114 protein-coding genes, 1 riboswitch and 1 other annotated feature (2 of these 116 cut by a window edge) are annotated in these 115,343 nt (G+C 51.1%); of the genes, 45 read left to right on the top strand and 69 right to left on the bottom strand.

Annotation, left to right across the window (positions count from 1 at the left end):
* The 18 genes from ACS0RQ_RS09355 to ACS0RQ_RS09270 form a co-directional block, all read right to left on the bottom strand.
* On the bottom strand, nt 1-148 hold the 5' portion of the coding sequence (locus ACS0RQ_RS09355; RefSeq protein WP_317078817.1) for a DUF1073 domain-containing protein. Its footprint begins 1,328 nt before the window's first position; only the first 148 of its 1,476 coding nucleotides appear in the window; it begins with the start codon at nt 146-148; the stop codon falls past the left edge of the window.
* Between the two features lies 1 nt (nt 149).
* Nucleotides 150-1,769 (bottom strand): TerL protein, encoded by a 1,620-nt coding sequence (locus ACS0RQ_RS09350; protein ID WP_317078823.1) that lies wholly within the window; start codon nt 1,767-1,769, stop codon nt 150-152.
* Between the two features lie 205 nt (nt 1,770-1,974).
* Nucleotides 1,975-2,559, bottom strand: a complete 585-nt coding sequence (locus ACS0RQ_RS09345; RefSeq protein WP_317076834.1) for a hypothetical protein — start codon at nt 2,557-2,559, stop codon at nt 1,975-1,977.
* 244 nt (nt 2,560-2,803) lie between these two features.
* On the bottom strand, nt 2,804-3,808 hold the full coding sequence (locus ACS0RQ_RS09340; protein WP_317076836.1) for a tyrosine-type recombinase/integrase: 1,005 nt from the start codon (nt 3,806-3,808) through the stop codon (nt 2,804-2,806).
* A 90-nt stretch (nt 3,809-3,898) separates the two neighbouring features.
* On the bottom strand, nt 3,899-4,081 hold the full coding sequence (locus ACS0RQ_RS09335; protein WP_317076838.1) for a hypothetical protein: 183 nt from the start codon (nt 4,079-4,081) through the stop codon (nt 3,899-3,901).
* Between the two features lie 174 nt (nt 4,082-4,255).
* A complete protein-coding gene (locus tag ACS0RQ_RS09330) occupies nt 4,256-4,525 on the bottom strand; it encodes a hypothetical protein (RefSeq protein ID WP_317076840.1) in 270 nt (89 codons plus the stop codon).
* Entirely contained in the window at nt 4,522-4,833 is a 312-nt protein-coding gene (locus ACS0RQ_RS09325; protein ID WP_317076841.1) for a hypothetical protein, read from the bottom strand. Before ACS0RQ_RS09325 ends, ACS0RQ_RS09330 begins: the two co-directional genes overlap by 4 nt.
* Nucleotides 4,834-4,925: 92 nt before the next feature.
* On the bottom strand, nt 4,926-5,186 hold the full coding sequence (locus tag ACS0RQ_RS09320) for a DUF1378 family protein (RefSeq protein WP_317076843.1): 261 nt from the start codon (nt 5,184-5,186) through the stop codon (nt 4,926-4,928).
* Nucleotides 5,183-5,713 (bottom strand): hypothetical protein, encoded by a 531-nt coding sequence (locus ACS0RQ_RS09315; RefSeq protein WP_317076845.1) that lies wholly within the window; start codon nt 5,711-5,713, stop codon nt 5,183-5,185. Before ACS0RQ_RS09315 ends, ACS0RQ_RS09320 begins: the two co-directional genes overlap by 4 nt.
* Nucleotides 5,710-6,237, bottom strand: coding sequence for a lysozyme (locus ACS0RQ_RS09310; RefSeq protein ID WP_334634673.1), 528 nt, complete (start codon nt 6,235-6,237; stop codon nt 5,710-5,712). Before ACS0RQ_RS09310 ends, ACS0RQ_RS09315 begins: the two co-directional genes overlap by 4 nt.
* Nucleotides 6,237-6,452: a class II holin family protein gene (locus tag ACS0RQ_RS09305; RefSeq protein ID WP_079498699.1), complete on the bottom strand. Its 216-nt coding sequence runs from the start codon at nt 6,450-6,452 to the stop codon at nt 6,237-6,239. The genes ACS0RQ_RS09310 and ACS0RQ_RS09305 overlap by 1 nt, the downstream gene beginning before the upstream one ends.
* 672 nt (nt 6,453-7,124) lie before the next feature.
* Nucleotides 7,125-7,277 carry a hypothetical protein gene (locus ACS0RQ_RS09300; RefSeq protein ID WP_155033999.1) on the bottom strand — a complete coding sequence of 51 codons (153 nt, stop codon included), beginning with the start codon at nt 7,275-7,277 and terminating at the stop codon, nt 7,125-7,127.
* Nucleotides 7,274-8,110, bottom strand: coding sequence for a TAXI family TRAP transporter solute-binding subunit (locus ACS0RQ_RS09295; RefSeq protein WP_107224310.1), 837 nt, complete (start codon nt 8,108-8,110; stop codon nt 7,274-7,276). The genes ACS0RQ_RS09300 and ACS0RQ_RS09295 overlap by 4 nt, the downstream gene beginning before the upstream one ends.
* A gap of 381 nt (nt 8,111-8,491) precedes the next feature.
* Nucleotides 8,492-9,304: an antitermination protein gene (locus ACS0RQ_RS09290; protein ID WP_103278841.1), complete on the bottom strand. Its 813-nt coding sequence runs from the start codon at nt 9,302-9,304 to the stop codon at nt 8,492-8,494.
* Nucleotides 9,301-10,272, bottom strand: a complete 972-nt coding sequence (locus ACS0RQ_RS09285; protein WP_317076854.1) for a DUF7146 domain-containing protein — start codon at nt 10,270-10,272, stop codon at nt 9,301-9,303. Before ACS0RQ_RS09285 ends, ACS0RQ_RS09290 begins: the two co-directional genes overlap by 4 nt.
* Nucleotides 10,269-11,855 (bottom strand): DEAD/DEAH box helicase family protein, encoded by a 1,587-nt coding sequence (locus ACS0RQ_RS09280; RefSeq protein ID WP_317077091.1) that lies wholly within the window; start codon nt 11,853-11,855, stop codon nt 10,269-10,271. Before ACS0RQ_RS09280 ends, ACS0RQ_RS09285 begins: the two co-directional genes overlap by 4 nt.
* A gap of 383 nt (nt 11,856-12,238) precedes the next feature.
* Nucleotides 12,239-12,523 (bottom strand): hypothetical protein, encoded by a 285-nt coding sequence (locus ACS0RQ_RS09275; RefSeq protein WP_317076856.1) that lies wholly within the window; start codon nt 12,521-12,523, stop codon nt 12,239-12,241.
* A gap of 1 nt (nt 12,524) precedes the next feature.
* Nucleotides 12,525-12,764 (bottom strand): Cro/Cl family transcriptional regulator, encoded by a 240-nt coding sequence (locus tag ACS0RQ_RS09270; protein WP_317076858.1) that lies wholly within the window; start codon nt 12,762-12,764, stop codon nt 12,525-12,527.
* 77 nt (nt 12,765-12,841) lie between these two features.
* On the opposite strand from ACS0RQ_RS09270, the gene ACS0RQ_RS09265 reads away from it, so the two are divergent.
* From ACS0RQ_RS09265 to ACS0RQ_RS09190, 16 genes are all read left to right on the top strand, one after another.
* Nucleotides 12,842-13,519, top strand: coding sequence for a LexA family protein (locus ACS0RQ_RS09265; RefSeq protein WP_317076860.1), 678 nt, complete (start codon nt 12,842-12,844; stop codon nt 13,517-13,519).
* A 175-nt stretch (nt 13,520-13,694) separates the two neighbouring features.
* Complete coding sequence (locus ACS0RQ_RS09260) at nt 13,695-13,904, top strand: hypothetical protein (protein ID WP_317076862.1); 210 nt, start codon at nt 13,695-13,697, stop codon at nt 13,902-13,904.
* A complete protein-coding gene (locus ACS0RQ_RS09255; protein WP_334634744.1) occupies nt 13,901-14,128 on the top strand; it encodes a hypothetical protein in 228 nt (75 codons plus the stop codon). Before ACS0RQ_RS09260 ends, ACS0RQ_RS09255 begins: the two co-directional genes overlap by 4 nt.
* 379 nt (nt 14,129-14,507) lie before the next feature.
* Entirely contained in the window at nt 14,508-14,708 is a 201-nt protein-coding gene (locus ACS0RQ_RS09250) for a hypothetical protein (RefSeq protein ID WP_317076866.1), read from the top strand.
* Entirely contained in the window at nt 14,698-14,892 is a 195-nt protein-coding gene (locus ACS0RQ_RS09245) for a hypothetical protein (protein ID WP_317076868.1), read from the top strand. Before ACS0RQ_RS09250 ends, ACS0RQ_RS09245 begins: the two co-directional genes overlap by 11 nt.
* On the top strand, nt 14,885-15,238 hold the full coding sequence (locus ACS0RQ_RS09240) for a hypothetical protein (protein ID WP_317076870.1): 354 nt from the start codon (nt 14,885-14,887) through the stop codon (nt 15,236-15,238). Before ACS0RQ_RS09245 ends, ACS0RQ_RS09240 begins: the two co-directional genes overlap by 8 nt.
* The gene (locus ACS0RQ_RS09235; protein WP_317076872.1) at nt 15,228-15,482 is read left to right on the top strand and encodes a hypothetical protein; all 255 of its coding nucleotides are present in this window, start codon (nt 15,228-15,230) and stop codon (nt 15,480-15,482) included. Before ACS0RQ_RS09240 ends, ACS0RQ_RS09235 begins: the two co-directional genes overlap by 11 nt.
* On the top strand, nt 15,473-15,694 hold the full coding sequence (locus ACS0RQ_RS09230) for a ParE family toxin-like protein (protein WP_499079300.1): 222 nt from the start codon (nt 15,473-15,475) through the stop codon (nt 15,692-15,694). Before ACS0RQ_RS09235 ends, ACS0RQ_RS09230 begins: the two co-directional genes overlap by 10 nt.
* Entirely contained in the window at nt 15,691-16,197 is a 507-nt protein-coding gene (locus tag ACS0RQ_RS09225; RefSeq protein WP_071196270.1) for a hypothetical protein, read from the top strand. The genes ACS0RQ_RS09230 and ACS0RQ_RS09225 overlap by 4 nt, the downstream gene beginning before the upstream one ends.
* Nucleotides 16,198-16,209: 12 nt before the next feature.
* Nucleotides 16,210-17,073 carry an ORF6N domain-containing protein gene (locus ACS0RQ_RS09220; protein WP_071196269.1) on the top strand — a complete coding sequence of 288 codons (864 nt, stop codon included), beginning with the start codon at nt 16,210-16,212 and terminating at the stop codon, nt 17,071-17,073.
* Nucleotides 17,073-17,483, top strand: a complete 411-nt coding sequence (locus tag ACS0RQ_RS09215) for a Lar family restriction alleviation protein (RefSeq protein WP_249572940.1) — start codon at nt 17,073-17,075, stop codon at nt 17,481-17,483. Before ACS0RQ_RS09220 ends, ACS0RQ_RS09215 begins: the two co-directional genes overlap by 1 nt.
* Nucleotides 17,473-17,901, top strand: a complete 429-nt coding sequence (locus tag ACS0RQ_RS09210) for a hypothetical protein (protein WP_317076878.1) — start codon at nt 17,473-17,475, stop codon at nt 17,899-17,901. The genes ACS0RQ_RS09215 and ACS0RQ_RS09210 overlap by 11 nt, the downstream gene beginning before the upstream one ends.
* Nucleotides 17,891-18,115, top strand: coding sequence for a hypothetical protein (locus ACS0RQ_RS09205; RefSeq protein ID WP_317076880.1), 225 nt, complete (start codon nt 17,891-17,893; stop codon nt 18,113-18,115). The genes ACS0RQ_RS09210 and ACS0RQ_RS09205 overlap by 11 nt, the downstream gene beginning before the upstream one ends.
* Nucleotides 18,112-18,348, top strand: coding sequence for a hypothetical protein (locus ACS0RQ_RS09200; RefSeq protein ID WP_317076882.1), 237 nt, complete (start codon nt 18,112-18,114; stop codon nt 18,346-18,348). Before ACS0RQ_RS09205 ends, ACS0RQ_RS09200 begins: the two co-directional genes overlap by 4 nt.
* Complete coding sequence (locus ACS0RQ_RS09195; protein WP_334634752.1) at nt 18,345-18,668, top strand: hypothetical protein; 324 nt, start codon at nt 18,345-18,347, stop codon at nt 18,666-18,668. The genes ACS0RQ_RS09200 and ACS0RQ_RS09195 overlap by 4 nt, the downstream gene beginning before the upstream one ends.
* A 7-nt stretch (nt 18,669-18,675) precedes the next feature.
* Complete coding sequence (locus ACS0RQ_RS09190; RefSeq protein WP_071196267.1) at nt 18,676-18,867, top strand: helix-turn-helix transcriptional regulator; 192 nt, start codon at nt 18,676-18,678, stop codon at nt 18,865-18,867.
* Here the strand turns inward: ACS0RQ_RS09190 and ACS0RQ_RS09185 are convergent.
* Nucleotides 18,848-20,029, bottom strand: coding sequence for a tyrosine-type recombinase/integrase (locus ACS0RQ_RS09185; RefSeq protein ID WP_317076888.1), 1,182 nt, complete (start codon nt 20,027-20,029; stop codon nt 18,848-18,850). The genes ACS0RQ_RS09190 and ACS0RQ_RS09185 overlap by 20 nt on opposite strands.
* A gap of 171 nt (nt 20,030-20,200) precedes the next feature.
* Here ACS0RQ_RS09185 and sbcB point away from each other — a divergent pair, with 171 nt between their 5' ends.
* The gene (gene sbcB / locus ACS0RQ_RS09180; protein ID WP_499022537.1) at nt 20,201-21,634 is read left to right on the top strand and encodes an exodeoxyribonuclease I; all 1,434 of its coding nucleotides are present in this window, start codon (nt 20,201-20,203) and stop codon (nt 21,632-21,634) included.
* 126 nt (nt 21,635-21,760) lie between these two features.
* On the opposite strand, the gene tnpA is transcribed toward sbcB, so the two are convergent.
* From tnpA to ACS0RQ_RS09160, 4 genes are all read right to left on the bottom strand, one after another.
* Nucleotides 21,761-22,219 carry an IS200/IS605 family transposase gene (gene tnpA, locus ACS0RQ_RS09175; protein WP_038918153.1) on the bottom strand — a complete coding sequence of 153 codons (459 nt, stop codon included), beginning with the start codon at nt 22,217-22,219 and terminating at the stop codon, nt 21,761-21,763.
* Nucleotides 22,220-22,409: 190 nt separating this feature from the next.
* Entirely contained in the window at nt 22,410-23,771 is a 1,362-nt protein-coding gene (locus ACS0RQ_RS09170) for an APC family permease (RefSeq protein ID WP_271850645.1), read from the bottom strand.
* Nucleotides 23,761-23,823 carry a membrane protein YoeI gene (gene yoeI / locus ACS0RQ_RS09165; RefSeq protein ID WP_103245917.1) on the bottom strand — a complete coding sequence of 21 codons (63 nt, stop codon included), beginning with the start codon at nt 23,821-23,823 and terminating at the stop codon, nt 23,761-23,763. The genes ACS0RQ_RS09170 and yoeI overlap by 11 nt, the downstream gene beginning before the upstream one ends.
* A gap of 349 nt (nt 23,824-24,172) precedes the next feature.
* The gene (locus ACS0RQ_RS09160; protein ID WP_271850646.1) at nt 24,173-24,997 is read right to left on the bottom strand and encodes an SDR family oxidoreductase; all 825 of its coding nucleotides are present in this window, start codon (nt 24,995-24,997) and stop codon (nt 24,173-24,175) included.
* A 175-nt stretch (nt 24,998-25,172) separates the two neighbouring features.
* Between ACS0RQ_RS09160 and hisL the strand changes: the two genes are divergently transcribed.
* The 10 genes from hisL (at nt 25,173) to ACS0RQ_RS09110 (ending at nt 33,622) form a co-directional block, all read left to right on the top strand.
* Nucleotides 25,173-25,223 (top strand): his operon leader peptide, encoded by a 51-nt coding sequence (hisL, locus tag ACS0RQ_RS09155; RefSeq protein WP_103245916.1) that lies wholly within the window; start codon nt 25,173-25,175, stop codon nt 25,221-25,223.
* Nucleotides 25,199-25,322: a sequence feature (His leader region), on the top strand. It overlaps the preceding gene by 25 nt.
* Before the next feature lie 34 nt (nt 25,323-25,356).
* Nucleotides 25,357-26,256, top strand: a complete 900-nt coding sequence (gene hisG, locus ACS0RQ_RS09150; RefSeq protein ID WP_041851935.1) for an ATP phosphoribosyltransferase — start codon at nt 25,357-25,359, stop codon at nt 26,254-26,256.
* Between the two features lie 98 nt (nt 26,257-26,354).
* Nucleotides 26,355-27,659, top strand: a complete 1,305-nt coding sequence (hisD, locus tag ACS0RQ_RS09145; protein WP_271850647.1) for a histidinol dehydrogenase — start codon at nt 26,355-26,357, stop codon at nt 27,657-27,659.
* Entirely contained in the window at nt 27,656-28,717 is a 1,062-nt protein-coding gene (gene hisC / locus ACS0RQ_RS09140; protein ID WP_041851937.1) for a histidinol-phosphate transaminase, read from the top strand. Before hisD ends, hisC begins: the two co-directional genes overlap by 4 nt.
* Nucleotides 28,714-29,781 carry a bifunctional histidinol-phosphatase/imidazoleglycerol-phosphate dehydratase HisB gene (hisB, locus tag ACS0RQ_RS09135; RefSeq protein ID WP_041851938.1) on the top strand — a complete coding sequence of 356 codons (1,068 nt, stop codon included), beginning with the start codon at nt 28,714-28,716 and terminating at the stop codon, nt 29,779-29,781. Before hisC ends, hisB begins: the two co-directional genes overlap by 4 nt.
* The gene (hisH, locus tag ACS0RQ_RS09130; protein WP_271850648.1) at nt 29,781-30,371 is read left to right on the top strand and encodes an imidazole glycerol phosphate synthase subunit HisH; all 591 of its coding nucleotides are present in this window, start codon (nt 29,781-29,783) and stop codon (nt 30,369-30,371) included. The genes hisB and hisH overlap by 1 nt, the downstream gene beginning before the upstream one ends.
* Nucleotides 30,371-31,108 carry a 1-(5-phosphoribosyl)-5-[(5-phosphoribosylamino)methylideneamino]imidazole-4-carboxamide isomerase gene (gene hisA, locus ACS0RQ_RS09125; protein ID WP_271850649.1) on the top strand — a complete coding sequence of 246 codons (738 nt, stop codon included), beginning with the start codon at nt 30,371-30,373 and terminating at the stop codon, nt 31,106-31,108. The genes hisH and hisA overlap by 1 nt, the downstream gene beginning before the upstream one ends.
* Nucleotides 31,090-31,866, top strand: coding sequence for an imidazole glycerol phosphate synthase subunit HisF (hisF, locus tag ACS0RQ_RS09120; protein WP_271850651.1), 777 nt, complete (start codon nt 31,090-31,092; stop codon nt 31,864-31,866). Before hisA ends, hisF begins: the two co-directional genes overlap by 19 nt.
* Nucleotides 31,860-32,471, top strand: coding sequence for a bifunctional phosphoribosyl-AMP cyclohydrolase/phosphoribosyl-ATP diphosphatase HisIE (gene hisIE / locus ACS0RQ_RS09115; protein ID WP_103278819.1), 612 nt, complete (start codon nt 31,860-31,862; stop codon nt 32,469-32,471). The genes hisF and hisIE overlap by 7 nt, the downstream gene beginning before the upstream one ends.
* A 146-nt stretch (nt 32,472-32,617) precedes the next feature.
* The gene (locus ACS0RQ_RS09110) at nt 32,618-33,622 is read left to right on the top strand and encodes an NAD-dependent epimerase (RefSeq protein WP_271850653.1); all 1,005 of its coding nucleotides are present in this window, start codon (nt 32,618-32,620) and stop codon (nt 33,620-33,622) included.
* A gap of 35 nt (nt 33,623-33,657) precedes the next feature.
* On the opposite strand, the gene ugd is transcribed toward ACS0RQ_RS09110, so the two are convergent.
* The 37 genes from ugd to ACS0RQ_RS08925 all read right to left on the bottom strand — a co-directional run bounded on the left by ugd (nt 33,658) and on the right by ACS0RQ_RS08925 (nt 78,210).
* Complete coding sequence (ugd, locus tag ACS0RQ_RS09105) at nt 33,658-34,824, bottom strand: UDP-glucose 6-dehydrogenase (RefSeq protein WP_041851944.1); 1,167 nt, start codon at nt 34,822-34,824, stop codon at nt 33,658-33,660.
* Nucleotides 34,825-35,023: 199 nt separating this feature from the next.
* Entirely contained in the window at nt 35,024-36,430 is a 1,407-nt protein-coding gene (gene gnd / locus ACS0RQ_RS09100; RefSeq protein WP_271850654.1) for an NADP-dependent phosphogluconate dehydrogenase, read from the bottom strand.
* A gap of 148 nt (nt 36,431-36,578) precedes the next feature.
* The gene (locus ACS0RQ_RS09095; protein WP_271850655.1) at nt 36,579-37,316 is read right to left on the bottom strand and encodes an acyltransferase family protein; all 738 of its coding nucleotides are present in this window, start codon (nt 37,314-37,316) and stop codon (nt 36,579-36,581) included.
* Nucleotides 37,317-37,322: 6 nt separating this feature from the next.
* Nucleotides 37,323-37,586: a hypothetical protein gene (locus tag ACS0RQ_RS09090; protein WP_271850656.1), complete on the bottom strand. Its 264-nt coding sequence runs from the start codon at nt 37,584-37,586 to the stop codon at nt 37,323-37,325.
* A 221-nt stretch (nt 37,587-37,807) separates the two neighbouring features.
* Nucleotides 37,808-38,776, bottom strand: coding sequence for an IS5 family transposase (locus tag ACS0RQ_RS09085; protein WP_023279773.1), 969 nt, complete (start codon nt 38,774-38,776; stop codon nt 37,808-37,810).
* A 143-nt stretch (nt 38,777-38,919) separates the two neighbouring features.
* A complete protein-coding gene (locus tag ACS0RQ_RS09080; protein ID WP_271850657.1) occupies nt 38,920-40,269 on the bottom strand; it encodes a glycosyltransferase in 1,350 nt (449 codons plus the stop codon).
* A 29-nt stretch (nt 40,270-40,298) separates the two neighbouring features.
* The gene (locus ACS0RQ_RS09075) at nt 40,299-41,231 is read right to left on the bottom strand and encodes an NAD-dependent epimerase/dehydratase family protein (RefSeq protein WP_271850658.1); all 933 of its coding nucleotides are present in this window, start codon (nt 41,229-41,231) and stop codon (nt 40,299-40,301) included.
* Nucleotides 41,232-41,306: 75 nt separating this feature from the next.
* Nucleotides 41,307-42,641 (bottom strand): glycosyltransferase family 4 protein, encoded by a 1,335-nt coding sequence (locus ACS0RQ_RS09070; protein WP_271850659.1) that lies wholly within the window; start codon nt 42,639-42,641, stop codon nt 41,307-41,309.
* Nucleotides 42,642-42,652: 11 nt separating this feature from the next.
* Nucleotides 42,653-46,900, bottom strand: a complete 4,248-nt coding sequence (locus ACS0RQ_RS09065) for a methyltransferase domain-containing protein (RefSeq protein WP_271850661.1) — start codon at nt 46,898-46,900, stop codon at nt 42,653-42,655.
* 66 nt (nt 46,901-46,966) lie between these two features.
* A complete protein-coding gene (locus ACS0RQ_RS09060; protein WP_271850662.1) occupies nt 46,967-48,412 on the bottom strand; it encodes an ABC transporter ATP-binding protein in 1,446 nt (481 codons plus the stop codon).
* Complete coding sequence (locus tag ACS0RQ_RS09055) at nt 48,402-49,220, bottom strand: ABC transporter permease (protein WP_271850663.1); 819 nt, start codon at nt 49,218-49,220, stop codon at nt 48,402-48,404. The genes ACS0RQ_RS09060 and ACS0RQ_RS09055 overlap by 11 nt, the downstream gene beginning before the upstream one ends.
* Nucleotides 49,221-49,278: 58 nt before the next feature.
* A complete protein-coding gene (locus ACS0RQ_RS09050; protein ID WP_296430373.1) occupies nt 49,279-50,205 on the bottom strand; it encodes a glycosyltransferase family 2 protein in 927 nt (308 codons plus the stop codon).
* 104 nt (nt 50,206-50,309) lie between these two features.
* Nucleotides 50,310-50,858 carry a dTDP-4-dehydrorhamnose 3,5-epimerase gene (rfbC, locus tag ACS0RQ_RS09045; protein WP_271850988.1) on the bottom strand — a complete coding sequence of 183 codons (549 nt, stop codon included), beginning with the start codon at nt 50,856-50,858 and terminating at the stop codon, nt 50,310-50,312.
* A 13-nt stretch (nt 50,859-50,871) separates the two neighbouring features.
* The gene (gene rfbD, locus ACS0RQ_RS09040; protein ID WP_499079299.1) at nt 50,872-51,762 is read right to left on the bottom strand and encodes a Rossmann-fold NAD(P)-binding domain-containing protein; all 891 of its coding nucleotides are present in this window, start codon (nt 51,760-51,762) and stop codon (nt 50,872-50,874) included.
* 27 nt (nt 51,763-51,789) lie between these two features.
* Nucleotides 51,790-52,659: a glucose-1-phosphate thymidylyltransferase RfbA gene (rfbA, locus tag ACS0RQ_RS09035; RefSeq protein WP_271851032.1), complete on the bottom strand. Its 870-nt coding sequence runs from the start codon at nt 52,657-52,659 to the stop codon at nt 51,790-51,792.
* 18 nt (nt 52,660-52,677) lie between these two features.
* Nucleotides 52,678-53,766 carry a dTDP-glucose 4,6-dehydratase gene (rfbB, locus tag ACS0RQ_RS09030; RefSeq protein WP_334632426.1) on the bottom strand — a complete coding sequence of 363 codons (1,089 nt, stop codon included), beginning with the start codon at nt 53,764-53,766 and terminating at the stop codon, nt 52,678-52,680.
* A gap of 406 nt (nt 53,767-54,172) precedes the next feature.
* Nucleotides 54,173-55,066 (bottom strand): GalU regulator GalF, encoded by an 894-nt coding sequence (gene galF / locus ACS0RQ_RS09025; protein ID WP_041851958.1) that lies wholly within the window; start codon nt 55,064-55,066, stop codon nt 54,173-54,175.
* Nucleotides 55,067-55,248: 182 nt separating this feature from the next.
* Entirely contained in the window at nt 55,249-56,655 is a 1,407-nt protein-coding gene (gene wcaM, locus ACS0RQ_RS09020; RefSeq protein WP_271850990.1) for a colanic acid biosynthesis protein WcaM, read from the bottom strand.
* 11 nt (nt 56,656-56,666) lie between these two features.
* The gene (gene wcaL, locus ACS0RQ_RS09015; protein WP_071195749.1) at nt 56,667-57,887 is read right to left on the bottom strand and encodes a colanic acid biosynthesis glycosyltransferase WcaL; all 1,221 of its coding nucleotides are present in this window, start codon (nt 57,885-57,887) and stop codon (nt 56,667-56,669) included.
* Complete coding sequence (wcaK, locus tag ACS0RQ_RS09010; RefSeq protein ID WP_041851960.1) at nt 57,884-59,161, bottom strand: colanic acid biosynthesis pyruvyl transferase WcaK; 1,278 nt, start codon at nt 59,159-59,161, stop codon at nt 57,884-57,886. The genes wcaL and wcaK overlap by 4 nt, the downstream gene beginning before the upstream one ends.
* 74 nt (nt 59,162-59,235) lie before the next feature.
* Nucleotides 59,236-60,714: a colanic acid undecaprenyl disphosphate flippase WzxC gene (gene wzxC, locus ACS0RQ_RS09005; protein ID WP_071195747.1), complete on the bottom strand. Its 1,479-nt coding sequence runs from the start codon at nt 60,712-60,714 to the stop codon at nt 59,236-59,238.
* A gap of 158 nt (nt 60,715-60,872) precedes the next feature.
* Nucleotides 60,873-62,267 (bottom strand): undecaprenyl-phosphate glucose phosphotransferase, encoded by a 1,395-nt coding sequence (gene wcaJ, locus ACS0RQ_RS09000; protein WP_271850991.1) that lies wholly within the window; start codon nt 62,265-62,267, stop codon nt 60,873-60,875.
* A gap of 81 nt (nt 62,268-62,348) precedes the next feature.
* Entirely contained in the window at nt 62,349-63,719 is a 1,371-nt protein-coding gene (gene cpsG / locus ACS0RQ_RS08995) for a colanic acid biosynthesis phosphomannomutase CpsG (protein WP_271851033.1), read from the bottom strand.
* 131 nt (nt 63,720-63,850) lie between these two features.
* Complete coding sequence (gene cpsB / locus ACS0RQ_RS08990; protein ID WP_041851963.1) at nt 63,851-65,287, bottom strand: mannose-1-phosphate guanyltransferase; 1,437 nt, start codon at nt 65,285-65,287, stop codon at nt 63,851-63,853.
* Nucleotides 65,284-66,588, bottom strand: a complete 1,305-nt coding sequence (wcaI, locus tag ACS0RQ_RS08985) for a colanic acid biosynthesis fucosyltransferase WcaI (RefSeq protein ID WP_271850992.1) — start codon at nt 66,586-66,588, stop codon at nt 65,284-65,286. The genes cpsB and wcaI overlap by 4 nt, the downstream gene beginning before the upstream one ends.
* Nucleotides 66,585-67,058 (bottom strand): GDP-mannose mannosyl hydrolase, encoded by a 474-nt coding sequence (locus ACS0RQ_RS08980; RefSeq protein WP_041851965.1) that lies wholly within the window; start codon nt 67,056-67,058, stop codon nt 66,585-66,587. Before ACS0RQ_RS08980 ends, wcaI begins: the two co-directional genes overlap by 4 nt.
* A gap of 2 nt (nt 67,059-67,060) precedes the next feature.
* Entirely contained in the window at nt 67,061-68,026 is a 966-nt protein-coding gene (gene fcl, locus ACS0RQ_RS08975) for a GDP-L-fucose synthase (protein ID WP_041851966.1), read from the bottom strand.
* A 2-nt stretch (nt 68,027-68,028) separates the two neighbouring features.
* Nucleotides 68,029-69,150, bottom strand: a complete 1,122-nt coding sequence (gmd, locus tag ACS0RQ_RS08970) for a GDP-mannose 4,6-dehydratase (RefSeq protein WP_041851967.1) — start codon at nt 69,148-69,150, stop codon at nt 68,029-68,031.
* Nucleotides 69,151-69,178: 28 nt separating this feature from the next.
* A complete protein-coding gene (gene wcaF / locus ACS0RQ_RS08965; RefSeq protein WP_079496321.1) occupies nt 69,179-69,727 on the bottom strand; it encodes a colanic acid biosynthesis acetyltransferase WcaF in 549 nt (182 codons plus the stop codon).
* Nucleotides 69,728-69,874: 147 nt separating this feature from the next.
* Nucleotides 69,875-70,621 (bottom strand): colanic acid biosynthesis glycosyltransferase WcaE, encoded by a 747-nt coding sequence (gene wcaE, locus ACS0RQ_RS08960; RefSeq protein ID WP_041851969.1) that lies wholly within the window; start codon nt 70,619-70,621, stop codon nt 69,875-69,877.
* A 13-nt stretch (nt 70,622-70,634) separates the two neighbouring features.
* On the bottom strand, nt 70,635-71,855 hold the full coding sequence (gene wcaD, locus ACS0RQ_RS08955; protein WP_041851970.1) for a colanic acid polymerase WcaD: 1,221 nt from the start codon (nt 71,853-71,855) through the stop codon (nt 70,635-70,637).
* Nucleotides 71,830-73,047, bottom strand: a complete 1,218-nt coding sequence (gene wcaC, locus ACS0RQ_RS08950; protein WP_271850993.1) for a colanic acid biosynthesis glycosyltransferase WcaC — start codon at nt 73,045-73,047, stop codon at nt 71,830-71,832. Before wcaC ends, wcaD begins: the two co-directional genes overlap by 26 nt.
* Entirely contained in the window at nt 73,044-73,535 is a 492-nt protein-coding gene (gene wcaB, locus ACS0RQ_RS08945; protein WP_079496319.1) for a colanic acid biosynthesis acetyltransferase WcaB, read from the bottom strand. The genes wcaC and wcaB overlap by 4 nt, the downstream gene beginning before the upstream one ends.
* Nucleotides 73,535-74,377 (bottom strand): colanic acid biosynthesis glycosyltransferase WcaA, encoded by an 843-nt coding sequence (gene wcaA, locus ACS0RQ_RS08940; RefSeq protein WP_271850994.1) that lies wholly within the window; start codon nt 74,375-74,377, stop codon nt 73,535-73,537. Before wcaA ends, wcaB begins: the two co-directional genes overlap by 1 nt.
* Nucleotides 74,378-74,455: 78 nt before the next feature.
* On the bottom strand, nt 74,456-76,618 hold the full coding sequence (wzc, locus tag ACS0RQ_RS08935; RefSeq protein ID WP_271850995.1) for a tyrosine-protein kinase Wzc: 2,163 nt from the start codon (nt 76,616-76,618) through the stop codon (nt 74,456-74,458).
* 2 nt (nt 76,619-76,620) lie between these two features.
* The gene (gene wzb / locus ACS0RQ_RS08930; RefSeq protein ID WP_041851975.1) at nt 76,621-77,064 is read right to left on the bottom strand and encodes a low molecular weight protein-tyrosine-phosphatase Wzb; all 444 of its coding nucleotides are present in this window, start codon (nt 77,062-77,064) and stop codon (nt 76,621-76,623) included.
* 6 nt (nt 77,065-77,070) lie between these two features.
* Nucleotides 77,071-78,210 (bottom strand): polysaccharide export protein, encoded by a 1,140-nt coding sequence (locus tag ACS0RQ_RS08925; RefSeq protein ID WP_271850996.1) that lies wholly within the window; start codon nt 78,208-78,210, stop codon nt 77,071-77,073.
* 695 nt (nt 78,211-78,905) lie between these two features.
* On the opposite strand from ACS0RQ_RS08925, the gene ACS0RQ_RS08920 reads away from it, so the two are divergent.
* On the top strand, nt 78,906-80,489 hold the full coding sequence (locus ACS0RQ_RS08920; protein WP_271850998.1) for a TerC family protein: 1,584 nt from the start codon (nt 78,906-78,908) through the stop codon (nt 80,487-80,489).
* A 21-nt stretch (nt 80,490-80,510) separates the two neighbouring features.
* Here the strand turns inward: ACS0RQ_RS08920 and asmA are convergent, their stop codons facing one another.
* From asmA to udk, 3 genes are all read right to left on the bottom strand, one after another.
* A complete protein-coding gene (asmA, locus tag ACS0RQ_RS08915; RefSeq protein WP_271850999.1) occupies nt 80,511-82,361 on the bottom strand; it encodes an outer membrane assembly protein AsmA in 1,851 nt (616 codons plus the stop codon).
* A gap of 25 nt (nt 82,362-82,386) precedes the next feature.
* Nucleotides 82,387-82,968, bottom strand: a complete 582-nt coding sequence (gene dcd, locus ACS0RQ_RS08910; RefSeq protein WP_041851979.1) for a dCTP deaminase — start codon at nt 82,966-82,968, stop codon at nt 82,387-82,389.
* Nucleotides 82,969-83,050: 82 nt separating this feature from the next.
* Nucleotides 83,051-83,692 carry a uridine kinase gene (gene udk / locus ACS0RQ_RS08905; RefSeq protein WP_041852052.1) on the bottom strand — a complete coding sequence of 214 codons (642 nt, stop codon included), beginning with the start codon at nt 83,690-83,692 and terminating at the stop codon, nt 83,051-83,053.
* A 354-nt stretch (nt 83,693-84,046) separates the two neighbouring features.
* Between udk and ACS0RQ_RS08900 the strand changes: the two genes are divergently transcribed.
* On the top strand, nt 84,047-87,379 hold the full coding sequence (locus ACS0RQ_RS08900) for a diguanylate cyclase (protein ID WP_334632427.1): 3,333 nt from the start codon (nt 84,047-84,049) through the stop codon (nt 87,377-87,379).
* Here the strand turns inward: ACS0RQ_RS08900 and alkA are convergent.
* Complete coding sequence (gene alkA / locus ACS0RQ_RS08895) at nt 87,372-88,220, bottom strand: DNA-3-methyladenine glycosylase 2 (RefSeq protein WP_271851001.1); 849 nt, start codon at nt 88,218-88,220, stop codon at nt 87,372-87,374. The two genes, ACS0RQ_RS08900 and alkA, sit on opposite strands and share 8 nt — an antisense overlap.
* Nucleotides 88,221-88,354: 134 nt before the next feature.
* Here alkA and yegD point away from each other — a divergent pair, with 134 nt between their 5' ends.
* The 11 genes from yegD to yegS all read left to right on the top strand — a co-directional run bounded on the left by yegD (nt 88,355) and on the right by yegS (nt 106,795).
* Nucleotides 88,355-89,707 (top strand): molecular chaperone, encoded by a 1,353-nt coding sequence (gene yegD, locus ACS0RQ_RS08890; protein ID WP_271851002.1) that lies wholly within the window; start codon nt 88,355-88,357, stop codon nt 89,705-89,707.
* Between the two features lie 604 nt (nt 89,708-90,311).
* Nucleotides 90,312-91,400 carry a fimbrial protein gene (locus ACS0RQ_RS08885; protein ID WP_271851003.1) on the top strand — a complete coding sequence of 363 codons (1,089 nt, stop codon included), beginning with the start codon at nt 90,312-90,314 and terminating at the stop codon, nt 91,398-91,400.
* A 194-nt stretch (nt 91,401-91,594) separates the two neighbouring features.
* Nucleotides 91,595-92,836, top strand: a complete 1,242-nt coding sequence (locus ACS0RQ_RS08880) for an MdtA/MuxA family multidrug efflux RND transporter periplasmic adaptor subunit (RefSeq protein ID WP_271851004.1) — start codon at nt 91,595-91,597, stop codon at nt 92,834-92,836.
* Nucleotides 92,836-95,958 (top strand): MdtB/MuxB family multidrug efflux RND transporter permease subunit, encoded by a 3,123-nt coding sequence (locus tag ACS0RQ_RS08875; RefSeq protein WP_041851985.1) that lies wholly within the window; start codon nt 92,836-92,838, stop codon nt 95,956-95,958. The genes ACS0RQ_RS08880 and ACS0RQ_RS08875 overlap by 1 nt, the downstream gene beginning before the upstream one ends.
* Nucleotides 95,959-99,036, top strand: a complete 3,078-nt coding sequence (mdtC, locus tag ACS0RQ_RS08870) for a multidrug efflux RND transporter permease subunit MdtC (protein WP_271851005.1) — start codon at nt 95,959-95,961, stop codon at nt 99,034-99,036. It abuts the gene before it with no gap.
* On the top strand, nt 99,033-100,448 hold the full coding sequence (locus tag ACS0RQ_RS08865) for an MFS transporter (protein ID WP_271851006.1): 1,416 nt from the start codon (nt 99,033-99,035) through the stop codon (nt 100,446-100,448). Before mdtC ends, ACS0RQ_RS08865 begins: the two co-directional genes overlap by 4 nt.
* Nucleotides 100,445-101,926 (top strand): envelope stress sensor histidine kinase BaeS, encoded by a 1,482-nt coding sequence (gene baeS, locus ACS0RQ_RS08860; protein ID WP_079496310.1) that lies wholly within the window; start codon nt 100,445-100,447, stop codon nt 101,924-101,926. Before ACS0RQ_RS08865 ends, baeS begins: the two co-directional genes overlap by 4 nt.
* Nucleotides 101,923-102,645: an envelope stress response regulator BaeR gene (baeR, locus tag ACS0RQ_RS08855; RefSeq protein WP_271851007.1), complete on the top strand. Its 723-nt coding sequence runs from the start codon at nt 101,923-101,925 to the stop codon at nt 102,643-102,645. Before baeS ends, baeR begins: the two co-directional genes overlap by 4 nt.
* Nucleotides 102,642-104,147, top strand: coding sequence for a HEAT repeat domain-containing protein (locus ACS0RQ_RS08850; protein WP_271851009.1), 1,506 nt, complete (start codon nt 102,642-102,644; stop codon nt 104,145-104,147). Before baeR ends, ACS0RQ_RS08850 begins: the two co-directional genes overlap by 4 nt.
* A 133-nt stretch (nt 104,148-104,280) precedes the next feature.
* A complete protein-coding gene (gene trhP / locus ACS0RQ_RS08845; protein WP_271851011.1) occupies nt 104,281-105,642 on the top strand; it encodes a prephenate-dependent tRNA uridine(34) hydroxylase TrhP in 1,362 nt (453 codons plus the stop codon).
* 253 nt (nt 105,643-105,895) lie between these two features.
* A complete protein-coding gene (yegS, locus tag ACS0RQ_RS08840) occupies nt 105,896-106,795 on the top strand; it encodes a lipid kinase YegS (RefSeq protein ID WP_041851991.1) in 900 nt (299 codons plus the stop codon).
* Nucleotides 106,796-106,930: 135 nt separating this feature from the next.
* Here the strand turns inward: yegS and fbaB are convergent, their stop codons facing one another.
* The 3 genes from fbaB to thiM form a co-directional block, all read right to left on the bottom strand.
* On the bottom strand, nt 106,931-107,983 hold the full coding sequence (gene fbaB, locus ACS0RQ_RS08835; protein ID WP_271851012.1) for a class I fructose-bisphosphate aldolase: 1,053 nt from the start codon (nt 107,981-107,983) through the stop codon (nt 106,931-106,933).
* A 249-nt stretch (nt 107,984-108,232) separates the two neighbouring features.
* Nucleotides 108,233-109,033, bottom strand: a complete 801-nt coding sequence (gene thiD, locus ACS0RQ_RS08830; RefSeq protein WP_271851013.1) for a bifunctional hydroxymethylpyrimidine kinase/phosphomethylpyrimidine kinase — start codon at nt 109,031-109,033, stop codon at nt 108,233-108,235.
* On the bottom strand, nt 109,030-109,818 hold the full coding sequence (thiM, locus tag ACS0RQ_RS08825) for a hydroxyethylthiazole kinase (RefSeq protein ID WP_271851014.1): 789 nt from the start codon (nt 109,816-109,818) through the stop codon (nt 109,030-109,032). Before thiM ends, thiD begins: the two co-directional genes overlap by 4 nt.
* A gap of 34 nt (nt 109,819-109,852) precedes the next feature.
* Nucleotides 109,853-109,950: riboswitch (TPP riboswitch) on the bottom strand.
* 921 nt (nt 109,951-110,871) lie between these two features.
* Here thiM and ACS0RQ_RS08820 point away from each other — a divergent pair.
* On the top strand, nt 110,872-111,246 hold the full coding sequence (locus tag ACS0RQ_RS08820; protein ID WP_271850726.1) for a hypothetical protein: 375 nt from the start codon (nt 110,872-110,874) through the stop codon (nt 111,244-111,246).
* Nucleotides 111,247-111,468: 222 nt separating this feature from the next.
* Nucleotides 111,469-111,882, top strand: a complete 414-nt coding sequence (locus ACS0RQ_RS08815; RefSeq protein ID WP_271850727.1) for a hypothetical protein — start codon at nt 111,469-111,471, stop codon at nt 111,880-111,882.
* A 181-nt stretch (nt 111,883-112,063) separates the two neighbouring features.
* Here the strand turns inward: ACS0RQ_RS08815 and ACS0RQ_RS08810 are convergent, their stop codons facing one another.
* Nucleotides 112,064-112,309 (bottom strand): hypothetical protein, encoded by a 246-nt coding sequence (locus ACS0RQ_RS08810; protein WP_271850728.1) that lies wholly within the window; start codon nt 112,307-112,309, stop codon nt 112,064-112,066.
* 382 nt (nt 112,310-112,691) lie between these two features.
* On the opposite strand from ACS0RQ_RS08810, the gene ACS0RQ_RS08805 reads away from it, so the two are divergent.
* From ACS0RQ_RS08805 to ACS0RQ_RS08795, 3 genes are all read left to right on the top strand, one after another.
* A complete protein-coding gene (locus tag ACS0RQ_RS08805) occupies nt 112,692-113,708 on the top strand; it encodes a zinc-binding alcohol dehydrogenase family protein (RefSeq protein ID WP_271850729.1) in 1,017 nt (338 codons plus the stop codon).
* A 212-nt stretch (nt 113,709-113,920) separates the two neighbouring features.
* Nucleotides 113,921-114,253 carry an RcnB family protein gene (locus ACS0RQ_RS08800; RefSeq protein ID WP_271850730.1) on the top strand — a complete coding sequence of 111 codons (333 nt, stop codon included), beginning with the start codon at nt 113,921-113,923 and terminating at the stop codon, nt 114,251-114,253.
* A gap of 15 nt (nt 114,254-114,268) precedes the next feature.
* Nucleotides 114,269-114,694 (top strand): GNAT family N-acetyltransferase, encoded by a 426-nt coding sequence (locus ACS0RQ_RS08795; RefSeq protein ID WP_271850731.1) that lies wholly within the window; start codon nt 114,269-114,271, stop codon nt 114,692-114,694.
* A 17-nt stretch (nt 114,695-114,711) separates the two neighbouring features.
* On the opposite strand, the gene apbC is transcribed toward ACS0RQ_RS08795, so the two are convergent.
* On the bottom strand, nt 114,712-115,343 hold the 3' portion of the coding sequence (apbC, locus tag ACS0RQ_RS08790) for an iron-sulfur cluster carrier protein ApbC (protein ID WP_071195710.1). The gene runs 478 nt beyond the window's last position; the window shows 632 of its 1,110 coding nt (coding positions 479-1,110); the start codon falls outside the window, past its right edge — the gene reads right to left on this strand; it ends in the stop codon at nt 114,712-114,714.

Here is a 115,343-nt window from a genome sequence, read left to right as displayed (position 1 = left end):
CGCGATTGCGGCTGATGTACCCGGGAACGTAGGTTCCAGAAGACTGAATGTTTTTTGATTGGGTGCCTATTTTGGCCGGGAAATTGTTATACCCGTCAGCGGTCGCAACGGGCTGTTGTGCGCCGTTACGGCGTTTCTTACGGGACATATTATGCTCCGGCCAGTGCGGCCCAGGTATCAAGGGAAGAATTCATCGGTGCATAACAGATCATCGCTGAGTCAGCGAGGTTTGGTGATTTGGTACCTGCTGGCTGCTTATTCACAGATATCTTCCCCACGCCGTTAATGGCATAGGTTGGCTGTGAAAGTTCTGTGATGAGTTTGTCTTTGTTTTTTATAGCGCTGCTGATGGAAATGATTTCATCCGGATTAAAGGGCTTTCCTTCTTCAACTGCACGATAGGTATTACGGAATAGCTTACGCAGATACCACCAACTTTGTGCCTTAGCATTCGCAAAGAAATCTTTGTTTAATCTGGCGTTATGTCCGTTATCCCCTGGAACGGCTTCATCGTCCGGGTCAAATACACCACCACTACCACGAAATGGAGTGGCTATTATCATAGGTCGACGATCTGCTGAACGCAGTTCGTTAATAACCCGTGCATCACCACGAGCGCCCGCACCAAGCCCGTCCTCGTCGAAACGAAACTCAGTGAGATTGTCTTTATCGCAGTAACCAAATACCTTTTCAACCGAGCTGTAAATATCACTGCCGATGCCAGACCATTCTCTGACGTTCTCAAGCAGAAAACCGTGTCGGGTAGAAAATGCGTTTTTATCCTTACCCTCGTCTGCAATATCCATCGCCCCCAGGCGATGACCAGTCGGTTCAATTCCCAGTTTTATATGCGCATCAATGGCAGCCTGCACCCATTCAGACGGGATTAAGACGCCCTCTGCTGACGCGTTGTAATTCAGGTCCAGTTCTTGTGCAACGATGACCGGGTTATCAATCTTTTCACACTCCTTCCGGTACCACTCATCATCTTTACGCGGGTCGCTTCGCCAGTGAAAGGTAAAAACCGGTATTTTCCCGCCGTGGCGTTTCTGTGCGAACGGGTTCGCTATGCCGTTAACCGAGCTGAGGTCAATACGGCAACGTGTGGTTTGAGATAACGCCGCATCAATCAATAACGGGCGTTGCAGGAATGCGGACTCATCGACAAAATAAAGTGTGGTACGGTCACCACGGCCAATATTGTCACCAGCTTCACCTTTGATTACAGCTCCAGATTGAGGAAACTCCACCCGCATATAGGGCGCATGCTTTTTCGCGCTCCAGCCACCGCGAAATTCAACGGGCAGCGTTTCGACAAATTTACGGGCTTTCCAGAAAAGGGCTTTTGGGTCGCCGGTGCTATCAACGTATTCCTCTTTGCGGGAACCGAAACCAATCACCATTTCTTTGTTGAACAGACACAACGAGCAAGCCATGCCGATAGACGTCCAGCTCAGCCCCATTTCACGGCTTTTCTCTGTGAGTCCGTGTTCAAGGTGCGCCCTGCGCTCCAGAATCCAGTTAATCCACTCTTCCTGTTTAGGAAACAGTAGGAAGGGTATCGAAACTGGCAATCCGTAATCGAGGTTGCGCGGGTCGGTCGTCATCCCCCAGTCAATAATGAACTGTGCAGGGTTAGTGCGATAAAACTGCCTGAGTGCGGGAAGTATTTCAGGTCGCTGCCGGATGCGCTGCAGGCGCTCCAGTCTCCACTCGAAAACCTGCTGATAGTCTGGTTTTTTGAAGTCGAATGGGAAAGGTAGCGGCATGAGAAAAATTCCTGAATATTGCTCCGATTTAACATAATGGTCGTTATCCGCACCAGCCGGATCGTACTCATAAGGTAAACAGCGCCAACGCCTTATTTCAGGCGGTTAAGTGGCAAAAACCGTGTGAATAAAACGTGCATAAAATGGGTCAAAAAATGAATAGACTATTTTTGGTCTGAAAGGCTTATTTTTGCATTTCCCCATATCAGCCCATCATGTTTCGGTATATCTCTGCTGCCTCATCCGTCGTTAGCCCGGTGGCATCGGCCAAACCGGGTAATTCTGGCGGCTTCGGCGTTGTAATCTCCATCATCAAGGTTTGTGGCACCTTTATCCCCTCAGCCTCAAGCAACTGTGCAGCCTCCAGAGCGCTATATTTCCCGGCAACCTTGTGTTTCATCACTTCACGCAGAACATCGCGTTGTCGCTCTTCCTCGCTATAAACACTGGTGCCAAGTCCAAGCGATTTGGCAAATACCGCGACATCGTTGTGTGTTGGCAGAACATCTTCGACTGTGGTCTTCACACCATCGGGAGAAGTGGTTACAACCTTTCTCTTACGAACGTCCAGGCTCTTACCTGCAACGTGGTTAATTTTCTCTCTTAGAGCTTCCCGGGCTTCGGTAAAAGCACGTTCAAATTCGATATTCTCTTTACGCCAGCGACGGATCGTCGTCTCATCCACACCTAAGCGCTGCGCAACCATCCGGTTGCTGATCTTGCTGCGGGCTAGTGCCATATCCATCACGATACCGACGTAGGCTTTTTTGAAGCTTTTTTTAGGAGCCATACGCCCGCCTAAGTCAAGATGTTTATTTTTTGTTCAAAATCAAATTTCTCCGATCCGTGTGCGGCGTATCACGCGAGAATTTCTGGCTTGCAGGCCGCACCCTCTCTGGTGCCAAGTGCGGCATATCAAAGGGGTCAAAAATGCGGCATATCCTTTTTTTCGGGAAAACTGCGATTTAATGCCCTGAGGCCGCGAAGAATGGGAAGATAGTGGATCACCTTACTATTTCCATTATGCGGTTAACTCAGTCCAGATCCATGTCAACCGGTGCACAGAAAAGATGCCCGTAAACGTCAATCGTGGTCTTGATATTCACATGCCCGATAAGCCGGGAAACATGCGTAATATCGACGCCTCTTGCAGCCAGGCGGGAAACAGCAAAATGCCGTAGGTGGTGGAATCTTTTTATTCCATGGGACAAAAGTGTCCTTTGCAGCACTCCTTGCGTGCCATAATTGATGGAGAGTGGAGCACCGTTAAAACTGTTTGCGACCAGCGGTTGAGACGTTCCGAACAGTTCCACGTCCAGCAAAGAAAATAGTTCTCTCGGCATTCTTACCTGCCTTTCTACACCGCGTTTGAGCCCATCACGAATTACACCATCAACGATATGTCGCCGGATCTGGATAATTTCCGGGGAAACATCCGCATAAGTCACCGCCAAAGCCTCGCCGAGGCGCAAACCGCAAATCCCAAGCCAACAAGCAATTCTTTCACGCCTTGGTGCTGTATCAAGTAATTGCCTCACTGTTTCCCTTGAAGGGATAGTTATTGGCCGACGGCGCCGACGCACAGGACGATCCACAGGGTTGAAATTGATGAGTCGCTTTTCTTCCAGAAGAAAAAATGCCGAGCGAATCCATCGGTGGCAGCCTGGGCGAACTGAACCTTCTATATCCCTGTGGTTTATATCGAGAACGTTTTTTTCCAGTATCGGGCCGTTAACAGCAAGGAGATCGTGACGGCATTTGGTATAGGATGAAAGGCGTATGATGTTTCTTTCTAGCTTGTTGACCTGATAGCCAAGAAAAAACAGGATTAATTTACGAAACGTCCATGAGTGGTCTATTCCACTCCATTTAGCTGTCCGACAGTCAAGTTCAATATTCTGTTTTTGCCAAAAAATATGGGCAGCATCATCGATGTTCTCAAAAATACGTCGGCGGCCATGCCCGGATTTATCATCACGCCAGTGAACGTAATATTTTGATTTCAGGTCTGCGCCAACGGAATGTTTAATTGACGCCATGAAGAATATTCCTCTGTAATGCAGGGATTAAGTAAATGCGTAACTTTTTGAAAAGGCTATCAAGCGAAAGCCTTTGCAAAATTTTATAACTCACATAACGAAGGTCACTTTAGTCTGAATCAACCTGCGAATAAGTCGATCTGCTTCGCGCTCCATTTCGTCAATGATTTCTTGTGTCAGTTGCTTTCTACAATATTTCCATTCCATCTGAGCGAATACCTGATTCACCTGTTCATTCTTAGGAGAAATAATTTCTACGTTCAAGCGTGCCATGGTGTTTCCTTTTAGGTGTGAGCCTGTCGCACGGGAAAACCGCCCGATAAAGCGGAATGCCCCAGGCTCACTACTGAAAGATATCGTTAGGCTGCGCGTGCGAGGCGCATAAAAAAGCACCGCTTATGCGAGGCCATATCTATTTAGTTAATATGCTAATTGCGTACCGGATACTTATGATTTTTTGATGTTCTCGAAGGTAGCATTTACCATTTGCTTGCCGAAATCACCCATATTTTTATACATCATTTTTAAGAAATTCACTGTATTAGCTGCAGGCCCATCAAATTTCCATTTGCAACCATTGAAAGTGCAACCAATTAAATTAAAAGGTAACATTCCCTTATATATTATCTCGCAGTTCTGGAAGGTACATAACTCATAATGGTTACCATCCAGCTCAACTGTGATATTTTCAAAAGTACGTGAAATATTTTTATTCATGACAACTCAAACCCTTGCGATGTGTCGGAATCCTGAACCTCATTACCGCTAATTTTCCCATTAGCCAGCATGAAACCATTATCATTATTGAAGTCGCTTGGGGCATAGAGTGCAACATGATTAAAGTTCAGCGTCACAAAAAAAGCAGCCACAAGCCCTGCGGGGAAAATCATTAAAAACCAAATATATATACCCTGTTGCGGCTCATTAAGAAACGGCAACACTAGGTTCGCAGATATTTCAACTATACCCGCAAAAATCCCGATGATTGTTAACGGGTTTTTTATGTGGTTCATCGTCGACAACATCTATCCCTCCCAAACATTCATGGGTGGATTATATCAGCAACTTGTAAAGAGAGCATTATCACAGGCACTCAGTGAATGCCTGCTGTAATGCCTTACCCAACCACCGGGCCGGACGTGCTTGTTGCGGTGGAATCTGGAGAGGCTTCCGCGTCTGCCTGGAGTTGTTTAAGCCTGACTTGTACCAGAGCCTCAACCTTATCGGCTTCGGCCTTTGCCGCCGCTGCTGCTTCCTGCGCTTTCGTTTCGGCGTGAGCTTTGAACCAGTCACGGATTTTTACCCAGCCACCAGCAATTAACAGCAGTGCCGATACGGCGGACGAGAAATACAGCAGAAAACTTTCATATACCGTCATTTAGTTTTTCCTTGCCTGATTTGTTCAGCCTGCCGGATGGCGGCCAGTTGGTTGTTTGCTTTCTCTATCGCAGCCAGCAGAGGTTCTATCCAGAGAACGGCCTGGCAGTACGTCAGTTGGCTGGAGGGAGTGGGGGCACTACCGGCTTTGTCAGTTCCGGCGGTAGCGGCGTGCATTGCCCCGGCACGTAGACTGTTCGTGTAGTTGAGCAGCCCGTCAGCAACGTAAGCAGGCACAGGGTAATCACACGTTTTTTCACGGCGGAGTATCTCGCGGTATTCGATAACAGTTGTTTCTGCCCTGGCGTCCACGGCGGCATTAGCATCCACCGTACCGGAGGCCAGCGCGCTGAATGCCTGACTTTCTGTGGCCTGCAACTGAATGACTTTGGCCTGTAGCAGGACGTTTGCCTCTGCCGTATCGGCTCTATTGCTGTTGTTCTCGTATCGATAACCGAGAAGCACTCCAAGGCCAGCCACCAGCAGGATCAGGAATACGATGATGCTGGCGCGTGTTTCGGCGCTCACTGGTCTATCCCCCAGCACGCAAGCGCACTTTCCTGGTCTCGACGTTCAATCTGTCCGTAGCAATTGTTGGAACGTACCCGGCAATCTTTGCCGCCGTCTTTAATCCACCAGCGAATAGCCTCACATGCCCCTTTACGGTCTCCAGCATTGATGCGCTGGTAGAACGTTGATGGGAAGCATTTGCCAGGGCCAATGTTATACGGGCAAAACGAGGCAATCCCGGCCTTCTGCGGTTCAGTTAGTGGCGCTTTGATATTTCGGTCTACCCATGCAAGCGCCTTGTCACGCTCGATGGCGTTTACCTTCTTGCACTGTGCTTCTGTTGCACGCTGGCCTTTAACTACTGGCTTACCGTCAATGACCGTTACGCCGTGACACAGTGACCAGACGCCACCCGGGTCAACAACGGCTACAAGTGCGTTACCTTCTTTCTCGCTGATGAACTGATCAAACAGTACCGGCGCTGATGCCCCCGCGGCGATGAGAGACAACATTGCCGCGCTAAGCTTTGCCCTGTTTGCCATCACTCACCCCTGGCGGCTTTGCGCCGATCTTCTTTGATTTTGAAATACAGATTGGTCAGATACGTCAGCAGACCAAACAGGACGCTCGCGAGAACACCAATAGCCGCCCATTGTGAGGGCGAGACTTTATCCAGTAGCTGGAGCACCCAGAACCCTCCGTTTGCTCCGGCAAAACCGTAGCTCACACCAGTTGTGATTTTGTCCATTCGATACATACTCCACCTCCGCTTTTGGGAAGTGCTGTGTGGAAGAGGGAGAAATAAAAAAGGCCCACTCGCAGGGAGCAGGCCTAAAGAGAAAAATAACAAAACAGAGAATACTGTGGTGCCGGGTGCCTCCCGGTGAGTCTTTGGTCAGCCACCGTGACTCGCGTTAGCTAATGAGACCGTAGTGGAAAACCGGTACTGTTTACGCCCCTCCGCACAGGGGGATTCACCACCTCAACAATGTAAAATTGCCAATACCAATTCGTCAATGAGTTAAACTCATCGTCCAAACAAAGCAACAGCCTTAGCCATAAAAAAAGACCTGCCACGGGACAGGTCATAAATCAGGGTTATCTCTATATTTGTTATGCATAATTCCAAGTATTCCGAAGGTGCAGGACTGTTGCGTACCGTTGGTGTAAGTTACAGAAACAGCAACCTGTCTTACACACCCCGCAAATCTGGATTTATTACAGAAATACATTACCACGGGTATAAAAGCATTTCACCAAAATTTAGCTTTGTACATTTTCGTGATCTGATCCACATTTATCGGGCGTTAACAGACATATAACCAGACGTGTTGCTGTATTTCACAGGTAGTGTACGGTGTCGTCACTTCCTGTTTTTTTTCATAACATTCCACACTCCCCCCATACAACAGGGGATTTTTGTGCAGTATTATTTTTTAGCTTTATAAGGTCGGTACCAGCAGACCACCAGCATGACGATGGAAATGCCCAGCAGAGCAAAATCCATCAGTACGCCAGCCAGCCGCCAGGCAATAAACAGAGACACGATAAAAAGAGTCCACCAGCCAACGCGCTTAATCATTTGCTGCCCAGCACGCGGGACAGGTTTTTGAGCAGCACAGTTGATGCGGTTTCCAGCATGTCATCACCGGCATCAGTGTTTGCGACCACCAGCGTTTTAGTACACGGCACTTTCACTTTTGAATCACTGAGCCAGCCAGATTCAGTGACCGCCTTTTTCAGCTCATAAACCGCTTTGCCGTTTGGCAACTTATCGTCGACGCTCCAGCCATTCATGCTGATCATCGTCAGGCCGCTGCCCTTCTGGTTTACCGACTCCAGAAACTTATTCGTGCGGTCTGGTGCTGACACCCACAGGAACGCGTCATATTCCCCGGTAGTGACTTTTGCCAGCGAACGAACGCCGCCTTTTGCGTAGGTCTCTACTTTCGCGTAATCCTTTTCGAGGGACTGGAGATATTGCCAGGATGCATAAGAACCGCTGGCAGGTTCACCCACGGCGATTTTAATGCCTTCTTTCAGATCGCTTTCGCTGCCGACCTTCCCGCCGTCTTTCACGGCCACAAACACGCATTCATCGCCCAGCTCGCCGATGATGTCGACCTTCTGAGCTTCGTTACCGTGTCGGCTGCGCCAGAACTGAAATGCATCAGCCTGGGTGAAACCGATCTGCGCTTCGCCGCTGGCGACTTTATCAAGGTTGTCCAGTGAGCCTTTGCTCGGGACTACTGTCGATTTATAGCCATATTCGCTTAGCGCACTGGCGAGGTTCACACCATACACAGCGTTGTACGTTAAGCCCTGCTGCCCGGTGGTGATCGTGATGTCAGCGGCTGTTGCTCCAAAACTGGAAAACAGGAGAACCGCCGCAATAGCGGTGAATGATTTCTTCATGGGACTTTCCTTTAAGGGGTGAGCCAGTGCCCAGGGAGAGTACGCAGAGAGTCAGACTCCCTGTGGCTCACCTCTGTAAAGGCTCTGCGGTTTGATGTTTGCGTCGGCACAGACGCGGGATGGCTTCGGCCGCCGGAGCAATCACAACCAGACCAGTAGAGGGAACGGTCCAGCGACCAAAGAAGGCGGCCTCTGCGCAAGCGCCTGACGGTTGGGTAATGAGCCGCCGTCAGTGAGGCCTGAATACGAAAAAAGGCCCGCCGAAGCGAGCCTTAAATTTGGTGGTTATTCGTTTCAGACGCACGAACCCATAATTAGAAGCATACTAGACAACTTCGGACAAAATCAAGCCCTACGTTTCGAAAATGCTAAATATGCTCGCTATCGTGTGACACGTTCAAATTCTCGCGCTGCATTGTTCTCGCCCGCGTTGCACACATCCACCAGCGCTTCATAGAATGGCTTCCAGTTCCTTGTCCACGTTCTGACATGGAGGTCAGGCACGAATTTGAGGATTGCTTTGTGAGCCACTGTGGACGGCGTGACCGTAAAACCATTACCACTACAACGCTCACAGACCTTGAATACCGGCGCCCCCTTTTCTTTTGTCGCCTTGCGGTCGAGCACCTCGCCTTTTCCGCCACAGCGGCAGCGTGCGCTTAACTGGCCCTTGCCGTCGCAAGCTTCACATTTGGCCGGGACAATCTCCGTTACCTCTGTCCATTGCTCCCAGTCTGACGGATGAACAGCGCGGGAGCGACTGGCCCAGTAAGGCGCTTTCCCCCATGGGTAGGATACTTTACGCGTGACCTGCGTCGCGGTGGTTTTCCCTGTGCCGTTGCAACGGAGGCAGGTTGCTGTGCTGGCCGCCGAGCGTGAGTATTCTGCGAAAGCGAATTGCGCGAGCAGCATCATACAGTTTCCGAATTGCCCACCAGCAGCTTTGCGAACGTTCTTCGGCGCAGCCTCCATTGCGTATCGTGCCAGCGCCTGAACCGCCAGTTGCTCATCAGACCTGCTGACCCCAGCTTTTCCGAGGAATGCTGCCAGGCCGAACCGTGCGCGGCTGCTGGTGGCTCCAAACGCATACATGATATCAGTGCCGTTAAGTCGGTCGGGTGAGGTGCTCTTCGTATCATCATTGATGAGCATTCCCTGAGGGCTGAAATGTTTGAGACCTGATTCCATCTTCATGCGGCCACCTGCTGTTTTTTGGTGAATACCAGTTCTCGTACCTGATCGCCGTTCTGGAGCATGTCATTGAAATCTCCGTTATCGGGCCAGCGCACGCTGACTTTCAAAAGGTCGTTTTTTGCGAGCAAATTGGCATGGGCGCACTCGAATGCCGCTGCCTGGCCCGTCGCCGAATGCCTGTCCATATCAGCAAAAACGACAAGGTGTTTTACCCCGGCCGGTGCGCGAAATTTCTTCATGAAGTTACTGTTCATTACCGCCCAGGTATTCACGCCATAAATCTGATAGCAGGAGAGTGCCGTCTCGATACCCTCAGCAATACCGAGAGTCGAGGATACAGGGAACATGCGGATAGCCACAGAGCGGGCGTATTCGAGATAGTTCTCTTCCTGCATGGATTTCTGGCGTTTGGCACTTTCCCCGAGTGGCGCCTTATGTTCGCCCTCCAGTAACGTGCGGTGCAGGTAACACAGTTCACCCTTGTCATCCGTGGCAAGTGCATAAAGCGCCTGATAGACCTTACCTGCGTGACGCTGCTTATCGCAGAACCTGATGGCATCTGCGGGGAGTCTGGTAATTCCACGGTGTTGCAGATAGCCAGCACCCGCAGTGCCTCGTAACGGCGCCAGCTTTGCAAACTTACTGATGGTACGCTGGCGTAATCTGGCGGCTGAGCTGTGTACCGGAATCTTTTCGTGACGGTAATCGTTACCAATGATCTGATCCACTTCCGTACTGATTGCGCTGAAACTCTTCCCCTGAGTTTTAACCAGCAGTGACATACCATCACCACTACCACAGACACAAATCCATGACCCCGATCCGTCTCTGTCATCGACGCGGTATTTTCCACGCGCACCGCACACCGGGCATTCACCCTTGAAATGGTTTTTACCCGTAACAGGCGGAAGCCCGTAATATTCAAAAATCTCTGACCAACGGCCTTTTGCTGCTTCTGCTGTTTTCACGCGCTTTTTCTCCCCAACATGCTGCGGATATCTGCCACCTGATGTTTTGCTCTGATAATTTTTTGTGTTTCCTCTGCGCAGCCGGCAGGCGACCCGGCTGCATTCTGTGCGGATTTCTCCCGGCCTTTAGCAAAGGCGATACGTTTGTGTTTTATGTAGTTGCTGACGTCTGGCGTGATCTCCATAGGAAAGTCACTAAGACCGTTCGGCCACTCGTTGAATTTGTCGCGGAAGGTATGGGCACACCAGCCATCGCTGACGGGCTTACCCATCGATGCGCGCTGACGCTGGTAGAACTTGATCTGACTCCACCAGAACTGTTTATCGGATTTGGTGTAAACCTTTTCGCCCTTTTTGAGCTTTTTGATATTGCGCTGCGTGTCGGTCTGCACGTCTTCGCCTACCAGAGGTTTGAACCCGCATTTAGGGCAGACGTATACCCCGGCAGGCTTCATGAAATGGCAATCCGGGCATTCTTTCGGTAGCTTCTCTTCCCGATCTTCGGTTGCCCGGGCTGCTGATTCTTTCATGCCGTCGCTTTTAGATGGCAGTTCGTCATATTCGATAGCATCCGGGAAGCCGAGGCGGTGAACCGTTCCGCTGTGATCAAATATCAGGCAGGCACTTTTTCCAGGTGCTGTGCGAAGTCCGCGACCAATTGCCTGTAGCCAGCGGATCTCGCTCTTTGTCGGGCGGGCGTAAATAACGCAGCGCACATCACTGTCGAACCCGGCCACCAACACACCGACACTGACGATAATTTTTGTGGCGCCCGTTTCGAAACGGTGGATCATCACCTGCCGTTCATCGTGAGGGGTCTCGGCTACCATGACTTCGGCACTAATGCCCGCTCTTACAAACTGCATGGTAACGAAATTGGCATGATCCTTATCGACGCAGAACGCCACGGTTGGAAGGTCGCGACCATTACGCAGCCAGTTGTCCACGATGTCGCCCACCAGGTCTGATCCGCACATGATTTCTGACAACTGGCTTTCGTTGTAGTCGCTGCCGTACTCCTCTGATGAGGACGTTTTTATGCCTTTCAGATCGGGCTTTGTCGGTGCATAGAACTCAAACGGACTCAGATCTCCCCGCTGGATAAGTTCGCTGATAGTTGTAGGTTTTATCAGTTGTTGGTAATAGCGTCCCAGCCAGGGAGAGAATGGCGTCCCGGAGAGACCTATGACCTTTACCCCTGTCTCAGTGGTCAGCCGCTCAATTTCTTTCAGAATGCCGCGCTTACGGAGGTGTGCTTCATCAATAATCAGCAGATCAATATTCTGAGGAAAATCCCGACGGGTAAGCGTGTCTGCGCTGGCAATCTGAATCAGACGATCCGGGTCGATCTCGCTTTTCTCAGCCTCGGCCCAGACGAGCCCGATATCAGCAGCATCCAGTCCATAACTGACAAAACGGCTGGCAGTCTGACGTAATAAGACGGTATATGGAGCGACGAACAGAACACGTTTACCACGACTGACATGACCCGCAGTGATGAATGCTGCCAGGCCGGTTTTACCGCTACCAGTTGGCGCGTAGACCATGAAGGAGTTATATGCCTTCCAGCCAAGGCGCAGCATGCTCAGTCCGCGTTCCTGTGCGAAATTGGGTTTGATATTCAGCATCACCACCACCTTCTAAATCCACTATTCCAGGAAGAACGATTCCCGATCTGAGTTGGTTATGGGTGCGTACCAGATAACTAGTACAACGCCGTTTTAAACCATGTCTCTTAGATCGGTACCCACCTAACCTATGGAGTTGTCTGTTGGAAAAGGATGCCTTCCCTTCCCTAACACCCATCTCCCCCCTTACCCCCCTCTTCCCTCTTCCCCATCTCATGTACTCGCAAACTGGTACAAAGATAAAAAACAGACAATCGAAGAATCAGCCCACCAACACCCGGGATCTTTAAGCCGACATGCAACCAGACGCCTTTAAGTCCGGTTATCCTCAGTCCCGCTTACTGCGTTCCTGCCAGGGGCGGCTCCACCGTGTACCCCTGAATTGCACGCCCGTGCGTTCTTACAAATTTGCGAAGCTGTGTATTGGCCTCATGCCTTGCCCGGTTCTCCTGCCGGAAAGAAACAGGCTCAACCTCAAATTCAACTTCATAAACTTCCGCGTATCGCTGAGCGACTTTCCGCCTAAGCGAAGGTGGCAGCCGGAGCAACTGATCCTGAATCCACTCCGCATCTGCCTGGCTGTATCGAGCGGGCATTTCGACGTGACGGAAGTCTTGTGACATGTCACGCCTCTTGCGAGGTAGAACGACGACCGTTTATTGCAGCATCAAGGATTTGCTTTTCGGTGAAGCGACCATTCGATGCCTCAGCAATCGCTTTTGCTAAAAATGTCTCTCCCGTAAAGTCACTACGGGGTAACGTTTTCTTCTTTTCCCACTTATAAATTTGCCTCACCGTCCTGCTGGTTGCTTTCGCAACAACCTCAAGACCAACTTCTCTCAAAATGGAAGGAAAGTCTGACATACCATTGCCTCAAATTGAACTTTATGTACAAAATAAACTGAATCGAATGTTCAGTCAAATTGTTATAGGGTGTACACATGGTTCAAATGGACAAAGTGCGTGAAGAATTTGCTCAGCGGCTAGCACTGGCCTGTAAAGAAGCTGGGCTTGATGATCATGGTCGTGGCATGTCTATAGCCAGGGCTCTTAGCGTCTCCGCAAAAGCGGCCAGCAAGTGGCTTAATGGAGAGTCGATACCGAGACAGGATAAGTTAAATCAGTTAGCAAATTTCCTTCACGCCGATCCTATTTGGCTACAACACGGAACCAATTCAGAAGGTTCCAACGTGGAATATGCCGGACAGGTAAAAACAATGAAGACCTATCCTCTAATAAGCTGGGTAAGTGCGGGGAATTGGTATGAGGCTGTTGAAGCCTATAACTTAAAGAGTATTGATGAATGGTATGAGTCAGATATTCATATAGTAGGGGAAGGATTCTGGCTTAGAGTTCAAGGTGACTCCATGACATCACCCGTAGGCGTGAGCGTTCCTGAGGGCATGATCATCCTTGTTGATACTGGGAGAGAGGCCATTAACGGGAACCTAGTTGTGGCAAGGTCATCACGAACAAATGAAGCCACATTCAAGAAGTTGGTTAATGATGGCGGAAACTATTACCTCAAACCCCTCAACCCTGCCTACCCAATAATCCCACTCAATGGCGAACATTCAATCATTGGTGTTGTTGTCGAAGCCAAAATAAGATTTGTTTAAAGCCCCGCCTCAACCACAAAAGAAAGCTGACTTTTAGTCGGCTTTTATTTTCTTAAAAATCAGACGATTAACTTTAGGTTCAATATTAAATTCTCAATTTTGAACATTTAGTTCTTGACCAATATTGTACATTTGATTCAAACTTATTTCATCGGCAAACAACGGAGCCAATGAGATGAACATGTCGGAATCGGAGTTCAAGCAGTTTAATTCAGTTGCGGAGAATATTTTGCAAGCTGAACTAGTGTGTGCCCTTTTGGAAGATCACCCCCACCAGTTAACAGACATAGAACTTGGTGCTCTGGCATCACTGGTGAAAAAACTAGCTGGTGATGCTTATGTTTACATGAGCACGGTAATTCATCAGCAGGAGAATCAGAAATGAAAACTCCCGAAGAAATGCTCAATGATATTGCCGCTCAGATTTCCGAGGGTAATACGCTACTTGAATATATTTATAAAAACACCGATGAAACTGATAAGAAAACAGATAGTGCAATAGCCTGTCTGATTCGGTCTCTCGATAAAACCCGTGAAACAGCTTACGTATATATCGAAGAACTGATGAAAAATGAAGTCTCAGTATCGCCCCCCCCACGAAGGGAATAGTTCTGATATTGCAGACGATGTTTTTTATGCAACGCTCAGCGCTGCAAAACTCAGGGAGCTGGTTAGCGTATATAACGAGTCATACTTTGCAGGTAAGGATGGCGATGACCCTGATTGCTTAATGGCGGCCTTGATATTCGACAATGCCATTAAGACGCATGAGTTATTGCAAAAAATCGAAACAAAGCTGAGTTAATCAAATCATCTTAATTTAATTTCGCCTTAAACGGGCGGGGCTTCCTGCAACCTGAAAACAGGATGGAGCGAATATGACTTTCATCAAAGACCAGTCAGCATATAAATCAGCGTGCATGTATGCAGCCTGCGGTTATGAAGTAATTGCGCGCCTTTTTCTTAAGAAGGCTTATGGGGTGTAATCATGGCTAAAGAATCTGAATTACAAAGAGCTTCCCTGTCGGGATATAAATTATTCGCCTTACTTAAAGTCGCGGCCTTTGCTGCTGATGAGCTTGAAGAGAGTGAGGTAAAGGCATTATTCGAACTAGCTTATGATTTATCGGTTCCTGTCAGCACTTTCTTGCAACTCATTGAAGAGGAGACAGTTAACAATGGTCAATAATAACAGCACAATTGAAACGGTCCGCGATACTGCTGATAACTTATATCACTTACTGGATTTAATGTTTTCTCAGTTTAAAGAAATGGAACCCGGTCAAGCAGAATCTCTTATTGGTCTGAGTTACGAACTGGCTTGCCAGATTTCCTCATGGACAATTGCAGAAGAGAAGCGGCGCAATGGATAAAATCAACCTGATTGAAACACGCCGCCGTCATTTAGTGCTGGCGAAACTTGATTCCGTTATGCGCAGAACGGGTGGAAACATTCAGATGGCAAAACTGGATAATGGCGAGCTATTTCCGGTTGAATTATCCGAGGAATTATTAACGAAAGCGTTAACAAAACTCTTCGAAGGAATGATTTACGACACGCACAGACGCGCCGAAGCGGAATCCATTATTTCGGAGCATTACGCCGACTGTATGGGCAGAAGCAAATTAACGCCTGATGCCGTTTATTTCATGGATGCGTTAATTGAAACCCTGGCCGAAGAAGCGATGAAAAAACGGAGGCTCCAGAATGCATGCTGACCAGAAAACGTTTGTGCGCGACGGCGTTTCGATTCCGTTACCAGTGCGGACAGTTGACCTGCACGTCTCCCCGGACTTCTCCGGTCGCGTACTGGTGTACCTGCAAGGCGGCCTGGTCTCTGAACGCCGCCTTACTGACGACGAGATGATTCTCAGCCTGGACGGGTTTATCGATCTGGCCCGTAAGTTCGGATGGACTGTTACCCCCCCAGCACGGATTAACGGGAGATACCTGTGGCACTGACAGCAATACGCATTCCTGAGTGGGTGCATGAACAGGCGGTTTTCGTTCTACGCCAGTACAGAAACAAACGGGTTCACCCTTGCCGTATGCATCGCTCAGGAAATCTGAGCCTTCGGGTTAACCGGCGCTGGCGGCTGCTGTCACGCGACGGCGGCCAAAGCTGGGAAGTTATGTCACACGAACGCTACTCCAAAGTTAAGGACAGAAAATGAACGATATCGAAAAAGCAAAAATTAAACGCCTGGTTGCCCGGCTAAAAGATCTGAGCGAACGGGATGGCTGCAGCGTTCCGTCATGGATGCTGGACGAAAATCGTTACGGTAATAGCTCGCTGACCGCCGCAGAACAGCAGGAATGGGCTGAATCCGTTTGCGCCCACATGCGCGGTTCCGTAGCGCTTCTGTACCTCATTGAATGCGGTAAACGCTTTGGGTTTCGTGAAGGCGACTATGTATTCCGGGATGGCGGGACGGCCCTGGGTCTTACTAGAGAGCTTATCGAGAACGTTTTGATTAAGTACGTTGAAGAAGACCTTATCCGGTACAAACCAGCGGAACGCTATATCGCTGTTTACCAGTTCTACCACGCCAATGACCAGCGCCTGAGCGAGAACGGGCAGTCATGGTTTAACGAATTCCTGGACGAAATATTCACCGATGTTGCAGGTCGCCTTCGTGCGGGTAAAGACCTGCCAGTTAAACCAATGGCGCATTAAGGAGAGGCGGCAATGTCAATGAAAACTGAATTAGCGACTGTCGCAGCACGTGACCTGCAACACATTGAGTATCGCGGTCAGCGTGTGGTGACCACTGAGCAGATGGCGGCGGGGTACGGTACGGATGAGGTTAATATTCGCAAAAACCTGTCACGTAATCTGGATCGTTTTGAAGAAGGCAAGCACTACTTTCTCTTAACTGGTTCAGAATTAAAGGAATTTAAGAACCTAGTACCTAAGAGCCACCTGGTTAGTAAACATACAAGCCAGTTGATTCTCTGGACTGAGCGCGGCGCGGCCCGCATGTCGAAAATCGTTGATACCGATCAGGCATGGGGATATCACGAATATCTCGTGGAGTTTTACTTTACCCAGCGTGACGCTATCCCTGCTCCGTCAACCCAGGTCGCTATCAGCCGTAAAGAATTAGCGTTGATGGTGATTGAGGCGGAAGAACGTGCGGAAGCGGCAGCGCTGGAAAACAAAACCCTCAATGCCACCGTTGAAAGCCTGGAGAAGCACTTCACCAAAGGCATGACCATTCCGGCATTCTGCAAAGCCCTGAATGGCGTCAACATCAACAAAATGATGTGGTGGGCCTTCGAGCGCGACTGGGTGTTCAACGAACAACGCGATCCGGAGAAAGACCCACGCTGGCGCGTCGCCTCCTATGCCCGCGATAAGTATCTGACGGAAGACCAGACACAAATAACACCGCACGGTAAGGACGCTTTTACGAAATTTACTCCGACGCTGCTGGAGAAAGGCTGCCACCGGCTTTACCAGTTGTACATGAAAGGTGAGTTGCCGATGAAAAAAACCTGGAATGGCGAATACAGCCATGACAAAGCGCTTTATACACCGGAGGCAAAATAATGACTGGATCAACCTATGAAGTCACTTTTATTGCCAACTATCCGGACGGCGACCGTTACCCGCTTAAATACGAGGTCGACGCCTCCGGAGTTGAGCAAGCGATTGAGTTGGCCACGGCTAAAGCCGCACCTCTCCACATCAGCAAAGAAAATCTGACCATCATGTCAGTTGTTCCTTACCTGTGCCCGCTGGCCACTGAAACAACAAACCGTGATGATCTGCTTAAGCCATGCCCTTTCTGCGGCAACCCACACGTAAGCCTCGTTGAAACATTGCGGGAATTTGATGGCGAAAGCACCTGGTTTGTGAACTGCGGTTGCTGCAATGCCTCACAGCTTCCGGACTGCAAGGAAGGTGCTATCCGGAACTGGAACCAGCGCAACGAGCCGGAGGTATGTCGTGGTGAATAAACCATTCTCGCAGCCCGCTAACTCATTACAGCTGGCTCACCAGCAGGCGCTGACATGGGTATGCGATGCATATCTGTTTCACCTGGTCAGCCTCCACCGTCGCCCTGTTTACCGTCACCAGCACGGTGATATTTCGCTGAACCAGCCAGCGCTACAGGGTTTTATTGACTCTTACCTCATCGATAAAGGATGGGACGCGGAACGCCGTCGCGCGCATTACATCAATATCCTGGATCTTATCAGGTATATGCACCGGAATAATTCCAGCTTCGTCGACTGGGGGACAGTTCCGTCCCTCACTCCACGCGGCATCCGCTGGATGAATGCCTGCCTGTCACGCCTGGGAGAAATGGTCAACAGCTATGGCGGATGGGAATGTTTCGTCAGTAAAACCGAGGGGGAGCCCAGTGGATATTAATTTCGACGATAAAGGCGCTGTGGCCACAATGACGATCACAAGCTCTGTGTTCGAGTTCCGCCGCCACAATCGCACGGTTGATACGGTGCTTTTCCGGGAGTCCGGGGTTATTCATACCCGAAGTGGCATTTTCCGGATGAATACGGTTATCTCTGGCCCGTCAAATCGCATGCTGCGGGCATACAAGGTTGCACTACAGGAGGCTGCACGATGAGCAATGGCAAATTTCCCACGTCCCCGGTCAGCAATGCCGCCAATTCCAGTGTCGGCGGCGGTCCACAGATGAACGGCATGACTTATCGCCAATTACTGGTGGCCCAGATTACACCGGTATGCGTGAATCATTTCCTGAATGATGTTGACTGGGAGGATTACGACGACATGGCCGGGTCAATCATGATGATGGTTGATGTAATCATTGCTGCTGAACGGGAAACATCAAAGTGAACGAAACAAATGTATTCGAACTCGTGAAACTTATTAAGGCAGCTAAGGGCGATCCGTCGGCCATTACTGACGCGATATGGGAAGCTGGATATCGTCAGCCAGAGCGCACAGCAGAGGAAGCGGCAAAGATAACTATTGATGTCTTTTTTCACTGTAATGCCTTTGGCATTTCGGCGGAATTCTGGCCGGATAATTACGACAGCATTTTGTTAGATCAATTGATGGCAGCAGTGGGAGGAAAGGATGGTGAGTTATTGGGGGGCGAACCTTCCGCCATTGCAAAAAGTGTAATCGCTGCTGGTTTTGCGAAAAAGGTATGAGGTGGGTATGGCTGATATTGAAATGATTACTGAAAAAGAAGTGATGGGGATTCTTAAGGTAAGCTCCAGAGCCACAATCTGGAAGTACACCGAATATCATAATTTCCCCAAACCAATCAGGACCCATCCCAAACAGTACCTTAAGGCAGAGATCGAGGATTGGATCCTTAAAGGCGGAATTAACCCGCGAGCTTCTTGATGTGCCAGAATATTTTTTCGGCGTAAAGCTCATAGGCGGCTTTCTGTTCAGCAATCCAGTCATGCTTATTGTAAACAGAAAGTACGCCGCCCAACTCATGCCCCAGCATCTTCTCAATTACGTGCGGGGCAACGCCCTCTTCTGACAATCGGGTAGCCAATGTACGGCGAAAGTCGTGTGCAGAAAACTCACCTATGCCAAGTGAAGATTCGATCCTGCCCAAAAATCTGTTTGCACCGGCAATGGTCATCGACTTTTTCAGATCAGGACCTGGGAAAAGTATGTTCCCGTATGTCATTTCGGCTTTCTTAAGCAGGTCATCGGCGGCGTCAAAGAGTGGCCTGCGAATGAGCTTGTTGGTTTTGCTCTTCTCCGCTGGTACGGTCCACGTGCCCTCTTCCCGGTTAAATTCACTTTTTACGGCCAACCTCATCTCACTATTTCTTGCTCCATAGAGCATAAGCAACTGGTGCAAAAGTCGGTTTGAAGTGGAGCCACGGCTCCGTTCTATAGCAAGCCAGATTTTGGCTAACTGGTTATAACTAAGAGTAACCTCACCTACTGCTGGCTTTACTCCAACATCCTTAGGCTGGATAAGCATAAGCTCTGTTGTGCTGATGAACTGCCGTCGAGTACACCAACCAATCGCCGATCGTAACTGGACCAGTAATTGCCTTGCGCGGCGTGGATTAATCCTTTCTTCCTCGGTAAACCGCTCAACCCACAACCTGACGGGGATGTCTTCAATCGGCACCCCTGCAAAAGCATCGCTCATATGCTTTATAACCGTGGACTTATAAAGCGCTTTTGTCTTCTCTCGTAGTGCAATTTCCACGTAATTTTCCTGCCAATAATTAATGCAGTCTTTTACCGTGGGCTTTGACTTTGTTTTGGCGGTACCGGATAGCAGGCGAGGATCTATCCCTCTATCGACCGATTCCCTTAAATCTGCAACCATGTTCCTCGCATCGCGAAGGGTCATGGCGGGGTAGCGCCCCAGACCTAGCCGGTGTTGCTTTCCATCCCACCGGAAGCGGAACTGGAAGCTGATAACCCCCTTAGGGGTTATGCGGATTCCGAGTCCATCTGAATCAGTAATTTCAGAAGGGCCGGAATATGGTTTACCATAGAGAGAGCGCAGTTTGGTATCACTTATAGCCATTCTATTTTATGTACTCAAATATTCTTGCAGTTATGTACTAACAATGTACTCAATATGGCATGTACGAAGACAATCGACAATATGCAAGCGCGTACAAAACAAGACATAAAAAGACTTTTAACAACTAAATACCAATAAATTTCATTAACATATGAAATAAAAGATGGACGAATGAAACCAGCACAAAACGAAGAAATACAGAGCACATTCCTCTTCCATGACTACGAAACGTTCGGTACCAGCCCCTCGCTGGATCGCCCCGCACAGTTTGCTGCGATTCGTACCGACGCCGATTTCAACATCATTGGCGAGCCGGAAGTCTTTTACTGTAAACCGGCAGATGACTATTTGCCTCAGCCAGAGGCCGTGCTGATTACCGGCATTACGCCACAGCACGCCAGAGCGAATGGCGTCAATGAAGCTGACTTTGCCCGTCGCATCCATGATCTGTTCACCGTCCCCAAAACCTGCGTACTCGGCTATAACAACGTCCGCTTCGACGACGAAGTGACGCGGAATATCTTCTATCGCAACTTTTACGATCCCTATGCCTGGAGCTGGCAAAACAACAACTCGCGCTGGGATTTGTTGGATGTGATGCGTGCCTGCTATGCCCTGCGCCCGGACGGTATCAACTGGCCGGAGAATGACGATGGGCTGCCGAGTTTCCGCCTTGAGCATCTGACAAAAGCGAACGGTATTGAACACAGCAATGCCCACGATGCCATGGCCGACGTTTACGCCACTATCGCCATGGCGCAACTGGTGAAAACCCACCAGCCGAGGCTGTTTGATTATCTGCTGAGCCACCGTAATAAACATAAACTGGCGGCCCTGATTGATGTCCCGCAGATGACGCCGCTGGTGCATGTTTCCGGCATGTTTGGCGCCTGGCGCGGCAATACCAGTTGGGTGGCTCCGCTGGCCTGGCACCCGGAAAACCGCAATGCCGTGATCATGGTGGACCTCGCGGGCGATATGTCGCCGTTGCTGGAACTGGATGCTGACGCGCTGCGCGAGCGCTTGTATACCGCAAAAGCCGAGTTAGGTGACAACGCCGCCGTGCCGGTGAAGCTGGTACATTTGAATAAATGCCCTATCCTGGCACAGGCGAAAACGCTGCGTCCTGAGGATGCTGAACGGCTGGGGATTGACCGCAAACAGTGTCTGGATAACCTGAACGTTCTGCGCAATAACCCGCAGGTACGCGAAAAAGTACTGGCTATCTTTGCAGAAGCCGAGCCGTTTGTGCCCTCTGAGAATGTAGACGCACAACTTTATAACGGTTTTTTCAGCGACGCAGATCGTGCGGCAATGAGCATTCTGCTGGAAACCGAGCCACGTAATCTCCCGGCGCTGGATATCACCTTTGTCGATAAGCGAATCGAGAAATTGCTGTTTAACTACCGGGCGCGTAACTTCCCCGGAACGCTCGATTATGACGAACAACAGCGCTGGCTGGAGCATCGCCGTCAGGTGTTTACGCCTGAGTTTTTGCAGGTCTACGCCGATGAGCTACAGATGCTGTCCCAGCAGTATGCCGACGATAAAGCGAAGCTGGCACTGCTGAAATCGCTCTGGCAGTACGCCCAGGAGATTGTGTAGCCGCCAGAGTGCGGGCAAATAAATATCCTCCGGCATAGCCGGAGGTTTTTCAGATGCGCCTGTAAGGCTCTGTTACCAGCCGCGCCCTAACAGGCGCATACGATCTGACATTTGCATCAAACTTCCTTACTTACGGCCCGTAAACGGGCTGCCCGGATAAGGGATCGACAACTGCTCACCCATTTTATCCTCTTCAAGCTGGTGCTTTATGTATTCCTGTATCTTCGCTGTGTTCTTCCCTACCGTATCCACGTAGTATCCCCGACACCAGAACTCCCTGTTCCTGTATTTGAATTTCAGATCTCCAAACTGCTCATAAAGCATCAGACTGCTTTTCCCTTTCAGATATCCCATAAAGCCGGATACGCTCATTTTGGGCGGGATTTCCACAAGCATATGGATATGATCTGCACAGCATTCAGCTTCCAGGATCCGTACGTTTTTCCACTCACACAGCTTTCTTAAAATGCTGCCTATCGCCAGACGTTTCTCTCCGTAGAACGCCTGTCTTCGGTATTTCGGCGCAAAAACTATGTGATATTTACAGTTCCATCGGGTGTGCGCTAAGCTCTTTTCGTCCCCCATCGGGACCCCCTTTTGATTTCTTGTTGAACTTTTGCAGTTGCCAGACCGCAAGCTGTTTTAACAAATCAAAAGGGGTTTTAATAACTGGCTTAAAGCTGAAAGCTTTCCGGAACCCCCAGCCTAGCTGGGGGTTTTCTATAGACAAAAAAACCGGAGGCCATGGCCTCCGGTTTTTTTATTCAGTCATTCGTTACTGCGCAATATCTTCGTACTGTGGCACCGGGTTGCGGAAACTTTTCGTCACGCAGGCCAGATAGACCAGACCGATCCCCCCCCAGATCAGGCCCAGAATCATTGAGCTCTGCTCCAGGTTAATCCACAGTGCGCCTACGGTCAGCGCGCCACAGACCGGCAGTACCAGATAGTTGAAGTGATCTTTCAGCGTCTTGTTACGCTTTTCACGAATCCAGAACTGCGAAATCACTGACAGGTTAACGAAGGTAAACGCCACCAGTGCCCCGAAGTTAATCAACGCTGTCGCCGTCACCAGGTCGAATTTAATCGCCAGCAGTGCAATCGCGCCAACCAGTAGCACGTTCCACGCCGGAGTACGCCATTTCGGGTGTACATAACCAAAGAAACGGCTCGGGAAGACGCCATCACGGCCCATCACGTACATCAGACGCGAAACGCCCGCATGTGCCGCCATACCAGATGCCAGAACGGTCACGCTGGAGAAAATCAGCACGCCCCACTGGAAGGTTTTACCCGCCACATACAGCATGATTTCCGGCTGAGACGCATCCGGATCTTTAAAGCGAGAGATATCCGGGAAGTACAGTTGCAGGAAGTAAGAGGCAACGATAAATACCAGGCCGCCAATCAACGCCGTCAGGAAAATAGCCTTCGGAATCACGCGCTCTGCATCTTTGGTCTCTTCTGACAGAGAAGAGATACCGTCGAAGCCGAGGAACGAGAAGCACAGGATAGTCGCACCGGTAATCATCGGCACCACGTGTGCGCCTTCGGACCAGAACGGACGCGTGCTGGTTAACGTACCTGCGCCTTCACCATGAGAGACGCCGTAAATGATCAGACCAACGATAACGGCCACAATGCCCATCTGCAGAATCACAATCAGGGTATTGAAGTTGGCCACAGTCTTGATACTGCGCAGATTAGAGATGGTCATAAAGGCCACCAGCGCGACAACAAAGATCCACGATGGAATAGAAGGCACCAGCGCTTCAAAATAGATTTTCGCCAACAGAATGTTGATCATCGGCATGAACAGGTAGTCCAGCAGCGAAGACCAACCCACCATAAAGCCAACCGCCGGGCTAATGGATTTCTGGGCGTAGGTGTATGCGGAGCCCGCAGACGGGAAACGGCGAACCAGTTTACCGTAGCTCAGCGCCGTAAAGAGAATGGCGACCAGCGCAAAGGCATACGCCGTTGCAACATGGCCGTCGGTCAAGCCAGAGACGATACCAAACGTATCGAACAGCGTCATAGGCTGCATATAGGCGAGGCCCATCATAACAACCGGAATCAACGTAAGTGTTTTACGTAATTCCACGCGAGAGGTCTTTGGAGTAGCGTTATGCGACATAGTTATCCCCTTTTACGGTGAACGCCAGCGCGTAAGCAAAAGATTGCCCCATTTCTTTATATTCCTCAGCGACAACGACTGTCGGTTTTTAGTAAATATCTATCCGGTACGAAGCCCGGCCTCTTGGATTGAATGACGTTTCTAAAGTGCAAAAAAATAACCGACGTCTTATTAACGTCGGTTAGTTTCAATTTTTTGCAGCGACATATTTTGCACCAAAGTGAGGCGTTTTGACAAGCCTGTGCGATGGCGCTCACAAAGCGGTAACACCTAACTTACTGAATTTAAATAATTCACTTTGAAGCAGAGCAAATTAATAGCACTTTTTGCTAAAATGTTTCTGCACTGTTTCAGGGAAATGACAGATTTCCCCCGTGTTAACGGCATTAAACTGTTTAAAATCAGTCCAGTGGCATGGTCATCGGATTCGGATATTCATACTCAAATCCCAGTTCGTGGCAAATGCGGTTACCGTCAACCACTTTCCCTTTTTCGCCGGGCGCAGAGTCGAGGAATTGTGGCTCAGGCAGGCCAAGCTTGCGCGCCATGGCCGGGTAAAACTGCGCTCGCGCCGGGTGCTCAGGTGCACATAAATTATAGATATGCCCGCCCTTCGGCGCCTGAAGCAGCAACGTGATGGCGGAAATAACATCCTCCAGATGGACCAGGTTGACCCCCTGTTGCCCGTCTGGCGCCGTCTTCCCGGCAAAAAAACGCCCCGGATGGCGGGCCGGCCCTACCAGCCCTGCCAGACGCAGAATATCCACCGATGTCCCCGGCAAATTATGCAGCCAGTCCTCAAGCTCTTTCAGGACTCGTCCACTCGCCGTTGACGGATTACGCGGTGAGTTTTCTTTTACTGTGCCGCTGGTGTCGCCATACACCGAGGTGGAGCTGGTAAAAATGATGCGCGGGATATGATAGGCCAGCGCGCTATCAACAATTTCCTGCATCGCCTGCAGGTAGAAAGCCTCGCCAGGACCACTGCGTCTGGCGGGCAAAGTGATAACCAGCGCGTCGACATTCATTAATTCATCCAGATCGTCTGGCTCGCAGAACAACTCCGGTTCGAGTTTCAGCACGTAGCTTTCAATGCCGCACATACGAGCCGCCTCCACGCCATCCTGAGTGGTTTTGCTGCCGGTGACCTGCCATCCACGCGCCGTTAATGACAGCGCCAGCGGCATGCCCAACCATCCTAACCCGACAATAGCGACCTTTTTCATGTGTCTCTCCCGACATTTCGCAGATTCCATTTTAAGGCTACGCCAGCCCGACGAAACTGACAATTCATAGAGCCAATATGAAATGATTTAATGATTAAAAAAAGCCCTTGCCTTTGGTGGTGAAAGTGGTTTAGGTTAAACGACATCAAATGAATAAACATTCATCGAGAATTTTATGACAGGCGTTCAATTTAAACTTCACCATCATCACCATCATCCTGACTAGTCTTTCAGGCGATGTGTGCTGGAAGACGTTTGGATCTTCCAGTGGTGCATGAACGCAAGAGAAAGCCCCCGGAAGATAATCTTCCGGGGGCTTTTTTTTGGACCAAATTCAGCAGGATAATGAGGAAAACAGAATGTTAGACAATACCCGTTTACGCATAGCTATTCAGAAATCAGGCCGCCTGAGCGATGACTCACGCGAATTACTGGCCCGTTGCGGCATTAAAATCAACCTGCACACACAGCGTCTGATTGCCCTGGCCGAAAATATGCCGATTGATATTCTGCGCGTGCGTGATGACGACATTCCGGGGCTGGTCATGGACGGCGTGGTCGACCTGGGTATTGTGGGCGAAAACGTCCTGGAAGAAGAGTTGCTGACCCGCCGCGCACAGGGGGAAGACCCGCGTTATTTCACCCTGCGCCGCCTTGATTTCGGGAGTTGCCGCCTGTCACTGGCGACCAACGCCGATGAAGAGTGGAAAGGCCCGGCGTCACTCGACGGCAAACGTATTGCCACCTCTTATCCGCACCTGCTCAAACGCTATCTCGACCAGAAAGGCGTCGCCTTCAAGTCCTGCCTGCTGAACGGTTCTGTTGAAGTGGCCCCACGTGCCGGTCTGGCGGATGCCATCTGTGATCTGGTCTCCACCGGTGCCACCCTTGAAGCGAATGGTCTGCGCGAAGTGGAAGTGATTTACCGCTCCAAAGCCTGCCTGATTCAACGTGACGGCGACCTGCTGGATGGCAAACAAGAGCTGGTCGATAAATTGCTGACCCGTATTCAGGGCGTGATTCAGGCGCGTGAATCAAAATACATCATGATGCACGCGCCAACCGAGCGTCTGGATGAAGTGATTTCTCTGCTGCCGGGCGCCGAACGTCCGACCATTCTGCCGCTGGCTGGCGATCAGCAACGTGTCGCCATGCATATGGTGAGCAGCGAAACCCTGTTCTGGGAAACGATGGAAAAACTGAAAGCGCTGGGCGCCAGTTCTATTCTGGTGCTGCCAATCGAGAAGATGATGGAGTAATCCACCTTACGATTCGCCCGGTGGCGCTATGTCTGCCGGGCCTGGACATCCAGGCCGGATAAGCGAAAGCGCCACCCTGCCTATAAAGGAAAACGATTATGAGCTTTAACACTATCATCGACTGGAACAGTTGCAGCCCTGAACAGCAACGCGAGCTGCTGATGCGCCCGGCGATCTCCGCCTCAGAAAGTATCACCCGTACCGTTGTGGAGATCCTCGACAACGTGAAAAGCAATGGCGATAACGCCCTGCGTGAGTACAGTGCGAAATTTGATAAAACTGACGTTACCGCGCTGAAAGTGACCGCGCAGGAAATTGCCGATGCCAGCGCCCGTCTCGGTGACGACATCAAACAGGCGATGGCCGTGGCGGTTAAGAATATCGACACGTTCCACATCGCACAGAAACTGCAAACGGTTGATGTCGAAACACTACCAGGCGTGCGTTGCCAGCAGGTCACCCGCCCTATCGCCTCCGTCGGGTTGTATATCCCAGGTGGTTCCGCCCCGCTGTTTTCCACCGTACTGATGCTGGCCACTCCGGCACGCATTGCAGGCTGCAAAAAAGTGGTGCTCTGCTCCCCTCCCCCTATTGCGGATGAAATTCTCTATGCGGCGCAACTCTGCGGTGTACAGGAAGTCTTTAAAGTGGGGGGCGCGCAAGCGATTGCAGCTCTGGCATTTGGCACGGAATCAGTGCCAAAAGTCGACAAAATCTTTGGACCCGGCAACGCCTTCGTGACCGAGGCCAAGCGTCAGGTAAGCCAGCGTCTGGATGGTGCTGCTATCGATATGCCAGCGGGCCCGTCAGAAGTGCTGGTGATTGCCGACAGCGGCGCCACGCCTGATTTTGTCGCCTCCGATCTGTTGTCGCAGGCGGAACACGGCCCGGACTCGCAGGTGATCCTGCTGACGCCGGATGCCGACATGGCCCGCGCCGTTGCCGACGCCGTTGATCGTCAGTTAGCCGACCTGCCTCGCGCGGAAACGGCGCGTAAAGCGCTCTCCGCCAGCCGCCTGATTGTGGCGAAAGACCTGGCACAATGCGTACAAATCTCTAACCAGTATGGTCCGGAGCATTTGATTATTCAGACCCGTAGTGCGCGTGACCTGGTGGATGATATCACCAGCGCCGGCTCGGTCTTTTTGGGCGACTGGTCACCCGAGTCCGCTGGTGATTATGCCTCCGGCACCAACCACGTCCTGCCAACATACGGTTATACCGCAACCTGCTCCAGCCTGGGGCTGGCCGATTTCCAGAAACGGATGACCGTCCAGGAATTATCGCGCGAAGGCTTCGCGTCTCTCGCCTCTACTATTGAAACGCTGGCGGCCGCTGAACTGCTCACCGCCCACAAAAATGCCGTCACCCTGCGTGTTAACGCCCTTAAGGAGCAAGCATGAGTATTGAGGAACTGGCTCGCGCCAACGTACGTGCCCTGACCCCGTATCAGTCTGCCCGTCGTCTTGGCGGTAAGGGCGATGTCTGGTTGAACGCCAACGAATTCCCGACGGCAGTGGAATTTAATTTCACTCAGCAAACGCTGAACCGCTACCCGGAATGCCAGCCAAAAGCGGTTATCGAAGGGTATGCGCAGTATGCCGGGCTTAAGCCGGAACAAGTTCTGGTGAGTCGCGGCGCTGATGAAGGTATTGAACTCCTTATCCGCGCGTTCTGCGAACCGGGTAAAGACGCTATTCTGTTCTGCCCGCCGACCTACGGTATGTACAGCGTCAGCGCAGAAACTTTTGGCGTTGAGTACCGCACGGCCCTGACACTGGACGGCTGGCAACTGGATCTGCAAAACATTGCCGACCAGCTTGAGAATGTCAAACTGGTGTATGTCTGCAGCCCGAACAACCCCACCGGTCAAATCATTAATCCGCAGGACATTCGCGCCGTGCTGGAGATGACGCGCGGCAAAGCGCTCGTAGTGGCCGACGAAGCGTATATTGAATTTTGCCCTCAGGCGACGCTGGCGGGCTGGCTTGAAGAGTATCCACACCTGGTGATACTGCGCACGCTGTCCAAAGCCTTTGCGCTGGCAGGCCTGCGTTGTGGCTTCACCCTGGCAAATGAAGAGGTGATCAACCTGCTGATGAAAGTGATTGCCCCCTATCCACTCTCTACACCGGTGGCGGATATCGCGGCCCAGGCCCTGAGCCCGGAAGGAATTGTGGCGATGCGTGAGCGTGTCGCACAGATCGTGGCCGAGCGCGAATATCTGTCAACATCACTTCGTGACATTCCCTGCGTGGAGACGGTGTTTGATTCAGAGACCAACTACATTCTGGTACGCTTCAAAGCCTCCAGCGCTGTCTTTAAATCTCTATGGGATCAGGGCATTATCCTGCGTGACCAAAATAAACAACCGACCTTAAGCGGCTGCCTGCGTATCACTATCGGCACCCGCGAAGAGAGCCAGCGCGTCATCGACGCTTTACGTGCGGAGTCTGTATGAGCCAGAAGTACCTTTTTATTGACCGTGATGGAACCCTGATTTCCGAGCCGCCATCTGATTATCAGGTCGATCGTTTTGACAAGCTGGCCTTTGAACCGGACGCGATTCCGGTTCTGCTCGCACTCCAAAAAGCCGGTTTTAAACTGGTGATGATCACTAATCAGGATGGTCTGGGCACCAGCAGCTTCCCGCAGGCCGATTTTGATGGCCCGCATAACCTGATGATGCAAATTTTCACCTCTCAGGGTGTGGTGTTTGAAGAGGTGTTGATTTGCCCGCACTTCCCGGGCGACGAGTGTGATTGCCGCAAACCGAAAGTAAAAATGGTTGAGCGCTGGCTGGTTGAGCAAGCGCTGGATAAAGCGAACAGCTACGTCATTGGCGATCGCGCAACGGATATTGAACTGGCGGCCAACATGGGCATTGCCGGGCTGCGTTACAACCGTGAAACCCTGAACTGGGCAGCCATTGGCGAGCAGTTGACCAAACGCGATCGTTACGCCCACGTTGAGCGCAAAACCAAAGAGACGCAGATTGACGTCAAAGTGTGGCTGGATCGCGAAGGCGGCAGCAAAATCCGCACCGGCGTGGGCTTCTTTGATCATATGCTCGATCAAATTGCCACTCACGGCGGCTTTCGCATGGAAATCGACGTCAAAGGCGATCTCTACATTGACGATCACCATACGGTTGAAGATACCGGTCTGGCGTTAGGCGAAGCGTTGAAGCTGGCGCTGGGCGACAAGCGCGGTATCAACCGTTTCGGTTTTGTGCTGCCGATGGACGAATGCCTGGCACGCTGTGCGCTGGATATTTCCGGGCGTCCGCACCTGGAATATAAAGCTGAGTTTACCTATCAGCGCGTGGGGGATTTGAGCACCGAGATGGTTGAGCACTTCTTTAGTTCTCTTTCTTACACCATGGGTGTGACGCTGCATTTGAAAACCAAAGGGAAAAACGATCACCACCGCGTGGAGAGCCTGTTTAAAGTCTTTGGTCGTACGCTGCGCCAGGCCATTCGCGTCGAAGGCGATACCCTTCCCTCCTCGAAAGGAGTGTTGTGATGAATGTCGTTATCCTGGATACCGGGTGCGCTAACCTCAACTCTGTGAAATCGGCCATTTCGCGTCACGGCTACGAGCCGCTGGTGAGCCGCGATCCGGACGTGGTGCTGCGCGCCGACAAACTGTTTCTGCCCGGCGTAGGCACGGCGCAGGCCGCCATGGATCAATTGCGCGAACGCGACCTGATTGAACTGGTAAAAGCCTGCACCCAGCCGGTGCTGGGCATCTGCCTGGGTATGCAGTTACTGGGGCGTTTCAGCGAAGAGAACAGTGGCGTGGATTTACTGGGTATCATCGATCAGGACGTGCCGAAAATGGAAGATGTCGGTTTACCACTGCCGCACATGGGCTGGAACCAAGTCTATCCAAAAGCAGGCAATCGCCTGTTTCAGGGGATAGATGACGGCGCGTACTTCTATTTTGTCCATAGCTACGCCATGCCGGTTAACCCTTACACCATCGCCCAGTGTCAGTACGGCACGCCGTTTACTGCTGCGGTGCAAAAAGACAATTTCTTTGGCGTGCAATTCCATCCGGAACGTTCAGGGCGCGCGGGTGCACAACTGCTGAAAAACTTTCTGGAGATGTGATGATTATTCCGGCTTTAGATTTAATTGATGGAACGGTAGTGCGCCTGCACCAGGGGGATTATGGTCAGCAGCGCGACTACGGCACCGACCCGTTGCCACGCCTGCAGGATTATGCCGCCCAGGGTGCGCAAGTGCTGCATCTGGTGGATTTAACCGGTGCGAAAGATCCGGCGCGTCGCCAGATCCCATTGCTGAAAACACTGGTTGCCGGGGTGAATGTGCCGGTACAGGTCGGCGGCGGTGTACGTACCGAAGAGGATGTCGCCGCGCTGCTTGATGCCGGTGTCGCCCGTGTGGTCGTTGGTTCAACAGCCGTGAAATCACCTGAGGTCGTTAAAGGGTGGTTCGAGCGTTTTGGTGCCGATGCGCTGGTCCTGGCGCTGGATGTACGTATTGATGCCGCAGGCAATAAACAGGTGGCGGTAAGCGGCTGGCAGGAAGATTCCGGCGTCTCGCTGGAAGAACTGGTAGAAACCTATCTCCCGGTTGGCCTCAGGCATGTGCTGTGCACCGATATCTCCCGCGATGGTACGCTGGCAGGTTCGAACGTGTCGCTGTATGAAGAAGTGTGCGCGCGATATCCGCAGGTTGCGTTTCAGTCTTCCGGTGGTATCGGCGATATCAATGATATTGCGGCGCTGCGTGGAACAGGCGTGAAAGGCGTGATCGTGGGTCGCGCGCTGCTGGAAGGTAAATTTACTGTAACGGAGGCCATCCAATGCTGGCAAAACGGATAATTCCTTGTCTCGACGTACGCGATGGTCAGGTGGTGAAAGGCGTTCAGTTTCGTAATCACGAAATCATCGGTGACATCGTGCCTCTGGCGAAACGCTACGCCGAAGAAGGCGCAGACGAACTGGTTTTTTATGATATCACCGCCTCCAGTGACGGGCGCGTGGTCGATAAAAGCTGGGTCTCTCGCGTCGCGGAAGTGATCGACATTCCGTTCTGTGTGGCGGGCGGGATCAAGTCTGCTGACGATGCGCACAAAATTCTCTCTTTCGGCGCGGATAAGATTTCCATCAACTCCCCGGCGCTGGCGGATCCCGAGCTTATCACCCGCCTCGCCGATCGTTTTGGCGTGCAGTGTATTGTGGTGGGTATCGATACCTGGTTTGATGCGTCGACCGGCAAGTACCACGTCAATCAGTATACCGGTGATGAAAGCCGCACACGCGTGACCACCTGGGAGACGCTGGACTGGGTGCAGGAAGTGCAGAAACGCGGAGCTGGCGAGATCGTGCTTAACATGATGAACCAGGACGGCGTGCGTAACGGTTATGACCTTGAGCAACTGAAAAAAGTGCGCGAGGTTTGCCACGTCCCGCTTATCGCTTCCGGTGGCGCGGGGACAATGGAACACTTCCTTGCGGCCTTCCGCGACGCCAACGTCGACGGCGCGCTGGCGGCATCGGTGTTCCATAAGCAAATTATCAATATTGGTGAGTTAAAAACGTACCTGGCAGGCCAGGGCGTGGAGATAAGGGTATGTTAACAGAGCTGCAACTGGCCCAACTGGACTGGGAAAAAACCGACGGACTGCTGCCCGCCGTGGTGCAACACGCGGTCTCCGGCGAAGTATTGATGCTGGGGTATATGAACAAGGACGCGCTGGCGAAAACGCTGGAAAGTGGCAAAGTCACCTTCTTCTCGCGGACCAAAGGACGTTTGTGGACCAAAGGCGAAAGTTCTGGCCATTTTCTGAATGTGGTGAATATTGCGCCGGACTGTGATAACGATACCCTGCTGGTACTGGCGAACCCCATTGGTCCAACCTGCCACACGGGAACGTCCAGTTGCTTTGGCGACAATGCCCATCAGTGGCTTTTCCTCTACCAACTGGAACAACTGCTCGCCGAACGCAAAACGGCAGACCCGGCCAGCTCATATACCGCTAAGCTGTATGCCAGCGGCACCAAGCGTATCGCGCAAAAGGTGGGTGAAGAAGGCGTGGAGACCGCACTGGCGGCCACCGTTCACGATCGCGAAGAACTGACCAATGAAGCGTCAGACTTGATGTATCACCTGCTGGTCTTGTTGCAGGATCAGAACCTGGATCTGACCACAGTTATCGAAAATCTGCGTAAGCGTCACCAGTAATTGCTATGGGGAGTGCCCACACTCCCCCTCTTCCCCACTGAATTAACAGTTATCATTCTGCTTCTCAACAGGTATGATCCGCCTCATGGTTCAGCGCCGCTCCTGCCGCGCTGCATGTTTTGCATCACCAGACATTGAGGTTGAAGATGAAATTTTTGGTCACCGGCGCAGCCGGCTTTATCGGCTTTCACGTCAGCGAACGTCTGTTACAGGCGGGCCATCAGGTCACAGGGATAGATAACCTTAATGATTATTATGAAGTCAGCCTGAAAGAAGCACGCCTGAACTTACTGGCAAACGAAAACTTTCGCTTTGTGAAACTGGACCTGGCAGACCGTGAAGGGATGGCACAGTTATTTGCCGAAGAGAAGTTCGACCGCGTTATCCATCTTGCCGCTCAGGCGGGCGTACGTTATTCACTGGAAAACCCACATGTTTACGCCGAAGCTAACCTGATTGGTCATCTGAACGTGCTGGAAGGCTGCCGCCACAATAAGGTTCAGCATTTGCTGTATGCCTCCTCCAGTTCTGTTTACGGCCTGAACCGCAAGATGCCTTTCTCTACAGAAGATTCGGTTGATCACCCGGTATCGCTTTACGCCGCAACCAAAAAAGCCAATGAGCTGATGTCGCATACCTATTCACATCTTTATGGTTTGCCGACCACGGGACTGCGCTTCTTTACGGTTTATGGCCCGTGGGGACGCCCGGACATGGCGTTGTTTAAATTCACGAAAGCCATGCTCGAAGGCAAAAGCATTGATGTCTATAACTACGGCAAGATGAAACGCGACTTTACCTATGTGGATGATATTGTTGAAGCCATTATCCGCATGCAGGATGTGATTCCGCAGGCTGACCCGAACTGGACCGTTGAAAGTGGCTCCCCGGCCACGAGTTCAGCGCCTTATCATATCTACAACATCGGCAATAGCTCGCCGGTCGAGTTGATGGATTACATCACAGCGCTGGAAGAGGCGCTGGGTATTGAAGCGCAGAAGAATATGATGCCGATTCAGGCGGGAGATGTGCTGGAAACCAGTGCCGATACACAGCCGTTGTATGACACCATCGGTTTTAAACCGCAGACATCGGTTAAAGAAGGCGTGAAGAAATTTGTCGAGTGGTACAAGTCGTATTACAAGGCGTAAAAAACGGCCCTGACGGGCCGTTTTCATTTCTGTGCTTAGTCGTTACCGAACAGATCGCGGGTATAAACTTTGGCTTCAACATCCGCCAGCTCCGGCGCCATACGGTTTGAAATAATCACATCCGATTCTTTCTTGAAAGCTTCCAGGTCGCGGACAACGCGAGAGTGGAAGAACTCGTCTTCCTGCATTACTGGTTCATAAATGATGACCTGTACACCCTTCGCCTTGATACGCTTCATAATCCCCTGAATAGAGGATGCGCGGAAGTTATCCGAACCGCTCTTCATAATAAGACGGTAGACACCCACCACCTTCGGTTTACGGGAAAGAATGGAGTCAGCAATGAAGTCTTTGCGCGTGCGGTTCGCATCCACGATAGCCGCAATAATGTTATTCGGCACCGACTGGTAGTTCGCCAGCAATTGCTTGGTATCTTTTGGCAGACAGTAACCGCCATAGCCAAATGACGGGTTGTTGTAGTGATTGCCAATACGCGGGTCAAGGCAAACCCCTTCAATGATCTGGCGCGTATTCAGCCCCAGCGCTTCGGCATAGCTGTCCAGCTCGTTGAAATAGGCCACGCGCATTGCCAGATAGGTATTGGCGAACAGCTTGATGGCTTCGGCTTCGGTGGAATCGGTGAACAGCGTTGGGATATCTTTCTTGATAGCCCCTTCCTGCAGCAGGCCCGCAAACCGCTCTGCGCGTGCGGAACGTTCGCCAATGACAATACGTGACGGGTGCAGGTTGTCGTAAAGCGCCTTACCTTCGCGCAAGAACTCCGGCGAGAAGATGACATTGTCGATACCGAGCTCATCTTTGATGGACTGAGTGAACCCCACCGGGATGGTAGACTTGATAATCATCACCGCATCGGGGTTGATTTCGTGCACATCGCGGATGACCGACTCAACACTGGAGGTATTGAAGTAGTTGGTTTTCGGGTCGTAATCAGTCGGGGTGGCAATGATGACATAATCGGCGCCCCGATAGGCATCTTGCTTATCCGTGGTGGCGCGAAAATTCAGCTCTTTTGTCGCCAGATACTCTTCAATTTCTTTATCAACGATCGGCGATTTTTTCTGATTCAGCATATCGACTTTAGCCTGCACGATATCCAGTGCGACCACTTCATGATGCTGCGCAATCAGAATACCGTTCGATAAGCCAACGTAGCCTGTTCCTGAGATTGTTATTTTCATTCGCTCTGCAACTTCTTCCGGTTAAACATTTGAGGGTGAACACGTCGCCTGCATAAATGGCGTATCGAGTCAGCTTATCGTCAGTATATCGTGGTTTTCTACAACGGCGCCTATCAGACCTGACTGAAACCCGCCTTTAGAAAATAAAAAAGCCCGGAGGAGCGCTCCGGGCCTACATTTTGCTGTTGGCTATTTCAGATTAATCCAACCACTCGGTGTGGAACACGCCCTCTTTATCAGTACGTTTATAAGTATGCGCGCCAAAATAATCACGTTGAGCCTGAATCAGGTTGGCTGGCAGTACCGCAGCACGGTAGCTATCGTAATAGGCAACCGCAGCGGCAAAGGTCGGAACCGGAATACCATTTTGCACAGCATAAGCTACAACATCGCGCAGTGCCTGCTGATACTCATCAGCAATTTTCTTAAAGTACGGTGCCAACAGCAGGTTAGCGATTGCCGGCGTTTCTGCATATGCATCGGTAATTTTCTGCAGGAACTGGGCACGGATGATGCAGCCTGCGCGGAAAATTTTCGCGATTTCGCCGTAGTTTAAATCCCAATTGTATTCATCAGACGCGGCACGCAACTGAGAGAAGCCCTGTGCATAAGAGACGATTTTACCGAGGTACAGTGCGCGACGGACTTTCTCGATAAACTGAACTTTGTCACCAGCAGGCTGTGCCTGTGGGCCGCTCAGAACTTTAGACGCAGCAACGCGCTGCTCTTTCAGCGAAGAGATATAACGTGCAAATACGGATTCAGTGATCAGGGAAAGCGGTTCGCCGAGATCCAGGGAACTCTGGCTGGTCCATTTACCGGTACCTTTGTTGGCCGCCTCGTCCAGGATCACATCGACCAGATAGTTACCGTCTTCATCTTTCTTGGTGAAGATGTCCTTGGTAATGTCGATAAGGTAGCTGCTCAGCTCACCTTTATTCCACTCGCTGAAAGTGGTAGCCAGCTCTTCGTTAGACAGATTCAGGCCGCCTTTCAGTAATGAATAAGCTTCTGCAATCAATTGCATGTCGCCATATTCGATACCATTGTGAACCATTTTAACGTAATGGCCCGCACCATCAGCACCGATATAGGTCACACATGGCTCACCATCTTCGGCAACGGCTGCAATTTTGGTCAGGATCGGTGCGACCAGTTCGTAAGCATCTTTCTGACCGCCAGGCATGATGGATGGGCCTTTTAGCGCGCCTTCTTCACCGCCTGAAACACCGGTACCAATAAAGTTAAAGCCCTCAGCAGAGAGTTCGCGGTTACGACGAATGGTGTCATGGAAGAAGGTATTACCGCCATCAATGATGATGTCGCCTTTTTCCAGATAAGGTTTCAGGGAGTCAATAGCGGCATCTGTGCCAGCACCCGCTTTCACCATCAACAGGATGCGACGGGGAGTTTCTAAGGATTCAACAAACTCTTTCACGGTGTAATACGGAACCAGTTTCTTGCCCGGATTCTCGGCAATTACTTCTTCGGTCTTATCGCGGGAGCGGTTGAAAACGGAAACGGTATAGCCACGGCTTTCGATGTTAAGCGCCAGATTGCGCCCCATCACGGCCATACCAACAACGCCGATTTGTTGCTTAGACATTACTTACTCCTGTCAGGTGTGAACACCCGAAAGATCGCGTGCTTTCGGGCTTAAGTATCAGGAATGTTAACTCACAAAAGCCAGTTCAAGCCAGCTAAGGCTAACATCAACACATTTCACCCTACCTAAGAGTGAAATACACCAAAAGTTAGAGTGGTGCCAAAACCTTCATAAAAGAAAAAAGCACAATTACAAACAAAGCATTAAAGAACAAAGAGTTACTAAAAACCGAGTAAGAGAAAGTACGAGTTTTGTACCAATCGACGATTAATTTTCTGCAAGGCAATTCTATCAGTCGATGTAAAAACCACGCAGTTAAAAGTGAGATGCCCCAAAAAATAACTGCTTGTTTCGTTGTCGAATATCCGGAAAAAACAGTTAAATTTTTCTGAAACCATACGAGAACACTCATATGGACAAGATAAAGAGCAAAACTTATTTCCCCAAGCAGAATAAATAACTTTTGAGATAAAAACTTGTGCAGGAGGCCTTTCCCATACGCAAAAATAAGAATTACGAATGCAAAAGAAAACACAGAGCCACTTTTTGATAAATAATAACTTAAAACAGTTCCCGCTTGATTGCCTAAACCCAATAAACCGACGAAACGTGGGGAAAGCCACATAGTGAATAACGCAAATACAACTACCGTCAATTCTGCAAAAGAAAAGAAAGAATTTGATATCTTTGCAACAGCATTTGTATTACATGTTTTCATATAAATTTTACAAACCAGAACGCCAATGTAAAATTCGAAAATCCTTACCCAAGGATTTATATACAATAACCCCATAAGGCTAAATTGACTTCCACCTTCATCTGGTGAAACATCCCATAAAACACCAAAGCAAAGATGGAAAATTACCAGCAATGAAACGATAAGCAATTTTATCTATTTACCAGGAATAATGCTGGTAATGAGTAAAGGGAATAATAAATAAAAGAACATCTCAGTAGAGATACTCCAGGAAACGCCATTAAAGATTAGAAACACATCTTTTAATTGAACCAGAGACTGCAACAATAACGCATGCATCAATCCGGTAAAAACAATCGCCCCACCCTGAAGCCACCCTTGGTTTATACCACCTGTAAATACCACCAGGATCAACATCGCAGCGATATGAGAAGGAAACCCTTGCAAACCTTGCGACATAGAAACTTTTTTACATCAGCAAATGAAGTAAGTTTTGGATAGTTATATGTAAGAATAAAGCCTGACAGGATAAAAAAGAAAGAAACCCCCTGAGCCGATGAGTAAGTCGTTGCAAGCCTCATGGAACCAAATAGGCCATGTCCAGGCCTAAAACAATCATAGCCGGGCTTTGTTGAATAAATCAGATTTCGGGTAAGTCTCCCCCGTAGCGGGTTGTGTTTTCAGGCAATACGCACGCTTTCAGGCATACCTGCTTTCGTCATTTTGTTCAGCGCTCGTACCAGGGCCATAGCCTCCGCAACCTGACCATCGTAGTCACGCAGCGTCAGTGACCCCCCGAACAGCTGTTTTACCCGGTACATTGCCGTTTCCGCTATCGAGCGACGGTTGTAATCTGTTGTCCATTTCCACCGCGCATTACTCCCGGTCATTCGCTGATTAGCCACTGCACGGTTACGGTCTGCATATTCACCGGGCCAGTAACCCGCACCTTTTCGGGGAGGGATAAGCGCGCTGATTTTCTTACGCCGCAGTTCATCGTGACAGAGCCGGGTGTCGTAAGCGCCGTCTGCCGATGCTGCCCTGATTTTTCTGTGAGTCTGCCGGATAAGACCCGGGAAGGCTTCTGAGTCCGTCACATTGTTCAGCGACAGGTCTGCACAGATGATTTCATGTGTGTTGCTGTCAACGGCTAGATGCAACTTTCGCCATATACGACGGCGTTCTTTGCCGTGTTTTTTGACTTTCCATTCGCCTTCACCAAAGACCTTCAGCCCGGTGGAATCAATCACCAGATGCGCGATTTCACCCCGGGTGAACGTTTTGAAACTGACATTAACCGACTTTGCGCGCTTGCTGACACTGGTGTAATCCGGGCAGCGCAACGGAACATTCATCAGTGTAAAAATGGAATCAATAAAACCCTGTGCAGCCCGCAGGGTCAACCTGAACACGCGTTTAATGACCAGCACAGTCGTGATGGCAAGGTCAGAATAGCGCTGAGGTCTGCCTCGTGAAGAAGGTGTTGCTGACTCATACCAGGCCTGAATAGCTTCATCATCCAGCCAGAAAGTTATGGAGCCACGGTTGATGAGGGCTTTATTGTAGGTGGGCCAGTTGGTGATTTTGAACTTTTGCTTTGCCACGGAACGGTCTGCGTTGTCGGGAAGATGCGTGATCTGATCCTTCAACTCAGCAAAAGTTCGATTTATTCAACAAAGCCTCATAGCCGCTGCAAAAAATCTTATCGACGTCAATGACGTCTAATTTTTTGTGTTTTGCATAGTAAACATTCTTTGTTTCTAAAATTTAAGATGGATTCAAAAAGTAGTCGTCATCCTGCAACCACTCGCCATACTTCATTAAGATCATCAACATATTGCACAGATGTTTTAGGCGGTATAGCGCAAGCACTCATAGCCGTTACATCTATAACTTTCATTTCTTTTATTTTCTTAGATAAATCATCGCTATCCCCAGCTTTAAAAAGCAACCCATTAATACCATGCTTAATCACTGCAGATATCCCAGGCAAATCCGAACCTATTACAGGACAATTTGATGCCTGCGCAGAATAAATAACAAGAGGTGTATTCTCAAACCAAACAGAAGGTACAATTAAGACATCTATAGTTTCAAAAATAGTAAAGATATTTTTGTTAGGAAATGTCCCACAGAATTTTATATTGTCGTTTGGTATAACCGATTCCTCCAGACTTTTCACATATTCTGGAAAATCAGCACCGCTTCCGTAGATCGTTAATGAAGCAAATCCATCAGGAAGAGATTTAACGGCATCAATAGCAATATGACACCCTTTATGTGGAGCGAGGGTACCAATAAAACCTAAACGAATACACTTACCAGCTTCTAAATTTTTAAGCGGTAAATTTACGTTTTCTCTATCGATATCAATGCCAAAATTAATCTCATGTATAAGATGACTATTAACACCATAGCGTAGGAAAAGGTCAACCATAAAACGGTTAGGAGCTACTATACCCTGCAATCTATTTAGAGCCGAAATAGCATTCTCCAGCCGAGATGACATGGCAACAACTTCATTATGCATTGGAAAATCAATTAACTTCGAGCCTTTAGTGATTCTCGCAATTTCACCGATAAGTAAATCCGGAATAAAGCTAATAAGCTTTGAATTAAAACCGTTTACGGAATTTTGCGCAAAATGCTTAATGCAATTACCTGATAGCTTATCTGGACCCGAGCAAAACTGACCATCTTTCAATATCAGTTGTGCAGTTGGACATATCATCCAAAAATCAGTAGGCGTAAAATATTGAGGGATGCCATGATCAGCAAGAAGGTTGATAATACCAATACCTAATCGATTTAAATGAAAATGATGAACCAAATCTGGTTTAAATATCTTCAATACTTGCGAGAAATAGTTTCTTGAAAGTTGATTATTATAACCAATTTCAATTAGTGAGGTCTGTGCGAGCATTGGCACATACGAATGATGGAAACGATATATAGTAATTTCATCATATATATATTCGTCAAATCTTTCATCATCACTAAGCTTATTATCACTCGGATAACCAGTGAAGATACAAACTTCATGGCCACGTCTGATAAGCTCTTTCGCCACTGAAAGTGTCAAAACCTCAGTTCCAGCTTTAAAATCAGGGAAGAACTGATGGACTGTAAGCAGTATTCGCATAGAGTTTCACTCAATCACTGACATGCAATTTATTTTTGCAACGTCTCTTTCATCCATGCAGCAGTACGCTTCAGGCCTTCTTGCATTGTCACTTGAGGTTGCCAGTTCAATTCATTTCGGGCAAGTTTGTTACACAGCACACTAATATCAATATCAAACGAGCGACCAGGTTTATAATTAACCTGAACAGGTTGTTCGATAATACTTTTCATCATTTCGACCAACTCATTCAGGCTAATACCTTTACCTGAGCTTATATTGAAACATTCCTTATCACCATCATAAGTAATGGCTTTGGCAAAGGCATCAGCTACATCGCTCACATGAATATAATCGCGCTGGACACTACCATCACCCCAAATTTCGATTGGTTTGTCTTTTAAGATATTATGCATAAAAATACCAATCGCGCCCTGTGCTGTTTCAACGCGTTGCCGTTCTCCATAGGGATTTGCCACGCGCAGTGTTACAGCTTTGATACCGTGCAATTTACTAAACATATGTAAATATTTTTCAATTGCCAGTTTCGTAATGCCATATGAAACGACGGGTTCTGTCGGATGCTTTTCATCAATAGGAATATATTGCGGGTTACCATAAACCGTTCCGCCAGATGAAATGAAGACTATCCGTTTCACTTTGTGCTCAACCATAGCATTAAGCAAATGCAAACTTGGTACGATATTTGTTTCAACATCATAAACAGGATCTTCATTAGAACTTTTGGGCAATGTCGTGGAAACAAGATGCACAACACCATCCATGCCTTCTATAGCATCACGTAAATCATGCGTACTACTAAAATCACCAGTGGTCCACTCAACGTGCTCATTTTCCGCAAAATGACGATAAGGTGGAACCCGTGGGCGCTCAAAAATTCTTAATTGATGGCCATCTGCTAATAAACGCTCACAAATTGCTGAACCAATGAAGCCACCACCGCCAAAAACCACAAGTTTCATTTTCCCTCCGAGTCGCAATAATTTTGTCTAATCAAACATCACCGGATAATGAATTATCCGGTGCTTAAAATTAGTTTACTGATAAAGGCTAAATGTTTCTTCCGCCATAACCTTTGTTGTACGCAGATATTCTGTCGTCATAGACAACTTTCTTAAGAGCCCAGGGGTCTGAATGATATAAGATAGTTTTTTCGCCAGATCATCTGAATCACCACGTTTAAAGCTGAAACCATTTTCCCCTTCGGTTAGAAACTCGGTCATACCTTCAACATCAGAAACAACAACGGGAGTATGTGTCGCCAATGAATTTAAAAGCACCAGCGGACTGTTTTCATACCAGCGTGAAGGGATAACAAACAGATCAATATCACGAAATATTTCTGCGGTGCGCGATTGTTCGAAAGTACCCATGAAAGTGATGCCGTCAACACCCTCACTTATTTTTCGTAACTCTTCCATATAGCTCAAAGACTGATTCGTTGGGCCATATATTTTAAGTTCAGCACTTCCTTTAGGAAGTTGTTTAAACGCCTCAATAAGTAAATCGGTACCTTTGTGAGGTGCAATTTGTCCGATATAACCGATAACTGGAATATGCTCACTGCTACGCTCTGGCTTCGGCAAACGGTCAATGTCAATGCCAAACCAGATTTTAGTCATAGGAACCGAAATCCCATTACTTTCGTATGCTTTTTTCAGAAAAGCTGTCGGGGCAACAGCGCCCTTATAGTAGGTATTGTACAAGTAGGACAATGTTTCCGGGCGGCGGATAAGATCTTCAGCCAGCCCCTGCAAATAACCATTTTTCAACAGACCCGCTTTGTGAGTACCTACAAGCCCTTTTGCGATAATAGTCGCAGCAGTTGGCATTGCCGCTTTTTTCATCCACCCACTGGCATAGCCATTTTGTGCGGATTCTTTAAGGTAGCATGCAACACAGTTAGCACGTGAGGCAGATGGCCCGGCGCATAAATCTCCATTTGCCGCCTCCAGCTTGTTATTGAAACAAAAGCCAAAGAAATCAGTAAATGTTGTATATGTCGGAATTTGTAATTTGCCTGTAACTTCCAGCAACACGGCCGTATGGTTGATTAAATGCGTGATATGAACGACATCTGGCTTAAGTTCTTGCAAAACTTCAGTCAGTACATCCTGCATTTCTGGCTGGTAGTATGTTTCCTTAATACGTGAATGCGGGATAGCATTTTTATCAATTGCTATTACCGGAATGTCATCCCATGTATAGCGATTAATTAACTCAGGTTGTTTAGGTTCACCCTGAAACACGGCAGAAACAACAGCCACATCATGACCCCGATCACGATAATGTTTCGCTAAACCTAGCGTATAGGTTTCAGTACCATAGAAATGGTCGGGGAAAAAACAATGTACAAAAAATACAATTTTCATATTGCGCCGTATTATTTTTCCGTTAACTCAGCATACAAACCAGCATAAGCGCTAATCATCGCCTGCACGGAGAAATGACCTGTCGCTCGTTCTTGATGTTCACGACCTAACTTCGAACGCAGCTCATCATTATTAAGTAACTCAATGGCTATATCAGCTAATTTCTCAGCATCACCCGCCGGGGCCAGCATTGCTTTAGAATTTACTATTTCACTTATTGCACCAACATCATAGCCAATGACGGGTACGCGCATATTCATTGCAAAAGGACTGACTTGTCCAAAACTCTCTTTCCACACAGGAGCAATAAAGAGCGACATACGGCGATAGTAATCAGGCAAAGTGTCGTACTCGACATAGCCAGTGAACTCAAATTGTGCTTCCACGCCCGCTTCTTTTACTGCTTCCTGGAACGGCGCCAACAAACTGCCGCCACCGACAATAAGTATTTTCGTCTGCGGCCGTTTTAGTGCGATCGCAATAAAAGGTTTAATCGCATCTTCATTCAATTTATCGCGCTCAAGGCGATACACCATTCCAACACAGTCTGCTGGAACAGGATCATCATCATTGCGCATGAAATGTGAGAAATCAGAACCAGGATAGACCGTCACATGAGAATCATCCGGGCGCCCAAATACATGGCGTACATAATCACTTACATACACATAACGTTTAACCGCTTCAGAAAAATGAGGTGCAATAGGAGTATTAATGTTCTCAATGACCGGGATATTGAGCACTCGAGCCGCTTCAATAGCCTGCGCATACCAGGGTTCATCGACATCGCCCCAATAATGGACGTGAACGAAATCAGGTTGCTTCCATTTAAAGTAGTTAATAAACGGAGTAATATCGTTGCAATCACGCTGCTCGTCAATCTGCAATCCGACGTAAGCTGGCGGGTTTGGCGCATAGCTGGTCAGAACAAATTGCTCATAATCACTTCCCAAATATTCGACAAGGTCGACAACCAACCGCGAGGAACCACCCGTCATAAAGTTGGCAATCACATGGGCAATCTTCGGAGCTCCAGGCTTCGTCACAGGCATTTTGACCAGATAGCCAGTGCTTTCAATAACCGGAGTTGCACTACCCTCGTCAGCGGCTTCAACAGGTGCCACCACCGGCTGAGGCCTACGTGAGAAACGGTTTCGCAGCCATCCCGTTAGCGGAGATACCTTGCGGCGCAATACCAGCGGGGTCATTAAGGATGTAGCAAGGTAAGTCATATGCATAACCTTACGCGTTCCCCAGGGCTGGTAAAGCATTACATTGCGCAGGCGCATAATACGGGTATGCATGATCGCATTTAGCTGACTGATATTAGCTGACTGTTCCGCTATGGCTTGATCCTTAAGTTGTATTGTGTGCTCAAGCCCTGCTATTGTTTCTTGTTGCTTAGTAATCAGTGCGTTTTGCGCCAGAATCGTCGTATCTTTCACAGAAATAGCTTTCTTAAGCTCTTCATTTTCAGCAGGCATTTTACTGAATTCAAGAATACGCTCGCGCATCAGTACGTTATTTTGTGTCAACAGACAATTGAGATCGGCAGCAGTTTCAGCTTGTTCGGTTAAATGAGCACTGTTAAAAAGTTGGTACAGTGATTTGATAATCTCGATTTTCTTATCCATCGCAGGGTAATCCGTTACCTCACACCCAGAAATAATGGCAAGGAAATTCCAAAGCTGGGAATTTCTATCCTGCAAAGCAGCCAATTCCTGGCTATTTTCATCAAGAGAAGCGATCAGTTTTTTATTTTCTTCACGCAATGCATCAAGTGCCCGGCTATTCTCATCCAGCGATGTCAATAAGTAATTGTTTTCACCTTTGAGGGCATCCAGCGCCTGACTATTCTCTTCAAGAGAGCTAGCAAGAATTTTATTCTCGTTTTCCAAAACCGTGTGGGCTAAATTTTTATCTTCAAGCGTTTCGTTAAGCCTGGCGTTCTTAGCCTGCAGTTCTGATACAGCAGCACTATTATCTTCCAGTGAGCGGAGTAAACGGATATTTTCACTCTGGAGGGAAACCAGTGCCTGGTTATTCCCCTCAAGGGAATTCAATAACCGCTGATTCTCCTGCTGTAAAACTTCCAGAGATTTGTTATTTCCCTCAAGGGAATTCAGAAGCTGACTATTTTCTTCCTGCAAAGATGTTACAGATTTATTATTACCTTCCAGTAATGCAGCATATTTATTCAAGGAAGCAATCTGCGCTCTAAGCGCGACGTTAAGCGCTCTCACTGATGCCGCCTGAGCATGCGGGCTTCGGCGCAACTGCAACCACCACCACGGTTTATCTTTAAAACTATCCAGATTAACCAGGGCATAAGCGCAATTACTTGCATAATCGAGAATCGACGATAACTCCGGTAAACCAAACTCTACCGGGTCCCGTAAATCACCCAGACTCTGATTCCAGTCAGCATTCAGTGCTCGATATGCAAGTTCAATACCTGCCGCCCATTCTTCGCGCGCACCTGATTCATCGTTAGAATTAAGTTTAATGACGCCAAGGTACAAATGAGCTTCAACAACCCTGTTTGCTAACAAGGGGCTAAATGCCAGCGGATCAATTGCGACACATTTCTCAAATGATGTGCGCGCATGGGAATGCAGACCGGCTTTTAACCACAATCTTGCCATCACGAAGTGAAGCGAAATCATCCAGCGGATCGCGTGTGGAGTTACCGGTTTAAGAAGCACGTATTCATCAATGCGCTCAGAAATTTGTCTGAGTTCATCAATAGACGAGGGGGTAACGCCATTTAATAATTGGTATGCCCTGACGCAAAGGGCTGCACCAGTATCAGCGCTGTTGTCATGATTGTTGTCATAGACAACTTCGGCAAGTTCTTTGAGTGCATCATTATTTCTTTGCCTCCAGCCGATATCAACCATGGCACGGATCAACCAGGGGTTTTTATAATCACGCGAGAAAGCTGTAACATTCCAGTCAGGATCAGTAAACGTTTTATGCTGCTTGTCGTGATAAACGACCTCTTCACCATTGAGTGGCGATTTCATCCCAACAGCCAGCCACCATTCTGATGCAGGTGCAGTGGATTCATCGGCATCTGTCGGAATACTATAAAGCTCGCGTTTCGCGGCAACCCAATTCTTACTTCCCGCTTTTTCTTTATAATGTGTAGCGGACTGAACAGTGATATTTTCCAACTGGAATTGCGCTTTTATCTGATCGCGCAATTTATCTAACGTATACACATGCAAGTGGAATGGATTCGGATCTTCACCGGTTTCGTCACTCCAGTCATTTGGCACGCTAACAATGATACGTCCACCGGGCGTCAGAATACGCTGGAACTCTTTGAGCACGGTTTCAGGGTCTGAGATATGTTCAAGCGTTTCAAACGAGACCACAACATCGACTGAGTGATCGGCAAAATCATAAAGCGCTTCTGGAAGCATCCCCGCTGAAAAGCTGAGATTGCTGACATTAGGCACGAAATTAAGGTTGGCATAATCTATTGCATAGTTGCTGCCATCGATGCCGATGGTTTTTCCAGCCATAGTCCCACACTGCAATAGATAACTGCCATAACCCAGCCCACATGCGGCATCAAGGACGGTATCACCCGGACGCACGAAGGTTGCAGCCCACTGATAACGTGCGATATGAGCATCTGAGCGTTCACCAGCTTCGCGCGTCATATCCATATGCAAGTCGCGCTCTTCTTTTAACGCTTCCAGCGGATAGCGCTCAAGAGCCGTCTCTGGAATACATTCCAGCAGGATAATTGCTTCTCCGCTTTCGCGTCCTAATGCTTCATAATCATTGATCAGATAGTAAGAAGGATGCTTACGAAGTCCCTCGGCAAAGAAAATACGCTCCCATTCATTACGCCCAATCACGGTAGCGCGAGGATCATTTTCCTGTTGATTGCCTGTGGTGACGCGAAGATAAACCGAACGTTTTGTAACGCGCTTAATTTCACGAACGGCCTGAATCAGCTCATCTGCGCTGATGTATTCAAGACTATAAAGCGCGATAGTTGTATCAAATGCCTGATCTGCATAAGGCAATTTCGACGCAACGCCAAGAGTAAAACGTTCTGGCATGAAACTATTGCCATACGCTACCGCTTCGCTCGAATCATCAATACCATATGCATCCATCCCAGAGGAAAGCAGCTCCTGTACTAATTGGCCATTCCCTGCGCCAATATGAAGAAACTTCTGTCCACCACATGAGTTCAAAATTTCGCGTACAATAACGTCAGCGTTTTCAATATTCTTCATTTAGTTAGCCTGTATTTCCAGGTTTTGGTTTTATCAAAGAGCTTATTGTAAATATTTGATTATTGGTTACAGCAAGCCGCTCACCATACGCAGATCCGCCACACCACCAAAATGGTATGACTGAGGCTGCGTATTGACAGTAAAGAAGGCCGCTTCGTCAATCCAATGAATCATCCTTTGTTCTGCATAATAAGGCTTACCCTCTTCCGTGATAGATACCTGGATTTCATAGAGATTAGGTCCCATGCCACAGATAAATTCGAATTTAACACTGAACTCGCTACCCTGAGCAAATTCTCGTTGCCAAAAAATATCCCCAGCCTCTGCAGCACCGCTAAGTATAGCCATATCCTGATTTAAAGTTCCCCAGGAATACATTTTCACGCCTTCTTTATTGCGGATGCGTAAACCTACATTCAGATGATTAAGCGCCGAATGTGTTTTACAGCGCACAATAACTGTAACTTTATCTCGGGGGTCAAAATTGGAAGCGGGTTCGCCATCAGCATTAAAGAGAGATACATCAAGAACTTCTGCATCCAGATCGCCAAACGAATACGCTTTCAGTCGCTCGGAAAACACGGGCGAGGTTGCATCTGCGGTAGCTGCAACAGCTGTATTGTCTTGTATAATGCTCGGCTCAAGCTTTTCTTCTTCCGCAGCCTGCTGAATTTTTTCTTGCGAAGCAACCCGTGCTTGCCGTGCTTTTTCCTTGAGGTGTTCTGCCACCTGACTCAGTCGTTTTGATTCAACCTCATGCAGTGATTTACGATATTCCAACAACGCATCTGCGGAGGTGCCTGAAAATTTCACGACACCGTGCTCAAGGAAAATCGCTTTATTCGTCATGGTCCGCACTGACTCCTGGTCGTGCGAAACAAAAAGCAAAGTCGTCCCATTCGTGCGAAGCCTGTCCATACGCTCAAAGCAACGCTTCTGAAATAAAGCATCACCTACAGCGAGCGCTTCATCGACAATGAGGATATCCGGTTCAATGCATACCTGAACCGCAAATGCTAAACGCACAAGCATACCACTTGAATATGTCTTGGTAGGCTGGTCAATGAATTCGCCGATATCAGCAAATGTCAGAATCTCATCAAATCGGTCATTGATTTCTGCTTCTGACAAACCCAATACCGCGCCATTCATATAGACGTTTTCACGGCCAGTAAATTCGGGATTAAAACCAGAGCCAAGTTCCAGTAGCGCAGCAACGCGACCATTTGTCTTTACAGTGCCAGAGGTCGCGTTCAGCGTACCGCAAATTAATTGTAATAACGTAGACTTACCAGAACCGTTTTGCCCGATGATACCAACGGATTCACCTTTGACGATATCAAAAGTAATATCGCGAAGGGCCCAAAACTCCCGGAATAAGGGTTTGGCATTTTGTCCCACAAGTCGGCGCAATCCTGTATAAATAGATTGCTTGAGTCGATCAGAAGGACGATCATAAATTTGATAGCATTTACTCAGGTTTTTTACCTGAATAGCAAAATCAGAGCACATCAGCAAACCCCTTACGCGTTTTCTGGAACCAGGCGAAACCAATCCAGGCAATAATAAATGCAGCAACCCAGTAGACGGCAAGAATGTCAAAATCGGGTTGTTTCCCCCAATATAAAACATTTCTCGTCTGTTCAATCACTGTTGTTAAGGGATTAAAATACATCAACTGACGAAACTCAGGTGGCAGTATTTCAGCCGAATAGAAAACAGGACTTAAAAACATTAAAGCAGTCGTAAACAGGGTAATAAACTGATTAATATCTCGTAAATAAACCCCTAATGAGGCAAGAATCCAACTTAGACCAAGTGTAATTATCATTAACGGTAAAAGAATAAGCGGAAAATACAATACAGTCAGGTGCGGAACATCAAAGAAAACGAAATAAGCGACTAACCATACTGCAAGGCTGATCATTGTATGAAATAGCGCAGAACCGAGTGATACTACCGGTAATATCTCAAGTGGATATACGACTTTTTTGACATAATTAACGTTTGATAGTATAAGTTGCGGTGCTTTATTTAAGCACTCAGAGAACAAATTAAACACGATTAGACCAGCAAATAGCACCAATGCGAACTCGCCTTTTGATGTACCGCCGCCATGCCATCGAGCATTAAATATCTGGCTAAAAACAAACGTATAAACTGCCAGCATAAATAAAGGATTAATCAACGACCAAATGATTCCGATTGAAGAACCCCGATAACGACCCTGAATTTCGCGTATCGTAGTCGTCTTGATTAAATATCTATTACGCCAAATAGTTGCCAGCATTTCAAGCGGGCTTATTGGGAAAGATTGCATTAAAACACCCTATTAATAATAGCTCCAAAACCATGAGTAAATCTCTTCGACTCAGCGATTAAATCTTTTTCAGCAATGCTGAAATAAAGATGGCAAACGTATCTATTGCGCTTTGCCGATACACGCCAAGCCGTAAAAAATAAAAGACACGCAGAAATATATTCCCAGAATGAATAACTTTAAACCAGGCTATTCTTTTCTGATTTTCCTCTGATAACAGGAAAACACATTTTTCGAGTTCACGGATATGTGCGGCATTCCATGTGCGATATTGACCCTGCATGATTTTTTTAAATCTACATAGGCGAGCCCGAAACCCGAGGTTCGAGCCGATAAGATTCTTCCCATGCTGCCTGTAACCTAAACCTGGTTCAGGATCGTAAAAAATCTTACCGCCGACGCCTGCTATTAAAATGTACATCCACCAGTCATGGCTGACGACATCCGCAACCCCTGCACGACTAATAATTTCTCTTGCCGCCTGATTGATTACCATCGTATTCCCGCCACCAATATTCTGCACCAGCGCATTGCGGAATGAAGGTGGGCGTGTAAAAAGAGGTGAAAGGCCTAAGTTTTCACCAGTATCGTCTACAAGTTGAGTTCGCGAACAATACAATGCGGGAATATCAGAAGGGATACTTTTTAGCCATTTAATAGCGCGTTCAAGTTTATCCTTATACCAAATATCATCCTGGTCAGAAAATGAATAATAGTCAGCTTTAATATCTTCTCTTAGCAATAATGATAAAAAATTGCTGACAAATCCTTTTTGGGGGCCAGCAACAACAGTCACTTTTGATACATTTCTGGTCGCAAACTCATCAATAATAGAAAGCGTATTATCAGTCGAACCATCATCAGAAACAATCAACTTCCAGTTTTTATATGATTGTTTTTCAAATGATATGAGTTGCTCATTAATATATCGCTCACCTTGGTAGGTAGCCATCAGTATGGCAGCATCATCATTTGCAAATGTCATTAAACGTTATCTCGTAAAAACATCAAGTCCAAATATCAAGGCTGACAAAGTATTAATTGGTAAATTTAAATAATTTACTTTATATATTATATGAATTGTAATTATTAAATATAATACAAAGCTTCTGAAAATGACTTACCAGCTAAGTCTTTCTGCGACAACTGAATGTCTTTCACTTCTGGCCATTCAATATTAAGCGTAGGATCATTCCATATAATGGAACATTCAGTCTGTGGCGCATAATAATTAGTCGCTTTATAAACAAATTGCGCTCTTTCACTTAAGGTTACAAAACCATGGGCAAAACCTTCTGGGATCCAGAGTTGTCGCTTATTTTCAGCGCTTAAAATGACACCAGTCCACTTACCAAAAGTGGGAGAAGATTTGCGAAGATCTACTGCAACATCAAAAACTTCACCAGCGACACAACGCACAAGTTTTCCTTGAGCACAGGGATCAAGCTGATAATGTAAGCCTCTTAATACCCCACGCTGGGATTCAGAATGGTTGTCCTGAACAAATTCAACACTACGACCTACAGCTTCATCAAATATTTTTTTGTTATAGCTTTCGAGGAAAAAACCACGGGAATCACCATACACTTTTGGCTCAAATATAATTACTTCTGGTATATCTGTTTTTACAATATTCATTTTTAACGCCTGATTATTTTTGTAAAATCTCAGTTACGACACGCTCTACTCCAACCTTCCAGTCTGGCAAAACGACATTAAATGCCCGTTGAAATTTCTCATTTGACAGACGCGAATTTAATGGACGTTTCGCAGGAGTTGGGTAAGAAGATGTGGGCACTCCACTGACATCTTTAATGATTAATGACTCACCTTTCTGGCGGGCTAATGCAAAAACATGCTGGGCATACTCGTACCAGGTTGTTTCACCACTGGCAACAAGATGATAAGTCCCATATAGAGTAGTATCCTGAATCGCAGCACGGATAGCTATGGCTGTACAATCAGCTAACAATTCAGCGCCTGTTGGTGCGCCGTGCTGATCATTAATGATAGAGAGTTGCTCTTTCTCTTTTGCCAGACGCAGCATCGTTTTGGCAAAGTTGGTACCGCGAGTCGCATAAACCCAGCTCGTGCGAAAAATAAGGTGCCGGGAGTTATGGGTGGCAATCGCTATTTCACCTGCCAGTTTGCTCTCACCATAAACATTTAATGGTTCAGGTTGCTCCTCCTCGGAGCGATAGTGCTCACCTTGCCCATTAAAAACATAATCAGTGGAGTAATGTATCAACAACGCGCCCAACACCGCTGTTTCTTTAGCGATGACTTCAACACTTGACGCATTAAGCTGCTGAGCCAGCTCTTTTTCACTTTCAGCCTTATCAACTGCGGTATGAGCCGCCGCATTCACCACAACATCAGGCTGCACTGCGCGGATAGTTTGTGCGATACCTTCCGGTTTCGTCAGATCGCCACATAACTCAGTATCAAAAAAATCAACTGCGACAAGTTCACCCAATGTCGACAAAGAACGCTGCAGTTCCCAGCCAACCTGGCCATTTTTTCCAATTAATAAAATCTTCATGATCTTCTCGTCCGCGCAGCTCAGCGACTATTTTTCGCTAATCAACAATTGCAAATAACGGCCATAATCCGTCTTTGACAGTTTCTTAATCTGTTCCGCAACTTGTTCTTTATTCAACCAGCCTTTACGGAAGGCAATTTCTTCAAGACAAGCGACTTTCATGCCCTGCCGTTTCTCAATGGTATGGATGAATTGCGATGCTTCAACCAGGCTGTCATGGGTTCCGGTATCAAGCCAGGCAAACCCACGCCCCAGCAATTCAACCTGCAATTCACCACGATCCAGATACATCTGGTTCAGTGTAGTAATCTCCAACTCTCCGCGCGCTGAAGGTTTCACCTGTTTTGCCATTTCGACGACATTTTTGTCGTAAAAATAGAGACCGGTCACTGCCCAGTTAGATTTTGGTTTAAGCGGTTTTTCCTCAATGGATAACGCAGTAGAATTTTCATCAAACTCAACGACACCAAAACGTTCCGGATCCTGCACCTGATAACCGAATACCATCGCTCCAGAGGTCAAGTTTGCTGCGCTTTCCAGCTTCTTGCCGAAACTTTGACCAAAATAGATGTTATCGCCCAGCACCAGCGCACATGGTTCGTTATTAATAAATTCTTCGCCAATAATAAACGCCTGCGCCAGGCCGTCCGGCGATGGCTGCACTTGGTAGGAAAGACGGATACCGAACTGCGAGCCATCACCTAATAAACGCTGGAACGATGCCATATCCTCCGGAGTCGTGATAATCAGAATGTCACGAATACCTGCCAGCATCAGCACAGAGATTGGGTAAAAAATCATCGGCTTGTCATACACCGGCAACAACTGTTTTGACACACCCTGAGTAATTGGATAAAGGCGAGTTCCGGAACCGCCAGCTAATACAATACCTTTCATCATTCCGTCCTTATAATTTTATTCTGCAAGCCCCAGGCGTTCACCAGCATATGACCCATCCATCACACGCTGCCACCAATCCTTGTTAGTCAAATACCATTCGACCGTTTTGCGGATACCAGATTCAAAAGTTTCCTGTGGTACCCAGCCCAGTTCATCTTTAATTTTGCTCGCATCAATAGCGTAACGCAGGTCGTGCCCCGGACGGTCGGTAACATAAGTAATTAATTCTGAAAAGCTACCAATATTATTAGGTTTAGCAGTAATAATTTCGTCCAGAATAGTGCAGATGGTGTTCACAACTTCAATATTCTTACGCTCATTGTGACCACCGATATTGTAAGTCTCACCAGCAACGCCTTCTGTCACGACTTTATATAAAGCACGGGCATGATCTTCGACAAATAACCAATCGCGAATTTGTTCACCATTGCCATAAACAGGCAACGGCTTACCAGCCAAGGCATTAAGAATGATCAGTGGAATAAGTTTTTCAGGGAAATGGTACGGACCGTAGTTATTTGAGCAATTCGTCACCAGGGTCGGCAAACCGTAAGTACGGCGCCAGGCGCGAACTAAGTGATCGCTGGACGCTTTAGATGAGGAATACGGGCTGCTGGGAGAATAAGGGGTTTTCTCGGTAAAGAGCGGCAAGGCGGTGCCAGCGGGGACCTCATCCGGGTGCGGCAAATCGCCGTAGACTTCGTCCGTTGAGATATGATGGAAGCGGAACGCGGCTTTTCGTGTTTCATCCAGTTGCGCCCAGTATTTGCGCGCAGCTTCAAGAAGAATGTAGGTTCCTACAATGTTCGTCTCAATAAACGCAGCGGGGCCGGTAATAGAGCGGTCAACATGGCTTTCTGCGGCGAGGTGCATAACCGCATCCGGTTGATGTTCCGCAAAAATCCGTTTCATCGCTTCGGCATCACAGATATCGGCGTGCTCGAAGGCATACCGATCGCTGTTTTCAACCTCAGTCAGAGATTCCAGGTTGCCCGCGTAGGTTAATTTATCGACATTAACCACAGAGTCTTGAGTATTATTAATGATATTACGAACGACAGCAGACCCGATAAAACCTGCTCCACCAGTGACCAATATTTTCACGAGAATATTCCGTTTACTTTGCTAGTTTAACTATGGCGTTGATATACAAGGATTAGAACATAGGGACGCATTTGTTTAGACACGCTACCGCCCCTGGCTCAATAGCTACCAGCGTACTGTGTATAACCGCCAACAATTTCCATAAACATAAAAGTGTATCGGGTAACGCAATGAATGCCGCTACCTGCACAAAATGTTAAACAACCATTTTCTGCTTAAACGCCAATGGAAACAAGGCAAATCTGAATCTGATAAGTAAAATCTAACCAAGATGGAGATTTATTATCCGTTGATTTCATAGAATATGTATAAAAAAAGCAGTGAGACTGGACGAAGCTAAAAGCTTCGGTAACCACTCTCATCTGCCCTTTGTGCAAGTAAATGCTTATCTTTTTTTTCTAACTGGTTACTGCGTCAAAAGTTTCTTAATGCTTTCGCGGAATTTTTGACCTTCTTTGAGGTTACGCAGGCCGTAGTTGACGAACGCCTGCATGTAGCCCATTTTTTTACCGCAGTCGTAGCTCTCGCCAGTCATCAGCATGGCATCCACTGACTGCTTCTTCGCCAGTTCCGCGATGGCATCCGTTAACTGAATACGTCCCCAGGCGCCAGGCTCAGTACGCTCCAGTTCTGCCCAGATTTCAGAAGAAAGCACATAGCGGCCTACAGCCATCAGGTCTGAATCCAGCGTTTGCGGCTGATCCGGTTTTTCGATGAACTCAACGATACGGCTCACCTTACCTTCGCTATCCAGCGGCTCTTTGGTCTGAATCACAGAGTATTCAGACAAGTCGCCCTTCATGCGTTTTGCCAGCACCTGGCTACGGCCGGTTTCATTGAAACGGGCAACCATTGCCGCCAGGTTGTAACGCAGCGGGTCGGCAGAAGCGGAATCCAGAATGATATCCGGCAGGACCACAACGAACGGATTGTCGCCAACGATTGGGCGCGCACAAAGAATCGAGTGCCCCAGGCCCAGCGGTTGCGCCTGACGGACGTTCATGATTGTCACGCCAGGAGGGCAAATTGACTGCACCTCAGCCAGAAGCTGACGTTTTACGCGCTGTTCAAGTAACGCTTCCAGCTCATAGGAGGTATCGAAGTGGTTTTCGACCGCGTTTTTGGAAGAGTGAGTGACCAGGACGATTTCTTTGATCCCTGCAGCAACAACTTCGTCGACGATGTATTGAATCATTGGCTTATCGACGATAGGTAGCATCTCTTTAGGAATAGCTTTGGTGGCGGGTAGCATATGCATCCCCAAACCTGCTACCGGAATAACTGCTTTCAAATTAATCATTATGCCTTCCACCTGTAAATGATTGATAAATTATAGACCTTCAACTTCTTTTCGCCAGCGTTCACGGGACGAGTTGCCGCGAAATATGTTACGCCGATTGTCGTATAATTGCTGTAGATGTAATCCTGGCAGTGAAATAAAGTCTCCAGGATTCATCGCAAAGTATGACAATCTCCTTACCGCTACGGCTTCGCCGGCAAACGGAAGTTGAGATTTTGTACATTCACAACCTGATGATCGATGCGATCGATATCGACGGAGCTCTGCCCTTTCTCATTCACAGCTTTAATATTTGCCAGCGACAGCAAGGTATCCTGCCGCGCCATAAAGCGCCCGCGCACATCCTTACGTAAATCGAAGTTAAGCTTGAGTGCCGGCCCCACAGAGGAATCTTGCATTACATTGATATTTCGCAGGAAAAGGTGTTGTGGTTTGTTATGGAACTCCAGCGTTGCCCGCTGTAAGTTGAGGTTGGTAATGGCCACAAATGAGGTGGCGTTACCGGACGATATCTGGATACCGCGCAGCTTGTATTGATTCTGTGCATTCTTCAGGTGAATATCGTTCAGTTTGAAATTTTGCGGAATGGACAAATAATCGCCTTTGATAACCCCGTAGCCGATGAGCATCCCGGCGCTGTTGACCATCGAGACGTTATCAATGACAAAATTGTCACAGCCATATATCGCCACCGTCGCGTTATCTATCCCGGCTTTTTTGCTGAAGTCCGGGGTAATATTTTCTGCCTTAATGTTACGAATAATAAAGTGTTTGCCGTTTTCAACGTGGACCAGTTGTCGGCAATTGCTGCCGGTGATGTTGGCAACAACAAAATTCTTCACCGCCTGGTCTTCCGGGTAGGTGTTATCGTAGGTACTGCCCGCCAGCCCAATACCAATGCCCCAGTTGATTTTGCCGTTCGTGCAGTCAATATGATCAATGACATGGTCAGAGATCAGGATATCGCGATCGTTAATGGCGACGTTCCACTCTATGGCGTCACCTTGTAAGTAGGTAAAGTGACTATTGGTGATCCGGGCGCCAATAATCTGATTATGGAAACCCTGACGCAGGATGGCGTAGTTGGCTTTGGTGACCGTAATGTTGTCGATGGTCAGATTGCGCATCACCTGCGGCTCTTTTCCACCGATGTAGATTTGCGCCACCGGGCCATAGCCGCTCATATTCAAACCTTGAATGACACAATCTGAACCGCGGACATCAAGCGTCAGATTGTACAGACTCCCCCCCTTCTCACCGATGACCTTACAACCATCCTGCAATACCAGACGCCCACGGCCATTACTTTTAATGCTCCCCCGCACCAACAGCGTTTTCCCCGGCGGAATAAAGACCCCGGTATTGAGGTTTTCGCACACCAGACCTTCCGGGATTTCAACCGTTTGCGCTTCACTAAAGGCCTGTTTCAACGCCGCAGGCCAGTCGGTTGTCTGATAGCGACGGATATCCACCGTTTCGGCGCGCGCTGTGGCAACCGGTAAAAAAGGCAGCGCCGCAAGAGCGGCGCCAGCAGTCAGGAAACTGCGTCGGTTAAACGCAAATCGATTCTTTTTTTCGAACTCAGACATAGGACCTCGATTCAGAGCGCCTGTAGCAGCGTGGCAAGTTGCTGATTGATACGTTGCTGGTTGAAGTCGGTTTCGATTTTTTGGCGGGCACGGGCAATCACCGGCGTCAGATCCTGACGCTGCATTGCACTGAACTCGGCGAGCTTGTCCGCCAGCGTGCGGGCGTCATTTTCCGGCACCAGCCAGCCAGACTCCCCAGCGTTGATCAGTTCAGGAATGCCACTGTGCACCGTTGACACCACCGGAATACCTACGGCCATCGCCTCCATGAGGGCCACGGGAATCCCTTCCATATCGCCATCCACACCGGTGACCGACGGCAATAAAAAGAGATCGGCTTCATCCAACATCGCTTTGACCTCATGGCTGGGCTTAAAGCCCGGCATGTGGATCACATCATCCAGTTGGTATTGCTCAATCAGGGTGCGCAAGCGCCGCTCCCACGGGCCAATGCCCAAAATAGTCCAGGTAAAGGCCACACCACGCTCTTTAAGTAAACGGCAGGCTTCAATACCTACATGCAGCCCCTTTTTCTCAGTCAGCCGCGCAACAGAGATCATCTGCAGCGGCGTTCCGGGGGCTTTCACCGGGCGCAGGGTAAAACGGGCGATATCCACCCCCATGCGCGAGATGGCAATTTTTTCTTCCGGGCAGCCCATACTGCGTAACCTGTCCGCCCACAGTTCACTAATAGGTAACATCAGGTCGCCACGGCGAAAAAGTTGCTGATATTCCGGCGTATAGTGGCTGAGCACATCACGATGCGAAATATCAATGCCGTGGAAAACAGTGGCAATCTTGCCTTGTAACAGACCCAGTTCGCGCAGTTTCGCCGCCGTAACCCCTGCCGGGCCAAAATGGGCAATAAACACATCGGCGCGAAAAACCTGCGGTGTCAGACCGCAGATGGCTGCCAGAATCAGATTTCGCGCTTCATCACCGTAGCGCGACATATTGAGCGCTTTCCAGGTGGCCGCGCGTCCTGCGCCGCGTAATATCGCCTGCCCACGATAGCGCAGTTTCGCCAGCTTGCCCTCCGGCTCATCCAGTAACCAGTGGGTTTTTTCCGCCAGACGGTACTCCGTCCAGGCGCTATGGGTATTTTGCAGATCGCCCTTATGCAGCGCGACGATCTCCACCTCATAACCCATGTTGATAAACGCCACAATCTGATTCAGAACAAAGGTTTCTGAGGCGAGCGGAAATTTCAGCAAGAAGAAGCTGACTTTCATTTCACCTCCCGAATGCGATCCAGCACCGATTTCACCATTAACGCGCCTTTCTCTCGTTCCGCCGCCACGGCGGTGGCCAGGCGTTGATTGAGCGCAGGCAGTTGCCCCAGGGTGTCCGCCGCCATCGCCGCCAGCGAGCCATCCAGCAAGTGGCGAATATCCACCGCCATCTCCGGCATACCGAGCTGTTGCATAATCCCGGCTGATTTGTGTTCGTAGTTAATGGCGATAGCCGGCGTACCGAAGTTCATCGAGATAATGGCGGAGTGCAGGCGTGTACCCACCGTCAGGTCACAGGCGGCGAGGATTTTACCCATTTCGAGGTCGTTAAGTTCATCCATGACCACGTGGTAGCGGGACGGGTCGCTAATATGCTGACGCAGATTGAGCGCCACCATCCGGTCATCTTTGTTGTAACTGTCGATACCAGTACAGGTCGAGAGCGCGATCACCTGCCAGCCTGCATCAAGGATCCGGTTCACCACGTCGGCAAAGGCCTTTTCATAGGCTTGCTGGGTCGTACCCAGTCGCTTATCAAACGGCGCGAGTTCACGTAGCGTAATAGCGACCGTTTTTTGTTTTGCGGCCACATCCAGCCAGTGACGGACGGCGTAGCTGGGGATAAACGCCGCATCATCTTCCACCAGCCAGGCAGTATCAACGCCCTGCTCCACTTTCTCGGTCGTGATTTCACTCTGCTTCATTAAATTCAGACTGACGCTCTCACGCAGGATCAACGCGTCGCAATGACCAAAGACATAATTTGCCAGTTGATTAAACTGCGGATCCTGGAAGGGCCCGACGCTGTGGCCAATCATATACAGCGGCTTTTTTGCCATAAACGTACAGAGGGCATGTTCGAACTGCGGAACGCCGTAAAGATCGACAAAAAAGGATCCACCCACCTGGATAATCGCGTCATAACCTGCAAGCAGGCGGACGAAATCGGTAAAACCCTGGGCAATAGCGATGTTGCGCAGCTTGCCGCTATCGGTCACCCGAGAAAGCAGTACCTGGTGCTGGTAGCGACGGCGCAGGACCTTTTTCACCCGTCCCATTAACCCGGCGGCAGTATTGTGTGCTTTCATCTGGCTGTAGAGTGGATCACCCATGACCGGGCGGTTCAACAGCCAGGAAGAACTCACCGGGTAGCGGCTCATTACGTCCACTTCCGCTTGTGGTTCGATGCGTGCAATCGCATCCAGCAACCCACGCAAAATGGCGCTGTCGCCACGGTTGCCGCAGGTGTGATTGCCAAGAATTAATAATTTCATAATGACCTCTTAAAAAATTCCCCCCCCAACCCTCTCCGTTCGGGAAGAGAACCGGGGTGAGGAAAAAATGAATATCAACCGGCACGCAATAGCGTTTTCATCTTTTCGTTGCGGCAAAACTGGCGTTTCATCTCCACCACCAGCGCATTACGTGACAGCACAATCATCGCCGCGAACGCCAGCGCGCCCGCCATCACCTGAACGGCAAGCAATGCCGACACCGGCAGACGCCCGGCGAGTGACAGCCCCAGCCCATAACTCACCACCAGCGTCGGCAGCGACAGGTAGAACGGCAGCCACAGACTCAGGATGTACTGGCGATAGCTGGATCCCAGAACAGGTTTGATCATCACGAAATAGCTCAGGACGGTGTTGATAATCTGCACCAGCAGAAAGCCCAGCGTGACGCCAATGGCCCCTGCCAGGTGGCCGCCAATAATGATGGCGGGAATAAACAAAAAGGTTTTGAAGACATTGAATTTAAAGCTGATATCCACGCGGGCTTTGGCCATTAACAACGACCCAATAGGATTGCCGACCGCACGCAGCAGCCCCACAATGCATAACAATTGCAGGACAGGAATGATGCTGCTCCACTTCTCGCCGAACACCAGCGGCACGAAGTTATTCGACACCACCAGCAGCCCAAGCAGGATCGGAAAGTTAATGATCCCTACCACCGACAACAGCTTGTAAAAATTAAGCCGCAGCTTTTCCGTGTCATCCTGAATTTTGGCGAAAGCCGGGAACAGGACGCGCGTAATGATGGGGTTGAGTTTCATTGGTGGAACGACGGCCACGTTATAGGCCAGGTTGTAACCGCCCGCGACGCTGGCCCCAAGGATGCGCGCCAGTACCAGCGTAGAGAGGTTGGTGTTCAGGTAGTTAATGACGCTGTCCGCCGTAAGCCACGCGCCAAACTTGAGGTTAGAACTGACCGAACGCAGCGAAAAATGCAGACCAGGACGGTAAATCTTGCGGCCAAACCAGCCGAAGAGCAGCGTGCGCACGGCGCTGTTAACCAGATAGCCGAGGATGGCGGTCATTGCCAGTGGCCAGAAAAAGGCGCTGACCACCGTAAAGGTAAAACCAGCCAGCACCGAGACGGTTTCTATGCTGCCGATCTTGTTAAACTCCAGCTCCTTTTGCATCAGCGCCCGGAACTGCTGACCATGCGGAATCAGCACAAAGGCCAGCGACAGAGTTTTTATCAGCGGCGCCAGATCCGGGTTATGCAGCAACCCGGCAATCAGATCGCTGAGTAAAAAGATAGCCACACAGACCACCAGCCCCAGCCCGACATTCAGCCAGTACAGGGTGGTGAGTTCGAGATGACTTATCTCCTTACGCTGGATAATGGAGTTGGCAATACCAAAATCCGATAGCGTATCGGCGAGCGCGATAATCACCAGCGAGACAGTGAGCAGGCCAAACTGGTGGTTATCGATAATGCGCGCCAGTACAGTCATCTGTACCAGCCCAAGCCCGATAATGGTCAACGTTGCCATGGCCGACCATTTCGCCCCGCTGATGGTTTTTTCACGTAAGCTCATGATTTTTTTCCTTTGAACATGGCCCATAAGGCGTTATTGGCGCAGGCAGTTTGAACACGGACAGCGCGGAAAAATCGGAACGTACACGAAGTACGTGAGGATTTTGAGCACTGCCCTGGTTCAAAATGGTCAGCAAAATAGCCTTATGGGACAAGTTCCTAATACGCCGCTTTATTCACAAACCCTTTAAAGATGGTCAGAAAAACGATTTTGATATCGAACCAAAGACTCCATTCACGGATGTACTCGAGGTCGAACTCAACGCGTTTTTCCATTTTTTCCAGCGTATCCGTCTCCCCGCGCCAGCCATTGATCTGCGCCCAGCCGGTAATACCCGGTTTCACTTTATGACGCAGCATGTAGCCTTCAATGAGCTGACGGTACTGCTCGTTATGCGCCACCGCATGAGGGCGTGGGCCGACGATAGACATCCCGCCCGTCAGCACATTAATAAACTGCGGTAGCTCATCCAGGGACGTCCGGCGCAGGAAGCTGCCAACTTTAGTCACGCGCGGATCGTTTTGCGTGGCCTGGGTTACGACCTTGTCGTTCTCCATAACTTTCATGGAGCGGAATTTCCACACTTTGATAGCTTTACCGTCCATGCCGTAACGGGTCTGACGGAAGATAACCGGGCCTGGGGAGGTCAATTTCACCGCCATCGAGATCCCCAACAGAACCGGTGAGATCAGCATCAGGATGAGCGACGCCAGCACAATGTCTTCAAGGCGTTTGAGAATGCGGTTGACGCCCGAAAGCGGCGTGTCATACAGCGGCACCACCGGCACGCCATTCACCTCTTCAATTCGCGAATGCAGAATGTTGAAGGTGAAAACATCGGGTATCAGGATCACCGAGCAGGTGGTGTCTGCCAGTTGCCGCACCAGATGTTTGATGCACTGAGCGTCGTTCATTGACATGGCGATATAGACGTTGTGGATTTTCCCGGCGCGAGCGTCGTCAAGTAGTTGGTCATAATTACCCACCCAGTCACTGCTCACGCCACCCGGTTTCGCGTCGTGATAGACACCGATCACTTCAAAACCCAGCCAGGGTTCATTACGAAAACTCTCCAGCAGTTCCTGCCCGGCGGGAAGGTCGCCCGCCACCGCAACGCGACGGGTGTTATAGCCATGATTACGCAGCCAACCGGCGGCAAAACGGATAATCCCACGGCAGATAATCAGCCCTGAACTGCTGAGCAAATACCAGGCAAAATAGAGGGCAAAGGTATTGTTAAGTTCGCTGCGAAAAGCCACCAGACCGGCGCTAAAGACAAAACTGAGGGTCCAGTTTTGCAACAATAAAACCAGCTCGGTCATAAACCGCACACCACGCCATGAACGATAAAAATCGGTCATGCCGCCAATCATCTGGAACACCACCAGGGTAATGAGGGCCATCAGCAGGTGCTGATAAAAGAATGGCAACGTATTGAACCTACAGACAATGTACAGCCCACCGAACATGATGGTGATGTCTGAGAATCGCTGCACGATTGAGATTAACGATGCATTCGTTTTGGCCCGGTCGCGCTTTTTTAGATTTGTCATCGTTGTACCTATTCATTTGTTTCCCCCCACCCCAGCCCTCTCCTCTCGCAGAAAAGGGTTAAAGTGAGGGGAAAACAGGGATTACTGTTTCAACAACGCCAGAATGTCCTGTGTTCGCGCCTCCATCAGCGCGGTGTCGCTGCGCGATTCCACGTTCAGACGCACAACCGGCTCGGTATTGGACGAGCGCAAATTAAAGCGCCAGTCCGGGAAGGACATGCTGATGCCATCGGTACGGTCAACGCTAAGCGCAGAACCGGTAAAATGTGCTTCGACACGGGCGATTGCCGGCGCGGCCTGGTCCAACTTTAAGTTGATCTCGCCGCTGGCCGGGAAAGCCGCCATGCGGTCGCGTACCAGCGCTTCCAGCGTTTTGCCCTTGAGGCACAGCAGCTCCGTCACCAAAAGCCATGGGATCATGCCGCTATCGCAATAGGCAAAATCACGGAAATAGTGATGCGCGCTCATCTCACCGCCGTAGATCGCATCCTCTTCACGCATCCGCTCTTTAATAAACGCATGCCCGGTTTTCGACATCACCGGCTTACCGCCTGCCGCCGTGACAACGTCCACCGTGTTCCAGGAAAGACGCGGGTCGTGGATAATCTTCGCGCCGGGGTTTTTCTCCAGGAATGCCTGCGCCAGCAGACCGACGATGTAATAGCCCTCGATGAACTGGCCGTTACCGTCAAAGAAGAAGCAGCGGTCAAAATCGCCGTCGAACGCGATACCTAAATCCGCATGATGTTCAATAACCGCGTTGCGGGTATCGTCACGGCACTCCGGCAGCAGTGGGTTCGGGATACCGTTCGGGAAGTTGCCATCGGGGGTGTTGTGCACCTTGATAAAGGTCACGGGAACATTGTTCGCCTTAAAGCGCTGTTCCAGGGCATCAATGACCGGCCCTGCCGCCCCGTTACCGGAATTGATCACCAGCTTTAACGGTTTAAAATTCGCCAGGTCGACATAGCTGAGCAGGTGATCAATATAGGCATCACGCAGGTTGATTTGCCGATAGCTGCCGCGTTTTTGCGCATTCACCGGCGGGAAGTCATTCGCTTCTGCCAGGCGCTGAACATCGCGCAGCCCCGTATCACCGCTGATTGGACGGGCACCTTTACGGACCAGCTTCATACCGTTGTAGTCCATCGGGTTATGGCTGGCCGTCACTTCAATACCGCCATCTACGCCCAGATGGAAGGTGGCAAAATAGATCTCTTCGGTGCCCGAAAGCCCGATATCCAGAACATCCACACCCGCGTCTTGTAGCCCTTTGGCCAGCGCCAGCTTTAATGTTTCGCTCGTTAAACGGACATCACCGCCCAGCACGATGGTTTGTGGTTTTAAATATTCGCCATAAGCCCGGCCAATCCGCCAGGCAATGTCTTCATTCAGCTCTTCACCCAGCTTGCCGCGAATATCGTAGGCTTTAAAACAGGTTAATTTTTCCATCATTACCTCGTTTTCAGGCAACAGTTAGCCCTCTCCGGTGTGGAGAAATAATCAAAAACAATTCAATCGTTATAGCTGTCCGACGTCGCGTTGCGGCAAATCAGCGGCTACGCAAAAGGTGTCGGACAGCGTCAGATGCGCCCGTAGCGATCTTCAAACCGCACAATATCGTCCTCTTCAAGATATGAACCGGACCGTACTTCAATTAAATCGAGCGGTATTTTCCCTGGGTTCTCAAGACAGTGACGTGCACCGAGCGGAATGTAGACCGACTCGTTCTCACCCAGCAGTTTGATCTCGTCATTAATAGTGACTTTCGCCGTACCGGCCACCACAACCCAGTGTTCTGCCCGATGATGATGCATCTGGACCGAAAGCCCTTCGCCAGGTTTCACAGTGATGCGCTTCACCTGATAGCGATCGCCCGCATCAATGGAGTCATATTTCCCCCAGGGACGATAGACTTCGCGGTGAATGTGGTGCTCATGGCGGCCATCCGCTTTGATCTGCTCGACCACTTTCTTCACATCCTGCACATGGTTACGGTCCGCAATCAGCACGGCATCCTTGGTCTGCACCACCACCAGATCTTTCACGCCGACGGTGGTGACCAGACCGGACTCCGCATAGACGAAGCTGTTCTCCGTGTCATGACTGATGACGTCGCCGTGATGGACGTTTCCCTCGGGCGTATGGGCGCTGATTTCCCACAACGAGGACCAGGAACCCACATCGCTCCAGCCGGCATCCATCGGTACAACCACCGCATCGGCGGTTTTTTCCATTACCGCGTAGTCGATAGACTCTTCCGGGCAGGCCAGGAACGCGGCTTCATCAACACGGATAAAGTCCAGGTCCGGGTCCGTTACATTCATTGCGCGCTCGCAGGCCTCGTAAATATCGGGACGATATTTTTTCAGCTCTTCCAGATAGCGCCCGGCGCTGAAAAGGAACATGCCGCTGTTCCAGTAATATTCACCGCTCGCTACATAACCCTGCGCCGTATCAAGGTTCGGTTTTTCCACAAACTGCGCCACGTCGAAGGCCAGACCTTCACCTTTACCTGGGGTCACTTCGCCACGACGAATGTAGCCATAACCGGTCTCCGGCAGGTCCGGTACGATGCCAAAGGTCACCAGTTTGCCGCTTTCGGCATAGGCCAGCGCCTGGCGCACCGACGTGCGGAACGCTTCTTCATCCTGAATCACATGATCCGCCGCCAGCACCAGCATCAGCGGGTCAGAGGTCGGGTTATGGCGTTTGATCGCCATTGCGGCCAGCGCAATCGCCGGTGCGGTGTTACGTCCCGCCGGTTCAAGGATGATGTTTTCCGTCAGCTTGTTGAGCTGGCGCAACTGCTCGGCAACGATAAAGCGGTGTTGTTCATTACAGATAACAACCGGACTTTCACACTCCACCCCGTCCAGACGGCAGACGGTGGTCTGCAGCATGGTCAAATCGCCTTTCAGGCAGAGGAATTGTTTTGGATACAGGACACGGGACAGTGGCCACAGGCGGCTGCCGGAGCCTCCGGCCATCACTACCGGATACAGTTGTGTTTGACTCATGATTTATCCCCATTCCCTTCGTAATTCAGACGTTCGTCTTGCGCATGGGCGGCCTGCCCTGCACTGACCGCCGGATCGCGTCGGGAGATATCAGTCATAAACTGGGTTAACACGCTCTCTTTCTCGAGCGTGCGTTCGGCATATTCACGTGCCACCGCGTTGGTTTGGGGCATCAAGAGTGCCTGTTCGATGCCCGCCGTCAACGCCGGTACGGATTCAGGCTCTACGCACACGGCAATGCCCGGCGATGCCAGACACAGTTGGCCCAATTCGGTGGACGCCTCGGCGGTGATAACGGCATTGCCGCCCACGGCGAGGATATTGGTCAGTTTCGATGGCAGCACGGCATCCGCCGCGCCACGTTTTTGAATCACCAGATGGCAATCGGCCATCTTGAGCAGCGCAGGCAACGCCTCGTAAGACTGCAACGGAAAGAATTTCACGTTATCCAGCCCCTGTTGCAGGGCCTGTTTTTCCAGTCTGACTTTGCCGCCACCCTGACCCACAATCACAAACAACCACGGTTGCTCGCGAAGGTTAGCCGCGGCTGCAATCACATTTTCCAGCCCCTGCTTTTCACCAATGTTGCCGGAGTAAAGAATGATTTTTTTATCTTCCGGCAATCCCAACGCTTGTCTCAGTTGGGCAACGTCCTGCGCGTCAACGTCGCGAAAGCGGGCCACTTCTGACCAGTTCGGGAAGAAGATTATCCGCCCTGGCTCCACCCCTTTTTCCCGTGCTTTGTTCATCATTGAGCGGGAGATGGTGGACACATTGTCAACGTTGTGCAGACCGCTGCGCTCAAACGCGGCGGCCAGTTTCGCCACTCTGCCGGTTTTGCCTTTCCCGGCCATCCCTAAGCCAAGCATGGCGTCAACTTCATAATCCTGGATGTGCAGCAACGTGCGCGCACCGGTGAGTTTTGCCAGCAGACGCATACCCGGTGTGCAAAACAGCGTTGGTACCACGCCGATGATGCGATCCGGCTTCCAGCGACGCTGTGCCATCAGCGGGAAAAAGCTGCTCACGGCGAAGCTGGTCAGGTGAATCAGGCGTTTCAATGTCGAAGGCTGTTTCGGCACATACAGAGGACAGCGCCAGACGGTCGCGGCACCGCTTTCCCGGCGATAACGCCAGGCGGAATACGCCTTACCCACCTGCCATTCCGGGTAGTAAGGTGGTGCGGTAATGACACGCACGTCATGCCCCTGCCGGGCCATCCATTCAACCATCTCGCCGGTGTATTTACCGATACCGGTTAACTCCGGCGCATAGTTGATGCCGTAAACAAGAATTTTCATAAGCCCGGTACTCCCCGCGCTTCCTTGAAGTAGGCGCGGCTATTGTCATGTACCAGCGGGTCAGCAATCAGCACATCGGGCGTCAGCCAGCGATAGTCATCGTGCTGTTCTGTCGGCAGGGCCAGCGAGGAGGCATCGACCCGTAAGCGAAAACCGAGCACGATGTAGTGGGTAGAAAAATCGCTGCCGGAGAAGTTGTCGTCATAGAAGTGCTGCCAGACGCCATAAAACTCTCCTGCCGACATCGGCAGGAGTACGCCCAGTTCAGCCAGCGTCAAACGTTCAAACGCGCTCGCCAGAGGTTCATCTTTTTGCACCCGTCCACCCGGCACAAACCAGTAACCCTGCGCCGGACGATTCGTACGCTTGCCGAGCAAAAACTCGCCGCTTTCGTTCTCCACGATAAGATCGATGGAGATAAGCGGAGTCGAACGCACGACCGTGGCAAAATCTTCCGGACGTAAAAACATGCTTACCCCCTGAACCGTTGCTGATTTTCGAGGAACCACTGGTAGGTGCTTGCCAGCCCCTGCTCCAGCGAGATCTCGTGATACCAGCCAAGCGCGTGCAGGCGGGACACATCCAGCAGTTTGCGTGGCGTACCATCCGGCTTGGTGGCATCAAAGACCACCCGGCCTTTATAGCCCACGACCTGGGCGAGCGTTTGCGCCAGCTCACGGATCGTGCAGTCCACACCGGTACCGACATTAATGTGCGACAGCATCGGTTCGGTATTCTCCTGCCACACTTCCCGGTCCAGCTCCATCACATGAATGCTGGCCGCCGCCATGTCGTCCACATGGAGGAACTCACGCATCGGCGTGCCGCTGCCCCATACCACCACGTCAGGCGCGTTGCTGAGCGTGGCTTCATGGAAGCGACGGAGCAACGCCGGGATCACGTGGGAGTTGCTTGGGTGGAAGTTGTCATTCGGCCCGTACAGGTTGGTCGGCATTACCGAGCGATAATCGCGGTTGTACTGGCGGTTGTAGGACTCGCACAGTTTGATACCGGCAATTTTGGCAATCGCATACGGTTCGTTCGTCGCCTCAAGCGTCCCCTGCAGCAGTTCACTTTCAGCCATCGGCTGGTGCGCAAGCTTCGGGTAAATACAGGATGAACCGAGGAACAACAGCTTGTTCACGTCATGCGAATGCGCCGCGTGAATGATGTTGCACTCCATCATCATGTTCTCGTAGATAAAATCTGCCGGGTAGGTGTTATTGGCGACAATACCACCTACTTTCGCCGCCGCCAGGTAGACCTGGTCGATACGTTCGCTGGCAAAGAACGCCTGCACCTGTGCAGAATCCAGCAGGTTCAGTTCGTCACGGCTACGCAGCACCAGCTCCACGTCTTCGCGCTGCGACAGCAGTCTTACAATGGCCGATCCGACCATGCCGCGGTGACCCGCGACAAAGATACGTTGTTTCGTCATTCTCAGGACTCCAGCGCGATGGCAACCTCGTAACCGTGAGCTTTTAACAGCGAATGTTTTTTCGCCGCTTCAAGATCTTTGGCAACCATCTCAGAGACCATCTCCTGCAGCGTGGTTTCCGGTTTCCAGCCCAGTTTTTCGTGTGCTTTGGTCGGGTCGCCGAGCAGGGTTTCCACTTCCGCCGGACGGAAGTAACGCGGGTCAACGGCAACAATCACATCACCCGGTTTCACGCCAGGCGCGTCATGGCCGGTGACGGAGACCACAATCCCCTTCTCTTCCACGCCTTTGCCTTCGAAGCGCAGTTTGATACCCAGTTGCGCCGCCGCCATTTCCACAAACTGACGCACGGAATACTGCACGCCGGTGGCGATAACGAAGTCTTCCGGATGGTCCTGTTGCAGCATCATCCACTGCATTTTCACGTAATCTTTCGCATGACCCCAGTCACGCAGGGAGTCCATGTTGCCAAGGTACAGGCAAGATTCGAGGCCCTGGGCGATGTTGGCAATGGCACGGGTAATTTTGCGGGTGACGAAGGTCTCACCACGGCGCGGGGACTCGTGGTTAAACAGAATGCCGTTGCACGCGTACATGCCATAGGATTCACGGTAGTTAACGGTGATCCAGTAGGCATACAGTTTTGCCACCGCATACGGAGAGCGTGGGTAGAACGGCGTGGTCTCTTTCTGCGGGATCTCCTGGACCAGACCATACAGCTCAGAGGTAGAGGCCTGGTAGAAGCGCGTTTTCTTTTCAAGTCCCAGGAAGCGAATGGCTTCCAGCAGACGCAATGTCCCCATCGCATCCACATCTGCGGTATATTCCGGCGATTCAAAGGAGACCGCTACGTGGCTCATCGCCCCAAGGTTATAAACCTCATCCGGCTGCACTTCCTGCAGAATACGGGTCAGGTTAGAGGTATCCGTCAGATCACCGTAGTGAAGGTGGAATTTCGGGTTACTGGTGTGCGGATCCTGATAAATATGGTCCACACGCTCAGTGTTGAATGAAGAGGCACGACGCTTAATGCCATGAACTTCATAACCCTTTTCCAGAAGCAGTTCTGCCAGATAAGAGCCATCTTGCCCGGTAACGCCGGTGATGAGAGCGACTTTAGACATATTTTATTCCTCTATTACTTATCAGAAGTTATTCAGTTTTTACGCGTTCGCGCGTTACCACTGCGGGGTTGCCACGGCAAACTGCATTTGCCGGAAGCGTCTTAAAAACACTGCTGCGCGCACCGACAACCGTTCCGTCACCAATACGCACGCCGGGAGCAACAAAGACATCCGTTGCCAGCCAGCATTTATCGCCAATCACGATAGGCGACGCGGTAATATCAAAATGCGCGCTCATAAAATCGTGACTGCCGGTACACAAATAACATTTCTGCGAAATCACAGAATTAGCGCCAATTGAGATATCGCCCAGGGTATATAACACAGCGTCATCGCCAACCCAGCTATAATCACCCAGCGTTAATTTCCATGGATACGTTATTTTCACCGACGGACGAATCACTACGTTTTTTCCGATTTTTGCACCGAATAAACGCAACAGAAAGGCACGCCAGCGATACATAATTTGTGGCGACCAGGCAAATAATGTTGACTGCACCGCCCACCACAATTGAACCTTAATAGCATTCCCGCCCCGAAAGCCTTTCGGCACGGAGAATCCTTGTAAGTCTTGCATCGTGTTTCCTTATACGTGTACCCGTTATTCTTCAAACCGCCGGTGCGTTAACTGCATGCGTTCATCCGAATCACTTACACACGTAAGCTCATCGGAATTCTCTGACTTTCCGTCTTCCCGCGATTCAAATTATTCAGGGCATTCACATTATGCTTTGTTATATAAGGCTTTCGCTTTGCCAGTCGTACGCAGACGTAACAGGTACGACAATTCCGCCCAGAAACCCGGCACGTGTAATATTTTTCGTTGGACGTTGCGAGCATCCCGACATAATTCAAGGTTATTCGACGTAGAGACGCCACCCATTGAAAATTCGGATACCAGACCGTGCAGGCGTTTAAAGCGAAAGCCTGCCTTAAACATTCTGGCTGCCAGCGCGTAATCGGAAGAGACTTTATATTGTAAATCGTAGGGGTAGGTTTTCAGGCCACTCATCGGGAAGAATATGGCCTGATGACTGGCGGGCAGGCTATGATAAATATACCAACCGCGTTTCGCGCTACGGCGTATTTTTGTGCCATCGCCGAAATCTAATAATGCATCACCAATGTACATGGCATTGTCACGTTTTTCGGCCAACTGGCGGATAACATCGACGCTTTCCGGATGCAGAATATCACCTGAGTTGAGGAACAGCGCGAAGCGACCATTCGCCATGCTGATGCCTTTATTCATTGCATCATAGATACCATTATCTTTCTCGCTGACGTAACGTAAGTGGTACTGGCCGTTAAGGTTTTTCAGAAACTCTGCGGTACCGTCGGCAGAGCCGCCATCCACAACAATCCACTCAAATGCGATATCCTGCGCCTGTGCCAGATGGGCCAGCGATTCCCAGGTTTTCATCACGCCTTCATAATTACGAAACGCAACGGTAATAACGCTTAGTAACATGTGACCCACCTCGTCATATGCTCGAAATATTTAACGCCTTGCGGAAAATAAACGGGCAAACAATTAAAAATGCGTATTCAGGACTAAAAATCGACCCCGTAAAAAACCACGATATCGGAGCGAACAGATAAAGCTGAACACGAAAATTCTGATTATTACCAAACGCATTGACAGTCATTCTTGCTACTTTGAACAAATACCAACCGGTCAGTAATACGGCAAACCATGAAAAATAGATAATTAACAGATACAAGCCATTGTCTATGGTTTTACCGACATCTGCACCGTTAAAGATTCCGAATGATGCGACATATTCGTAAAGTGAGCCGAATCTTACCACACCATCAATGTTGGCCAGGGAATATCCCACCATCGCCAGCGGTCCGATAATGCGATAATAAGAGGAGGAGCCTTCTGTTCCTAAATCACCGAGACGTTCCGCAATATAAGGAAAGGCGAACACCACCCCGACAACAAATACCGCCAGTGAAATAATGGCCAACGGTAATTTCTTGCGTATCGCTTCCTTGTTTAAATACTGAAATGCCCATTCCAGTAGATAAAAAAGGATAAATGTCATTACCCCTGAAAACGATCCCGAAAGAACTATCCCTGTCAGAATCATAGCATCTGTCTTCGGCGTTTTGATACCAAACTGTTTGATGCTGAGCCAAATTGAGATTAATGCCAGAGCGAAGAATGCCGGTTCGAAATAGAGTGCCGTGGTTCGCTTACCACCAAATTTGATAAAATTCAGTACATAGCTGTTACTGTAAATCAGATATTTCGAAATTATCTCCATCAGGCTGCTGCCGCCGGAGAGAATAATTTGCGCCATTTCCGCCGCTGCCAGCATCACGACCAACGCAACCACCACGTAGAAGAAGCGGAGTATTTTGCGGTAGTTATGCGGCGAAACAGTTTTGAAGCGGATGCTCCACACCATACCGATGATGATCACGATATAAACAAACAGCATCGTTGAGGTGACATACTTACTGGCGTTAAGCGACTGGCCAAAAATGTAGTTAAACAGTGTTAATCCTGCACCGGTACCCAGGGCAATCATCAACTTTTTCAGGTTGAGTTTATCCACATAGAGCAGCAGTAACAGCGGTAAGAACGTCACAATGGTTATCGGAAAGCTTTCGCCAAGCTGGAAAATCTTCACGTTAACCAGCAGGTAAATCAGCGGCAGCAGGAGATAACTACAGACCCTGATAGAATGAGACATATTCCTCCAGCATCTGTTGCCCACTGTATGCACGGCGACTACGCGCCCGAAACGCGTCCAGCGATGTGCCGAATACGGCCTGCGCGATGTCGGCTTTGTGACGCTGCACCAGCGGCACTATCTCCACGTCGCTAAAGGTCTTGCCGCCGGACTTCTCCAGAACCTCACGCGCTGCATCACTATGCGTGGCAATCACCGGCACACCAATGGAGAGCGCTTCACACAAAATGAGCGGGTAGTTATCCACGCGCGAGGTAAAGAGCAGCGCATCCATCTGGTTGAGTTCGCTCATTAACTGACGTTTATCTGTCAGAAAGCCGTGGTTCACCACGTTCGGTCCCTCGAAGGGAGAAAACTTGCCAAAGGTATGCAGCTCAACCTGTTCACCCAGCGCCATCACGTCACGGACAAGTTGTTGATTGGTCTTGCCGTCATAGCGCAGGTCGTGCGCCACCACGGCGATTTTCGGGCGCCCCTGGGTGACAGTAACCGGAGATAACTCCGCCAGAATGGCTTCGGTCGCCACATCAATACCATTATTGATAATGCGGCAACGCCCCGCACCGTACAGACTGTTGAATGCCTCCGCCACGTGCTGGCTGGGGGATATAAACTGGCAGCCGAGAGCCATCATCTCGTTAAATAATCGGCGCTTCTCACCCACCAGTTGATGCGCTCGATCCACTTTTACCGGTGGATAGTTCGCCAGCGTCGGGCATTTTTTGCATCCCTGTTTCCAGCCTTCACAGCCGTCCGTGAACGCACAACGCCCGGTGACACTCCAGTGATCGTGCAGCGTCCATACAAAGGTCACGTCAGGCTTATGCGCTTTCAGTTTCTGGCAGAATGCCACCACCTCGTTCAGGTTCAGCCAGTAGCTGTGCATCACGTGAAAATGCAGCACCACCGGGCCTTTGGTGCGGCTGACGCTGCGATAGAGATTATTGAGATTGCCAAATACATCGCGGTTAAACAGGCGAAACAGCGCCAGGTTTGCTATCGATGTCAGACGTGGAGTCTGTTTAAACACGTTGGGATACTGGTCATGGCTGACACTTTTCTTGCCGCCTTTACCGTAACCATAGACGAACCGTGATTGCATGCCTTGCTGCAATGCCCGCTGGTGTAAATCCAGCGCGACACCCGCCGCGCCGCCTTCGGCGAGGCGAACGTTAAATTGTAATATGTTCATTTTATTGTCTTCACCCGCGCTTTTTCACCCACCACCAGCGCATTATCCGGCACGCTGTCGAGCACGACGCTGCCTGCGCCAACCACGACGTTATTGCCAATGGTGATATCACCCAGCAGGACGACATTGGCCCCGAGTTCAACGTTGTTGCCAATGACCGGACAGGCCAGATTGTCTGCGCCACGATTGCCGATGGTCACGCCATGGCGGATGGTGAAATCATCACCCGCGACCACGTGCTTATTGATCACGACGGCATAACCATGATGAATAGTGAAACGACGGCCAATCGTCGCAGCCGCCTGGATCTCATAGCCAAACAGGCATTCCGTCATAAAGCGGTAAACCAACAGCACGGGGGCAGCCCACAGGTTGTTGAGCACATTTTTCTTACGCCACACTGAGCAAAAATGGGCGACGCGATAGGCCGCGACCATGCAGCACGGGCGCAAACTCCATTGATTAGCGCGAAAATCTTCCAGTCGCATCATTTCCCTCGCAGACCATCAGCCAGACGCTTGCCATTACGCACGGAGAAAAGGGTCAGCAGCGTGCGCCAGTTCATACGCTTGTTGCGGATCTGGTACAGCGTAAAGAGCTGATATTTCTTGCTGGCGCGGTCAAACTTGGCTTTGTGTTTCCGGTAGAAATGGAAGTAGCCGGAGAATTTTTTCGGCGACGAGGTAATCTGCATTTCACCGTGATTGATGTGCAGAATTTGCGTCGCTTTTTCAATTTTCCACGGTTCGCCGTACTGCTCTACCATGCGTAAAAAGATGTCGTAGTCCTGTGCCGCTTTCAGTTTTGTATCGAACAGACACTCTTTGAAGCGCCATGACCAGCTAAACACCTGGTTGCCCACAATGTTGCGCTTGTAGAACAGCTTGCGGGAAAACGGCGATTTTGGGTAAAGCGGTAAACTGGCCGGTTGTGAATAAACTTCGCCCTGGCAGACATAGTCATTGGCATAAAGAAAAGCCCGCGTTGCCAGATGGTGTTTATGTTCCAGAAAAACCGACAGGCGGTCCGGCGTCCATTCATCATCATCATCAATGCCAGTAATAAACTGGCCTGTCGCCTGCATGATCGCCTGGTTGCGTACCGCACAGGCGCCGGAATTAAAAGCGTTGCGGGTATAGGTCACGCGTGGATCATTCAGTTCGGCCACATAACTCTGGAGTTGCTCAAAGGCCGTCGAGCAGTCGTCAACAATGATCATTTCCCAGTGGGTGTAATCCTGACGCAGCACCGATTTGATGGCGCGGATCGCCAATTGTTGGCGGTTCCACGTTGGCATATAAATCGAGATTAACGGACGTTCTGTGGTCATTTTCTTCCCCGATTGATCAATATTCCCTTCACCCCGGCCCTCTCCCTTGAGGAAGAGAGTTAGGGTGAGGGGAAAATATTATTTGCTATCAGACTTGTATTCGTATTCGTAATAGCCGTAATCCTGATAGCCAGTAGCGCGGCGGAAAATGGAGTTCAGGATGACGCCTTTGACCTGAATACCGTTTTGCTCAAAGCGGCTCAGGCTGGTCTGGACCTCTTTCACCGTGTTCACCGCGTAACGCGCGACCATCAGCGTGGTGCCCGCGTGGCGACCCACAATCGCGGCATCTGTCACCGCAAGGATTGGCGGTGTATCAATCAGCACCAGGTCATAATGTTTACTCGCCCAGTCGAGCAACTGCGTGAAACGTTCGCTCATTAAGAGTTCGGACGGGTTTGGCGGGATCTGCCCACGCGGCACCAGGTCAAAGTTGGCGATGGAGGTCTTTTTGGCGCAGCTTTCAATATTGCCCTTGCCTACCAGAATGTCCGACAGACCGTTAACGTTGTCGGTACCGAGCAGTTCATGGGTATAGCCTTTACGCATATCACAGTCGATCATCAGCACACGTTTGTTGGTCTGGCTAATGACCGCCGCCAGGTTGGCGCAGACAAACGTTTTACCAATCGACGGGCTGACCCCGGTCATCATCAGGACGTTATTGGGTGCCTGCATCATGGCGAAATGGAGGCTGGTGCGCAGGCTGCGTACCGCTTCAATCGCCAGATCCGCCGGGTTACCCACCGCCAGCAACTGGCGCTGTTTGTAACGCTTGTTGCCCTTGACGGTTTTGACCGTATCACGCGCTTTTTGCCACTCCGACAGAGGGATGCTGGCGTAAACACTGATCCCCTGCTCTTCCAGCGCCTGCGGGCTTTCGATACCACGATTAAAGAGTGAGCGCAGCAGAACCACCACAACGGAGAGAATCAACCCAAGGATGATACTGCCAAGAATGATCAGCGCTTTTTTCGGTTTCAGTACGCCCGGCTGAGTAATGGCGGCATCGACAATGCGCACATCCCCTACAGTACTGGCCTCGGTAATACGCAGCTCTTGCTGTTTGTTCAGCAACTGCATATAAACCTGCTGGCCGGATTCCACATCACGCGTCAGGCGGACAATCTCCTGCTGCGTTTTTGGCATTGCCGTCACGCGGGTGTTGAGTTTGGCCTTTTCATCTTCCAGCGCTTTGCGTTTTTCCAGCAATGTGCGGTAAGCCGGGTGCGCTTTGGTGTACAGCTTGGAAATCTCCGCCTCTTTAAAGGTCAGTTCATTAAGCTGCGCATCGATGTTAACCATCGAGTCGAGCACCGATTTCGCTTCCAGCGGCAGGTCGACAGAGTCTTGCTGCTGACGATAGGTGTTGAGTTTGTTTTCGGCCACGTCCAGTTTGGCGCGCACTTCCGGCAGTTGTTTATTGAGGAACTCCAGGCTTTTCGCCGCCTCTTCGGATTTACGCTCAACGTTCTGTTGCAGGTAGTTGCGGGTAATACTGTTCAGAATATCGCGGATCTGATCGCGATCTTCTCCGATGTAGGTAAGGCTGAGCACACCGGTATCTTTGCCGTTCTCGGTCACGCTCAGGTTGTTTTGCAGATTATTGATCATCCCGAGTGTCGAGAATTTGGTCACGGTGAATTCGCTGTCGTTCGCCGCCTGAATGGCGCTTACCAGCATGGTCACACCGTCCTTACTTAACGGTTGCCCTACTTCACCACGGGCGTTGAAACCACCGTCGCTTGTCAGGGAGTACTGTTTCGGCCCCAGCACCGTGAGGGTAAAGACCTGATCATTCATGCCCTTGGGGAGCGTGAATGTCGTGACTTTAACCGTGTCATTTTGCCGACCCATCAGCCTGTCCCAGCCCGCGCCAAAAACCGGAAAGGTGTTTTTGGTTACGGCGATATCCAGATTTAAATCATCGACGGTTTTACCCAGCACCAGCCTGGACTGAATCAACTGAATTTCCGCTTCTGATGCGGGCGGCTTGTTCGTCAGCGCTGAACCGATATCCTGCACCAGCGAATTGCCGGCATTCTGCTCAATCTGTACCAGCGCATCCGCACTGTAGATGGGCGTGGCAAACAGGCAGTAAACGATAGCAGCCGCGGCAAATAAGCCGGTGATCCCCAGCACCCACCAGCGTGCCTCGACGACTGTACCGATTAATCGCCCTACATCGATTTCATCATTTCCCACCGACGGCGCGGCGGAATGGTGTGTTTTCTCTGTCATTGTTATCCCTGCTGAGCGTTCAGTGCCTGCGCCCACTGGCGGGCAGACTGGTCAAGTAAGGTGTAAACAGCCTCAAAGGCGTCGCGGCTTTTGCGATACGGATCGGGAATTTCACGTTCATCGTCCCAGTGACCAAACAGCATCACTTTGCCGCGCATTTCCGGCGCGATTTCGCACAGTGCGGCGATATGCCGTTTTTCCATGACCAGAATCAGGTCGAAATCACGGCACATTTTTCCGGAAATCTGCCGGGCGCAATGCCCTTCAAGGGACAGATTGTTTTTCTCTGCCACGCGCGTTGCTTCCGCATCCGCGCTTTTACCTACCAGCGCCCCGAGACCGGCTGACTCCACCGTTAATGCGGGCTGATACTTTTTCAACAGCCGCTCCGCCGTGGGGGAACGGCAAATGTTCCCCACACACACCACCAGAATTTTGTTAAACATCGCCTATCACCAGGTGTGAATGTCGCGCGCCGTATCCGTCATGTAGCGAACGCCACTGATGGTTGGCAGCAACTGATTGATGAGACGGTTCCAGCGAGCAACCGGTGCGGTCGTCACATACACCACGTCATACGGCTGGAGGCGGAATTCAGTTGCCATCACCAGCGATGTCGCATCGGACATATCAAGCTGATAGATGTTGGCAATCTTGCCGCCGCGACCGTTCTCGCCTTTCAGCGGACGAATAACGAAGATGCCGCTGGCGTTGGAAGTTGTCAGATCGATGCCTTCGGCCTGACCCAGCGCTTCGGTCAGCGTCATACCGCTGAAGTCCATTTTGAGGGTGCTCTGTTTTTTAACTTCACCCATTACGAAGACTTTCAGATCGTCATTACGCGGTACGAAAAGGATGTCGCCCGGATAGAGCAGACGGTTTTGGCTCAAATCGCCGTTCTGCATCAGCGCCTGCAGGGAGATACGTTGTTCTTTGCCGTTATGTGTCAGCACCACATTGCGCCAGTCGGCGGCATCGGTCAGTCCGCCCGCGGCGTTAATCGCATCCAGAACCGTCAGCGGAACGTTGGTGATGGCCTGCTGGCCTGATTTGTTGACCTGCCCGGAGACATAGGCTTTCTGCGAACGGAAGGCGGCGATATTAACGTCCACCTGCGGGTCAGCGATGTACGTCGCTAAGCGGCCGGTAATATCACTGCGGATTTCGCCAAGGGTTTTCCCCACAACATGAACTTTGCCAATATAGGGATAGAACATGGTGCCATCGGGCTGTACCCAGTTACCGGTGTCGCTTGAACTGCGGTACTGGCCTGCCGGTGTGGTCAGTTCAGGGTGGTCCCAGACGGTAACGCTAAGCACATCCCCTGGGCCAACGCGATATTGATAGTTAGAGATTTCCTGATCCAGCGACATATTCGGCTGGGCGACATTCGGTCGCGGACGTAATTGTTCAACCAGACGTGGCGTCAATGGATAAACATTCACCATGCGGTCTAAATCAAAATCGGCGTCTTGTTGTTTAATCACATCTTTTCCCGATGTTGACATATTGCTACCGGGAAAAACTGTGCAGCCACTCATCAAGCTCATGGACACCAATAATGGTATCAATTTCGTTTTGGATTTCATCATTGATTAATTATCACTTTTGCAGAGTAATTATCCTGTGTATTTAAATAAGCGACTGGTCATAACGGAATCAGAATGCAGTTAATCGGAACTTAATATAACTGGTATCAGTCCTAAAAATCGCTTATTCAACCACATGCTATTGACAGAATAATCCAGACTTTTTGACATGCTGTCAGGCAGGCTACCGCCCTTGGCTTTCAGCTACCAATCCACTGTTTAAACAGTAAGTTATTGAAAACACCCTTTTGTACCCCGAACCTGATAGAGAATATTCCTGGATGCCTTAAATACGGCAGTCATAAGGATTTACGCTGTTTAGCTGCATTAAAAATAACTTCACAGGTATATTTGAAACATGCTGGAGGAATTGTTGCAGCTAAGCGAATTACAGGCAAGGCAACATCCCGCCCTAAACATATTTTTAAGAATAATATTAAGAGCAAATATTTAGGTTTTTAGGATTTTATTGATATTGACAAAATCCTTACCTGCATTTACGTATGCGAAATATCCGAAAAAGTATTTTCATCTGCTGGCGCAAATAATCCCAATATTAATAAGGAAATAGATTTTTAATATATTCCCTCCCGCAATCACAAATAAGATAAATCGCATACTGGCATTGCAATTTAGATGGGCTTTATCCATGATCAGATAACGACAATTGTTAGAATTGATAAGGTGTTACACATACGATGGAATGGATTGCCGATCCATCAATCTGGGCCGGTCTGATTACGCTGATTGTGATCGAACTCGTGCTTGGCATTGATAACCTGGTTTTTATCGCGATACTTGCGGAAAAACTCCCACCGGCGCAACGCGACCGTGCCCGTGTTACAGGGCTGCTCCTGGCGATGGTCATGCGCCTGCTACTGCTTGCGTCTATCTCCTGGCTGGTTACGCTCACCAATCCTCTTTTTTCCTTCCGCGACCTCAGTTTCAGCACACGCGACCTCATTATGCTGTTCGGCGGCCTGTTTCTGCTCTTCAAGGCCACCGTGGAACTTAACGAACGTCTGGAAGGTAAAGATAGCGATAACCCCACGCAACGACGCGGGGCGAAGTTTTGGGCTGTGGTAGCGCAAATCGTCGTCCTGGATGCCGTTTTCTCTCTCGACTCGGTGATTACCGCAGTCGGGATGGTCGATCATCTGGCTGTCATGATGGCCGCCGTGATTGTCGCCATCTCGCTGATGCTGCTTGCCAGCAAAGCGCTGACGCGTTTTGTGAACAGCCACCCGACGATTGTCATTCTTTGTCTGAGCTTCCTGCTGATGATTGGCTTTAGCCTTGTCGCCGAAGGCTTTGGTTTCCATATCCCGAAAGGCTATCTGTATGCCGCGATAGGCTTCTCGGTCATGATTGAAGCGCTTAATCAGCTTGCTATCTTCAACCGTCGTCGGTTTCTCTCAGCCAACCAGACCTTACGCCAGCGCACAACAGAAGCCGTCTTGCGCCTGCTGAGCGGCAAAAAAGAAGATGCGGAGCTTGATGCTGAAACCTCTTCACTGCTGGTCGACCATGACAGTAGCCAGCTTTTTAACCCGCAAGAGCGGCGGATGATTGGTCGGGTGCTTAACCTCAATCAGCGTACCGTTAGCAGTATCATGACCTCCCGTCATGATATTGAACATATTGATTTGAACGCCCCGGAAGCAGAGATTCGCGATCTGCTGGAGAAAAACCAGCATACGCGCATGGTAGTAACCGGTGGTAATGAAGAGAGTGATTTGCTGGGCGTGGTACATGTTATTGATTTACTGCAACAGTCCCTACGCGGTGAGCCGCTGGATCTGCGCGTATTGATCCGCCAGCCGCTGGTATTCCCGGAAACTTTGCCACTGCTGCAGGCGCTGGAGCAGTTTCGTAGTGCCCGCACCCATTTTGCGTTTGTGGTCGATGAGTTCGGTTCGGTTGAAGGTGTGGTCACCCTGAGCGACGTGATGGAGACTATCGCTGGCAATCTGCCGAATGAAGTAGAGGAGATCGATGCCCGCCACGACATTCAGAAAAACAGTGACGGTAGCTGGACCGCGAATGGTCATATGCCGCTGGAAGATTTGGTGCAATATGTCCCGCTGCCGCTGGATGAAAAGCGCGAATATCACACGATCGCCGGGCTACTGATGGAGTATCTGCAGCGGATCCCGACGCCAGGGGAAGAAGTTCAGGTAGGCGATTATGTCGTAAAAACGCTGGAGGTGGAAAGCCACCGCGTGCAGAAGGTCCAGATCATCGCCCTGAATACGGGCGACGAACTGGATTATCAGGTCTGACTGACGCCGGGGCTCCCGGCGTTACAGTTTATTGAGCAGTTTTTTCAGGTCTTTACCGTTCTGACTGTCTTTGTTGCGATCCGCCCACTCATTCAGTCGGCGTTTCGCTTCATCCTGCAAATGCTTACGTAAAATCTGATCGACCTGCAGGCTGTAATTCAATGACTGCCATTTACCATACACGCTCAGCGGAATGTCGGTAGATTTCAGGTAATCAATCAGTTTACTGTCGCCTTTCCAGCCGTCGAGTACACGAATGTTAAAGCGGGTGTCACACTGCTCCTTCACCAGGTCCATTTCACCCTGGCCGGACAGGCTCAGCAACGGTGAACGCCCCTGCATATCCGCCAGCGTCATGACGCCCGAGTCCAGAGACAAATCAGTGCTGAAGGTGTCGAGACGCGTCACGTTATCGTAATTTTCCTGCGCCTGTACATCGCTGCTACGGGCAACGGCCTGCTGGACCAGTTGCTGGAAATTCAGCCCTTCCATCTGGCTGTCTTTTATCTCGACATGGGCATCGCCCTGCCAGTGACGGCGGAAATCATCGGCATCAATCCGGCTACCCGAAAAATCGCCCGCCAGAGAGAGTTTACCCGTGAGGGCAATCGGGTAATTGAACGCTTTAAGAATATTGCCAATCTCAACGTTATCCAGCCGCGGCTGGAAGACGGCTCGTGACTTATCACGGCGCACATCCAGCATACCGGGCAGAGAAATATCCCCATCGCCCATTTTGCCTTGCAGCGTAGAGATGCTGAGCAAACCGGCATTATTAGAGAACTGACCGGTGACGTTATCAAAGCGCATTCCGCGCCAACGAATATTATTGGCGCTAAGCGATACCTGCGCGGTGAAATCACGCAGGCTGGTATATTCCTGCTGAACGCTATTGGCAATCACCGGCCGCGGCATACGCCCCTGCGCTTGCTGCCCCTGTTGTTCAGTCGAAGCATCCGTGGAAGCCGTCTCTTTCGGCGCAAGCAGGTTATCGAGATTCAGCGTGTCGAACTGTAAATCCAGCAGCCATTGCGGTTTTGCGGAAAGAATGACGCTGCCCTTGCCGCTAAATGCGCTGTCGTTGGCGCTAAGATGGAGATCGCTAATGGAAATTTGCTGACGATCGCCCTGCCACTGCGCGGAGAGGCTCCCCTCGCCCGCAATCCCCTGTGTCGGGACATCGCCACCCTGCAATTGCCATTTCAGATCGCTGATGGCCGCCGTGAGGTGGGTCGGATAGTCGCTGGCATCCACTTGCGCTTTCAGGGATAACGAGAGATCGCGCTGATCGCGATTCACGCGCCCCGAAAAGTCCAGCGTCGCCTGGTGCGTAGCATCCTGTTCCATCTGCAGGCGAATATCGCGCACGGTAATCTGTTCGTCGTTTTCATGCTGGAAAACCAGCACGCTGTCGGCAACCTTTAGTCGGGCAATATCCCACGACCAGCCGCGATCTTCAGCAGCCTGCGGCAGCGTGTTCTCTTTAGGGGCCACCGGTGCATCATGTTCTGGTGCCGCATAGGTCTGCGGCGTCAGTTGAATGACCGCCCCTTTGAGCATGACCTGCTTCACCTGAAGCTGATGAGAGAGCAGCGGCAGCAGCCCAACATCCAGGCGCATATTGTCCGCTTTAACCACAGGGGCTTCCGCTCCCGGGGCAGTCAGGGTAACGCGCCCGGAGAGAATGCTCAGTTGCGGCCAGACATGCCAGCGCAGCGGGCCGTCAAGTTGCAACTGGTAGCCGCTACGGGCTTCAACCTGACGCACCATATAGTCACGAAAATCGTTTGGGTTGACCATGACGACCAACGCCGAAAGGCCGGCTACCAGCACGACCAGTAAAATCATTAGCGTGGTTAACACTCTTCTCATGGCAGCCTCAGTGGGTACAAATCACTCAGTCCTTGTCGATGCGGCTGGCAACCGCGCCCTGCTGGTCGCGATACTTGGCGTCCTGGCGGCGGTTATACGGTCGGTCGGCCGGGCCGGAGAGCGGTTCAAAGCTCAGCGCACCAATCAGCATACCCGGGCGCAATGCCAGCGGCAGTTTGCCAGAATTATAGAACTCCAGCACGATACTGCCGGACCAGCCGGGATCGATGCGGTGTGCGGTGACGTGGACCATCAGCCCCAGACGCGCCAGTGAAGAGCGTCCATCCAGCCAGCCCACCAGGTCGGCCGGCAATGTCACCGATTCAAAGGTTACGGCCAGCGCCAGTTCGCCAGGATGCAGGAAAAATGCTTCTCCGTCGGGAAGAACGATTTCATCGCTCATTACACGATCGAGCGCCGCACTCACTTCGTCTTTCGGCCCGCTCAAATCGATGAACGCAGCAGTGTGCCCACGGAAGGTACGAAATTTGTTGCCCAGGCGGACATCGACAGTCGCGCCATTAATGCGCTCAACGGGGGGACGCGGGGTAATCGACAGACGCCCCTGATCCAGCCAGGCTTCAATATCTCGGTCGCAAAGACGCATGGCACTTTCTCCTTTCGTGCATGACGCCCCTGACAATTCAGGGGCAAAGCAAAGTAAACTAAAGGGTACAGCCTATCATGTATTATTCAAAAAACTGGCTGATTTTGGCTTTCAGAATATCAATCGCGATGCGGTTTTTACCCCCGCGCGGCACGATGATATCGGCATACTGCTTGGAAGGCTCAATAAACTGCAGGAACATCGGGCGAACTGTCTTCTGATATTGTGCCATCACCGAATCCATTGAACGGCCACGCTCGTTCACGTCACGCTTGATACGGCGCATCAGGCAGATATCCAGCGGGGTATCAACGAAGATAGAAAAGTTCATCTCATCACGCAGGCGCGCGTCGGTCAGCAGCAGAATGCCTTCAAGAATGATGACTTTTTTCGGTTCGATGTGAATAGTTTCCGGTGTACGAGTATGTTCTACATAACTATAGACCGGTAATTCAATGGCCTGGCCGCTTTTGAGCATCTGCAGATGCTGGAACAGCAGACTATGATCCATGGAGCTTGGATGGTCATAGTTGGTTTTGACACGCTCTTCCATCGACAGATGACCTTGATCTTTATAGTAACTGTCTTCCGGAATAACGCCGATATGCTCATCACCCACCTGCTCACGCAGTTCACGATAAAGCGTGCTGGCAATAAGACTTTTACCTGAAGCCGATGCGCCGGCGATGCCGATAATGACGCACTGATGTGACTTATCAGTCATAAATTTAGCGACCTGATTAACCTGGATGTAAAGGAAGGACGACGCCTGAGCGTCAAACGCGGCAATTATAGGGATTTCGCGTCCATGATACCAGTCGAATACGTCCTGTACGCCTTTCGGGAAAAAAGCGCGGTGCTTATTTTGCAAAATGCGACTTTTCGCAAATCAGAACGTTCAAATTAACAGCGCTTATCGGCTTTTTTCCCGAAACTAAGTAATTAATAACATTATGATGTCAAATTCTGAGCAGACGGCATAGGAATTGTAAATTGTTTGTACTAGCATAATCCGAACTCATATTTAACTCGTCCGGACGCCGTTCCTGACAACATAGGGTTTGCGGATTAAGCGGTAATGATGAAACAAAATCAGCGAGTCTTGATGGCCACCCCTAACCTTATACTGCGTCTGCTCAGTTTGGGGTTATTGTCGTTCATCTTTTCGTTATTCTCGCTGCAACTGACCCGCTTCGGCACTCACCTCTCACCGCTGTGGTTTCCCACCGCCCTGATGATGGTGGCGTTTTATCGCCACGCCGGAAAAATGTGGCCGGGCATCGCCGTCGTCTGTTCGTTGGGCAGTGTGGCGGCCACCATTCAGCTATTTTCGGTAAGTTCAGTCAATCTCTGGTATACGGTCATCAACGTTATCGAAGCGGTGACCGGGGCCATGCTTCTACGCAAATTTCTGCCCTGGTATAACCCGCTACAGAATCTAAGCGACTGGATACGGCTGGCTATCGGTAGCGCGCTCATCCCTCCCCTGCTGGGCGGGATTTTAGTTTGTCTGTTGGTGCCCACAGACAACCTCATGCGCACTTTCATGCTCTGGGTGCTCTCAGAGGCCATTGGCGCTCTGGCGCTGGTGCCGATTGGTGTTCTCTTTAAACCGCACTACCTGCTGCGCCACCGCAAGCCGCAGTTGCTTCTTGAAACGCTGGCAACCCTGGCCGTTACGCTCTGCCTGAGCTGGCTGGCAATGACCTGGCTACCCTGGCCGTTTACCGCCGTGATCGTGCTGTTGATGTGGAGCGCCATCCGTCTGCCGCGTATGGAAGCGTTTCTTATCTACCTGATTACCGTGATGATGGTGTCGCTGATTATGGCAACTCATCCCCTGGTGGGCATTCTCACACCCAAAGCCGGTGCGATGTTGAACGCGCCCTGGCTGCCGTTTTTAATGATTCTTCTGCCCGCTAACGTCATGACCATGGTGATGTATGCCTTCCGGGCCGAACGCAAACATATAAGTGAAAGCGAAGAGCGCTTTCGTAATGCGATGGAATACTCCGCCATCGGCATGGCGCTGGTCGGCCTCCAGGGGCAGTGGCTACAGGCCAACAAAGCCCTGTGCAATTTTCTGGGCTACACCCAGGAAGAATTGCGGCTGATGACCTTTCAGCAACTTACCTGGCCGGAAGACCTGAATAAAGACCTGGAGCAGTTGGATCTGTTAGTTCGCGGCGAAATCAATACCTACTCGCTGGAAAAGCGCTACTACACCCGCAGCGGCGATTTGGTCTGGGCGCTGCTGGCGGTGTCGGTGGTGCGTCACGCGGACGGCTCTCCGCGTTATTTCATCGCCCAGGTCGAAGACATAAACGATCTGAAACAAACTGAGTGGGTCAATAAACGGTTGATGGAACGTATCACCCTGGCGAACGAAGCCGGGGGGATAGGCATCTGGGAGTGGGAGCTTGAGCCGGATATCATCAGTTGGGACAAGCGTATGTTCGAACTGTATGAAGTACCGTCGCACATTAAACCGACCTGGCAGCTTTGGTATGAACGTATTTTGCCTGAGGACCGGGAAGAGACCGAACGCATTATCCGCGACTCTTTGATGTCGCGGATCGCCTTTAAACTGGAGTTTCGTATTGCCGTAAAAGACGGTATTCGCCATATCCGCACTCTCGCCAACCGGGTGCTAAACCGCAATGGCGAAGTGGAACGTCTGCTCGGCGTCAATATGGACATGACCGAGGTGAAGCAACTCAACGAAGCGCTGTTCCAGGAAAAAGAGCGTCTGCATATTACCCTGGACTCCATCGGTGAGGCCGTGCTCTGTACTGACGTCGATATGAACGTCACTTTTATGAACCCGGTCGCCGAAAAAATGAGCGGTTGGTCGCAGGAACAGGCAATGTCGCAGCCGTTGCTGAACGTGCTGCGAATTACCTTTGGTGAAACTGGGCCGTCGATGGAAAACATCCATAGCGGCGATATGTCCCGCTCTGCTATCGAACAGGATGTGGTGCTTCACTGCCGTACCGGCGGCACTTACGATATCCATTACAGCGTGACGCCACTGAGCACCCTGGACGGGCAAAATATCGGCTTCGTCCTGGTTATTCAGGACGTCACCGAGTCGCGTAAGATGTTACGCCAGCTCAGCTACAGCGCCTCTCATGATGCCCTGACCCATCTGGCGAACCGCGTTAATTTCGAAACGCATCTTAAGCGCCTGCTGAAAAGCGTGCAGGAGTTACATCAGCGTCATGCGCTGGTATTTATCGATCTCGATCGTTTTAAAGCAGTGAACGATACCGCCGGGCATGCTGCTGGCGACGCCCTGCTGCGTGAACTCTCCTCTCTGATGCTGAGTATGCTGCGCTCCACCGATATTCTGGCCCGTCTGGGCGGCGATGAGTTTGGCCTGCTGTTGCCGGATTGCAACGTCGAGAGCGCGCGGTATATTTCCGGGCGCATTATTCAGTCGATTAACGACTACCACTTTATGTGGGAAGGCCGGATGCACCGTATCGGCGCCAGCGCGGGGATAACTATTATTGATGAAACCAACCATCAGGCCTCGGAAGTCATGTCGCAGGCCGACATTGCCTGCTATGCGTCGAAAAATAACGGCCGCGGCCTTGTGACAGTCTATGAAGCGCTGCAAGGTCAGATGCTCCAGGAGCGCAGCATGATGTCGCTGGAGGAACAATGGCGCATGATCAAGGACAATCACCTGATGATGATTGCCCGCAGCGTCGCCTCACCGCGCGTACCGGAAACCTGCAACTTCTGGTTACTCTCTCTGCGCCTGTGGACCAGCGAAGGCGAAGTCATGGAGGAGCGGGCCTTCCGCGCAGGGTTAAATGAGCCGGAGCTGATCCGCGCCCTTGACCGCCGCGTATTCCATGAGTTTTTCCGTAACCACGCCACCGCCGTTGCGGCGAAAGGGTTGGGTGTCGCTTTACCACTCTCGGCTGCCGGGCTTTCCAACAGCAAACTGGTAGATGAAATACTGGACCTGCTCGAACATGGACCGATGCCGGGTCGACTGCTGCACCTGATGATCAATGCCGACGCCCTTATGCGTCAGGGCAAAGAGATTATCGATAACCTGAAAAAGCTGCGCCATGCGGGCTGCCGTATTATCCTGAGCCACATTGGCCAGGACCTGGAAATTTTCAACCATCTTACGCCGCACACCGCCGATTACCTTTTGCTCGACCAGGAGCTGGTGACAAATGTTCATGGTAACCTGATGGATGAAATGATGGTCACGATTGTTCAGGGCCATGCGCAGCGTCTGGGCCTTAAGAGCATTGCAGGGCCAACAAACCAGCCGCTGATGATGGATACGCTTTCCGGTATTGGCATTGATTTGATCTTCGGCGACACCATTTCACAGCCTCAGCCGCTGGATATGATGCTCAACACCAGCTACTTCGCCATTAACTAACGGTGAGATGTGGCTGCCAGCCCTCGGTATACCAGATGTGCAGCAACGCGTAAGAACGCCACGGCTGCCAGCGCTCGGCATAGCGGCGAATCTGCGCGGGCGTCATTCCGGCAAAACGCTGCTTAATCAGATAATCATCCGGCAGGAAAACATCCTTTGCCTGCCAGCCGCGCAGGGCGAAATAGTTCGCCGTCCAGCGGCCAATTCCCGGAAAGGTTTGTAGCGTTTTCATCCCGCGTTCTACATCATCCGGCATCGTCAGGGGAAACGTCCCGTCCAGCACCGATTGCGCGAGAAAGATCAGCGATTCCGCGCGCTTTACCGGCATGCCTGATGCTTTGAGCGCCAGCGGATCCGCCTGCGCCAGTTGCGCGGGTTGCGGGAACAGAACGAACTGTTCATCCAGCCTGTCACCGTAGAGGGCGGCCACGCGGGAAGTCAGCTTTGCCGCCATCGCCACGCTCACCAGTTGGCCCAGAATCGCACGGACGGCCTGTTCAAACGGGTCAATGCAGCCAGGAAGGCGCAGGCCTGGCCGCGCGGCCCCCACATCCCCGAGCGCATCGGTAATGATCTGTGGCGTACAGTCGAGATCAAAGAGCTGACTTAGCCGCTGCAAACAGACATCTGCCACCGGCAACAAGCCATCGCTCAGCGTAACTTTAAGGGTTGAAGTGGCCTCATCCGGCTCGGCGCTCATCACGCCGCGATGCTCGCCAAGAGCGAACGAGCGGGTGTATGTAGTCTGAGTAATCACTTCGACGCCAGAAACCGTACGCAAGCGTAAAAATTCCAGTATCCATGCCCAGTCATAGGGCGGTTGCCAGCGCAGTGTGTACATACCATCTCCTGTCATTAGTGGCTAAGAGCATATACGCATTCATGATTTTGCGCTTTGCTTTGATATTCCAGTTGTCCTACCGCGCGCATTCGGCTAAAGTCGCCCCCCTTCTTCACTGGCATGGGGATAAACACGTGTTTGTAGGTTTTGATTACGGCACCGCCAACTGCTCGGTCGCCGTTATGCAGGAAGACACTCCACAACTCTTAAAAATGGAAAACGACAGCACCCTGCTGCCGTCGATGCTCTGCGCGCCCACGCGCGAAGCGGTGAGTGAGTGGCTCTATCGTCACCACAATGTCCCGGCAACGGGGAACGAAACGCAGGCGCTGCTGCGCCGTGCCGTGAGCTATAACCGCGAAGAAGATATCGACGTCCAGGCGTCAAGCGTTCAGTTCGGCCTGAACTCGCTGCGTCACTATGTGGAAGATCCGCAAGAGGTTTACTTCGTTAAATCGCCGAAATCGTTCCTTGGCGCAAGCGGGCTAAAACCGCAGCAAATCGCGCAGTTTGAAGATTTGGTCTGCGCCATGATGCTGCACATTCGCCAGCAGGCAGAATCACAGCTTCCGCAGACGATTGACCAGGCGGTGATTGGCCGGCCGATTAACTTCCAGGGGCTGGGTGGTGATGACGCCAACGCGCAGGCTCAGGGCATCCTTGAACGTGCGGCAAAACGCGCCGGTTTTCGCGATGTCGTGTTCCAGTACGAACCGGTGGCTGCCGGGCTGGATTTTGAAGCCACTTTGCGCGAAGAAAAGCGCGTGCTGGTGGTGGATATCGGCGGCGGGACAACCGACTGTTCGTTATTGCTGATGGGGCCACAGTGGCACAATCGTCAGGATCGTGAAACCAGCCTGCTTGGACACAGTGGCTGCCGTGTCGGCGGTAACGACCTGGACATCGCGCTGGCGTTTAAAAACCTGATGCCGCTGCTCGGCATGGGCGGCCAGACAGAAAAAGGCATCGCGTTGCCGATCCTGCCCTGGTGGAACGCTGTCGCAATTAACGACGTTCCGGCGCAAACCGATTTCTACAGCGCGGCAAACGGACGCCTGCTCAACGACCTGGTACGCGACGCCCGCGAGGCGGACAAAGTCGCCCTGCTGCAAAAGGTGTGGAAGCAGCGCTTAAGTTACCGCCTGGTGCGCAGTGCCGAAGAGAGCAAAATCGCCCTATCCGAACAGGTGCAAACCCAGGCGCAGTTGCCGTTTATCAGCAATGACCTGGCGACCGCTATCGATCAGGACGGCCTGGAAGCCGCGCTGAATCAGCCATTGCAGCGTATTCTGGAGCAGGTGCAACTGGCGCTGGAAAACAGTGATACGACGCCGGAGGTGATCTATCTCACCGGGGGTAGCGCGCGCTCACCGATTATCAAACGCGCACTGTCACAGGCGCTGCCGGGGATCCCGATTGCCGGCGGCGATGATTTTGGCTCGGTAACTGCCGGTCTGGCCCGTTGGGCACAGGTGGTATTTCGTTAAGGGTTGTAGCACCGCTGCCAGCATCATTACTTTTTGCGTAATGCAGATAAGTATTATGCTGGCACGGTATTCCGTTTTTTCCTGCCCGGTGTCGAAATTTAAATAAGTTTTCACATCGGTGATGTATTACGTTTCCATTATTCAAAATTGTTTATTATTTCCGTAAAAACCATTATTATTTTCACCTTATTTCATCCTCCTCTCACTCCTCGCTAGTAATTATTTTCTAAAGAGGCTAACCTGGCCTTTTTTCATAAAAACCGCACAGGTGGGGAAATAATAGCCCCCAAAAGGTGCATGAATCGCTACCAGCACTACAGATAAAATTGCAAAGAAACGTTCCGCATTGTTTTTATTGCCCTTTTCACAGCGCATATCACATTGTCGCATTTTTCGGATTGCAACCTGCTTCTGAGATTGTTACAACCAAAGGCAGATTTTTATCGATACAATATCTATCCGAGCCCCCATAGTAGCGCATAATTCCATAAGCTTTTCATTCCAGTTCATATCACTACCCGGTCATATATTCACATTAAAAATAATACCCTGCCTGTTAAGGCTGAATTTAATCGTCATAGCTATCATCGCTTAAGGAGAAGTAATGATAATACGATCGTGTTTTTTTATGATTGTAGTCAGTCTGTCGCTTTTTTCCTCAAATACGATAGCAGTGTGTTATTTTTATGGCGTCGGCACGATGTCCGGAACGCAGAAATTCACCGTCCCCGTCTCGCTGACGCTCTCGGTCCCCCCCGGCATTCAAAACGGGCAAACTATTTATCAGCAAAATATTAACCTGCAAAACATCAGGGAATTAATGGTTAAGTGTGATACCACCGGGCAATTCTTATTTAATTATGATTATCTGGTAACCCCGAAACCCGCCTCTACCTTGAACAGTAAAATTTACGAAACGGGGGTCCCGGGAATTGGGATTAAATTTTCAGCATCCGGCCAGGACTTTCCCTCAACGCAGAACAATACGGATTGTAGCAACACGGACCTGTGCAGATATCGTTATGGCTGGAATGCCATATCCTCATTTTCTTTAGTTAAAATCGCCGACAATATCGCCGCAGGCGTCATCACCGGAAACAATCTGCCGACCGTCAGCTATAACTTTGGACAAGAGGGAAACCTTCTCCATATCTATCAGTTCTCGATCACCGGGAATATCCATATTTCTGTTCCTACCTGTGATATCTCACTTGCAAGCCAACATATGACGGTGCAAATGGGCAAACACTATAAAGGCAATTTTGCCGGGGCCGGAACGGGAACAGAATGGAAAGACGCCAGCATCGTTCTGGTCAACTGTACACAGTTTTACGGTAATAGCAGCGCAGGCGACAGCGGCGCCACTTTTAATGGGACCAGCACCACCTACTCTATTGCGCCAAACAGAGCGGAACTGACCCTTAAGGTTCTGAGCGGAATCGAAGACGCGGCAAATGGCATTATGAAAATTGACGAACATCCACAAAAAGCGACAGGGGTTGGCATTCAGCTTTCCACCACACGTAGTACAAGCGGCAAAGTGGATCTCAACAACCCTCTCATCTATCCGCTACCACAGGATGGTTCTTCTACGATCGCTATCCCACTCTATGCGCGCTACGTTCAGACCCAAAATAAGGTACAAGGCGGTGTCGCCAACGGCAGACTCGAATACACCATCACTTATCAATAATCGGCGACCTGGCGACATGTACGCCAGGTGCACCATTTCCCCGTTTTTTTCATCGAAAAAACGCCCTAACGCAAATTAAACTCTCAGAAAGACGTTTCCAGACAGTACTTCATATTCTCTCCATTTTTCTGACGCCTGCTCTCACTAAACTAGTATTATTTCAGGCAATGTTTCTGGATGAGATACGAATAAAGATGAAAGGCAGAAAGTCTTCCCGCCTGGTGATAGCAGCAGTAGTGGTCATTGCAGTCATTGCCGCTATTTGGTACGGGTTCAGCCACAAGGAAACAACGCCTGCGGCAGGGGCAACAAACGGGCAGACGCAGCGTCCGGGAGCAGGCGGTGGCCGTCATGGTATGCGTGGCGGCGCGCTGCCGCCGGTACAGGCGGCAACGGCAACGCAACAAGCGGTACCGCAATATCTTACGGGTCTTGGGACGGTAACAGCCGCCAACACGGTGACAGTCCGCAGCCGCGTGTCCGGACAGTTGCAGGCCATTCATTTTAAAGAAGGCCAGCAGGTGAAAGCTGGCGACCTCCTCGCGGAAATCGACCCGAGCGCTTTTAACGTTGCACTGGCGCAGGCGCAGGGTCAGTTAGCCAAAGATAAAGCCACCCTTGCCAACGCCCAGCGCGATCTCGCCCGCTATCAACAACTGGTTAAAACTAACCTGGTCTCTCGTCAGGATCTGGATACTCAGCAGGCGTTAGTCAGCGAAACCCTGGGCACCATCAAAGCCGATGAAGCGTCTGTCGCCAGCGCCCAACTCCAGCTCGACTGGAGCCGCATTGTCGCCCCTATTGACGGACGCGTCGGCCTCAAACAGGTGGATATCGGCAACCAGATCTCCAGCAGCGATACCACCGGCATTGTGGTGCTGACCCAGACGCACCCCATTGATCTGGTGTTCACCCTGCCGGAAAACGACATCGCCACCGTTATCAAGGCGCAAAAAGCCGGGCAAACGCTAAGTGTCGAAGCATGGGACCGTACGAACAGACAGAAACTTACCACCGGCACACTATTAAGCCTCGATAACCAGATTGATGCCACCACAGGGACTATCAAGCTGAAAGCCCGCTTTGATAACCAGGATGACACCCTCTTCCCGAATCAGTTTGTGAATGCGCGCATGCTCGTCTCCACCCAGGAAAACGCAGTTGTCATCCCAACTGCCGCCCTGCAGATGGGTAACGAAGGGAATTTCGTCTGGGTGCTCAACGATAAAAACCAGGTCAGCAAACACACGGTGACGCCGGGTATTCAGGACAGCCAAAAAGTGGTGATCGCCGCCGGGCTTTCCGCCGGTGACCGCGTGGTGACGGACGGGATCGATCGCCTGACCGAAGGGGCGACAGTGGAAGTGGTCGACGCCAAACGCGCCGATCAGATGCCCGCCAAACGCGAACGTCCGTCGAAAGGAGCGCAGTCCTGATGCAGTTGCTTCCGCCAGGCAGAACCGGCGGCCCGTCGCGCCTGTTCATTATGCGCCCTGTCGCCACCACCCTTTTGATGGTGGCGATCTTGCTCGCCGGGATCATCGGCTACCGCTTCCTGCCTGTCTCCGCGTTGCCGGAAGTGGACTACCCCACCATTCAGGTCGTGACGCTCTACCCCGGTGCGAGCCCGGATGTGGTCACCTCCGCGATTACCGCCCCGCTGGAACGTCAGTTTGGTCAGATGTCGGGGCTCAAGCAGATGTCATCGCAAAGCTCCGGTGGCGCATCGGTGATTACGCTACAGTTCCAGTTAACGCTGCCGCTTGATGTCGCAGAGCAGGAAGTGCAGGCGGCAATGAACGCCGCTAACAGCCTGCTGCCCTCTGACCTGCCTAACCCACCGGTGTACAGCAAGGTAAACCCTGCGGATCCGCCGATCATGACCCTGGCCGTCACCTCCTCCGCCATGCCGATGACGCAGGTTGAAGATATGGTGGAAACCCGCGTGGCGCAGAAAATCTCGCAGGTCTCGGGCGTCGGCCTGGTCACGCTTGCCGGGGGGCAGCGCCCTGCGGTGCGTGTCAAACTCAATGCGCAGGCGGTGGCGGCCCTTGGGTTGACCAGCGAAACGGTCCGCACCGCGATCAGCAACGCGAACGTGAATTCCGCTAAAGGGAGCCTCGATGGCCCGGCCCGCGCCGTCACCCTGTCCGCGAACGACCAGATGCAATCCGCCGAGGAGTACCGGCGACTGATTGTGGCGTATCAGAATGGCGCCCCCATCCGCTTAGGCGATATCGCAACCGTTGAACAGGGGGCGGAAAATAGCTGGCTTGGGGCGTGGGCCAACAAACAGCAGGCGATTGTCATGAACGTTCAGCGCCAGCCGGGCGCAAACATCATCAACACCGCCGACAGTATCCGCGCCATGCTGCCGCAACTGACCAGCAGCCTGCCGAAATCGGTTGAGGTGAAAGTACTGTCAGACCGCACCACCAATATCCGCGCCTCGGTCTCCGATACCCAGTACGAGCTGATGCTGGCTATCGCGCTGGTGGTCATGATCATCTATCTGTTCCTGCGTAATGTCCCGGCCACTATCATTCCGGGCGTCGCCGTGCCGCTCTCACTGATAGGCACCTTCGCAGTCATGGTATTCCTGGATTTCTCCATCAATAACCTGACGCTGATGGCGCTCACCATCGCTACCGGTTTTGTGGTGGATGACGCCATCGTGGTCATTGAGAATATCTCGCGCTATATCGAAAAAGGCGAGAAGCCGCTGGCTGCAGCTCTTAAAGGGGCTGGCGAGATCGGCTTTACCATTATCTCACTGACCTTCTCGCTGATTGCCGTACTGATCCCGCTGCTGTTTATGGGCGATATCGTCGGGCGACTGTTCCGCGAATTTGCCGTTACGTTGGCGGTGGCGATTTTAATCTCGGCAATTGTCTCGCTAACTCTGACACCGATGATGTGCGCACGCATGTTGAGCGCGGAATCGTTGCGTAAACAGAACCGTTTTTCTCGCGCGTCGGAGCGTTTTTTCGAACGGGTGATTGCCGCTTACGGTCGGCTGCTCGCCAAAGTGCTCAACCATCCATGGCTGACGCTGAGTGTCGCTATAACAACCCTGCTACTGTCCGTTTTGCTGTGGATAGTGATCCCGAAAGGCTTCTTCCCGGTGCAGGATAACGGCATCATCCAGGGGACGTTACAGGCACCGCAGTCGGCGTCGTTTGCCAGCATGGCGGAGCGCCAGCGCCAGGTCTCAGATATCGTGCTCAAGGATCCGGCGGTGCAAAGCCTGACCACCTTTGTCGGTGTGGACGGTACCAATCCGGCGCTCAACAGCGCGCGTCTACAGATCAACCTTAAACCGCTCAGCGAACGTGACGATCGCGTGCCGGTGGTGATTGAACGTTTACAGCAGTCGGTGGCGAAAATTCCCGGCGCAGCGCTCTATCTGCAACCGACGCAGGACTTGACCATTGATACCACGGTCAGCCGCACGCAATATCAGTTTACCCTGCAGGCAAACTCCCTGACGGCCCTGAGCGAATGGGTGCCACAGTTGATGGACAAATTGCAGGCTTTGCCACAGCTCGCTGATGTCAGCAGTGACTGGCAGGATCAGGGGCTGGTGGCGTATGTCAATGTGGATCGCGACAGCGCCAGCCGCCTTGGTATCAGCATGTCCGATGTGGACAATGCCCTGTACAACGCCTTCGGTCAGCGTCTGATCTCCACAATCTATACCCAGGCGAATCAGTATCGCGTGGTGCTGGAACACAACACCGCGCAAACGCCGGGGCTGGCGGCGCTGGATAATATCCGCCTTGCCAGTAGCAGCGGCGGTACCGTGCCACTGAGCTCGATAGCCAAAATAGAGCAGCGTTTCGCACCGCTGTCGATTAATCACCTGGATCAGTTCCCCTCCACCACCATCTCCTTTAACGTGGCGGAAGGTCACTCCCTGGGCGAAGCAGTGCAATCGATTATCGACAGCGAGAAGACGCTCAACCTGCCGACCGACATCACCACCCAGTTCCAGGGCAGTACCCTGGCGTTCCAGGCCGCGCTCGGCAGCACCGTCTGGCTGGTAGTTGCCGCCGTGGTGGCGATGTATATCGTGCTGGGCGTGTTGTATGAGAGCTTTATTCACCCGGTCACCATTTTGTCTACCCTGCCAACCGCAGGGGTCGGCGCTCTGCTGGCGCTGATGATTGCCGGGAGCGAGCTGGACGTTATCGCCATCATCGGCATCATTTTGCTGATTGGTATCGTCAAGAAAAACGCCATCATGATGATTGATTTCGCCCTCGCCGCCGAACGTGAAGAGGGGATGTCGCCACGCGATGCCATCTTCCAGGCCTGTCTGTTACGTTTTCGTCCGATCCTGATGACCACCCTGGCAGCATTGCTGGGCGCGCTGCCGCTGATGCTGAGTACCGGCGTTGGGGCGGAACTGCGCCGTCCATTGGGGATTGGCATGGTGGGCGGTTTAATGGTGAGCCAGGTGTTGACGCTGTTCACCACCCCGGTTATCTATCTGCTCTTTGACCGACTCGCGCTCTCTCTGCGTCGCCGCTTCCCGCGCCGTGAAGAGGAGGCGTAAATGAAGTTTTTCGCCCTCTTCATTTACCGCCCGGTGGCAACGATACTGATCTCCGTTGCCATTACGCTCTGCGGCGTTCTGGGTTTCCGGCTGTTGCCGGTGGCCCCGCTGCCGCAGGTGGATTTCCCGGTCATCATGGTCAGCGCCTCGCTGCCGGGAGCCTCGCCGGAAACCATGGCCTCGTCGGTTGCGACCCCGCTGGAGCGTTCGCTCGGGCGTATCGCCGGGGTCAACGAAATGACGTCGTCCAGTTCGCTTGGCAGTACGCGTATCATTCTGGAGTTTAACTTTAACCGCGATATCAACGGCGCGGCGCGTGATGTCCAGGCCGCGCTGAACGCGGCGCAAAACCTGTTGCCGAGCGGCATGCCGAGCCGTCCGACCTATCGCAAAGCCAACCCGTCTGCCGCACCGATTATGATCCTGACGCTCACCTCCGATACCTATTCGCAGGGTGAGCTGTATGATTTCGCCTCTACGCAACTGGCGCAAACCATCTCGCAGATCGACGGCGTCGGAGATGTCGATATCGGTGGTAGTTCACTGCCCGCCGTGCGCGTTGGCTTAAACCCGCAGGCGCTGTTTAACCAGGGTGTCTCGCTGGATGCGGTGCGCACCGCCATAACCCAGGCCAACGTTCGGCGCCCACAAGGGGCGATTGAAGACGCAAGCCACCGCTGGCAGGTGCAGACCAATGACGCGCTGAAAACCGCCGCCGCTTACCAGCCACTGATCATCCATTACAAAAATGGCGCAGCCGTCCGTCTGAGTGATGTCGCGTCGGTGACCGACTCCGTTCAGGATATTCGTAACGCCGGGATGACCAACGCTAAACCCGCCATTTTGCTGATGATCCGCAAACTGCCGGAAGCCAACATCATTCAGACGGTGGACAGCATCCGCGCTCGCCTGCCGGAATTGCAAAAGACCATTCCGGCGGCGATTGACCTGCAGATAGCCCAGGACCGCTCGCCGACTATCCGTGCCTCCCTCGCGGAAGTGGAGCAGTCGCTGGTGATCTCGGTCGCGCTGGTTATCCTGGTGGTCTTCCTGTTTCTGCGTTCCGGACGGGCGACGCTGATCCCCGCAGTGGCAGTCCCGGTGTCGCTGATCGGTACTTTCGCCGCCATGTACCTGTGCGGTTTTAGCCTTAATAACCTCTCGCTGATGGCGCTGACCATCGCCACCGGTTTCGTGGTCGATGACGCCATCGTGGTTCTGGAGAATATTTCCCGTCACCTGGAAGCGGGCATGAAACCGCTGCAGGCGGCACTGCAGGGAACGCGGGAAGTCGGCTTTACCGTGCTCTCGATGAGTATCTCGCTGGTCGCGGTGTTCTTGCCGCTCTTGTTGATGGAAGGGCTGCCGGGGCGCCTGCTGCGGGAGTTTGCCGTCACCCTTTCGGTGGCCATCGGCATTTCACTGGCGATCTCGCTCACCCTCACGCCGATGATGTGCGGTTGGTTGCTGCGTAGCCGCAAATCCCCGACCGCCACGCGCAACAAGGGCATTGGTCGCCTGCTTCTCGGCCTACAGCGTGCCTATGCAAAATCACTGAAATGGGTGTTGAACCACGCGCGCCTGGTGGGGCTGGTTCTGATTGGCACCATCGCGCTGAATATCTGGATGTATATCAGCATTCCGAAAACCTTCTTCCCGGAGCAGGATACCGGCATCCTGATGGGCGGTATTCAGGCGGATCAGAGTATTTCGTTCCAGGCGATGCGTATTAAGTTGCAGGACTTTATGAAAATCATCCGCGACGATCCCGCCGTCGATAACGTAACGGGCTTTACCGGCGGCTCGCGGGTCAACAGCGGCATGATGTTTATTACCCTTAAGGCACGCAGTGTACGCAATGAAACCGCCCAACAGGTTATCGACCGTCTGCGAGGAAAGCTCGCCAAAGAGCCAGGCGCCAGCCTGTTTTTGGTGGCGGTCCAGGATATCCGCGTAGGTGGACGGCAATCTAATGCCAGTTATCAGTACACGCTGCTCTCCGACGATCTTAGCGCCTTGCGTGAGTGGGAGCCGAAAATCCGCAAAGCGCTCGCCTCGCTACCGGAGCTGGCGGACGTGAACTCCGACCAGCAGGATAACGGCGCGGAGATGAACCTGACTTATGATCGCGAAAGCATGTCGCGCCTGGGGATCAACGTACAAGAGGCCAACAGCCTGCTGAACAACGCCTTCGGCCAGCGGCAGATTTCCACCATCTACCAGCCGCTTAACCAGTACAAAGTGGTGATGGAAGTCGATCGACGCTATACCCAGGACATTAGCGCGCTGGATAAGATGTTTGTCATTAATAGCGAAGGTAAACCTATTCCGCTGTCCTATTTTGCCCGCTGGCAACCGGCGAACGCCCCACTGGCCGTCAACCATCAGGGGCTATCGGCGGCGTCCACGATTTCGTTCAACTTGCCCACAGGGATGTCGCTATCCGAAGCAAGTGACGCAATTGACCGCGCGATGACCCAACTGGGGGTGCCTTCGACGGTGCGCGGCAGTTTCGCCGGAACTGCGCAAGTCTTTCAGCAAACTATGAATTCGCAGGTGATCCTGATTATCGCCGCCATCGCGACAGTCTATATTGTGCTGGGCATTCTTTATGAGAGTTACGTACATCCGTTGACGATCCTCTCGACCCTGCCCTCAGCGGGTGTCGGGGCGCTACTGGCGCTGGAGCTGTTTGGCGCGCCCTTCAGTCTGATTGCGTTGATAGGCATTATGCTATTGATTGGTATAGTGAAAAAGAATGCCATCATGATGGTGGATTTTGCGCTTGAAGCCCAACGGAAGGGAAATCTGAACGCGGAAGAGGCGATTTTCCAGGCCTGTCTGCTGCGTTTCAGACCCATAATGATGACCACACTGGCGGCGCTGTTTGGCGCGCTTCCGCTGGTGATTTCGGGTGGTGACGGTTCCGAACTGCGCCAGCCGCTGGGGATAACCATTGTTGGCGGTCTGGTGATGAGTCAATTGCTGACACTGTATACCACACCGGTGGTGTACCTGTTCTTTGACCGCCTGCAACGCCGATTTGCCCGTAAACGCAGAGAGCCTGTAACAGAGTGACAGAACTACCCAAAAATGTGCGTTGGCAATTGTGGATTGTGGCGTTTGGCTTCTTTATGCAGTCGCTGGACACCACGATTGTCAACACCGCCCTGCCCTCCATGGCGCGAAGTCTGGGAGAAAGCCCGCTGCATATGCATATGGTGGTGGTCTCCTACGTGCTGACCGTTGCCATCATGCTGCCTGCCAGTGGCTGGCTGGCGGATCGCGTCGGTGTGCGTAATATCTTCTTTACCGCCATCGTTCTCTTTACCCTGGGTTCGCTGTTTTGCGCACAGGCCAACACGCTCAATGAACTGGTGATGGCCCGTGTATTACAGGGCGTTGGCGGCGCGATGATGGTGCCCGTCGGCAGGCTGACGGTGATGAAAATTGTCCCGCGCGATCAATACATGGCGGCAATGACCTTCGTCACCCTGCCCGGCCAGGTAGGGCCACTGCTCGGCCCGGCGTTAGGTGGCATTCTGGTGGAATATGCCTCCTGGCACTGGATCTTCCTGATTAACCTGCCCGTTGGCGTAGTGGGGGCGATAGCGACCCTGTGGTTAATGCCCAACTACACCTTACAAACCCGTCGTTTTGATCTCTTTGGCTTTTTGCTGCTGGCGTCGGGGATGGCAACGCTGACGCTGGCGCTCGACGGGCAAAAGGGGCTTGGAATTTCACCGCTGCTGCTCGGCCTTCTGGTGGCGGGCGGCGTGCTGGCGATTGTTATCTATCTGCTGCATGCCAAAGGCAATGCGGGAGCGCTGTTTAATCTACGCCTGTTTCGTACGCCGTCATTCTCCCTTGGCCTGTGCGGCAGTTTCGCCGGGCGCATAGGCAGCGGCATGCTGCCCTTTATGACGCCGGTCTTTTTGCAGATTGGTCTGGGTTTTTCGCCGTTTCATGCCGGGCTAATGATGATTCCGATGGTCATCGGCAGTATGGGAATGAAACGGATTGTCGTTCAGTTAGTCAACCGCTTTGGCTACCGTCGCGCGCTGGTGTGTTCAACGCTGGGTCTGGCGGCCGTCAGTCTGCTGTTTATGGGGACGGCGCTGATGGGCTGGTACGCTCTGCTTCCCTTTGTACTGTTCGCGCAGGGCATGATCAACTCCATGCGTTTTTCATCCATGAACACCCTGACACTGAAAGACCTGCCCGATGAACTGGCAAGCGGCGGCAACAGCCTGTTATCAATGATCATGCAGCTTTCTATGAGTATCGGCGTCACCGTCGCCGGGCTGCTACTGGGGCTGTTCGGCCAGCACAATCTGTCCGCCGACAGCGGCGTTGCCCATCACGTCTTTCTTTATACCTACCTGTGCATGGCGTTCATTATCGCCCTGCCCGCTTTTATCTTTGCCCGAGTCCCGAATGATGTCAGTCAGAACGTGGTCATTTCCCGGCGCAACAGGAGTCAATCATGAAAATCTGGCGACCCGGTATTACCGCTAAGCTCTTTCTGGCTATTTTCGCCACCTGTATCGTGCTGCTTATCAGTATGCACTGGGCCGTGCGCATCAGCTTCGAACGGGGTTTTATCGACTACATTAAACGCGGCAACGAACAGCGTCTGCAGTTGCTCAGCGATGCCCTGAGTGAGCAATACGCCCAGCATGGAGACTGGGGCTTTTTACGCAATAACGACCGCTTTATCTTCCAGATCCTGCGTTCATTCGAGCGAGACAACGAGCGTGAGGGTGGGCCAGGTGGCCCTGGGCCTGGGCCGGAACATGGTGATAATCATGAGCATGAGCCGCCGCCAGGCCCTCCGCCAGAACCCGGTAATGGCATGCCGCCACACGGCTGGCGGACACAATTTTGGGTGACTGACGCATCGGCGGAAGTGCTTGTTGGGCCACGTAGCCCGGTACCGCCCGACGGGACACGGCGAGCCATTACGGTTAATGGTCAGCCTGTCGGCTGGGTCATCGCCTCGCCGGTGGAGCGCCTGACGCGCAATACCGATATTAACTTTGACCGTCAGCAGCGGCGCACAAGCTGGATGATTGTCGCGCTCTCGACCCTGCTGGCCGCGCTGGCCACCTTCCCACTGGCCCGCGGCCTGCTCGCGCCGGTCAAACGGCTGGTTGACGGTACGCATAAGCTGGCCGCCGGGGATTTCTCCACCCGCGTTAACCCTGGCAGCCAGGATGAGTTGGGCAAGCTGGCGCAGGACTTTAATCAGCTCGCCAGTACGCTGGAGAAAAATCAGCAGATGCGCCGTGATTTTATGGCGGATATCTCCCACGAGTTGCGTACACCACTGGCGGTACTGCGCGGCGAACTGGAGGCCATTCAGGATGGGGTACGGCAATTTACACCGGAGTCGGTGACGTCTTTACAGGCGGAAGTCGCCACCTTAACCAAGCTGGTGGACGATTTGCATCAGTTGTCCATGTCAGATGAAGGCGCGCTGGCTTACCAGAAAAGGCCGGTGGATGTCATTTCATTACTGGAGGTGGCAGCCGGAGCGTTTCGTGAACGTTACGCCAGCCGCAATCTGACTATCGACATGACGCTACCGGAGCACGCCGTGGTTTTTGGCGACCCGGATCGTCTGATGCAACTGTTCAATAATCTTCTGGAAAACAGTCTGCGCTACACCGATAGCGGCGGCGGTATGCACATCTCCGCAATGACAGAGGGCAATATGCTTACCCTCGATTTTGCCGATAGCGCGCCCGGAGTCAGCGATCTGCAGTTAGGCAGATTATTTGAGCGCTTTTATCGCACCGAAGGTTCGCGCAACCGCGCCAGCGGCGGCTCCGGCTTAGGTCTGGCAATCTGCCTGAATATTATCGAAGCCCACGGCGGCAAGGTCCGCGCCGCGCATTCGCCTTTTGGTGGGGTTAGCATTAAAGTTGAATTACCCCTGGAACGGGACATAGCGAGAAACGTATGACTGAGTTACCTATTGATGAAAACACCCCACGCATTTTGATCGTGGAAGACGAGCCAAAGCTGGGTCAGTTGCTGATTGATTATCTGCGTGCGGCCAGTTACGCGCCGTCGCTGATTAACCATGGCGATCAGGTACTGTCGTATGTGCGCCAGACGCCGCCGGACCTGATCCTGCTTGATCTGATGCTCCCCGGCACCGACGGGCTGACACTGTGCCGTGAAATCCGTCGTTTCTCCAATATTCCCATCATTATGGTGACGGCAAAAATCGAAGAGATTGACCGCCTGCTGGGACTGGAGATTGGTGCTGACGACTATATCTGTAAACCCTATAGCCCGCGCGAAGTGGTGGCGAGGGTGAAAACGATCCTCCGCCGCTGTAAGCCGCAGCGTGAAATACAGGCGCTGGACGCAGAAAGCCCGCTTATCGTTGATGAAGGCCGCTTCCAGGCAAGCTGGCGCAGCAAGCTGCTGGATTTAACGCCAGCGGAATTTCGTCTGCTGAAAACCCTCTCCAGCGAACCGGGGAAGGTATTCTCGCGCGAACAGTTGCTCAATAACCTGTATGACGATTACCGCGTGGTGACTGACCGCACTATTGACAGCCATATCAAGAACCTGCGTCGTAAACTGGAGTCGCTGGATGAAGAACAATCCTTCATCCGCGCCGTCTATGGCGTGGGTTATCGTTGGGAAGCTGATGCCTGCCGACTGGTATGATCTTCATCCGCTCCCTGATGGTATTTCATTCATCGACGCCGTGGATTGTGCATCACATCCCGGCATCGGTGGCGCATATCTGCAACCGACTCTTTCATGCAGGAAGCATGCTGACGATCATGAGCGATAAATCTTTTCTAAAGCGCTGGTTCTCCTCATCCACCGAGCCATCTCTTGATGAAGAAACACAACTTTATCAAGAAATTAGAATGCTGCTCAACGAGCCGCGTAATGGCAACTATTTGCTAAAAAATAGCGATATCCGCAGTGTCGAGAGTCTTTGCCAGCTCACCCATCACCACAACGGTTTCTTGCGTGAAAAAGCCGTAATGGCGCTGTCTTTAAAAGGCGACATCGCCGCCCTGCGGGAGCTCCTGATTTGCGCTAATGACTGGGTTAAGCCGATTCACCGCCTCGCCACCCAGGAAGTGATGGCGCTGATGACGGCGGAAAATGCGCCCGCCTTTATTGCCCATCTTGCGCAGGTCAGACAGTTGCTGACCTGCAGACGCTACAACCACGCGCCTTTAGTGGAGTTGATTAGCCACTTTTTGGCCTCGCAGGCCCATATAGCCGACTTAAGGCAGGCGCTCTATTCCCCTGATCGCGAACTGCGCCATGCCGTGTTGCATACGCTTATCGAGCAGGAGCAGTTGCATGATGAAGCCGCGCTGGCCTTTGTACTGGATACCGGTGATACCTATTTGCGGGGCATTGCGGTTACCTACTGGCTGGCCCGCGCGCCGAAACTGTCTGAGTCACTGATGACACGCCTGCTGCACGATCCCTGGCCGCGTATCCGTCGCGATACCCTCTTTTATCTTGATGAGCATGGGCAAACGCTGCCTGAACCATTGCACAGGGAGTTACTGCTGGATAAGAACGGCCTGATCCGCCAGCGTGCCCGTCACATGCTACCTGAAACCGTTGATGCTACCGCGTATTGGCGCGACGTGGTCGCCTCGCCGGCCTGTTCGATAACGCAGCGCCGTTCCGCGCTTTATGGTCTGAAAGAGGCACGCGATCCCGCATTGCATTCACTGGCGCTGTGGGGCTATGCGCAGCCTGAAAACGGTATCCGCCAGGCGGCGCTGCATATCTTGTTGACGCTTGAAGGTGAAGAGGCGAAACCCCGCATCCTGGCCGCCTTAGCCGACCCGAGCCTGTCTTTTGCTATGGCGGCAATGAAATCACTGGCGCACCACCCGCTTTCATTTTCACGAAGCGAGCTTGAGGCACTGCTGACGCATACGCCCTCGGAGAAGCACACCCTGTTGTACTGGCGGTTGGTACACCAGATAAACAAATGGGACTGGCTCATCGTGCTGCTACGCCATTTCCCTTTACTGTCGCCGTCACAGCAGGCAGAAGAACTGGCGAGCTGGAAAGGGAAATATAATCAGGCGGGGATTAACCCAACGTCTGGTCAGCAGGAAACCCTGACCTGTTTGCTGGCGCAGGCGCCCGAAATACGCCCGTCGCTACAACACTACCTGGTATAATGACCCGCTTACATACTGTGTGGGTTTACTCCCCTTCCCGCCAGCGCTACAATTCCCGCCCTAAATTTATGGGATCTCCCCAGCCGCCTCACCTGGTGAGGCGAATCTGACCTGTCATCAGAACGAGAACATCATGTTTAAACCGGAACTCCTTTCCCCGGCGGGAACGCTGAAAAATATGCGTTACGCTTTCGCTTATGGCGCGGACGCCGTTTATGCGGGCCAGCCACGTTATTCACTGCGCGTGCGCAATAACGAATTCAACCACGAGAATTTGCAAAAAGGCATTAACGAGGCCCATGACCTCGGCAAAAAATTCTACGTCGTGGTGAATATCGCGCCGCACAACGCCAAACTGAAAACGTTTATTCGCGATTTAAAACCCGTGGTGGGTATGGGACCGGATGCGCTGATTATGTCCGATCCGGGTTTGATTATGCTGGTGCGCGAAAACTTCCCGGAGATGGATATTCACCTGTCCGTACAGGCTAACGCCGTAAACTGGGCGACGGTGAAGTTCTGGAAACAGATGGGGCTGACCCGCGTGATCCTCTCTCGCGAACTGTCGCTTGATGAAATCGCCGAAATCCGCGCCCAGGTACCGGACATGGAAATTGAAATTTTCGTCCACGGCGCGCTGTGTATGGCCTATTCCGGCCGCTGCCTGCTCTCTGGCTATATCAACAAGCGCGACCCGAACCAGGGAACCTGCACCAACGCCTGTCGCTGGGAATATAACGTCCAGGAAGGTAAAGAAGATGACGTCGGCAATATCGTGCACAAATACGAGCCGATTGCCGTACAAAACGTTGAGCCAACGCTGGGTATCGGCGCGCCAACGGATAAGGTATTTATGATTGAAGAGGCCCAGCGTCCGGGCGAGTACATGACCGCGTTCGAAGATGAGCACGGCACCTACATTATGAACTCCAAAGACTTGCGCGCGATCGCCCACGTTGAGCGTCTGACACAAATGGGCGTGCACTCGCTGAAAATTGAAGGCCGCACCAAATCCTTCTACTACTGTGCCCGCACCGCGCAGGTCTACCGTAAGGCCATTGACGATGCCGCCGCAGGCAAACCGTTTGACACCAGCCTGTTAGAGACCCTTGAAGGGCTGGCACACCGCGGCTATACCGAAGGCTTCCTGCGTCGCCACACTCATGACGATTATCAGAACTACGAGTATGGTTACTCCGTCTCTGAGCGTCAGCAGTTTGTCGGCGAGTTTACCGGTGAGCGTAAAGGCGAGCTGGCGGCCGTGGCGGTAAAAAACAAATTTATCGTCGGCGACAGCCTTGAGCTGATGACCCCGCAGGGCAATGTTAACTTCACGCTGGAACATATGGAAAACGCCAAAGGCGAGGCAATGGAGGTTGCACCGGGAGACGGTTATACCGTCTGGTTGCCGGTTCCCCAGGATGTGATGCTGGAGTATGCCCTGTTGATGCGTAATTTTACTGGACAGACCACGCGTAATCCGCACGCTAAGTAATTAACCGGGGTTATTTTTTCACTCGACAAGAATCTTAGAATCGGATCACATACCGTTGCGGTCATTATGGGTATTATCCTCATCGCTGAAAAACATAACCCATAAATGCTAGCTGTACCAGGAACCACCTCCTTAGCCTGCGTAATCTCCCTTACGCAGGCTGATTTTTTATCTCCCCTTTTACCTTCCTTCCAGGCGCGCTTTCCGGTCGTGAGATACACTTTGCTCATGGTATTTTCGAAGAGCGAAAAGGATGAGCAATTTTCCAGGCAGTTTATTGATCCTCAACGGTAAAAGTGCGGGCGACGACATGCTGCGCGAGGCCATTACCCTCCTGCGCAACGAAGGGATGGACATTCAGGTGCGCGTCACCTGGGAAAAAGGCGATGCAGAGCGCTATGTGGCAGAAGCCATCAAACTCGGCGTCGAAACCGTGATTGCGGGCGGTGGCGATGGCACCATTAATGAGGTCGCCAGCGCGCTGGTGCACAGTGATAGCGACAACCCACCTGTATTGGGGATTTTACCTTTAGGCACCGCGAATGATTTTGCCACCAGCGCCGATATCCCGGAGCCACTGGATAAAGCGCTACAGCTCGCTATCGTGGGCAAAGCGGTGCCCATCGACATTGCCGAAGTGAACGGCAAAACCTGCTTTATCAATATGGCCACCGGCGGGTTTGGTACCCGCATTACCACCGAAACGCCCGAGAAACTGAAAGCGGCGCTGGGCGGTGTCTCCTACATCATTCATGGCCTGATGCGCATGGATACGCTTAAGCCGGACCGCTGCGAAATCAAGGGGGAAGATTTCCATTGGCAGGGCGACGCGCTGGTCATCGGCATCGGTAACGGACGCCAGGCAGGCGGCGGGCAACAGCTATGCCCTGGTGCGCTCATTAACGACGGCCTGTTGCAACTGCGTATTTTTACCGGCGATGAGATCCTGCCTGCCCTGTTCACCACCCTGACCCAGCCGGAAGATAATCCGCATATCATTGACGGTAAATCCGCCTGGTTTGAGGTGAGCGCACCGCACGATATCACCTTTAACCTGGACGGCGAGCCACTAACCGGACAGCATTTCAGTATTAACATTCTGCCCGGCGCGCTGAAATGCCGCCTGCCGCCTGACTGCCCGCTACTGCGTTAAGCCTTACAGTAGATTGACGGCGATCGACGGGTGAAAAAGAGTCGTGATTGCCGTAAGAGAATATCTGCAAGAAGAGAATTGAAAAACGCATCTCTCCCCGTCTGACGAAGAGAGATGCGTTATTTATGCGGGTATTTAAGCGATAGTCACTTTCTTATCGAGATAAACATCCTGAACGGCATTAATTAATTTCACGCCGTCGGCCATCGACTTTTTAAACGCCTTACGGCCAAGAATCAGGCCCATACCGCCTGCACGCTTATTAATAACCGCCGTGCGCACTGCATCGCTTAAATCGTTTTCACCACCGGCCGCGCCGCCAGAGTTAATTAAGCCGGCACGCCCCATGTAGCAGTTTGCCAGTTGGTAGCGCACCAGATCGATAGGGTTGTCACTGGTCAACTTGCTATAGACGCGTTCATCGGTATAACCGAAGTTTACCGCTTTATAACCGCCGTTGTTTTCCGCCATTTTCTGTTTGACGATGTCCGCACCGATGGTTGCCGCAATATGGTTAGCCTGGCCAGTCAGGTCGGCGGAAACATGGTAATCCACGCCATCTTTTTTGAATGCCGGATTGCGCAGGTACGCCCACAGCACCGTGACCATCCCCAACTCATGAGCACGTTCAAATGCGGCAGAAATTTCCTCAATCTGCCGACGTGACTCCTCAGAACCAAAATAGATGGTCGCGCCAACGGCGACGGCCCCCATGTTGAACGCCTGCTCTACGCTTGCATAAAGCGTCTGGTCATATTCGGTGGGATAGCTCAGGGTTTCGTTGTGGTTAAGCTTGACCAGGAACGGAATACGGTGCGCGTAGCGGCGCGCCACAGAAGCCAGCACCCCATAGGTGGACGCCACACAGTTACACCCGGCTTCAATTGCCAGCTCAACGATGTTTTTGGGATCGAAATAGAGCGGGTTAGCAGCAAACGAGGCCCCGGCGGAATGTTCGATACCCTGATCAACCGGCAAAATCGACAGATAACCCGTTTTGGCAAGTCGGCCCGTGTTATACAACGTCTGCATGTTACGCAGTACCGCTGGCGGACGGTTGTTATCCATCATCACACGGGTGACGTAATCCTCTCCCGGCAGGTAGAGTTGGTCGGCCGCAATGGTCGTGCAACGGTGTTGTAAAAGGGTGTCGGCATCGTTGCCTAGTAACTGCACAATATCAGTCATCGCTATACTCCCGTAAGCTCCGCACAAAGGCGGATGTGGTTTGTCCTGACCCGATGAATGGGCAGAATAAGCCTGGTACCGTTTGTCGAGGCTTGCCACCATATCGCCGTTTTTCAGCATTTTCTGGTGGCACGTTTCGGCTAGTGGTTTACCGCTGTGCGAAGCTTACTATTTTGCCCCCGATTCCCCACCCGGCTGGCGCTACGCTAAGCCGGGCTACGTATTACGTGTAGCGCCATTCGGGGCCCCTCACCACCACGCATGAAAATGGTGTACCGGGCCGATGCCATGTCCCACCTCCAGCGTGTCTGCCTGGGCCAGCGCCGCTGACAGCCAGCGCTTGGCCTCATTGACCGTTGAAGCCCAGTCCGCGTGACGTGGACGCAGTGCCGCCAGGGCGGCCGACAGCGTACAGCCCGTGCCGTGGGTATTTTTGGTTTTTATTCGGGGGGCGGTAAAACGTTCAGTACCATTACGGGTAAACAGCCAGTCCGGACTTTCATCGTTTTCCAGATGCCCGCCTTTGATTAACACCGCTTCGCATCCCAGCGCCAGCAACGCCTGCCCCTGCTCATGCATCTCACGTTCGTTGCGGGCGTGAGGGGCATCCAGCAGCGCGGCGGCCTCGGGCAGATTGGGAGTAATCAGTGATACCTGTGGCAGCAGATGTTGTCGCAGCGCCGTTACCGCCGAGGGGGAAAGCAGCGGGTCACCGCTTTTTGCCAGCATGACGGTATCGAGCACCACATTTTGCACCTGATAGCGGCGCAAACGCTCCGCCACCGCTTCAACAATATCGGTTTCCGCCAGCATGCCGATTTTGGTCGTATCAATGCGTACATCGCTGAACACCGAATCCAGTTGCGCGGCAACAAAATCAGGTTCAATGCGATAAACCGACTGTACGCCACGGGTATTTTGCGCCACCAGCGCGGTAATGACCGAACAGCCGTAGGCACCCAGCGCCGAAAAAGTTTTCAAATCCGCCTGAATACCCGCCCCGCCGCTGGGATCCGTTCCGGCAATGGTCAGTGCGTTGATCCGTTTCATACCAGCACCTCCCCATGAAGCGTATAGAGGGCATCGAGAAACGCCGGGATAAAGCTGCCAGGCCCGTGCGTGGTCGCCACGGCCAGGCTGCCTGCCTGTGCCATAAAGGCACAGGCCGCCGCCACGTTATACAGACGATCGCCGGGCAATGCGCAGCAGGCGGCTACCACCGCAGAGAGCGCACAGCCTGTTCCCACCACCCGGGTCATCAGCAGGTCGCCCCCCGTAACGCGCAGGGTGTGAAGACCATCGGTGATGTAATCCACCTCACCGGTTACCGCAACAATGGCCCCCGTCTGGCGTGCCAGCGCCTGGGCCGCAGGCAGCGCGGCAATGGCGGTATCGGTAGTGTCGACACCGCGCCCTCCGGCACTCACCCCGGCAAGCGCCATAATTTCCGAAGCGTTACCGCGTATGGCGGCAGGCTGCAAAGACAAAAGCTCGCGACAAAAATCGCTGCGGAAGGTTAATGCCCCGACGGCAACCGGATCCAGCGTCCAGGGTTTACGGGCGGCATTAGCGCTCAAGATGGCCGCGTGCATCGCATCGGCGCGTTCCCGGGTCAGTGTGCCGACATTAATCAGCAGCACGTCAGCAATGGCGGCAAATAGCTGCGCCTCGTCGCGGTCAATCACCATCGCCGGGGACGCCCCCAACGCCAGCAGAACATTGGCCGTAAAGGTCTGCACCACATCGTTGGTTATGCAGTGAACAAGCGGCTTACATTGACGGAATTGCTGAAGAATTTGCGCGATTTGCGCACGGTGAAGCAGGTCAGGTTGCATCGATTCGCTCCTGCCCGGCGTGAAGAAGGGATGCCGGGCAGGCATCTGACTTCCCTACGCTGGCATTATCCAGATCAGGTGGTACGGGTATTTCTCAGCCCTTTGTGAAAAGGGGCACCCCGAGTCATTCAATTAGGTCTCTTTTAAGAGGAAGCCAGCGTAAAGGAAGTGGCTTGTCGTTGCAAGCTTGCCTGTCAGGCCATGACTTTGGCACCTAGAGGAGCGATCGCATTATGTTATTTTTATACCCATTTTATCGCAGTGAATATCGCACTGGTTGGTCAAACCCATGGTGATAAAAACGAGATCTTTTTACAATTATGTCTCTAAATATATCCTTGCCACTTTACTGGCTCGAACCAGACGGTTTTCACAGCAATAATCGTTTTCTACTTTCACTTTCCGGTGCCGATTCAGCCACCCTGCCACGTAATACTCTGTTTATCGCAGCAAGTGAAAAAACAGGTACAAAAGTTCCTCGCATTGGCCTCTGGTAAAAGGAAAATATTCTACTTATTAAATATAATGTACGAATGTGTTTTTGAGTTTCGTGTGAGTAACTTAATTTAACATATAAATCACTTTCTTCTATCATAAACGGCGAATGCTAAGAATTACTAATGTCAGGACAGATAATATAGTGCTGTTGGCTGCTGCATCACTACAGGTTTGGCGGAAGAGAAAAAGAAAGAAATTTTATTGTACACAGACGATATGTAGAACACCTCCCTCCTTCTTAATACACTGAGACAAAGAACACTATGACAAGTTACAACCTGACGGTAAAGGCTAAAAATTTTTTTGAAAAGCACCAGTACCCAAGGAGATATATGTAAAATTAAATGCAGCATTAGTCTTAATCATCGATAGTTTTTATTCAACATTTATTAATTAGCCAGCTATTAGTTCCAACTCAAAACATCAAGTTAAATTCACCCTTCCTGCATTGACGCACTTTTTTTCGCTACGTAAGATAAATTCACTTTTTTTACTCTTCAAAATAAAAAGAATATTCTTAATGCTTTTTTATGTTTTCTACAAACAGCATTTTGTATGTTTACGTTTAAATCGGTAACCGGTAAACAGGCTCTGAAAAGCTTTATCAGGAGCATTAATTTAGAAAGTATTACTTTGGAAAATGACTTATTAGGGTTAATGATGAAGGCTAATGTCTGTATTTTTATTCTCTCTCTTGTGCTTACCGGTTGCATTGCTGATCATTCACAAAGCTCCGTTGATTACAGCTCTGCATCACCTGCTGCATTATGCGCTGCTTTAGGTAGTGTTAAGGCTAAGCATGACGAATATCAGTTTAAGCATCTGCAAGATTTAGTAAGCGCACGTATAGAAGCTAACACCTTCTCAATTAGCGCTGAGCAATGCCAGGATTTAGCGATAAAAGGAATGATTGCTACAAGCTTGAATTAGGAGCTCAGCAAAGCAAATTGCGCTGATGTCGCATAATGGAAGAAACAATAAGTATTTTTATTTACCTTGTTGAAATAGGGATTGTTTTTATTCTGCTCGAGTTAATGAAGGGGATAAACAGGAAGTGAAGAAATTCCTTCTCTATGTTGCTGCTTTTATGGTTTTCATCGTCTTAGCGATATGTACTGCGGGTTATATTAAATTTAATGTATTTGGGGATCTATGAAAAAAAGTGTTTTAGCGGGCGTAGTGGTTTGTTTACTTTCCGGTTGTGTTATGGCTAATTCTGCTCATGAAGTTAGCGCCAGAGAAGTACATGCTAAAGAGCGTAGTCATAAAAGCGACGTTGAAAAAGTGGAACAAGTAGCCGCCTCAGGAGTACCTGACAGGCTCCATGCCATTAAATTACGCGGCAATGATAGTGGCTATTTCACTGTTGTGATCGGCAATGGTTACACCTCGGCAATGGTTAAAGATGAACCCGCAAAGATCACGCGTAAAAATGAAAATTATTACGTGATAACAAACAAAACTTATGTGATTGGTGTTTATCTGGATGAGAACGGCTTTAGCTCCGCCAGTTGGAATCGTCATAAAGGCAGAGATCACGGCGATTTTGTATTAATCACTGACTGACAGGAACAAAAAGAATGCAGCACAACACACCATCAACACGCGATTTTGTTTGTCCTGTCTTTGGTACGGTTCGTTAATTTGCAATAACCCCTTCCATTAGGGGTTATACAGAAAAGCAGGCAATACTCATGAGTATCCTGCTTTTCTATACCCGTTTTGCATCCTTGCCATGCCGGATGCCCTACTCAGCCACACCAACGACATAGCGGCCATCTTTATTCTTGATCGTGTACCTGCGCGAATCATCACAAATCACAATCAGAGAACCACCAAACGCGGAAGGATAAACGCCTTCCACCTTGTTGCATTCATGTCCAGACTCGCGAATCAGCCTCTGGCTTTCCAGTTTCAGTTGCGGGGATCCCGAATCAGCAAGAGCGCCAGCGCATATGCCCACGCCCAACATCACAGTAAGAATCCGTTTCAAAGCAACCTCCTTCACCGGGTAATTAACAGTACCATCGGCAAAAAGTTAAAAGAAATTAATCAATTCAGTCGATAGAAAAGGCAATATTGAGTTTAAAAATAAATAGTAACAGCACCACTGGCTGCAATATCAGGAGGTCGCAACTGAAATCATTGAACCCGTTGTACTCTGCTGCTCAGCCCAAAATACCGTGCACAGCACTCTGCCATACCTGGCAGAGTGCTGTCACTGCTCGCCGCAAGAAACTTTCAGCGTTGAGGCATCGCACGCTATTTTCACTTCTGGAGGATAAGTCCTCCTCTCCCGCGCGGGTTTTTCACCTGCCTCCAGGCGAACTAGCATTAACACATCCCCTGACGAATACTGAAATCACGGAGTGTTTATGAAAGCTATTGCTATTACTCAGGCCGCACAGAACGGCAGCAACATTGACTTTTTAACCGACATTGAATTACCGACACCGAAAGCCGAAGGTCATGATGTGCTGGTAGAAGTAAAAGCCATCTCTGTTAACCCGGTGGATACCAAAGTCCGCGCCGGGTTTAACGCCGATAAACCCCGCGTGCTGGGCTGGGATGCGACCGGTGTGGTTAGCGCCGTTGGCGACAAGGTCACGTTATTTAAGCCCGGTGACGAAGTCTGGTATGCCGGGGCATTGACCCGTCCTGGCAGTAACAGCGAATTTCAACTGGTGGATGAGCGCATTGCCGCCCGCAAACCTGCCTCGCTGGATTTCGCCTCTGCCGCAGCCCTCCCGCTGACCGCCATTACTGCCTGGGAAATGTTGTTTGACCGTTTAGGCGTACGTGAAAAGGGCAACGAAGGCGACGTGCTGCTGATTGTCGGTGCCGCAGGCGGCGTAGGCTCCATTCTGACGCAACTGGCGCGTAAGTTGACCCGCCTGACGGTGATTGGCACGGCATCCCGCCCGCAAAGCCAGCAGTGGGTCAGCGAGTTGGGCGCGCACCATGTTATCGATCACAGCAAGCCGTTAACCGAGGAGCTGGCGCGTATTGGCATTAAGCAGGTCAGCCACGTTGCCAGCCTCAACAACACGGAGCAGCACTATCAGCAGTTGATCAACGCCCTGCAACCACAAGGCAAACTGGCCCTGATTGACGATCCGCAATCACTTGATGCTGTGCCCTTAAAAGTGAAAAGCATTTCTCTGCACTGGGAATTTATGTTTACCCGCTCCATGTTCGGGACCGCCGATATCGCTGAGCAACACCGTTTACTGGCGCGTGTCGCCGCACTTATTGATGATGGGGTTATCAAAACCACGCTGGGAGAACACTTCGGCGCCATCAACGCACAAAATCTGCGTAAAGCGCACCAGTTGCTTGAAACGCACCGTGCGGTAGGCAAAATCGTGCTGGAAGGATTTTCTGCGCACTAACGTATTGAAATATAGCCAGGATTTCTCTTAAAAACACTTTTATACTCAGGCGGATAGCGAAAAAAGCGTTCCGCCTCTCCTGCTGTTCTCTTCTTTTGCTTACACTTTTTACCAAAGCATTATTTTCATAACATTTTCGCGGTTGCGACGTCGCCAGACGGTAGTCGATGATAAGCCCCGCGAAATGAAAACCCACGACACCTGGAGAGATTATGGGTAAAACAAAAATGTTGCTTCTGGGAACATTATTGGCAACGGCCAGTGCGACTTTTGCTGCACCGCAACCCCCTGCCGCGACGGGCGGAACCCAGTCTTATGAAGTGAAGGATTTTGTTGCCGATTTCACTAAATTCACCATCGGCGATACGGTGCCCGAAATGTACCGTAGCGAAGAGTACAACATTAAGCAGTGGAATCTGCGCAATTTGCCTGCGCCTGATCCGGGTAGCCACTGGACCTATATGGGTGGAAATTACGTGCTTATCACGGACGCCGACGGTAAAATTTTGAAAGCCTACAATGGCGACATCTTTTACCACCGTTAATTTCAGGAAATCCTATTGATTATTCGCCCCTGGCAAGAGAACGACCGTCCTTTTCTGCGTACATTGTTCCTGCATTCCCGCAGAGCAAACTGGACATGGCTGGACGGTAGCGACTGGCAACTGGAAGACTTTGACGCCGTTACCCGTGATGAAACCATCTGGGTGGCGGAAGAAGACGGGCACCGGCTTGGCTTTGCCGCCGTGTATGTGAACGACAATTTTCTGCATAGCCTGTTTGTTGACCCGGATGCACAAGGCAAAGGCGTCGGCAGCGCGCTACTGAAAAAAGTGCAGTCTGAATTTACCAGTACAGGTTCACTGAAATGTCTGGTGCAAAACCACCACGCGCTGGCGTTTTATCAGCACCATGGCTGGCACGTTGAAGCGGAAGGCACATCGCCGGGCGGGAACTATCTGCTCATGCATTATCGGCTGCCCTGACGGGCAGCCTTATCCATTTATACCGCGCGAAACGCGATATCACCGGGAATAACTTCACCCTGCCAGTAGAGTTGCGCCGCAACGCGCCCCGCCAGCTTGCGATACAAACCGGTGAACTCGCTATCAGGACGGCTGACAACCGTCGGTTGTCCCCGGTCGAGATCTTCTCGCAGGCTAATGTGCAGTGGCAGTTGTCCCAGCAGTTGCGTGTGGTACTGCCCGGCCAGTTTCTCTGCCCCGCCGGTACCGAAAATCGGCTCGTGATGACCACAGTTGCTGCAAATATGCATGCTCATGTTTTCCACGATACCCAGCACTGGCACTTCCACTTTCTCGAACATTACAATGCCTTTTTTGGCATCAATCAGCGCGATATCCTGCGGCGTGGTCACCACCACCGCGCCGGTAACCGGAATATTCTGCGCCAGGGTAAGCTGGATGTCGCCAGTGCCCGGCGGCATGTCGAGTACCAGATAGTCAAGGTCGGGCCACATAGATTCTTGCAGCAGTTGCAGGAGCGCCTTGCTGGCCATTGGGCCTCGCCACACCATGGCATTATCGTCAGTCACCAGATAGCCAATGGAATTGGTCGCCAGTCCGTGGGCCATAATCGGCGCCATATGAGTGCCATCCGGCGAGGTCGGACGTT

The organism is Phytobacter diazotrophicus, assembly GCF_052061655.1.
Classification (GTDB): Bacteria; Pseudomonadota; Gammaproteobacteria; order Enterobacterales; family Enterobacteriaceae; genus Phytobacter; species Phytobacter diazotrophicus.
Note: the sequence above shows the minus strand (reverse complement) of the source record. Positions and strands in the feature narration are given on the sequence as shown.

What these genes read in the sequence shown, in the direction of transcription:
- wcaD (WP_041851970.1), bottom strand. Translation starts at nt 71,855, where the DNA reads ATGTCTCATTCTATCAGGGTCTGTAGTTATCTCCTGCTGCCGCTGATT.
- ACS0RQ_RS09055 (WP_271850663.1), bottom strand. Translation starts at nt 49,220, where the DNA reads ATGCAATCTTTCCCAATAAGCCCGCTTGAAATGCTGGCAACTATTTGG.
- hisC (WP_041851937.1), top strand. Translation starts at nt 27,656, where the DNA reads ATGAGTATTGAGGAACTGGCTCGCGCCAACGTACGTGCCCTGACCCCG.
- ACS0RQ_RS09305 (WP_079498699.1), bottom strand. Translation starts at nt 6,452, where the DNA reads ATGTATCGAATGGACAAAATCACAACTGGTGTGAGCTACGGTTTTGCC.
- wcaK (WP_041851960.1), bottom strand. Translation starts at nt 59,161, where the DNA reads ATGAAATTATTAATTCTTGGCAATCACACCTGCGGCAACCGTGGCGAC.
- cpsB (WP_041851963.1), bottom strand. Translation starts at nt 65,287, where the DNA reads ATGAGTCAAACACAACTGTATCCGGTAGTGATGGCCGGAGGCTCCGGC.
- hisH (WP_271850648.1), top strand. Translation starts at nt 29,781, where the DNA reads ATGAATGTCGTTATCCTGGATACCGGGTGCGCTAACCTCAACTCTGTG.
- yegS (WP_041851991.1), top strand. Translation starts at nt 105,896, where the DNA reads ATGAGCAATTTTCCAGGCAGTTTATTGATCCTCAACGGTAAAAGTGCG.
- wcaM (WP_271850990.1), bottom strand. Translation starts at nt 56,655, where the DNA reads ATGTCTGAGTTCGAAAAAAAGAATCGATTTGCGTTTAACCGACGCAGT.
- ACS0RQ_RS09295 (WP_107224310.1), bottom strand. Translation starts at nt 8,110, where the DNA reads ATGAAGAAATCATTCACCGCTATTGCGGCGGTTCTCCTGTTTTCCAGT.
- baeR (WP_271851007.1), top strand. Translation starts at nt 101,923, where the DNA reads ATGACTGAGTTACCTATTGATGAAAACACCCCACGCATTTTGATCGTG.
- ACS0RQ_RS08805 (WP_271850729.1), top strand. Translation starts at nt 112,692, where the DNA reads ATGAAAGCTATTGCTATTACTCAGGCCGCACAGAACGGCAGCAACATT.
- hisB (WP_041851938.1), top strand. Translation starts at nt 28,714, where the DNA reads ATGAGCCAGAAGTACCTTTTTATTGACCGTGATGGAACCCTGATTTCC.
- asmA (WP_271850999.1), bottom strand. Translation starts at nt 82,361, where the DNA reads ATGAGAAGAGTGTTAACCACGCTAATGATTTTACTGGTCGTGCTGGTA.
- sbcB (WP_499022537.1), top strand. Translation starts at nt 20,201, where the DNA reads ATGAAACCAGCACAAAACGAAGAAATACAGAGCACATTCCTCTTCCAT.
- ACS0RQ_RS09190 (WP_071196267.1), top strand. Translation starts at nt 18,676, where the DNA reads ATGGCTGATATTGAAATGATTACTGAAAAAGAAGTGATGGGGATTCTT.
- ACS0RQ_RS09110 (WP_271850653.1), top strand. Translation starts at nt 32,618, where the DNA reads ATGAAATTTTTGGTCACCGGCGCAGCCGGCTTTATCGGCTTTCACGTC.
- ACS0RQ_RS09330 (WP_317076840.1), bottom strand. Translation starts at nt 4,525, where the DNA reads ATGAATAAAAATATTTCACGTACTTTTGAAAATATCACAGTTGAGCTG.
- ACS0RQ_RS08820 (WP_271850726.1), top strand. Translation starts at nt 110,872, where the DNA reads ATGTTTACGTTTAAATCGGTAACCGGTAAACAGGCTCTGAAAAGCTTT.
- ACS0RQ_RS09300 (WP_155033999.1), bottom strand. Translation starts at nt 7,277, where the DNA reads ATGATTAAGCGCGTTGGCTGGTGGACTCTTTTTATCGTGTCTCTGTTT.
- ACS0RQ_RS09080 (WP_271850657.1), bottom strand. Translation starts at nt 40,269, where the DNA reads ATGCGAATACTGCTTACAGTCCATCAGTTCTTCCCTGATTTTAAAGCT.
- wcaC (WP_271850993.1), bottom strand. Translation starts at nt 73,047, where the DNA reads ATGAACATATTACAATTTAACGTTCGCCTCGCCGAAGGCGGCGCGGCG.
- ACS0RQ_RS09275 (WP_317076856.1), bottom strand. Translation starts at nt 12,523, where the DNA reads ATGTCACAAGACTTCCGTCACGTCGAAATGCCCGCTCGATACAGCCAG.
- ACS0RQ_RS08885 (WP_271851003.1), top strand. Translation starts at nt 90,312, where the DNA reads ATGATAATACGATCGTGTTTTTTTATGATTGTAGTCAGTCTGTCGCTT.
- ACS0RQ_RS09220 (WP_071196269.1), top strand. Translation starts at nt 16,210, where the DNA reads ATGTCAATGAAAACTGAATTAGCGACTGTCGCAGCACGTGACCTGCAA.
- ACS0RQ_RS09310 (WP_334634673.1), bottom strand. Translation starts at nt 6,237, where the DNA reads ATGGCAAACAGGGCAAAGCTTAGCGCGGCAATGTTGTCTCTCATCGCC.
- wcaJ (WP_271850991.1), bottom strand. Translation starts at nt 62,267, where the DNA reads ATGACAAATCTAAAAAAGCGCGACCGGGCCAAAACGAATGCATCGTTA.
- wcaB (WP_079496319.1), bottom strand. Translation starts at nt 73,535, where the DNA reads ATGCGACTGGAAGATTTTCGCGCTAATCAATGGAGTTTGCGCCCGTGC.
- thiM (WP_271851014.1), bottom strand. Translation starts at nt 109,818, where the DNA reads ATGCAACCTGACCTGCTTCACCGTGCGCAAATCGCGCAAATTCTTCAG.
- ACS0RQ_RS09340 (WP_317076836.1), bottom strand. Translation starts at nt 3,808, where the DNA reads ATGGCGTCAATTAAACATTCCGTTGGCGCAGACCTGAAATCAAAATAT.
- ACS0RQ_RS09270 (WP_317076858.1), bottom strand. Translation starts at nt 12,764, where the DNA reads ATGTCAGACTTTCCTTCCATTTTGAGAGAAGTTGGTCTTGAGGTTGTT.
- gmd (WP_041851967.1), bottom strand. Translation starts at nt 69,150, where the DNA reads ATGTCTAAAGTCGCTCTCATCACCGGCGTTACCGGGCAAGATGGCTCT.
- ACS0RQ_RS09255 (WP_334634744.1), top strand. Translation starts at nt 13,901, where the DNA reads ATGAAAACTCCCGAAGAAATGCTCAATGATATTGCCGCTCAGATTTCC.
- ACS0RQ_RS09265 (WP_317076860.1), top strand. Translation starts at nt 12,842, where the DNA reads ATGGTTCAAATGGACAAAGTGCGTGAAGAATTTGCTCAGCGGCTAGCA.
- fcl (WP_041851966.1), bottom strand. Translation starts at nt 68,026, where the DNA reads ATGACGAAACAACGTATCTTTGTCGCGGGTCACCGCGGCATGGTCGGA.
- ACS0RQ_RS08925 (WP_271850996.1), bottom strand. Translation starts at nt 78,210, where the DNA reads ATGATGAAATCCAAAACGAAATTGATACCATTATTGGTGTCCATGAGC.
- ugd (WP_041851944.1), bottom strand. Translation starts at nt 34,824, where the DNA reads ATGAAAATAACAATCTCAGGAACAGGCTACGTTGGCTTATCGAACGGT.
- hisF (WP_271850651.1), top strand. Translation starts at nt 31,090, where the DNA reads ATGCTGGCAAAACGGATAATTCCTTGTCTCGACGTACGCGATGGTCAG.
- ACS0RQ_RS08815 (WP_271850727.1), top strand. Translation starts at nt 111,469, where the DNA reads ATGAAAAAAAGTGTTTTAGCGGGCGTAGTGGTTTGTTTACTTTCCGGT.
- trhP (WP_271851011.1), top strand. Translation starts at nt 104,281, where the DNA reads ATGTTTAAACCGGAACTCCTTTCCCCGGCGGGAACGCTGAAAAATATG.
- ACS0RQ_RS09240 (WP_317076870.1), top strand. Translation starts at nt 14,885, where the DNA reads ATGGATAAAATCAACCTGATTGAAACACGCCGCCGTCATTTAGTGCTG.
- ACS0RQ_RS09225 (WP_071196270.1), top strand. Translation starts at nt 15,691, where the DNA reads ATGAACGATATCGAAAAAGCAAAAATTAAACGCCTGGTTGCCCGGCTA.
- galF (WP_041851958.1), bottom strand. Translation starts at nt 55,066, where the DNA reads ATGATTAATTTGAAAGCAGTTATTCCGGTAGCAGGTTTGGGGATGCAT.
- mdtC (WP_271851005.1), top strand. Translation starts at nt 95,959, where the DNA reads ATGAAGTTTTTCGCCCTCTTCATTTACCGCCCGGTGGCAACGATACTG.
- rfbD (WP_499079299.1), bottom strand. Translation starts at nt 51,762, where the DNA reads ATGAAGATTTTATTAATTGGAAAAAATGGCCAGGTTGGCTGGGAACTG.
- wcaF (WP_079496321.1), bottom strand. Translation starts at nt 69,727, where the DNA reads ATGCAAGACTTACAAGGATTCTCCGTGCCGAAAGGCTTTCGGGGCGGG.
- tnpA (WP_038918153.1), bottom strand. Translation starts at nt 22,219, where the DNA reads ATGGGGGACGAAAAGAGCTTAGCGCACACCCGATGGAACTGTAAATAT.
- ACS0RQ_RS08900 (WP_334632427.1), top strand. Translation starts at nt 84,047, where the DNA reads ATGATGAAACAAAATCAGCGAGTCTTGATGGCCACCCCTAACCTTATA.
- ACS0RQ_RS09090 (WP_271850656.1), bottom strand. Translation starts at nt 37,586, where the DNA reads ATGTCGCAAGGTTTGCAAGGGTTTCCTTCTCATATCGCTGCGATGTTG.
- ACS0RQ_RS09345 (WP_317076834.1), bottom strand. Translation starts at nt 2,559, where the DNA reads ATGGCTCCTAAAAAAAGCTTCAAAAAAGCCTACGTCGGTATCGTGATG.
- ACS0RQ_RS09185 (WP_317076888.1), bottom strand. Translation starts at nt 20,029, where the DNA reads ATGGCTATAAGTGATACCAAACTGCGCTCTCTCTATGGTAAACCATAT.
- rfbC (WP_271850988.1), bottom strand. Translation starts at nt 50,858, where the DNA reads ATGAATATTGTAAAAACAGATATACCAGAAGTAATTATATTTGAGCCA.
- wzxC (WP_071195747.1), bottom strand. Translation starts at nt 60,714, where the DNA reads ATGAGCTTACGTGAAAAAACCATCAGCGGGGCGAAATGGTCGGCCATG.
- ACS0RQ_RS08880 (WP_271851004.1), top strand. Translation starts at nt 91,595, where the DNA reads ATGAAAGGCAGAAAGTCTTCCCGCCTGGTGATAGCAGCAGTAGTGGTC.
- ACS0RQ_RS09350 (WP_317078823.1), bottom strand. Translation starts at nt 1,769, where the DNA reads ATGCCGCTACCTTTCCCATTCGACTTCAAAAAACCAGACTATCAGCAG.
- ACS0RQ_RS09075 (WP_271850658.1), bottom strand. Translation starts at nt 41,231, where the DNA reads ATGAAACTTGTGGTTTTTGGCGGTGGTGGCTTCATTGGTTCAGCAATT.
- wcaI (WP_271850992.1), bottom strand. Translation starts at nt 66,588, where the DNA reads ATGAAAATTCTTGTTTACGGCATCAACTATGCGCCGGAGTTAACCGGT.
- ACS0RQ_RS09325 (WP_317076841.1), bottom strand. Translation starts at nt 4,833, where the DNA reads ATGTTGTCGACGATGAACCACATAAAAAACCCGTTAACAATCATCGGG.
- ACS0RQ_RS08920 (WP_271850998.1), top strand. Translation starts at nt 78,906, where the DNA reads ATGGAATGGATTGCCGATCCATCAATCTGGGCCGGTCTGATTACGCTG.
- wcaL (WP_071195749.1), bottom strand. Translation starts at nt 57,887, where the DNA reads ATGAAAGTCAGCTTCTTCTTGCTGAAATTTCCGCTCGCCTCAGAAACC.
- ACS0RQ_RS09065 (WP_271850661.1), bottom strand. Translation starts at nt 46,900, where the DNA reads ATGAAGAATATTGAAAACGCTGACGTTATTGTACGCGAAATTTTGAAC.
- ACS0RQ_RS09280 (WP_317077091.1), bottom strand. Translation starts at nt 11,855, where the DNA reads ATGCTGCGCCTTGGCTGGAAGGCATATAACTCCTTCATGGTCTACGCG.
- ACS0RQ_RS09245 (WP_317076868.1), top strand. Translation starts at nt 14,698, where the DNA reads ATGGTCAATAATAACAGCACAATTGAAACGGTCCGCGATACTGCTGAT.
- wzb (WP_041851975.1), bottom strand. Translation starts at nt 77,064, where the DNA reads ATGTTTAACAAAATTCTGGTGGTGTGTGTGGGGAACATTTGCCGTTCC.
- baeS (WP_079496310.1), top strand. Translation starts at nt 100,445, where the DNA reads ATGAAAATCTGGCGACCCGGTATTACCGCTAAGCTCTTTCTGGCTATT.
- wcaE (WP_041851969.1), bottom strand. Translation starts at nt 70,621, where the DNA reads ATGTTACTAAGCGTTATTACCGTTGCGTTTCGTAATTATGAAGGCGTG.
- ACS0RQ_RS08980 (WP_041851965.1), bottom strand. Translation starts at nt 67,058, where the DNA reads ATGTTTTTACGTCCGGAAGATTTTGCCACGGTCGTGCGTTCGACTCCG.
- ACS0RQ_RS09170 (WP_271850645.1), bottom strand. Translation starts at nt 23,771, where the DNA reads ATGTCGCATAACGCTACTCCAAAGACCTCTCGCGTGGAATTACGTAAA.
- dcd (WP_041851979.1), bottom strand. Translation starts at nt 82,968, where the DNA reads ATGCGTCTTTGCGACCGAGATATTGAAGCCTGGCTGGATCAGGGGCGT.
- ACS0RQ_RS09160 (WP_271850646.1), bottom strand. Translation starts at nt 24,997, where the DNA reads ATGAAAAAGGTCGCTATTGTCGGGTTAGGATGGTTGGGCATGCCGCTG.
- ACS0RQ_RS09070 (WP_271850659.1), bottom strand. Translation starts at nt 42,641, where the DNA reads ATGAAAATTGTATTTTTTGTACATTGTTTTTTCCCCGACCATTTCTAT.
- wcaA (WP_271850994.1), bottom strand. Translation starts at nt 74,377, where the DNA reads ATGACCACAGAACGTCCGTTAATCTCGATTTATATGCCAACGTGGAAC.
- rfbA (WP_271851032.1), bottom strand. Translation starts at nt 52,659, where the DNA reads ATGAAAGGTATTGTATTAGCTGGCGGTTCCGGAACTCGCCTTTATCCA.
- gnd (WP_271850654.1), bottom strand. Translation starts at nt 36,430, where the DNA reads ATGTCTAAGCAACAAATCGGCGTTGTTGGTATGGCCGTGATGGGGCGC.
- ACS0RQ_RS09060 (WP_271850662.1), bottom strand. Translation starts at nt 48,412, where the DNA reads ATGTGCTCTGATTTTGCTATTCAGGTAAAAAACCTGAGTAAATGCTAT.
- ACS0RQ_RS09050 (WP_296430373.1), bottom strand. Translation starts at nt 50,205, where the DNA reads ATGACATTTGCAAATGATGATGCTGCCATACTGATGGCTACCTACCAA.
- hisA (WP_271850649.1), top strand. Translation starts at nt 30,371, where the DNA reads ATGATTATTCCGGCTTTAGATTTAATTGATGGAACGGTAGTGCGCCTG.
- hisIE (WP_103278819.1), top strand. Translation starts at nt 31,860, where the DNA reads ATGTTAACAGAGCTGCAACTGGCCCAACTGGACTGGGAAAAAACCGAC.
- hisD (WP_271850647.1), top strand. Translation starts at nt 26,355, where the DNA reads ATGAGCTTTAACACTATCATCGACTGGAACAGTTGCAGCCCTGAACAG.
- cpsG (WP_271851033.1), bottom strand. Translation starts at nt 63,719, where the DNA reads ATGGAAAAATTAACCTGTTTTAAAGCCTACGATATTCGCGGCAAGCTG.
- ACS0RQ_RS09235 (WP_317076872.1), top strand. Translation starts at nt 15,228, where the DNA reads ATGCATGCTGACCAGAAAACGTTTGTGCGCGACGGCGTTTCGATTCCG.
- ACS0RQ_RS09215 (WP_249572940.1), top strand. Translation starts at nt 17,073, where the DNA reads ATGACTGGATCAACCTATGAAGTCACTTTTATTGCCAACTATCCGGAC.
- fbaB (WP_271851012.1), bottom strand. Translation starts at nt 107,983, where the DNA reads ATGACTGATATTGTGCAGTTACTAGGCAACGATGCCGACACCCTTTTA.
- ACS0RQ_RS09320 (WP_317076843.1), bottom strand. Translation starts at nt 5,186, where the DNA reads ATGACGGTATATGAAAGTTTTCTGCTGTATTTCTCGTCCGCCGTATCG.
- thiD (WP_271851013.1), bottom strand. Translation starts at nt 109,033, where the DNA reads ATGAAACGGATCAACGCACTGACCATTGCCGGAACGGATCCCAGCGGC.
- ACS0RQ_RS09260 (WP_317076862.1), top strand. Translation starts at nt 13,695, where the DNA reads ATGAACATGTCGGAATCGGAGTTCAAGCAGTTTAATTCAGTTGCGGAG.
- wzc (WP_271850995.1), bottom strand. Translation starts at nt 76,618, where the DNA reads ATGACAGAGAAAACACACCATTCCGCCGCGCCGTCGGTGGGAAATGAT.
- ACS0RQ_RS09200 (WP_317076882.1), top strand. Translation starts at nt 18,112, where the DNA reads ATGAGCAATGGCAAATTTCCCACGTCCCCGGTCAGCAATGCCGCCAAT.
- hisG (WP_041851935.1), top strand. Translation starts at nt 25,357, where the DNA reads ATGTTAGACAATACCCGTTTACGCATAGCTATTCAGAAATCAGGCCGC.
- ACS0RQ_RS09335 (WP_317076838.1), bottom strand. Translation starts at nt 4,081, where the DNA reads ATGGCACGCTTGAACGTAGAAATTATTTCTCCTAAGAATGAACAGGTG.
- ACS0RQ_RS09250 (WP_317076866.1), top strand. Translation starts at nt 14,508, where the DNA reads ATGGCTAAAGAATCTGAATTACAAAGAGCTTCCCTGTCGGGATATAAA.
- ACS0RQ_RS08850 (WP_271851009.1), top strand. Translation starts at nt 102,642, where the DNA reads ATGATCTTCATCCGCTCCCTGATGGTATTTCATTCATCGACGCCGTGG.
- ACS0RQ_RS09290 (WP_103278841.1), bottom strand. Translation starts at nt 9,304, where the DNA reads ATGAAGATGGAATCAGGTCTCAAACATTTCAGCCCTCAGGGAATGCTC.
- alkA (WP_271851001.1), bottom strand. Translation starts at nt 88,220, where the DNA reads ATGTACACACTGCGCTGGCAACCGCCCTATGACTGGGCATGGATACTG.
- ACS0RQ_RS08800 (WP_271850730.1), top strand. Translation starts at nt 113,921, where the DNA reads ATGGGTAAAACAAAAATGTTGCTTCTGGGAACATTATTGGCAACGGCC.
- ACS0RQ_RS08875 (WP_041851985.1), top strand. Translation starts at nt 92,836, where the DNA reads ATGCAGTTGCTTCCGCCAGGCAGAACCGGCGGCCCGTCGCGCCTGTTC.
- udk (WP_041852052.1), bottom strand. Translation starts at nt 83,692, where the DNA reads ATGACTGATAAGTCACATCAGTGCGTCATTATCGGCATCGCCGGCGCA.